The sequence below is a fragment of the Amycolatopsis suaedae genome, assembly GCF_004214935.1.
Classification (GTDB): domain Bacteria; phylum Actinomycetota; class Actinomycetes; order Mycobacteriales; family Pseudonocardiaceae; genus Amycolatopsis; species Amycolatopsis suaedae.
The window spans coordinates 455209-568865 of record NZ_SFCC01000001.1 but is presented as its reverse complement, the minus strand read 5'-3'; the positions used below and the strand labels follow the sequence as shown (position 1 = coordinate 568865).

Genomic DNA, 113657 nt, shown 5'->3' with positions numbered 1-113657 from the left:
CGGCCAGATCGGGTACGCGCTGCTGTTCCGGATCGCCTCCGGCCAGCTGCTCGGCCAGGACACCCCGGTGAAGCTGCGGCTGCTGGAGATCCCGCAGGCTGTCAAGGCCGCCGAGGGCACCGCCCTCGAACTGGAGGACGGCGCGTTCCCGCTGCTCGCCGGCACCGACATCTTCGACGACCCGAAGCAGGCCTTCGAGGGCACCAACGTCGCCCTGCTGGTCGGCGCCCGCCCCCGCACCAAGGGCATGGAGCGCGGTGACCTCCTGGAGGCCAACGGCGGCATCTTCAAGCCGCAGGGCGAGGCCATCAACGCCGGCGCCGCCGACGACGTCAAGGTCCTGGTGGTCGGTAACCCGGCCAACACCAACGCCCTGATCGCCCAGCAGCACGCCCCCGACGTGCCCGCGGAGCGGTTCACCGCCATGACCAGGCTCGACCACAACCGCGCCCTCGCGCAGCTGTCGAAGAAGCTCGGCGTGTCGGTGAGCGACATCCGCAAGCTCGCCATCTGGGGCAACCACTCCGCCACCCAGTACCCGAACGTCTTCCACGCCGAGGTCGGCGGGCGCAACGCCGCCGAGGCCGTCGGCGACGAGAAGTGGCTGGCCGACGAGTTCATCCCGACCGTCGCCAAGCGCGGCGCCGCCATCATCGAGGCCCGCGGCGCCTCCTCGGCCGCCTCCGCCGCCAGCGCCGCCATCGACCACGTCTACACCTGGGTCAACGGCACCCCGGAGGGCGACTGGACCTCGGCCGCGGTCGTGTCCGACGGCTCCTACGGCGTCCCGGAGGGCCTCATCTCGTCCTTCCCGGTCACCGCCAAGGACGGCAAGTACGAGATCGTCCAGGGCCTGGAGATCAACGAGTTCTCCCGCACCCGCATCGACGCCTCGGTGCAGGAGCTGGCCGACGAGCGCGACGCGGTCCGCAAGCTCGGCCTCATCTGAGTCGCAGAGCACGTGAAGGCCACCTTCAGTACGTGAGACGTAATGAAGGTGGCCTTTACGTGCGTGCCGCCCACTGGTGCACCGTGCCCTGGTGGAGTGCCGCGTAGACGCGGTCGCGCAGACGGTTCGCCTCGGCGTCGGTCAGCGTCCGGTCCAGGCGCCGCAGCACCACGGTGAGCAGGACGTTGCGCTGGTCCACCCGCGCACCCAGCCGCTCCAGCGCCCGCGGCGGCAGCTCCGCGCACGGCGTCGACGCCAGCATCTCCACCGTCTCGACGCAGTCCGCGTCCTCCCCCAGCGCCTCCCGCACCCGGTCGCCCAGCTCCTCGGCCACGACGTCCCCGTCCACGGCGACGGACAGATCCCGCCGGATCGCCGGCATCGCCGACACCGGCCGGTAGGGCGCCAGATCCGCCAGCTGCGCCACGACGGCGGGCTCGGCCGACCGCAGCACGCGGATGTCGGTGATGCCCTTGATCAGCATCAACATCCGGTCCAGTCCCATCCCCAGCGCCAGCCCGCTCCACCCGGCCAGCCCGGCACGGGCCAGCACCGGGGGGCCCGCCAGCCCGCACTCCGCGACCTCCACCCACTCGCCCGCACGCAGCACGTCCACCTGACGCCCGGCGACCGTGTACGGGTGCACGCGCGGCTCGGTCCGGTACTCCCAGCCCGGCAGCAGCCCGCCCAGCAACGCCTCGATCATCCCGTCCAGGTCGGCCGTCCCATGGCGGGTGATCCGCCACAGGTCCACCTGGTGTGGCGTGCCCGAATGCAGCCGGTCGATGACGTCCCTGCGATACACCACGCCGGGACAGACCAGCAGCACGTCGTCCACCGGATCGGCGGCCAGCGCCCGCAACGCGGACGGAACCGACGCGGTGGAGTGACTACGCAGCATCCGGCGGTCGTCGACGTACCGGGTGTAGCGGGCGTCCCTGGTGACGTCGTCCGGGTGGTAACCAAGGTTGTCGTAGTTGTCGGCGACGGTGACCACCCGGTCACCGCGCCACCACCGGACCTCACAGCCCCACCGGTCCGCGAGCGCGCCGACGGCACGATCGAGAACCAGCTGGACGGCGTGCGGGCCGGCGGCGGGATCGGTCAGGTCACGGACGACGAGGTCGCGAGCGAGCTGCTCGGCGGAAATGGGCATGGCTGACTCCTGACGGGAGCGGGTGACGGGTCGGCGAAGTCGCCCCCTGGCCTCCCGGTCAGCGCCGTCGGGCCAGGGGGCCGGGAAATCGGCGACACCCCACCGTCACGGCCATACCGGCAACGGTAGCGCCGGCACCGCCCGCGCCCCAGCGGTTTTCCTTGACCTCGACCGTGGTCGAGGTAGCAGGCTGAAGCCATGACCACGACGACACCGGACACCGCCACCCGGGAATGGGGCATCGAAGCCGTCGACGTCGACGCCTACCTCGACCGCATCGACCACCTGCGGCTGCCGCCCTCCCCCGCCGCCCTGCGCTCGATGATGGCGGCCCACATCCGGGCGATCCCGTTCGAGAACGTCGACGTGCTGATCGGCCACCCGGGCATCAGCCTCGCCGCCATCACCGCGAAGCTGGTCGGCCGTCGCCGTGGCGGCTACTGCTACGAACACGCGCTGCTGTTCGCCGCCGTCCTGGAACGGCTCGGCTACACCGTCGAACGCCGCATGGCACGGGTGCAGCCCGGCGGGTCCGGACTGCACACCCACATGCTGCTCGTCGCCCACGCCGGGGGCGAGCCCCACCTCGTCGACATCGGCTTCGGCGCGGGCATGATGTACCCGATGCCGCTGCGCGACGGCGCCGTCGTCGACCAGGCGGGCTGGGAGCACCGCCTGGACCGGGTCGGTCCACTGTGGACGCTGTCGAAGCGCACCGCCGACGGGGACTGGGAGGTGCTGCACGAGCACGACGAGGCCCCGCAGCGCCCCGCCGACTACGAGGTCGCCCACCACTACGTCTCCACCCATCCGCGCTCGCCGTTCACCGGTCAGCTCGTGGTGATGCGCCTGGAACCCGGTGTCAGCAAACGACTCGTGGGCGGCGAGCTGACGGTGGAGTACGCGGACGGGCGCGTGGAGCGCACCCCGGTGCCGGTGGAGGACATCGACCGCACCCTGCGGCAGCTCGACGTGGAGCTGGAACCCGCGGAGCTGGCCGCGTTGCTGACCCGGCTCAGTTAGTAATACGGCGGTACCATAACCGGGTGCCGAAGACCGTCGACCACGCCGAACGCCGCGCCCACATCATCGACGCCCTGGTCCGGCTCGCCGGCAGGGTCGGCCTGCACGAGGTGACCATGCGCTCGGTCGCCGCCGAGGCAGGCGTCTCGCTGCGCCTGGTGCAGTACTACTTCGAGACGAAAGCCGGCCTGCTGCACACCGCTTTGCTGCGCCTGGAAGAACAGAGCATGGCCCGCTGGGCCGAGCGGCTAGACCAGCCGACGCCCCGGCGGGCCGTCGAGGAACTCCTGGCCGAGGCGCTGCCCACCGACGAGCGCAGCCGCGCGTTCCACCTGATGTGGACGTCCTACGCCGTACTGGCGATGACCGACGCGGACCTGGCCCGGCAGCCGTTCGTGGACGGCCCGAAGCGCCTCGAAGCGCAGCTCGCCGAACTCCTGCGCGGCGCCCGGCTGGCCGACGGCCGTGATCCGGACACCGAGGCCGCGCGGCTACTCGCGCTCAGCCACGGCCTCGGCACCAGCGTCCTGATCGGGCATCGCTCGGCGGACTCGGCCGCCGAGATCCTCGCCTATCACGTGGACCAGGTCCTGCCTCGATGATTCTTTGGGGGTGACGCCCGACGGCTACGGGCTCGCGATTTTTCGCGATAAGCCCCGCCATATAGGGCGTTATACACCTGGATGTCAGGCCTTGTCGAGACCCCGGCGCTTGAGCAACGGCTCGATCTCCGGGTCGCGGCCGCGGAACGTCCGGTAGGCGACCATCGAGTCCACCCCGCCTCCCCTGGCGAGCAGTTCCCGGCGGAACCGGTCCCCGTTCGCTCTGGTCAGTCCCCCGTTCTCGCGGAACCACTCCACGGTGTCCGCGTCCAGCACCTCGCTCCAGATGTAGGAGTAGTACCCGGCGCTGTAGCCGCCGCTGAAGATGTGTGCGAAGTAGGTGCTGCGGTAGCGCGGCGGAACGGCTGGCAGCGCCACCCCCGCCTTCTCCAGGGCCGCCGCCTCGAACGCGGCGACGTCGGTGACCTCGTCCTGCGCACCGATGCTGTGCCAGGCCTGGTCCAGCAGCGCGGCGGCCAGGTACTCCGTCGTGGCGTAGCCCTGCCCGAACTGCTGGGACTCGATGAGCCGGTCGACCAGCCGCTGCGGCAGCGGCTCGCCCGTGCGGTGGTGCTTGGCGTAGTTGGCCAGCACCTCCGGCCACAGCATCCACATCTCGTTGACCTGCGAGGGAAACTCCACGAAGTCCCTCGGCACGTTCGCGCCGGAGAACTTCGGGTACCGGACGTCGGAGAACAGCCCGTGCAACGCGTGCCCGAACTCGTGGAACGCCGTGGTGACCTCGTCCAGCGTCAGCAGCGTCGGCTCACCGGCCGGCGGCCGCACGATGTTCAGGTTGTTCACCACCACCGGCCGGAAGCCCAGCAGTCCCGACTGGTCGACGAAGTTGTTCATCCAGGCGCCACCGCGCTTGGAGTCACGCGTGTAGAAGTCGGCGAGGAACAGCCCCAGCCCGGTGCCGTCGGCGTCGAACACCTCGAAGACCCGCACGTCGGGGTGGTACACCGGCAGGTCGTCCCGCTCGGTGAACGTGACGCCGTACAACCGCTCGGCGGCGTAGAACACGCCGTCGCGCAGCACCCGCTCCAGCTCGAAGTACGGGCGCAGCTCCGCCTCGTCCAGGTCGAAGCGTGCCTTGCGGACGCGCTCGGCGTAGTACGGCCAGTCCCAGGCCTCCAGCGCCAGGACGTCGCCGGTGGCGTCGATCTCCTGCTGCAGTTCCTGTGCCTCGGCCACCGCGTTGGCCACCGCCGCCGGCGCGAGCCGGTCCAGCAGGCTCCGTGCGGCCTCCGCCGTGCGCGCGGTCTCGTCGGCGATCACGTAGGAGGCGTGGTCGGGGTAGCCCAGCAGCGCCGCCCGCTCGGCACGCAGCCGGGTGATCCGCAGGATCAGGTCCGAGTTGTCGTGTTCGTTGCCCCTGCTCCCCCGCCTCGTCGACGCCGTGTGCAGGCGCTCCCGCACGCCGCGGTCCCGCAGTGACGACAACGCCGGCTGCACCGTCGGCAGCACGAGCTTCAGCAGGTAACCGCCGTCGTCTCCCCTGCCCTCGGCCGCCGCGGCGATCGTGTCGTCGGACAGCCCGGCCAGCTCCGCACGGTCGGACACGACGACCGACAGGTCGTTCAGCTCGCCCAGCACGTTCTCCTGGAACGCCGTGCTCAGCTTGGACAGCTCCTCGTTGATCTCCCGCAGCCGGGCCTGCGCCGCCGCGTCCAGCCCGGCGCCCGCCCGCTCGAACTCGACGTGGTAGCGCTCCAGCAGCCAGGCCGACTCGGGATCGAGGTCCAGCTCGTCGCGCCGGCCGTACAGCTCGGCGATGCGCCGGTAGAGCCGGGGGTCGAGGTGGATGGCGTCGCTGTGCGCCGCCAGCTTCGGCGCGATGTCGGCCTGGATGGCCTGCAGCCGCGGGTTGGTGTCCGACGAGGTCAGGTTGAAGAACACCGACGACACCCGCCCGAGCAGCTCACCGGAACGCTCCAGCGCCGCGATCGTGTTGTCGAACGTCGGCGGCTCCGGGTTGCCCGCGATCTCGGCGACCTCACGCTCCTGCTCGGCGATCCCGGCCGCGAACGCGGGCGGGAAGTGCTCGTCGGTGATCCTGTCGAACGGCGGCAGGCCGTACGGCAGCTCACTGCGCGCGGCCAGCGGGTTGTCGGCAGAGATGGTCACTTGCTCTCCCCTGTGCTACCCCCGACGTCGGCGTCGGAGGACGTCTTTCGCTTACGGCGCTTGGGTTTGGCCGGTGCGAGTGCGGCCAGGTCGGCGCTGTGGTCGTTCATCCGTACCACGAACGGCCGCAGGTCGGTGTAGGTCACCACGGACACCGACGCCGGATCGACGACGATCCGCTGGAAGCCGTCCAGGTGCTGGCCCAGCGCGTCGGCGAGCAGCGCCTTGATCACGTCGCCGTGGCTGCACAGCAGCCAGACCGCGTGCTCGCCGTGCTCGGCGCGGATCCGCGCGTCGTGGGCACGCACCGCGGCGACCGCCCTGGCCTGGACGTCGGCCAGCCCTTCCCCGCCGGGGAACACGGCGGCCGAGGGGTGTGCCTGCACCACCCGCCACAACGGTTCCTTCGCCAGCGAGGACAGCTTCCTGCCGGTCCAGTCGCCATAGTCCACTTCGGACAGCCGGGGCTCGTTGACGCGGTCCAGCCCGCGCGCGGCCAGCAGCGGAGCGACGGTCTGCCTGCACCGCAGCAGCGGCGAGCAGACGACGGCCGCCAGCGGGACGCCGGCCAGCCGGTCGACCAGCGCCTGGGCCTGGGCACGACCGGTGTCGTCCAGCCCCACCTTGGGCATGCGGCCGGCGAGCACGCCCGACCCGTTCGCGGACGAGCGGCCGTGCCGCACCAGGATGACGGTTCCCACCCCGCCACCCTAACGGTGGATCAGCCGACCGGGCCCTCGTTGGGGGCGATCACGTTCGTGGCCACCAGGATGAACAGCACCACGCCCAGCGCGATCCGGTAGATCACGAACGGCAGGAAGCTGCGCTTCTTGATGTAGCTCATCAGCCAGGCGACCACGACGTAGCCGACGCCGAACGCGACCAGGGTCGCCAGGATGGTCGGCCCCCAGGCCACACCGCCCTCGCCGCCGACGTCCTTCAGCTTGAACAGGCCGGACGCGAACACCGCGGGCAGCGCGAGCAGGAACGAGTACTCCGCGGCGTCCGGCCGCTTGTACCCCATCAGCCGGCCGGCGCTGGTGGTGCCGCCGGACCGCGACACGCCCGGGATCAGCGCCAGTGCCTGCGCGAACCCGAAGCCCAGACCGTGCCAGACCGTGAGGTGGTCGAGGGTGCGCTCCTTGCGGCCGTAGTGGTCGGCCAGCCAGAGGATGATGCCGAAGACGATCAGCATCGTCGCGGTGATCCGCAGATCCCTGAAGCTGTGGTCGATCTGGTCCTGCAACAGCAGGCCGAGGACCCCGATCGGCAGCGAGCCGACGATGATCAGCCAGCCCATCCGGGCGTCCGGGTGACTGCGCCACTCCCGCTTGTACAGGGAGAACCACCAGGCCGACAGGATGCGGCCGATCTTGCGGGCGAAGAAGATGATGATCGCGAACTCGGTGCCGATCTGGGTGACCGCGGTGAACGCGGCACCCGGGTCGTCCCAGCCGGCCAGCGCAGCGGTGACCCGCAGGTGGGCGCTGGAGGAGATCGGCAGGAACTCGGTCAGCCCCTGGACCAGGCCCAGGACGAGTGCTTCGAACCATCCCATGTCAGGCCACCCCTGCCAGGTCGAGAGCGTCGGTCACGGTCCGCAACGCGGCGACGGTCGCGTCGGCGTCGCGGCCCTGCGTGGCGATGTTCACGGTGGTCACGCCCGCCTCGGCGAGCGCGGCGAGCCGTTCGGCGATGCGTTCCTTCGGGCCGAGCAGCGACGTGGCGTCCAGGAACTCCACCGGCACCGTGGCCTGCGCCGCCCGGTACTGCTTGGCCAGGTACAGCTCCTGGACCTCGGCGGCGGCCTCCTCGAAGCCCATCCGGCAGGCCAGCCGGTTGTAGAAGTTCTGCTCGCGGCTGCCCATGCCGCCCAGGTACAGCGCCGCGTAGCCGCGGACGGCGTCGGCGCAGGCGGTCCAGTCGTCACCGACCACCAGCGGCACGACCGGGGCGACGTCGAAACCGGCCAGATCGCGGCCTGCCTTCGCGGCACCGGCCCGGACGTGGTCGAGCAGCGCCCCGCTGTGCTCGGCGGAGAAGAACACCGGCAGCCAGCCGTCGGCGATCTCGCCGGTCAGCTCCAGGTTGCGGGGCCCGATGGCGGCCAGGTAGAGCGGGATCCGCTCGCGCACCGGATGCACGGTGAGCGCCAGGGACTTACCTGGTCCGTCCGGGAGCGGCAGCTGGAAGTGATCGCCCTGGTAGGCGAGCTTCTTGCGGCTGAGCGCCATGCGGACCACGTCGACGTACTCCCGGGTGCGGCCCAGCGGGTCGCCGAAACGCACGCCGTGCCAGCCCTCGGACACCTGCGGCCCGGACAGGCCCAGGCCCAGCCGGAACCGCCCGCCGGACAGCGAGTCCAGCGTCGCGGCGGTCATCGCGGTGGCGGCCGGTGTGCGTGCCGGGATCTGCAGGACGGCGCTGCCGACGTCGATCCGCGAGGTGTGCGCGGCCAGCCAGGCCAGCACGGTCGGGGCGTCCGATCCGTACGCCTCGGCAGCCCACACCACCGAGAAGCCCAGCGAGTCGGCTTCCCTGGCCAACGCCAGATGGGCCGGATCGTTTCCGGCTCCCCAGTATCCGAGGTTCAGTCCCAAGCGCACGGGCGCCGACCCTAACGGGGGGCATGATCGAGACAACACACGCCTTCGTCAAGCACGCTGCGTAGCTGACGTTAAGCTGCGCGGATGGAGAACCGGCGGCTCGGGAGGTCCGGCCTGAGGGTGTCGCGAATGGCGCTGGGCACCATGACCTGGGGCCGGGACACCGACGCGGACGAGGCGGCCAGCCAGCTGGTGGCGTTCGTCGACGCGGGCGGGACGCTCGTCGACACCGCCGACGTCCACGCCGACGGGGAGGGCGAGCGGATTCTCGGCTCCCTGCTCGGCGACCTCGTCCCCCGCGACGATGTGGTGCTGGCCACCAAGGCCGTCGCCAAGCGCACCGGCGGGCCGTTCGGCGGTGGTGCTTCCCGCGGGGCGCTGCTGTCGGCGCTGGACGGTTCGCTGCGCAGGCTCGGGGTCGACCACATCGACCTGTGGCAGCTGCACGCCTGGGACCCCGAGGTCCCGCTCGACGAGACGCTCGGCGCCGTCGACGCCGCCGTCGCCAGCGGCAAGGTGCGCTACGCCGGGGTGTCGAACTACGCGGGCTGGCAGCTGGCCACCGCGGCGGCCACCAGCCCGGTGCGGCTCGTCTCCGCCCAGATGGAGTACTCGCTGCTGGAGCGCGGCATCGAGCGTGAGGTCACCGCGGCCGCCGCGCACCACGGCGTCGGCCTGCTGGCCTGGGCGCCGCTCGGCCGCGGCGTGCTGACCGGCAAGTACCGGTCGGGTACCCCGGCGGACTCGCGCGGGGCGTCGGAGACCTACGCCGGTTACGTCGAACTGCACCGCACCGAACGGGCGGCCCGGATCGTCCAGGCCGTGATGACCGCGGCCGAGGGGCTCGGCACGTCGCCGCTGGCGGTGGCGCTGGCCTGGGTGCGTGACCGGCCCGGTGTGGTGGCGCCGGTGGTCGGCGCCCGCGACACCGGGCAGCTCACCGGGTCGCTGGCCGCCGAGGAGATCTCCCTGCCGCCCGCCATCCGCTCGGCGCTGGACGACGTGAGCGCGATCGAGACGGGCTATCCGGAACGGTGGCCGAGGTGACCTTTGGATGACGGGAACGTGACGCGCGGGGGATCGTGGGGGATGCTGGAAGCACGTCGTAGTCGTCGAGGCCGTCCGGGAGGCCCCACTGTGCGTCGGTTCGCCGCCACCGCGCTCGCCTGCGCCATGGTCGCGGCCGGCTGTTCGGGCGGGGACGGGCAGGTCGAGGACAGTCTGCAGGTGGTCGCCAATCCGGAAGCCGCCCGGCCGGCGCCCTCACCCGAGCGCGTCGCGTCCCCGGCCGGCACCGTTGTGCCGGCCGGTTCCGTGACCGCACTCGCCAGCACCGCCGGGACACTGGCCGTCGCGCTGTCGGCGCCGCCCTCGGTGCTCCTCTACGACCTCGCCGACCTGACCAAACCCGCGCGCCCGGTGCCGCTGCCCGGCCCGGCCGAGCAGCTCACCGCCGACGGCGACGGCCTGCTCGCCCCGGTGCCCTCGGCGGGGCAGGTGCTGCGGATCGCCGTTCCGACCGCCCAGGTCACCGCCACGCCGGTCGCCGGGCAGCCCGTGTCGGCCGCCCGCGGCGGCGACCGGACCCTCGTCGCGGTGCGCGACCGCAAGGCCGTCGACGTGGTCGAGGGCGGCGCGGTGCGGGGCAGCGTCACCGGCCAGCTCTACAGCGCCGACCAGGTGCTGACCTCCGGCCCCAACACCGTGGTCCTGGACCGGCTGCGCACGGCCGTGTTCGAGGTCGACGTGCCCGGTGGCGCGGTGAAGGAGGGCCTGCGGGCGGGCGACGGCGCGAGCAACGCCGTCACCGACCGCTTCGGCCGGGTGCTGGTCACCGACACCCGCGCGGGTGCGCTGCTGGCGTTCTCCGCCGCACCCCTGCTGCTGCGGCAGCGGTTCCCGGTGCCGGGCGGGGTGTACGGCCTGGCCTACGACCCGCGCCGCGACCTGGCGTGGGTGACGCTGACCGCCCGCAACGAGGTCGTCGGATTCGACGTGGCGGGCGGCGAGCCCGTGGAGAGGTTCCGTTTCCCGACCGTGCGACAGCCGAACTCGGTGACCGTGGACGACCGCTCGCGGGTCGTCGTGGGGTCGGCCACCGGAGAAGGGATTCAGGTGATCCAGCCGTGACGACCGACGAGGCGGTGATCGAAGGGGATTGGGAGTACCGCAGGTTGCAGCTGCCGCCCGGTGTGTCCCGGATCTCCGCGGCCATCCAGCTCTCCATCCAGGCCGAGTTCTCCGGCTGGGAGCTGTCCAACGTGCGGTTGTACTCCGACGGAACCCGCCGGGTGTGGCTACGCCGGCGCCGTACCCTCGCCTCCGTCGGCCTGCCCGGCCCGATCGTCTGAGGCGTGTCCGCCGGCATCGACCCGCGATTCCGGGACGACATCGAGCGGCTGCTCGCCGACGGCGACCTGCTCGACCTCGACCCGCTGCTGTCCTACGACGGCTACTTCGACGAACTGCCCCTGTTCGCCACCTACGCCCAGATCGCCTTCCTGGACGGCCTGCCCCCGGCCGAGCGGGACCGGGTCCTCGTGCGGGCGGCGGTGGCGCACCTGGAGCGGATCCTCGCGCACGCCGCCGGGCACCCCGACTTCTTCTGCGCGGTGACCGTCACCGGCTGGGACGAGCCGCTGCTCGTACCCCGGTTCTGGCGGGCGAATCCCAGCAGGGGTGTGTTCGAGTACCTCCGCCTGTCCCCGCCCGCCGGGGCCGCCGCCGTGGTCGCCGGCCTGCTCGGCCACGACCCGGACTACGTGCTGCACGAGGACTTCCTGGACGGGCCGGGCGGCCGCCGTCTGGCGCGGGTCTTCGTCACGCACGTCGACCACCCGGTCCCGTCGGCATAGTCGGCTGCCTGCCGGGTGGACTGGAAGGCAGAAGTCACGATGTGCGCCACCACGAACGAGACAACATCGGGCCAAGGTCACGGCTACGAAGGGCACTTTGGTTGCGCAACGCGCAACCAAAGTGCCCTTGGTGGCACCGCCGGGAGCCCGACCGTCCGGACTCTGCCGGGTCTTCACGGCGTCTGATGCCCGTGAAGGCCGCCTTTTGCCTCACGTCAGGGTCCCGGCAACGTCGGCGCTGGTGTCCGGCAGGCGGGCCGGAGGGCGGAAATCACGACGTGGATCCGGTTCTCGTGTCGTGAGGCGGCGGGTGACTGGCGATGCGGTTGTGACGCCTGGGACGGCTGGGGCGTGTGGGGTCGGGTGAAGGCCGAGTTTCTGTCGTCTCATGTGATGAAGGTGGCCTTCACGAGCTTTGCGGCGCCTGGTGTCACGGCCCGGCAGTCTCAGTGGTCACAGCAGGCTCGGCAGCCTCACCGGTCGCCACGAACGAGACAACCCCGCGACCAGCGAACTCCCCCAATGTGGCATTGGGGGAGTTCAAGCACCCCAATGCCACATTGGGGTACTGGCGACAAGCCACCCACACCGACTTCGCCGGGGCCCTCAATGAAGGTGGCCTTCACGAGCTTCAGTCAGCTGACCGGGCGGCGGCGCAGCATCAGGACGTTGTCCTCCCGCACCACCGGCTCGCCGTCCGGGCCCTTCGCGGTCCGCTCGTAGTCGTAGGACTGCGTCACCTCCCACTCCCCCTCGGGCAGGCCGAGGCTGTCCAGCACCTCCTCGGGGGTGGGCAGGTACTCCGGCGACTCCTCCTCCGACCACGGGGCCAGCCCGCCGTGCCCGACCACCATCAGCGAGCCACCCGGCGCGACAGCCGCGGCGGCCTCGCGCAGGATCCGTTCCCGCGGCATCTCCTGCTTGGCGTGCAGGAACATGGCGGTGACCAGGTCGAACGTCCCGTCCGGGAGACCGTCGGCGAGGTCGCGGTGCTGCCAGTCGATCCGGTCGGCGACGCCCTCCCGCTCGGCGGCGGCCTTCGCCCGGGCCAGTGCGACGCCGGAGATGTCGGTCGCGGTGACCGTCCAGCCGCGCCGGGCCAGCCAGATGGTGTCGGCGCCCTCGCCGCAGCCCAGTTCGAGTGCCCGTCCGGGTGCCAGGTCGGTGGCGTGCCGGACCAGGGCGATGTTCGGGTTCCCGCTCCAGATCTGCTCCCGCTCGCCGTAGAGCGCGTCCCACTCCTGCTCGGAGCCGGGCGTCACGTGCCGGTGGCCGTGGTGCCTGCGGTGCTCGGCGGCGTGCCGTTCCGTCTCCGCGGTGAAGCCACGGCGGGCGGCGACCGCGTCGCGGGTGTCCTCCTCGACAAGGTCGGCGTTGACCACGCCACCGACGTTGACGCCGGCGGCCGCGGAGCTGATCACCTGTGCCTTGAAGCTGGTGACGTTGCCTGCCGCCCAGACGCCCGGCTCGCTGGTGGCTCCGGCATCGTCGACCTTGACCACCTGGCCGATCAGCTGCTCCCCGAAGTACACATCGGACAGATGCAGGCCGAGGCTCTCCACGATCGGCGACCGGACGGTCACCGGCGCACCGACCACGGCGGCCTCACACGCGACGACCGTGCCGTCCGCGAGGCGGATGCCGGTCAGCGCGTCGCCGGTGATCTCCAGCCCGCTGACGGCGCCGTCCACCACCGTGATGTCGCGGGCGTCGAGCTGCTCGCGCTCCCCCGCGGTCGGCGTGAACGACTCGTTGGTCAGCAACGTCAGGCGGTCCGTCCACTGCCGCCACAGCAGCGCCTGATGCATCGCGGTCGGCCCGACGGCCACGACGGCGATCGCGTAGTCGCGGACCTCCCAGCCGTGGCAGAACGGGCAGTGCAGCACGTCCCGCCCCCAGCGTTGCGCGAGCCCGGGAATGTCCGGCAGCTCGTCCACCACGCCGGTGGCCAGCACCAGCCTGCGGGCGTCGACGGCCGACCCGTCGGCCAGCGTCACGGTGAAGTGTCCTTCGTGGACACGGCGGGCCGACACGACGGTGCCCTCGACGACCTCGGCACCGTACTGGGCGATCTCGGCCCGGCCGAGCTGGAGCAGCTCCAGCGGCGGGACGCCTTCCCGGCCGAGGTAGTTGTGTGCGTGGGCGGCGGGGGCGTTGCGCGGCCGGCCCGCGTCGATGACGAGCACCGACCGGCGGGCGCGGCCGAGGGTGAGGGCGGCGCTCAGGCCCGCCGCTCCCCCGCCGACGACCACGACGTCGTAGCGTTTCGTGAAAGTCATGTACCCGAGAGTGCCTCGCGCTCGCGAAGTTGGCACGGATTGTTGCCGTTTCGGCAACAACCCCGCCGGGAGCTGGTAACACTGGCCGGGTGAGTACGGACGAGGTCGCCGCGTTCCGCGGCAGGACGGGCCTGGACCGGCTCGTCGACGTGCACACGCACTTCATGCCGGAGCGGGTGCTGGCGAAGGTGTGGGCCTACTTCGACGCGGCCGGGCCGCTGGTCGGCAGGCCGTGGCCGATCGCCTACCGCGAGGACGAGCAGCGGCGGCTGGAGCAGCTGCGCGCATTCAGCGTGCGGGCGTTCACCTCCATGGTGTACCCGCACAAGCCGGGGATGGCGCGCTGGCTCAACGACTGGTCGGCCGGCTTCGCCGCCCGTACCCCGGACTGCCTGCACACGGCGACCTTCTTCGCCGAACCCGGGGCGGCGGCCGACGTGCGGCACGCCCTCGGCCAGGGCGCCCGGGTGTTCAAGTGCCACCTGCAGGTGGGCGGCTTCGACCCGAACGATCCGCTGCTCGACGACGTGTGGGACATGCTGACCGAGAGCGCGACGCCGGTGGTGACACACTGCGGGTCCGGCCCGGTGCCGGGTGCGCACACCGGACCGGGCCCGGTCGCGGCGCTGCTGGCCCGGTATCCGAAGCTGCCGCTGGTCGTCGCGCACCTGGGCATGCCGGAGTACACCGAGTTCCTCGACCTCGCCGGATGGTACGAGCGGGTGCGGCTGGACACGACGATGGCCTTCACCTCGTTCATCGAACGCGAGGCGCCGTTTCCGCCAGCCGAGCTGTCCCGGCTGGCCGACCTGGGCGACCGCGTCCTGCTCGGAACCGACTTCCCGAACATCCCCTACAGCTACGCCGACGCGCTGCTCGCGCTCGAACGCACCGGCCTCGGCACGGACTGGCTGCGTGCCGTCTGCCACGACAACGCCGCCCGGCTGTTCGGGCTGTGACCGCTACTCCCCCGCCGCCCAGCGGTCGGCCCGTTCCTCCAGTTCGGCCACCGACGGGTCGGCCAGCCGGTGCGCCATCGACCAGTGGTGGCCGAACGGGTCCTCGACCATCGCGTACCGGTCGCCCCAGAACGCGTCCTGCGGTTCCATGAGCGCCTTCGCCCCCGCCTCGACGGCCGCCGCGAACACCGCGTCGACGTCGGCGACGTACAGGTGCAGCACCACGGGCGTGCCGCCGAGCGCACGCGGGCCCACCGATCCACGCTCGGGGAACTCGTCGTGCACCAGCACCCGGCCGCCGCCGACCAGCAGCTCGCAGTGCATCACCCGGCCGTCCGGGTCGTGGTTGCGCAGCAGCTCGTCCGCGCCGAACGCGGCGGTGTAGAACCGTACGGCCGCGTCCGTGTCGGACACGGTCAGCTGGGGCGTGACGCCGGCGAACTCATCCAACATCGCTCGTGTCCTCCTCCGCGGCACGCAGCACCGCCCGTGCCGTTTCGCTCGCGAGCAGCGTAGCCAGCCGCCGGGCCTCGGCGCGGACCGCGCGGGTTCCCGCGCCGGTGATGCGGTACCGGCGGCGGCGCTCCGCCCGCCGGTCGGCTCGCGCCGCGTCCAGATCGGGGCCGATCTCCTCGACGAGGCCGTCGGCGCGCATGCGCTGCAGGCTGCGGTAGAGCGTGCCCGGCCCGAGCACCAGCTCTCCACCGGTCAGCCGTTTGACGTCCGCGATCAGCTGGTACCCGTGCTGGTCCCCCTCGGACAGTGCCAGCAGCAGCGCGAACATCGCCGGTGTCAGCGCGACGGGGGGCGGGCTCATGGTGACATGATTCCCGATCTCCCAAACGTATCCACCATGGATATAAGATGCCATACTTCCGGGCATGACCGCAGAGGTGTCACCGCGGAAGCTGCGAGCCTGGTGGGCGCACCGCCAGGGCCTGGACGGATCACTGGCCGGCGCGTCGCCCGACGAGGTGCTGGTGCGCACCGGCTGGGCGCGCTCGGTCGGCGGATCGGCTCCGTACCTGGGCTTCCACGCACGCGCGGGGCTCGACCGGCAGACCGTCGACGACGCGGTGGCCAGGCTGGCCGTCCACGAGCTGCCCGCCGCCCGCGGGTGCACCTACGTCGTGCCGCACCAGGACTTCGCGCTCGCCCTCGCGGTGGGCGCCGGCGCCCCGGAGGGCGAGCTCGCCGCGGCGGTCAGGCACCTCGGCGTCACCAGGGCCGAGATCGACCGGCTCTGCGAGCGCGTCGTCGAGGCACTCGACTCCGCGGACGGGCCCCTCGACCCCGCGGGGCTGAAGAAGGTCCTCGGCGACGCGGTACGCAACCTGGGAGCGGAAGACAAGAAGCGGGGGCAGACGACCACGCTGCCCCTGGCGCTCGGCCTGCTCCAGGCGCGGGGCCGCATCCGGCGGGTCCCGGTGAACGGCAGGCTGGACCAGCAGCGGTTCGGCTACGCCGGCTGGTCCCCCGCCCCGGGCGGCGGGCCCGCGGACGCGGCCACCGAGCTGGCCCGCAGGTACTTCACCTGGGCGGGACCCGCCTCGCTCAAGCACTTCCGCTGGTTCTCCGGCCTCACGGCCGCCGCGGCCAGGACGGCGGTCGAACCGCTCGGCCTGCGGCCGCTCGAGGGAACCGACCTGCTGCTCGATCCCGGCCAGTCCGCGGACTTCGACGCGTTCCGGGTACCCACTGAGCCCCAGTACGCCCTGGTCGGCAGCATCGACGGCATCCACCTGCTGCACCGCGACCTCGCCCGGCTCCTCGACGAGGCCGACGCGCGACGGCCGTCGCCGGGCGGCAGGCCGGGACGCACCCTCGGCGACGAGACCGACCCGCCGTGCCCGCTCATCGTCGACCGCGGACGTGTCGTGGGGCTGTGGGAATTCGACCCCGAGGCCGGCGAGATCGTCCACCGGTCGTTCACCGGCACCGGCAGCGCGCTGCGGCACGCCGTCGCGGCGACCGCCGAGTTCGCCCGCGAACTCGGCGACGTCAAGATGGTGAGCCTGGATTCGCCGAGGAGCCGCGCGCCGCGGATCGCCGCTCTCCGCTGAGCACGCCGGTACCATCGCCGGATGGCCTCCGACCTGCAGCGCCTGGTCGACCACCTCGGCAACCGCCTCGGGCGATCGGTCGCGATCGACGACCCGCACATCCGGCTGCTCGCCTACAACGCCCACACCACGGACGTCGACGAGGTCCGGGTCGGCTCGATCATGCGCCGGAGCGTGCCCGCCGAACTGACCGGGCACCTGCACGACCTCGGCGTGCACAAGGCCGAGGACATCTTCACCGTGCCCGCGCGCCCGGACATCGGGCTCACGGTCGAGCGGACCGGCATGCCCGTGCGGTACGAGCAGATCCTGCTGGGCTACCTCTGGCTGGTGGGCTCCGACGGCCCGGTGACCGCCGAGCACGCCGACGCCCTGCGGGAGGCCGCGGGCCACGCCGCCCTGATCATGCACCGGGAGCACCTCGCCGACGAGCTGGCCAGGGGGCGGGAGCGGGAACTGCTCAGGGACCTGCTCGCCGACGACCCGGCACTGCACGCCGACGCCGCCGAGGAACTCCTCGACCAGGAGCTGGCGGTCGCGGGCGCGGTGACCGCGCTGGTGGCCACCGTGTCCCAGCCCGCGGGCGAGCCGCTCGGCGAACAGGACCGGCTCGCGCTGGGCGCGGCGGTCGACCATGGCAGGCGCAGGCTGCCGCCGCGCACCGCGCTGACCCTGCTGCGGCCCGGCCACGCCCTGCTGGTCGCGATCTCGCCGCCGCACGGGGGAACCGGTACCACGGCCGACGAGCTGGCCGCGGCCGTGCACGAGCGGCTCGTGACCGAGAGCGGCAGGGACAACGGCGAGTGCTGGATCGGCATCGGCAGCACCCAGCGCAACCTCCGCGACCTGCGGCGCGGTTACCACGAGGCGTGGCGTGCCGCCGACGTCGCCCGGATCACCGGCGCGCTCGGGCCGGTCGCGCACTACTCCGGCCTCGGTGTGTACGCGCTGCTGAGCCAGCTGTCGCCGCAGCAGCTCGCCGACGCCCTGCACCCGGGGGTCCGCTCGCTGCTGGACAACGGCAACGGGCACGACGAGCTGGTCGCCACCCTCGCCGCCTACCTGGACAACGCGGGTGACGCGAAGCGCACGGTCACCGCGCTGCACGTCCACCGCGCCACCCTGTACTACCGCCTGCGCCGCATCGAGGAACTGTCCGGTTTGGACCTTTCCCGCGGTGACGACCGCCTCGCCGCGCACCTGAGCCTGAAGCTCGCCCGCCTGCTGGAGTGACCTCCGCGGGCGATGGTCAGGCCGGTTCCAGGTGGGTCCGGAGGAAGCCGGCGACCTTACGCCAGAAGTACGCGTCGTGGTCGCTGCCGAAGCCGTGTGGCTGGCCGGGCAGCACGACGAACTCGTGCAGCTTGCCCGCCCGGATCAACGCCTCGCTCATCTTCATGCTGTCGGACCAGGTGGCGTGGTCGGACGAGCCGCAGACCAGCAGGAACTCCGCCGCCATCCGGGCCGCGAGCGGATAGTTCTCGGCCGCCCGGTACGCGTCGCCGTCGGTCTGCGGGAAGCCGAGGTAGCACTCGTACAGCACCGAGGAGTAGGGGTCGAAGCCGGGCGCCGACGACACCGCGGCGGTGTAGACGTCGGGACGTTCCGCGGCCAGCCGGAAGGCCGAGTAGCCGCCCCAGCTGTGCCCGATCACCGCCACCTTGGCGTCGGTGAGGAAGTCGTGACGCTGCTTCAGCTGCTCGACGGCGGCGGCGTGGTCGGGGACGAGGCCGGCGGTCCAGTCGTGGAAAACTGTGTCGTGGAACGCCTTCGACCGTTCCGGCGTGCCGCGGGCGTCGAGCACGAAGGTGACGTAGCCCAGCTGCGCCAGCGCGTGCGGGCGGCTGCCGAAGGCACCGAGGACGTCGCTGAACGAGTGCGGTGCCACGGCGATCTGCGGCCCGCCGTACACGTATTCGACGAGCGGGTACCGCCTGGTCTCGTCGAAGTCGGCGGGGAAGAACATCGTGCCCCACAGTTCGGTCACCCCGTCGGCCGCGGTGACCGTGAACTGCCGTGGCGGCGTCCAGTCCAGCCGGGAGGTGTCGGCGGCCGACAGCTCGCACAGCAGCGTTCCGTCCACGCGCCGCAGCACGCTGCGCGGGCCTTCGGCGGGTGTGGACCAGGTGTCCACGAGTACGTCGCCGCCGGGTGCCAGCAACATCGAGTGGACACCCGGTTCGCCTGCCAGGCACTCGACCTCGCCCCCGGCCAGGGGGACCCGGGCCAGTTGCAGGTCGTAGGGCCGGTCCTGGTCCAGGTGTGCGGTGAGGTAGGCGTACTCGTCGCCGACGTGGTGCACGTAGTCGACCGGCCACTCCCCCCGCGTCAGCTGCCGCACCAGATTGCCGTCGAGGTCGTACCGGTACAGGTGTTTCCAGCCGTCCCGCTCCGACAGCCACAGCAGGCCCGTACCGTCCGGGGTCAGGAACAGCCCGATCTTGCGGCCGAACTACACGTCGTGGTGAATCCGCAGGAAGGTGTCGCTCTCTTCGGTGAACACCGTCCGCGTCGCGCCGGTCGCCGCGTCGGCGAGCAGGACTTCGACGCGGCCGCAGTCGCGGCTCAGCACGAACACCACCAGCTGTGACCCGTCCGGCAGCCAGGCGGCGTGCACCGGGTAGGTGTCGGTGGTGTCGCCCAGGTCCAGCCGCACGGGCGCCCGGCCGTGCAGGTCGAGCACGTACAGCGTGGTGCGTTCCAGCGTCCCGCCCGCCTGGGCGTGATAGCGATGGACGGTCTCGTCCCGGCGCTTGAGGTAGTGCACCTGCGGAAACCGGTGCACGCCTCGGTTGTCGACCCGGTAGGCGGCGAGCCGGGAGCCGTCGGGCGACCAGTTGCACACCGGGAACGCCATGCCCAGCGCCTGCAGAGCCGGGTTGACCAGGTCGAAGCGGTACTCGTGCTCGGGCGTGCCGTCGGTGGTCAGCGGTACCGCCCGGCCGTCGCACGCCGACCGGACTACGATGTCGCCGTCGACCGTGGAGACGAACAGCTCGCCGTCGGGCGAGGCCAGTTCGCGGTCCGCCTGCGGGTCCACGAGGGGCAGGGTGCGCAGGAACTCCTTCGGCGTCCGGCGAACCGACTCGGCCAGTCCGTAGTGGACGTCCACTCTGGACTCTGGGGGCTGCTTGGTGACCTCGCCGCTGTCCAGGTCGACCGTCAGCCGGTCGGTGCCGACCGTGACGCTGAGCTGCCGGGCCCCGGCGAAGGTGACGTGGTCGAACGGCAGCCCCTGCCCGGCAGGCGTCAGCCCGGTCGCCTCCCGGATCGCCGCCCGCACCCCCGGTATGTCGCCGAGCAGCGGGGACTTCTCCCCGGAGGCGAGGTCGACCAGCCAGCCCCTGCGGTCGTCCGGCGGTCCGTCGAGGAACGCGAGCGAGCTGCCGTCCGGGGACCAGGCCGGCACGATGGTGCCGCCGGTGACCAGGTCGCCCAGACCGTCGGCGAACAGGTCGAATCCTCGGTGACCGGTGTCCATCTGAACTCCCTACTGTGCGATCTCGTCGACGCGCTGCCGTACCCGGTCCAGCGGGGCGGCGCCGGGGCCGATCATCGCCTCGTGGACGTCGCGTACGTCGGCCTCCCGCGCGGACTCCCGCATCCGCTGGAACGCGAGGTATCCGGCCCGGTAGGCCAGTGCCTGGGCGGGCAGGTCGGTGGAGTAGCGGACGACCTCGGTGGCGATCTGGCCGTCGTCCTCCAGGGTGTTGGCGCGCATGAACTCGCGCGCACGGTCGAGGTCCCACCAGCCGAGGTTCAGCGCGGTGTCGACGACCAGCCGCTGGGCGGTGAACCGTTCGTGGGACAGCCGCCCGTAGGCGTCCCAGTCGTCGGCGTACGCGCCGAGTTCCCAGCCGAGTCCGGACGCGTACTCACCCCAGCCCTCGTTGAACGCGCCCAGACCGAGTGCGTACCGCTGCAACGGGTGCAGTGCGGCGTTCTCGTTCTGCCGGGCCAGGTGGAAGTGGTGGCCGGGGATCAGCTCGTGCAGGATCAGCGCGGCCGCGGTCAGCTGCGACCGCGTGCCCAGCCCGGAGCCGTTGAACCGGTACAGGCCGGGCTCGGACGACGTCGGGGGCTGGTAGTAGCCGAAGGTCATGCCGGCTTCGACGGACGGGTCGGCGCGCCGCACGTCGTGGCCCGCCCGGGGAAGGACCCGGAACAGCGACCCGATCCGCGGTTCGATCCGGGCGATGTGCCGCCGGTAGGTCGCGGCAACCGCGTCCGGGCTGTCGGCGTACAGGTGCGGCTGTGCCCGGATCCAGTCCCGCGCCTCCTCCTCGCCGGCGGGCCCGCCGAGCCGGGACCGGATCTCGGCCATCCGCTCCGACAGCGACGCGCACTCCTCCAGCCCCAGCCGGTGCAGTTCCTCCGGCTCCACGTCCAGGGTCGTCTCCTGCCGCACCAGGGCGCGGTAGACCTGCTCGCCGCCGGGCAGGTTGGCCAGGCCGACCTTGTCGCCCGCCTCGGCGGCGGACGCGTCGATCTCACCGAGGACCTCCTCGCACGCGTACCGGAGGTCGTCGTCGCGCAGCAGCTCGGGCAGCTGGGTACGCAGTCCGGTCCAGGTCGCCCGCGCGCCGGCCACCGCCGGCCGGGGCAGAACGATGCCCCTGGCCCGCTGCTGCGCGACCAGTGCCGCGATCGACCTGATCAGCTCGGCGAACTCCCTGGTCAGACGCTCGCGGTCAGGTTGGGGTGCGATCACCTGCTGCGCCGTGGTGACCAGCCCCATCGCCTGGTAGGGCGCGGCCGGGTGAACGTGCCACAGCTGCTCGGCCCACGCCGCGTCACGCAGCAGCAGCGACTCGAGGACGGCCGCGAGGTCCTCCTCCCCCGGCGCGACGACGGTGGCCCGCAGCCTGCCGAGCAGCCCGCTCGCCTCCGCGGACCGGACCACGGCGAAGGATTCGCCCGCCGGTTCGATCGAGCCCGGTGCCTCGCCGGCCAGCACCGCGTAGTAGGGGTCGTGCTGCCTGAGCGAGGTCCAGTACTCGTCGGCCAGTGCCGTGACCGTGGTCATCCCATCACCGTCCCGGTGGAGTTCTCGTTGGTCGTGCGCCTGCGGGAGAACGTGCCGAGGTTCACCGTGTGGCCCGTGTGCGGGCAGTGGAAGCGGACCGGGTCGGCGTCATGGTCGTGTCCTTTCTCGACGGCCTGGATCAGGGTGCTCATCAGCTGCCCCGCGACGGGCGCGTTCTTGAACTGGTTCCCGCTCGTTCCCATCGCGACGTAGAAGCCGTCCAGGTCGGTCCGGTCGTAGACCGGCGTCCAGTCCGCCGCGACGTCGTACACCCCGGCGATGCCCTTCGGCGTGGCCGGGACGCCGAGTCCGGGAAAGCGGCGGGCGGCGCGGGTGACCTGGGCTTCGAAGAGTTCCTTGGTGCGGTTGAGGTTCACCGTGTCCGGGTCGTCCACCCACTGCAGCGGGTCGCACTCCGGTTCGGTGCCGCCGATCAGGACGGCGCCGCCGGGGGTCGGCCGGACGTAGACGCCGAGGTCGAGATCCCCGACCACCGGGCCGCGGGTGTAGCCGGGCGGTGCCGGGACCTGGTGCACCTCCTGGCGCATCGGGCGGACGGCGACCGTGAAGTCCGCGCCGACACCGGCCAGCGCGTTGAGCCCGGCCGACCACGGCCCGGCGACGTTGACCACGACCGGTGCGGCGATCCGGGTGCCCCCGGCCAGCACCACGCCGGCGGCCCGGCCGCCGGTCCGCGGTACCTCGACGACCCGCTCCCGGAACAGGAACCGCACACCGTGCCTGGCGGCCGCGTCGGCGAGGTTGCGGGCGGCCAGCATCGGGTCGTCCACGTACCCGGCGTCCGGCATGTAGACGGCGCCGAGTTCCTCGGTGTGGTCCTGCCAGAACGCCGGGTCGTCGAGTCGTTTCGGCGGCCAGTGCCTGCCCGGCTCCAGCCCGGGCACCCGGTCCCGCAACGTCGCGGCGTCCCACACCTCGAAGGGCACGCCCACGGCGTCGAACAGCGCGCCGGTGCGGTCCACGGTCATCGCCGGGACGTCGAGCATGGCGGCGCCCACGCGATGCAGCGCCGCGAGTCCGGGGCCGGGCTCGGTTCCGAGGTGAGCGGCCCAGCCGGCCCAGCAGTGCAGCGACTCCCACGCGGTGGCGACGCCGTCGAACGTCGAGTAGTTGAACCGCACGATCGCACTCGACGCGCTGGTCGAGCCCTGCCCCGCGCCGGCCGCCTTGTCCACGACCACGACGTCACGGCCGGCTCGCGCCAGCTCCAGCGCGACCGAGCAGCCGATCACGCCAGCACCCACCACGACCACATCGGCGGTCACCATCAGGTCCTCCCCAGTTGTGTTCCGGTACGCATGTCCGTGTGCCTGGTCTCCGGGATGCGCCACAGCACCGGCAGGCCGAGCAGCGCGACCACGGTGGCGTAGAACGCCGGTGCCAGCAGCGAACCCGTTCCGTCGACCAGGAGCTGACCCACCAGCGGCGCGGTGCCGCCGAAGACCGCGTAGGAGAAGTTGTAGGGCAGTGCCATGCCGCTGAACCGGACGTCGGCGGGCAGCATCTCCATCACCGCCATCGCCCCCGCGCCGAGCATCGAGACCACCAGCAGCAGCACGAACAGCCCGGCGATCACCGCGACCAGGGAGCCGGTACCGATGAGCAGGTAGACCGGCACGGTCGCGACCACCGCGGTCACCGCGCCGGTACGCAGGATCGGGCGCCTGCCGAACCGGTCGGCCTGCAACCCCAGCACCGGCCCGGCCACCGCCGCGAACAACGTCAGTCCGGTGATGATCGTCAGAGTGGTTGACGAGGAAATCCCCGCCGCCTTCCCCAGATACGTGGGCATGTAGCCGAGGAACGAATGCGTGACCAGGCCGAGCACGGCGAAGAACGCGCAGAGCACCAGCAGCGTCCGCCAGTGCCCGCGCACCAGCGGGCCGAGCCTGCCCGCCCGGTCGTCGGCGCGGGTGGCCTGGACCTCGCGGAACACCGGTGTCTCGTCGACGCCGAGCCGCAGGAACAGCGCCACCAGCGACAGCAGCCCGCCGACGAGGAACGGCCACCGCCAGCCGCCCGCGGCGAACTCCGGGCCGGCGACGGCCTGGAAGATCACCACGGTGAGGGTGGCCGCGGCGCTGCCCAGCATGGTGGAGCTGCCGACCAGGCCCAGCCAGAACGCGCGCCGCCCGGCCGGGGCGTGCTCGGCACCGAAGGTGATCGCGCCGGTGTACTCGCCGCCCGCGGAGAAACCCTGCAGCAGACGGCACACCAGCAGCAGGACCGGCGCCGCCGTTCCCAGCGTCTCCCATCCCGGCAGCAGGCCCATCACCGTGGTGGCCGCGCCCATCAGCAGCACCGAGGCGCTCAGCGCGGTCCGCCTGCCCCGGCGATCGCCGAGCCTGCCGAAGTAGAAGGCGCCGAGCGGGCGGGCGACGAAGGCGACCCCGTAGATGGCGAACGTGCTCAGCAACGCGGCCTGCGCGTTACCGGCCGGGAAGAAGGTGGCGGCGATGACCGCCGCCGAGAATCCGTACAGGGTGAAGTCGAACCATTCGACGAAGTTGCCCATCGAGCTGGCCAGCACAACACGTACCGGCGAGCTCCGCCGCGTTCCTGTATGCACCATGGCGCAGCCTCCTCGCCGAGAAGTATCGGCACCACGACCGGCAGGCACATTCGACCGATGTCGAGACCTTTCCGTACCGAGCCCGACGGTTGTCGATGGCCCCGGCAGGCCACGCGACCTACGCTCGGAAACCACCGGGAAGGAGCCGACGCGTGGCTGACTACTGGATCGCGGGAGCGCGGATCGCCGACGGCACGGGCGCGGATCCGGTCGACGGGCAGGCAATCCATGTCGTAGGCGACCGGATCGCCGCGGTGGGCCGCGCGCCGGCCGGCGCGCACACGCTCGACGCCGAGGGTCTGACGATCACGCCGGGCCTGATCGACGCGCACGTCCACTTCGGACTGTCCAGCGACATCAACCCGAGCCTGCGGCGGGAACTGTCGGTCGCCGAACTGGCCGCGGACATGTTCAACAACTGCGGGCAGACTCTGGACGCCGGGTTCACCACCGTCCGGGACACCGGCGGGATCGACGCCGGGCTGGCGCGTGTGGTGGCCGCGGGCAAGGTCCGCGGGCCGCGGATCCTGCAGTGCGGGCCGGTCCAGTGCCAGACCGGCGGCCACGGGCACTTCGCCGCCGAGTGGGAGCCGACCGCGGACTGGTGTGACCACAGCATCCCCGGCCTGCGGTCGATGTCGCTGCTGTCCGACGGTCCCGAGCAGATGCGCCACAACGTCCGTGAGACGTTCCGCCGCGGCGCCGGCTTCCTCAAGCTGTGCGTGACCGGCGGTGTGGTGTCGACCCACGACAAGATCAGCGACACCCAGTTCACCGTCGAGGAGATCGCCGTGGCCGTGGCCGAGGCGAACGCCCGCGGCACCTACGTCACCGTGCACGCGCACAACAACGCCGGCATCCGCAACGCGGTCCGCGCCGGGGCCCGGTGCGTCGAACACGGCTCGGAGATCGACGAGGAGACGGCCGCGCTGATGGCCGCGAACGACGTCGCCCTGGTCCCGACGCTGGCGGTCGTCCAGGCGCTGCTCGAGAACGCGACGGGGCTTCCGGCGGAGATCGCCGGCCGGACCGCCTCCGTCGCGCAGGGCCAGGTCGACGGGCTGCTGGCCGCCCGCGCCGCCGGAGTCCGAGTCGGCTCCGGCTCCGACCTGATCGGCTTCGACCAGCGTCACCGCGGCCGCGAGCTGACGCTGCGGGCCAAGGTCGAGGACCCGATGCTCGCGCTGCACTCCGCCACCCGGATCAACGCCGAGATCCTCGGCATCGCCGGCGACGTCGGAACCATCGAGGCAGGCAAGATCGCCGACCTCACCGGGTGGAGCGGCGACCCGCTGCGCGACCCCGGTGTGTTCGGCGCCCCCGGCTCGGCCGCCCTGGTGATCCAGGGCGGGCGCGTCGTCAAGGACGTCCGGCAGTAGGGAGAACCTCCGTGGACACAGCACGTCGTGACCGGCTCACCGGCGAGGCACGCTTCGGCCGCAAGCACGCCGCCCGCGGCCGGGACGGCATGGCCGTCAGCAGTCACCCGCTGGTCACCCAGGCCGCGGTCGACGTCCTGCGGGCAGGCGGCAACGCCGCCGACGCCGCCCTCGGCGCGTCGGTCGTGCAGGCCGTCGTCGAGCCGCACATGACCACCATCTGCGGTGTGCTGTCGATGCTCCACCACGACGCGGCGACCGGCGAGACGACCTACCTCAACGGCTCGATGAACCGGCCGAGGGAGCTGACCTCGTTCCAGCCCGCGGACCTGCCGACCGGCAGGAGCGTCGCGGTTCCGGGGTTCTGGGCGGCGTTCGAGGCCGGGCTGGACCGGCACGGGTCGAAGCCGAAGAGCGAACTGGTCGCGCCCGCGATCGAGCTCGCCCGCGACGGGTTCGAGGTGCACCCGTTCCTCTACGGGATGGCGTTCGAGCAGATCGGCACGCTCGGCCGGTACCCCGAGGGCAGGGAGATGTTCTTCCCGGACGGCAGGCTGATCGAGGTCGGCGAGGTCCTGCGCCAGCCGGCGCTGGCCGAGACGCTGGAGAACCTGGTCGCCGAGGGCGCGGACTACTTCTACCGGGGCAAGTTCGCGCGGCGGATGGTCGACGTGGTGCGGCGCGCGGGCGGGGTGCTGACGCTGGCCGACCTCGACGAGTACGACGTTCGCTGGGAGGAGCCGGCCCGCGGCACCTACCGTGGCTACGACGTCGTCGGCTCACCGCCGCCGGACACCGGTGGCACCCACGTCATCGAGATCCTCAACCTGCTCGAACTGATCCCGCTCGCCGACTGGGGCCCGCCCACCGCCAGCGCGGACACGCTCTACTGGATGCTGCGGTTCTGCGGGGAGGTCTTCGCCGACGGCGCCAGGCTGCCCGATCCGCGGTTCCACGACGTGCCACTGGAGCTGCTGGTGAGCAAGGACTACGCCCGGCAGCGGTTCGAGCTGATGACGATGAGCGCACCGCGGCAGCCGGACAGGGCGCCGTACCCGGGCTCCAACCACCTGACCGTCGTCGACGGCGCGGGCAACATCGCGACCGTGCTGCACTCGGTGATGAGCATGCCGTGGACCAGCGGGCTGTTCGTCGACGGCGTGCAGCTGTGGGCCGGTGCCGCGCACTTCCTGCGGATCCTGCCGCCCGCGGGCGGACGCGGGACCTGCTACGTCGCCCCCACGATCATCTTCTCCGGCGGCAGGCCGGTGCTGGCCGCGGGCTCGCCGTCGACCGGCCTGATCCAGAACATCGTGCAGAACACCGTCAACATCCTGGACTTCGGCCTGGACATCGAGGAGTCGGTCCACCGGCCCCGCTTCGGCGGCTCGTCGATCGCGTCCATGATCAATCCCGCCACGCCGCCCGCGTACTCCATCGAGGCCGACATCGACGAGTCCCTGCGCGACGAGGTGGCCTCCCGCGGCGTACTGCTGGACGTCTGCAACCCGTGGAACTTCCACTCGGGCAGCTACGAGGGCGTGCACCTCGCCGGTGACGGCACGATGTCGGCCTGCGCCGACCCGCGCCGCACCGGCAAGGCCATCGCGGTCTGACCGCTCAGGCCGTGTGCAGGGTCAGGCCGTAGGCCTGCAGGATCTCGTTCACCGGCTGGAACCAGGTCTCGCCGCCGGAGCTGCAGTTTCCCCAGCCGCCGGAGGTGACGCCCTGGGCCTGGTCGCCGGTGATGAACGAACCGCCGGAGTCACCGCCCTGGGCGCAGACGCTCGTCTTGGTCATCTGGTGCACCGCGCCCTCGGCGTAGTTCACCGTCTGGTTGTGCCCCAGCACGGTGCCGCAGTGCCAGTGCGTGGTGGACCCGGACCGGCACACGGACGTACCGACCGGCGCCACCCAGGAACCCCGCACCAGCGCGTCGCTCACCGTGCCCCAGCCGAGCACCACGGGCACGGTCCACCAGCCGTGGCCGATGCCGACGTAGGCGTAGTCGTTGCCGGGGAACGACGAACCGTGGAACGTTCCCATCCTCGACCGGTCCCAGCCGTACACCTCGGCACCGGCCCGGCCGCAGTGGCCCGCCGTCACGAAACCGCCGTGCACGGAGAAACCGATGGAGCACCGGACGTTGCCGGTGTAGTAGGGATCGCCGCCCACCGTGCCTGCCGCGAGCGACACCGGCTTCGGGCCGGTCGCCACGGTCACCGGCCCGGCCGCGCGTGCCCGGTCGAGGAACGCCGCCAGCTCGGGGCCGGACGCGCCCTCCTGGACGGTGACGACCACGCTGCCGGCGCGGTGGTCGACGTGCCAGCCGCTGACCGAGGCGGGCGCCGGGCCGCCGGCGTCGATGGCGGCCTTGACGGCGTCCAGCCGTGCGGCGCTGGCGGCGACCGGCGTGGTGAGCGCGCCGGTGTTCTCCACCGATCTCGCCGCGGCCGGGTCGGTGATGCCGACGACGAGCCTGCCCCGGCCGGGGTCGAACCAGGCGCCGCCGTACGCGGCCCCGGCCGCCTGTTGTGCGGCGGGCAGCACCCTGCTGGCAACGGCTTCGTCCGCCAGCCGGGCGCGGGCCTGCGCGGCCGTCAGGCCGAGGTCGCGTTGCATCGCCGGGACGAGCCCCGGTGACATCGGCGGTCCGGCGGTGGCTGTGCCTGCGGTGACGGCGCTGAGGGCGAGACAGGCCGTGGCGGCGAACGCGAGCAGCTTGGGACGCATCAGGACTCCTCGGGGCGGGGACGGGAGCGAACACGTGTGCGACAGAGTGTGAGCGGGCCCACACCGGGTGTCCAGGTTCAGACCAATTCCTGTCCAAAACCGGTCAGGTACCGGAAAAGCCTTCGGTCGGACCGACGAAAGCTCGTTGTGGCCGGGCCACAGCGGCGGCGGCCAAGTTTGGTTACGCGGGCCTATGTCCGTTTCCGGCCGGCTGGTTACCTGGTCATTACTGGACGGTAAGTTATGGAGGACCCGACGATGAGTTCGCCACTCGACCGGGACGTCAGCCGCCGCGGGCTGCTGACCAGGACAGGCGCGATCGCGGCCGGAACGGCGTTGTCCACCTTCGGCTTCGCGTCGAGCGCGCACGCGGCGGGCCCCAGGGTCGACGCCGACGCGATCGTCGTCGGCGCGGGCCTGGCCGGGCTCGTCGCGACCTCGGAACTCGCGGCGGCGGGCAGGCGGGTGCTGCTGCTCGACCAGGAGCCGGAAGCCAGCCTCGGCGGGCAGGCGTTCTGGTCGCTGGGCGGTCTGTTCTTCATCGACTCCGACGAGCAGCGCACGGCCGGGATCAAGGACTCACTCGACCTGGCCCGAGCCGACTGGTTCAACAACGCCGGCTTCGACCGCGGCGTCGACGACCCGCTGGGCGAGGACTACTGGGCCGCACGCTGGGCGGAGGCCTACCTCCAGTTCGCCGCCGGGGAGAAGCGCCGGTGGCTGCACGGGCTCGGCGTGCGGTGGGTGCCCATCGTCGGCTGGGCCGAGCGCGGCGGCCAGTTCGCCGACGGCCCGGGCAACTCCGTCCCCCGGTTCCACCTCACCCTCGGCACCGGGCCCGGTGTCATGGAGCCGTTCGAGAAGAAGGTCCGGGAGAGTGCGGCGGGCGGCCGGGTCACGTTCAAGTTCCGGCACCAGGTGGACGCGCTCATCTCGGCCAACGGCGCCGTCACCGGTGTCCGCGGCAGCCTCCTCGAACCGAGCGGCGCCGCCCGCGGCACACCCAGCTCGCGGACCAAGATCGGCGAGTTCGAGCTGTACGCGCCGGTCGTCATCGTCACCTCCGGCGGGATCGGCGGCAACCAGGAGCTGGTGCGCCGCAACTGGCCCGCCCGGCTGGGCAACCCGCCGTCCAGGCTGATCACCGGCGTGCCCGCACACGTCGACGGGCGCATGCTGGCCATCAGCGAGATGGCCGGTGCGCGGCTGGTCAACCGCGACCGCATGTGGCACTACACCGAGGGCATGACCAACCACACCCCGATCTGGCCAGGCCACGGGATCCGGGTGCTGGCCGCGCCGTCGTCGCTGTGGTTCGACGCCACCGGCCGCAGGCTGCCCAACCCGGGCGTTCCCAGCTACGACACGCTCGGCACGCTGGAACTGATCATGAAGTCCGGCCACGACTACTCCTGGTTCGTGCTGAACAAGAAGATCATCGACAAGGAGTTCGTCCTGTCCGGTTCCGAGCAGAACCCGGAGCTGACCCGCAAGGACCTGCTGGCCTACCTCGCCAGCCGCCTGCTCAACGACACCCCGCCGCCGGTCAAGGCGTTCATGGACAAGGGCGAGGACTTCGTCATCGCGGGCGACCTTCCCGCGCTCGTGGCGGGCATGAACAAGCTGGCAGGCAACAACCTGCTCGACGTGGAGACCCTGCGCAGGCAGATCGTCGTGCGCGACCAGCAGGTGGACAACCCGTTCACCAAGGACCTGCAGATCATGGGCATCCGCAACTCGCTCGACTACGTCGGCGACAGCCTCGCCAGGACCGTGCCACTGCACAAGATCCTCGCCCCGTCGGCCGGGCCGCTCATCGCCATCCGGATGAACATCCTCACCCGCAAGACGCTCGGCGGCCTGCAGACCGACCTCTCCGGCCGGGTCCTGAACTCCGCGGGGCAGCCCATCACCGGCCTCTACGCGGCGGGTGAGGTCGCCGGCTTCGGCGGCGGCGGGGTGCACGGCTACCGGGCGCTGGAAGGCACATTCCTCGGTGGCTGCCTGTTCTCCGGCAGGCAGGCGGGCCGGGCGGCGGCGCAGGCAACCGCCTGACCCCGTTCCGGTTCCCCCCAAGCACGTGAAGGCCACCTTCACCACGTCTCACGTAAGGCCCGGCAAAGTCGGGAGTCGTGGGCGGTTGCCGTGAGGGCCCCCTTCACGGCATCAGACGCCACCACGTCCGCACTCACTCCGGCACAACTGCCCCACCGGCCTCGAACACCACAACCACCCCACCAGCCACCACGAACGAGACAACCCACCTAGCACCAGAGCACGTGAAGGCCACCATCACCACGTCACACGTAATGAAGGTGGCCTTCACGAGCTTGACCTCAGGCGCCACGGGAGAACCGGCGTCCACATCGTGAGTTCTGCGCTCACGCACGCGAGTTCTGCATTCCGGCACGCGAACTCTGCGCTCGGGACCACCGCCCACCCCGCTAGACACCGACTTTGCCGGGACCCTGACGTGAGACGTGGTGAAGGTGGCCTTCACGTGCTTTGCCGGAGACTCAGGCCGGGGCCCGGCAACGTCGGGCGTGGGGCGTGAGCGAGGGAGCTTTACTAGCGAAGAAGGGTAGTAAAGCTCCCTTGCTGCTTGACGGGTGTGACTGGTGGGGCTGGTGTGGTGGCGTGAAGGCCACCTTCACGGCATAGTCGGCTGCCTGGTGGCCAACGCCACCGCTACGAACGGCACCTTGGTAGCGCAACACGCAACCAGAGTGCCCTTGGTAGCACCGCCGGGAGCCGGGCCGCCCGGACTTTGCCGGGGCCCTGACGTCTCACGTAATGAAGGTGGCCTTCACGTGCTCCGGCCGACGGCCGGGGTGAAGACCGCGTCGCCGGAGTAGACGGCGGTGAAACGCCGCTCGTCCGGCGCCACGGTGACACTCGCCGACACGGTCCCGGACGGCCCGGGGGTCACCGGCGCCGTGGCGACGATGTCGGCCCCGGCGAGGAACGTCACCGTCCCGGCCGGCACGCGGGCATCGGCGTCGGCGACCGTCGCGGTGAGCGTGACCCGGCCGCCCTCCGGTACGGCCGACAGGGCGACCGTGGTCACCGGGTGGCGACCGCCTGCCGGGGTGAGGTCGCCGCTGAACGCGCCGGTACCCGGAAAGCCGCTCCTGCCGTCGACGGTCAGCTCGTAGCCGGGCTCCGCGGCGCACCGCACGGCGTGCACGGTCACCGGCGTCCCCTCGATCACCCCGGTCAGGTCGATCCGGTCCGCCGGGGGCCGCCTGGTGTGCACCTTCGGGCCGCACGACGTCTGCTCCACCCGCGGCGCCGCCCGGACCGTCATGTACTCGGCGAACGCCCGGAACGCCGCCGCCCTCGCCGCATCGTCGGCGGCGGGGTCGCACGAGTGGGTCACCAGGTAGGCGATCTCCGCGATCACCTGGGTCCCGTACACGAAGAAACAGTTGTCCACATAGGACGGCCCCGCATCCGGCGAGCAGGACCGGTCGAACCGCAGCACGGTCACGGCGGGCAGGGCCGTCCGGCAGTCCGGGCTGTCCCGCACCACACCGTCCGGAACGGCCAGCGTCTCACCACAGGCGAAGTCGCGGTCCACACAGGACACCCGGGTGCCCCAGGACGACTCGATCCGGACGGCGCCGAGGTAGGTCGGCCGGTCGACGGTGTTCTGCGTGCCGGTGCGGACCGTGTGCGGGATCAGCACGGTGGGCTGCAGCGTTCCCGGGTCGTTGCCCGAGCCGACGCAGGCACCCAGCGGCCCCGGATAGGGGCAAGGCGTACGCCGCCCGCCGCCGGTGAGGACGAAGTCCGGGCCGCCGTAGGCCACCTCCTGCTGACCGCGGCCGGTGAAATACTGCAGGAAGCCGCGATGCCGCCGGTCGAACTGCAGCCCGGTCAGCCAGGCGGGCGGCCGGTAGGCCGATCCCGCGGCCAGGGTCATCTCGGCGCTGTAGCTGCCCGGCCCCACGGCGGGGTTGACCGGCTGCGCCAGGCCACCGGTCCACACCTCGAACGCGGCGTCGGTGGTGCCGCCCTGGAACAGCGCGGGCGACTGCGCGGCCTGCCTGCGGCGGAACGGCGCCGTGCGCAGATTGTCCCTGGACTCGGCCGCGTGCTTGAGCGCGAGGAAGTCCAGGACGCGTCCGGCGTCGGCCCGCACCGAGGCGTCGGCGGCGAAGTCATAGAGGTTGAGCAGGGCCAGCAGCTGGAACCGCGAGTACGGCCGCGAGTTGTACTCCCGGAAGTCCTCCCGCAGCACCTGGTCGGCGAAGCCCCGGAGGTACCCGCGAACCCCGTTGGTCGCGTTGTCCGGGTTCGGGTCCACGTTGTACTGCACCACGTACTTGGGCCGGTGCGGCGGGGTCGGCACCTGCGGCAGCGACTCGTTGTGCAGGAACCTGGTGGACCGGATCAGCAGGGTGTGGTTCTCCGTCTCCGGCACCGGAACGCCGAGGATGCGGCAGACGACCTCGTCGACGCCCGCGACACCACCCTGCAGCCACGCCCGCGACGCGATCTCGTACCGCAGTGCGGCCAGCTTCGCCGGATGCGCCGCCGGGTCGCCGCCGAACAACACGGCGGGCGGCTCGGTGCGCAGCAGTCCCCACACCCGGGTCACCAGGGCCATGGTGACGTCCCAGTCCTCGGTGTCCGAACCCGGCGTGCGGCAGGTGGGCACGTCGTCGGTGCCGGGTTTGCCGGTGAACGCCGGGGTCCGCATGAGGTCGTCGACGACCTGCTGCCAGCCCGGCCGCGTGGTGAGCTGCTCACCGGGCCGCCAGCCGGGGGCCAGCCGGTCCAGGCAGCGCTGGTAGAGCTGCTGCGGATCGGCCATCGGCGGCGTGGCCGTGAACGCCCTGCCCAGCTCGGCCCGGCCGGCCGGGTCGGTGACCAGTTTCAGCAGCGACGCGGTCGCCAGCACGTGGGTCAGCGAGTCCTCTCCCCTGCCGGTGTTCGCCTGCTGCACACAGGTTTCCCAGAGCAGCGCGGGAATCCGCCTGGCGTAGTCGTGCCGCACCGAGTCCACGACGGTACGCGGCTGCGGTATCCAGCCGAAGTTCATCCGGTCGTACCCCTCGGCCCGCGCGGGGGCCACGATCACCCCGGCGAGCACCGCAGTGACCAGGACCGCCGACCGCCACCGGTTCCCCATGGGCACGAAACCTTCCAGGCCGGTGTCACCGTCATGTCACGACCGTAGGATGGCGGCGTGCCAGAGCCCTTCCGCCCACAGGCCGATCCCGCGGAACTCGACGACCTGCGCGCCCGCCTGCGCGCGACCCGCTGGCCGGACGCGCCGGAGGACGCAGGCTGGTCGCTCGGGACCGACCTGGACTACCTGCGCGAACTGTGCGCCTACTGGGCCGACGAGTTCGACTGGACCGCGCGGGAGGCGGCGCTGACCCGGTCCAGCTTCCGGGCCACGATCGACGGTCTCGGCGTGCACTTCGTCCACGTCCGCGCCGCCACCGGCAACGGCTTCCCGCTGGTGCTCTGCCACGGGTGGCCGGACTCGTTCTGGCGGTACTCGAAGGTCGTCCCGCTGCTCACCGATCCCGGCGCGCACAGCGGTGATCCCGCGGACGCGTTCGACGTCGTCGTGCCGGACATGCCGGGCTTCGGCTACTCCGACCGTCCCGCCACCCCGCTGGCCACCCCCGCCGTGGCAGGCATGTGGGCGCGGCTCATGGAGGCCGTCGGCTACCCGCGGTTCGGTGCTGCGGGCGGTGACATGGGCAGCCACGTGAGCAGGTACCTCGCGCTGGACCATCCGGACCGTGTCGTCGCCGTGCACCGCACGGACGCCGGGCTGCCCGCCGGCGACTTCCCCGACCTCACGCCGGAGGAACGCGACTGGATGGCGGGAGCCGCCGCGTGGGCGGCCACCGAGGGCGGCTACGCCGCCATCCAGAGCACCAAGCCGCAGACGGCGGCCTTCGGCCTGACCGACTCGCCCGCCGGGCTGGCCGCCTGGATCGTGGAGAAGCTCCGGTCGTGGAGCGACTGCGACGGTGACATCGAACGCAGCTACACCAAGGACCAGATCCTGACCAACGTCACGCTGTACTGGCTGACCCGCACGATCGGGTCGTCGATGCGGACCTACCGCGCCAACGCCGCGATACCGATGGCACAGCGCACCCGCCGGGTCGAGGTGCCGTCCGGCTTCTCGCTGTTCCGCGGTGACGTCGTCCGGCCGCCGCGGGCGTGGCTGGAACGCACCACCAACCTCGTCCGGCTGACCGAGCCGCCCCGCGGCGGGCACTTCGCGCCGTTCGAGGAACCCGAGCTGTACGCGCGGGAGCTGCGGGACTTCTTCCGGCCGTACCGTTAACCGGGGCTCGCCCGGCCGTGACGCCAGTAGCCGAAGAACGCGATGTCGGACTTGGGCACGCCGTGCTCGCCGGTCAGGTGCCTGCGCAGCCCGGTCGCCAGCCGTGACTCCCCCGCCACCCAGGTGTAGAACCGGCCCTCCCTCGGGGTGAGCTGCCTTAGCGTGTCCAGTGCCAGCGTTCCGGGCAGCCGTCCGGGCTCGTCGCGGGGCAGCCAGTGCACCCGGGCGCCGGCGGGCGCGTCGACATCGCGGATGTCCGCGGTGCCGGGCACCTCCAGGTACACCTCGGCGGTGAGGTCGGGTGGCGCGTGTTCCAGGATGGCGAGAATCGCGGGCAGCGCCGTCTCGTCCCCGGCGAGCAGCTGCCAGCGGGCGTGGGCGGGCGGCAGGTAGGACACCCCCATGTCGAAGATGCCGGCCGGGTCACCGGGGCGGGCGGCGAGCGCCCAGGTCGACGCCGGGGAGTCGGCGTGCAGGGCGAACTCGATGTCCACCTCGTCGCGGTCCGGGCGGGCGCGGCGGATGGTGAAGTTGCGGACCCAGGGCCGGCGGGACTTCGGCAGCAACATCAGCTCGGCCATCCACGCCTCGTTGGACAGCGTCGGCATGCGCAGGCCGGTCTGTCCCGGGCGGGGGAAGAACAGCCGCACGATCTGGTCGTAGCCCATCGGCGTGAAGTCCCGCAGTTGCGGGCCGCCGAGCGTGACGGTCAGGAAACCCGGGCTCGTGCGGTGGCTGGTGACCACCTCCAGGGTGACCATCTTCCTCGACTCGGGCGATTTGATTCTGGGCAGCACGTCGTTCCCTTCACAGATCCAGAATCAGTCGTGGTGAGAGCGATCGGGAGACGCACGCGTACATCCGGCCGCCGGGGGCGCCGATGTCGTCGCGGTGTTCGGGTTCGCCGTCCAGGACGGTGATCTCGCAGCTGCCGCAGACGCCTTCCCGGCAGCCGGAGTCCACCGGCAGCCCGGCGTGGTTCAGCGCGTCCAGCAGCGAGGTGCCGGCCGGGACCTCGACCGTCCGTCCACTTCGGGCGCAGACGGCCGCGAAGGCCGTGTCCGGCGCGAACTCCCGTGCGACGGGCCGGAACCGCTCGGCGTGCAGCCGTCCGGCGGGGAACGCCGCCTCCGCGGCGGCGAGCATCGGCGCGGGCCCGCAGCAGTAGACCAGTGCCCCGGGCCCCAGTCCGGCGGCCAGCGTCGTGAAGTCCGGCCTGCCGTTGTCCTCCGTCGCGAAGATCCGTACCCGGTCGCCGTAGGCGGCCTGGAGTTCGCCGGCGAACGGCATGGACGCACGCGACCGGCCCACGTAGGCCAGCGTCGCCGCGGCACCGGACTCGATCGCCTGCCGTAGCATCGGCCTGATCGGCGTGATGCCGATACCGCCGGCCACGAACAGGTACTCCGGCGCCGGTTCCAGCGGGAAGTGGTTGCGCGGTACGGATACCGGCAGCGGGCGGCCCGGGCGCAGGAAGCGGTGGACGTACTCCGAGCCACCCCGGCTGAGGCGGTCGTGGCGGACGGCGACGCGGTAGCAGTCGCGCTCGGCCGGGTCGCCGCACAGGGAGTACTGCCGGGTCAGCCAGTTGGGCAGGGCGAGGTCGATGTGCGCGCCCGGCTGCCACGGGGCCAGCGGACCGTTCACCGCGCGCAGGGCGAGTGCGACCACGTCCTCGGCGACCGGCTCGATCCGGTCGATGACCGTCTGCTGCATGGTTCCCCCGTCAGTACAGTTCCCGGTAGGCGGCTTCGAGGTGCTGGTCGAGCACCGCGGGGTCGCCGCCCATCTGGGCCGCCGCCATCTCGCCGGCCGTGGGCAGCTCGTCGGCCAGTGCCTGGCTCGCCGGATCCCAGATGCGGGACCGGATCAGCGCGCGTCCACAGTGGAAGAACACCTCGGCCACCTCGACGACGATGGCCAGCACGGGTTCGCGTGCCTCGGTCTGCATGCGGGCGAGGACGTCGGGTTCGTCGGTGGGATAGGCGCGGCCGTTGACCCGCAGGACCTCCCGCATGCCCGGGACGAGGAAGAGCAGCCCGATTCCGTCGTGGCCGGCCAGGTTGACGAAGGAGTCGGCGAGTTTGTTGCCCGGGCGGTCGGGGATGGCGAGGGTGTGCTCGTCGAGCACCTTCACGAAGCCCGGGTAGTCGCCGCGGGGCGAGCAGTCCATCCGGCCCTCCGCGTCCGCGGTGGCCATCGTCAGGAACGGTGAGTGGGCGATGAACCGCCGGCCGAACTCGTCGATCCGGTCGGCCTTCTTCGCCTTGATCCTCTCCTCCGGTTCGCCGAGCCGGGCCCGGACCTCGGCCGGGCTGACCGGCCGGGGCCGGATGCGGACGTGCGTCATCACAGGTTCCTTTCGGGAGTGGATCACGTTCTCCGGCGAACGCGCAGGTCGTGCCACTATTATGAGCAATTGTTCAGTTCCCGCGCTACTCGCTTTCCGCCGCGCGTCAGGAGGTGCCATGTCGTCGGACCAGCGTCGGCTTCAACCACGTAAACAGCCACGTCAGGTCCGCGCGGAGCTCACCCGCCGGCGGATCCTCGACGCGGCTGCTCACGTTTTCACCGAGTACGGCTACGCCGCGGGCACCACCAACCGGATCGCCGAACGGGCCCGGATCTCGATCGGCTCGCTGTACCAGTACTTCCCGAACAAGGACGCGATCCTGCTCGAACTGCTGAACCAGCATCTGGAGGACGGCCGGGTGGCGCTGGCGACCAGGCAGCAGGGCGAGCAGGCCCGCTCGCTCGACGAGGTCCTCCGGGTGTTCGTCCGGGCCCAGGTCGAGAACCACCAGCACGACCCCCGGCTGCTGCGGCTGATGATGCAGCAGGTGCCCAACGCCCCCGCGCTGATGGATCGGATCGCACGGTACGAGCGGGAGAACTTCGACTACTTCCGGGACCTGTTCCGGCGTCACCCGGAGGTCCGGGTGACCGACCTGGACACGGCCACCCGGCTGGTGCTCTCCGCCATGCACTTCTTTGTGCACCCGCTCGTGGCCGAGCCCGAGCCCGTCGACCCGGCGCGGCTGGAGAACGAGATCGTGGCGATGCTGACCCGCTACCTCAAAGGGTGACCGCGCCGGTCACAAAGATGACCGCGGCGGCGCCTCGCAGTTCGCCCGGGGTGAGCGGAAGGTGGCCGCGCATGATCGGCTCACCGGCGCCCGCCGACGGCGGCAGCGCGGCGAGCAGCTCCCGCGCGGGGAACAACGCGCGACCGCCGGTGGTCGCCTCGGCCAGGGCACCCTGGAAGGTGCCCGGCACGCCGCCGGTGTCGGTGGCCACGAACGCGTAGCGCTCGCCGAGCGTGTGCCCGACGAGGCCGCCCGCACTCGGCCAGGTCATGTCCTCGCCGCCGGGCGGATCGATCGGGGCACGCTGCAGGATCCCGTTGTGCGCGAACACCAGACCCGGCCCGCGGCCCTGCTCCCCGGCGACGATCGCGCGCAGGTTCGCGGCCATCGTCTCCGCACGCAGGCTCATCAGCGTCGCGACACGGTCGGGACCCCGGCCGGCCATCGCCGCGTGGTAACGCAGCAGTCCCCGCGCGGTGCGCAGGTGCGTGACGGCCCTGTCGTAGGCCGCCGGATCCGCCGGGCGCAGGACGGACTCCGCGCGGGACAGCACGCTGGCCAGGTCGTCGGCGACCACACGCAGCGCGCGAACCCGGCCGGAGCCGCCGATGGACGCCGACGGGTCGAACATCGCCGCCTCCTCGCGCCAGGCCGCTTCGTCGCCGAGCAGCGAGTCGACGTCGCCAGCCGATCCGGGCCGCGCCGCCGCGGGCAGGTAGCCGAGGACGTGGTGCAGGGCCTCCCGCGGACTCGGCACACCGGAGAACTCCCCCGGCGCGTCGAAGCCGTGGAAGCGAACCCGGTCCGCCGGCGCGCGGCCGGCGTTGTACTCGCGGAGCCATTCGACCAGCGCGCGGTTGCCGGGCAGCGCGCCGAAGCCGTGACTGAAACCGGTGGCGAGCACCGTGCCGATGTCGGCCGCTCCCCCGCCGACGTAGTCGTCGACGGCCGACGCGGCGAGAACGTCGGTCTCCAGCGTGATCGACCGGTACCCGCGCTCGACGAGATGCGCGAGGATCTCGTTGCGCAGCGTCAGGAACGCCTCGATCCCGTGCGCCGGCTCGCCGAGGGCGAGCAGCGCGGGCCGTGTGGCGAGCAGCTCGTCGAGCGCGCGGTGCAGGCTTTCCGGCTCACCGGCCTGGCGGCCGATCCCGTCCAGTGCGGACATCAACACCCCTTTCCCAAGGACCAGCCTTCGACAGTATCGTTGAAGAATCGAGTGAAACTTCGACGAACCCGGCCTGCGCCGACAGGCCAGGAGTCTCAACCGGAGGTGCGTGCTGCGCCCCATCGACCTCGCCAGGGAGCACGGGCTGTCCACCCAGGCGGTCCGCAACTACGACGACGCCGGTGTCCTCCCGCCGACCCCGCGCAGCGAGACCGGCTACCGGCGCTACACGCCCCTGCATGCCCAGGCACTCCGGGCCTTTCTCGCACTGCGCCGCGGTCACGGGCATCAGCGGGCGACGGAGATCATGCGGGCGGTCAACCGGGGCGACGCCGAGTCCGCCTACCGGCTCATCGACGCCGCACACGTCGGGCTGCTCGCCGAACGGAACAGCCGCACCGAGGCCGCCACCGCCCTCGGCAGCCTCTCCAGCTCGGCGCCGAAGCATTCCGGCGGGCCACTCACCGTCGGCGAACTGGCCCGCAGGCTCGGCCTGCACCCGGCGACCCTGCGTACCTGGGAGTCCGCGGGCATCCTGCGGCCGGTACGCGCCCCCGGGACCGGCTACCGCGAATACGGCCCGGACTGCGTCCGCGACGCCGAGATCGCGCGGCAGCTACGCCGGGGCGGTTACCTGCTGCGGCAGATCGCGCAGTTCGTCGAGTCGTTGCGGGACGCGGGCGGGGCCGAGGAACTGAGCGCCTTCCTCGGCGCCTGGCAGGACCGGCTGATCACTCGAAGCCGGGATCTCGTCGCCGGCTCCGCCCAGCTCGACGCCTACCTCACGCTGCTCGACTCGGCGGCGGGAAACTGAAGGCTGGTCAGTTCCTCCGAGGCCGTCCAGATCCGGGCGGCGTCATCGGCACCGCGCAGGCGCGAGTACAGCTTCTGTTCCGCTGGCGGGCCGGAGAGGTGCTGGAAGCCGCTGGGCCCGTAGAGCCTGCCGCCTGCGGCGCCGGGCGAGGTCGCGGCGTACAGCGCGGGCAGCAACGCGGACTCCACCCTGCCGAACAGGATGCCGCGCGCGGCCAGCGCCCGGATGAACCGCGCCTTCGCCGTGTCCCGTCCGCGGCCGACCTCCGGGCGCGCGGCAAGCAGGTTCGTGGGCGTCACGCCGGGGTGGGACAGGTTGCTCGTGACGCCCCAGCCGCCGGCCCGGCTGCGCCGCTCGAGTTCGAGGCCGAACAGGCCGAACGCGATCTTCGACTGGCTGTAGGCGTGGTTGCCGTTGTACCTGCGTTCCCACTGCAGGTCGGCCCAGTTGATCGCGTGCTGGTTGGCCGCGACGCTGATCTGCGAGGTGACCCGGGCCGATCCCGCGCGCAGCAGCGGGAGCAACCGGGCCACCAGGGCGAAATGCCCGAGGTGGTTGGTGCCGAACTGCAGCTCGAAACCGTCCTTTGTGGTCTGCCGGTCCGGCGGCGTCATCACGCCCGCGTTGTTCACGAGGATGTGGACCGGGCGTCCCTCCTCGGTGAGCCGGTCCGCCAGCGCGGCCACGGAGTCCAGTGAGGACAGATCCAGCTCGCGGAGGGACACCACGGCGCCGGGGGCGCGGTCCCGGATCTTCGCGGCCGCCGCCTCGCCCTTACGCGGGTTGCGGACGGGCAGGACGACCTCCGCGCCGGCCGCGGCGAGCCGGGTCGCCAGGCCCAGCCCGACGCCGTCACTTCCTCCGGTGACCACGGCGAGCTTGCCGGTGAGGTCGGGAACCGGGATGTCCGGCGTGGTGCTGGGCATGGGTTCTCCATCCGGAACACTGATCTGACACCTGTCAGATCACGGCTGTTCTGACAGGTGTCAAGTACGGCAGAATGGGGCGCATGGTGGCGGAGGAGACCCGGCGGCCCGGGCGGCCCGGAACCGGCGCCCGCCCGGTACCGGCGGAGGCCGAGATCCTCCGGCGTGGGATCGAGGCCTTCGCCGAACTCGGCTACGACCGGACCTCGGCGCGGGAACTGGCCAGGCGGCTCGGCGTCAGCCACAACTTCATCAACGACCGCTACGGGTCCAAGGCGAACTTCTGGCGGGCGGTGGTCGACTCGGCCCTGCTCGACGACCAGCGGGAACGCCGGGAACTGCTGGCCGCGGACCTGGACGACGCCGAACGGGTCCGCGCCGTGATCGTCCACTTCTACCAGGCCGCCGTCGAGACGCCGCTGCTCGGCCGCCTGCTCGCCGACGAGTTCGCCCGCGAGTCCGAGCGCCTGGACTACCTGTACGACAACTACGTGCGACCGACGCTGGGACCGCTGGTTCCGGCCATCGAGCGGCTCATGGCGGCCGGCCGCATGCCGACCGTGTCGATGGACGCGCTCTTCTTCGCCGTCATCAGCCCGGTCGCCGCCCTGTTGCAACTGCCGCTCGCGCACCGGCTGGGTCGGCCGCAGCCGGTCACCAGGGAAAGTCAGGAGCGCACCGCACGCGAACTCGCGGACCTGATCGCCGACGGGCTGCTCGGCCGTCCGGGCTGACAGCCCCGGATGGTTAACAAGTAACCAATATGCGCCGGATACTGTTGCCGTTTTTACAATGTGCGGATAGCGTGGAAGTGCGGGGTTCAGCCTGCTCCGCTGTCGTGTCGCCCCACCAGTGAGGAGCGCATGATGACAGAGCCCGTGACCAGACCTCCGCCGCACGCGACGACACACCTGGACGTGCGTCAGCTCCGCGACGAGGACATCCTGATCATTTCCGCCGCCGGCGAGATCGACCTGGTCTCGCTGCCGTCGTTGCGCCGTGCCTTCGAGCAGCCACTGCCCGCCGTCACGATCTGCGACCTCACCGAGGTCACCTTCATGGGTGTGGCCGGACTGGGCGTGCTGGCCGCGGCCGCGACGGAGGCCGATCTCGAACGGCGCCGGTTCGGCGTCGTCGCCAGCACCCGGTGCGTCACCCGGCTGGTGACCCTCTTCGGCCTCGACCGGCGGTTTCCGGTCCACGCTCGCCTGCCCGAGGCCGTGGACCGGTTGAACACCCGGCCGCACGCTGGTTTGACCGGGACGTCATCCGGCAACCACTGACCATGGTCAGTGTGCAGGCGAGACTGCGGATGGCGACCCTGCGCGCCACCGGCCAGAAGCGGTTCTACGACGACGCCCGGGCACTGCACAGCCGGCTCCCCCGCCACCAGCGGCCGTCGATGGCGCGGCCACCGCGGCAGGTGCGGCGAGCGTGCGCGGTCGACCACCACGACGTGCACGGATTCCCGTGCTACACGCTGCGCCCCCGCGACGGTGAGCCGGCCGGGCCGCACGTGCTGCACCTGCACGGCGGAGGGTATGTCGAGCAGATCCAGAAACACCACTGGCAGTACGCCGCCGACCTGGTCGCCCGGCTCGGCTGTGCCGTGACCCTGCCCATCTACCCGCTGGTCCCGCACCACGACCACACCGCGACGCTGCCGATGGTCCAGCGGGCCTACGACCAGCTTCCCGGCGACCGCCGGGTGATCTCCGGGGACTCGGCGGGCGGCGGGCTGGCCCTGGCCATCGCCCAGGAGCTGCGTGACCGCGACCGGCCCCAGCCCGAACGGCTGCTGCTCTACTCCCCCTGGCTGGACATCACCCTGGAGGACCCGATCTCCGTCATCCTCGACGAACACGACCCGATGCTGGGCATCACCGGCCTGCGCGAGGCCGGGCGGATGTACGCGGAGGGCACCGATCCGCACGACCCCCGGCTCAGCCCGCTCTACGCCGACCTCACCGGGCTCGGGCCGTTCAGCGTGTTCATCGGCACCCGTGACGTCCTGCTGCCGGACGCGCGCCGGTTCGCCACCCGGGCGACCGACGCCGGGATCGCCATCGACTACCACGAATACCCCGGCATGTTCCACAACTGGCTCATGCACCCCATCCCGGAAGGCCGGGAGGCCATGAACCACGTGGAACGCATCCTCCGCCGTCCCCCGCCCCGGTGACAGATCCAAAGGGCTTTCCCATTTTGCCGTGAAGGGGGCCCTCACGGCGTCTCATGCCGTGAGGGCCCCCTTCACGGCACCGACGCAAGCACCGCACCCGTCGCCCGATGGTGTGCACGACGAATTCACCCCAAAGGCCGGAAGGCAATCCGTAAACGCATTTCACAATACGAACAGGATAGGCTCACCTAAATTGGTGTCGAATTGCGTGCCCGCTTCCGCGGTGGCATCGTAAGTTTTCCGAACTCGAATTCCACCACGGAAGCAGGAGCGGAAATGACCACCATGGAGAACCCGGCCGTACCGGCCGTCCACGAGTGCACCGTGAGCGGATGTTCCTACAACCACGACGGCTGCCACGCCTTCGCCATCACCGTCCGCGGCGACAACGGGGCCGCCGACTGCGGCACCTTCGTCCCGTTGAACACCAAGGGCGGCCTGGAGAAGGTCGTGGCGAAGGTGGGCGCCTGCTCACGCACCGACTGCGTCCACAACGCCTCGCTGGAATGCACCGCGCAGGGCGTGCGCATCGGGCCGGGCTCGGGCGATCACGCCGCGAACTGCCTGACCTACCAGCGGGGCTGAACGGCTACCCGGACAACCGGCTGGCGAGCAGTTTCTTGCCCTGCTCGGCACCCTTCCGGCTTTCCTCCTGGGCGCGGCGGAAGAAGGCGGCCAGTTCCTGGTCCCCGTCGCGTTCGGCGTCGTTGGCGTATACCTCCATGCGCAGTGCGTTGGACAGGCACGCCTCGGTGAACCAGATGATGTTGTAGTGCTTGTCCTTGGTACCGGTGACCTCGCCGGTCTCCGTGTTCGTCACGGCAGCTCCTTTCCTCGGGTCCCATCGGCTACCCGGCGTCCCGGGTTTCATGCGCGGTGGCCCCGGGTAAGCGCCGAGCAGACGGACCGACGACGAAAGCCTGGTGAGGACATGCCGAGGAACAGGACGACGCTGGTGCTCGCGGTCGCGGCCCTGTCGGTCGTGGCGTGCGGCGCCGAGGACGGTGACCAGCCGCCCGGCCCGCCCGCGGCCTCGGACGCGTTCGACGCCGAGTACCGCGGCACGCTGGCACCACCGGGACAGTCCGGCGACGCCTTCACCTACAACCCGCAGCTGGCACCGGCCGGGGCGCAGCTGGGCGTGGACGTCGACCGCGGCGAGGGAACCGAGGTGAAGCTCACCGCCACCGGCCTGCTGCCCAATCGCGGGTACGCCGTCCACGCGCACACCCGCCCGTGCGGGCCGGCCGGCGACGCCGCCGGACCGCACTTCCAGCACGAGCAGGATCCCGCTGCCACACCGGGGAAACCGTCGACCGACCCCCGCTACGCCAATCCACGCAACGAGATCTGGCTCGACCTGCGCACCGGGCCCGACGGCAGGGCCCAGGCGGGCACCCAGGTCCCGTTCGAGTTCGGCGACCGGGCGCCGGCATCGGTCGTCGTCCACGACAAGGAGGCCACCGCCACCGCTCCCGGCAGCGCCGGGCAGGCAGGTGGCCGGGTGGCCTGCCTGACGGTTCCCTTCAAGTGACCCACGCGGCCGTCAGGCCGGGATCGCCTCGGTGTCGCGGTGCCACACCCGGTGCCCGGCCAGCTGGGTCAGCAGGTGCGCGGCGAACGCGTCCGGAAGCTCGTCCGCCGCGGCCGTGGTGGTGACCACGCCGCCCGCCACGAAGGGTTCGGTGCTCTCCGCCAGCTCGTCGGGCACGCCCGCCTGCCGCAGCAGGTCCAGCCCGGTCCCGAACGCGGCGACGGGCTTGAGGTGCTTGTAGGCCTCGGCCACGAAGTGGACGGCCATACCGTCGGCACGCAGGCGCTCCACGCTGTCCGGGCCGCAGGCCACCACCACGGCGTCGTAGAGCACGGACGCCATGGTCGACAGCTGCCGGTCGGCGGGCAGTGGGTCGCCGGCGCCGCCGGGGGCCAGTTCACCGTCGGACGGCGCGAGGACCTCGGCCACAACCTCGGCGGCACCGAGCTGCTCGACCAGTGAGCGGATGCCGATCGTGTCGACGCCGTCCGCGGCGAGCACGGCCACCTTGCGCCCGCTCGGGCTCAGGTTGGGCTGGCCGAGCTGGGACAGTGCCGGGGAACGCCGGCCGTGGTTGCCGCCCGCCCCGTCCGGGGCTTCGACGCCGATCCCGGCCGCGACCCGGGCCGCCAGGTCGTTGTCGATCCGGCCGAGATGCTCGACGGTCCGTGCCCGGATGCTCCGGTCGGTCACCTTGCCCAGTTCGAACCGGAACGCGGCGACGATGTGCTGGCGTTCGACGTCGGTCATGCTGTTCCAGAACAGCGTGGCCTGGCTGTAGAAGTCCTTGAAGCTCGGGCTGCGCTCGCGGATCTTGCGCCCGTCGACGGCTTCGGTGTAGTGCCGGAACACACCCCGGTCGGCGATCGCCGGGCAACCGCCGCCGAGCGAGTTGCGGAAGTAGCTGGTCTGGCCTTTGTGGACGGTCTGCTGGCCGTAGCCGTCACGCTGGTCGGTGGCGACGTCGGCGATCGGCCGGTTCACCGGGAGCTGGGCGAAGTTCGGGCCGCCGAGCCGGATGAGCTGGGTGTCGAGGTAGGAGAAGTTGCGGGCCTGCAGCAGCGGGTCGTTGGTGAAGTCGATGCCGGGCACGACGTTGGCGGTGTGGAACGCGATCTGCTCGGTCTCGGCGAAGAAGTTGTCCGGGTTGCGGTCGAGCACCATGCGGCCGACCGGCTGTACCGGCACCTGCTCCTCCGGGATGATCTTGGTCGGGTCCAGCAGGTCGAAGTCGAAGTCGTGTTCGGCGTCCTCGGCGACCAGCTGCACACCCAGCTCCCACTCCGGGTACTGCCCGGACTCGATGGCGTCCCACAGGTCGCGGCGGTTGAAGTCGGGATCCTTGCCGGCGATCTTCTGGCATTCGTCCCAGATCAGCGAGTGGGTGCCGAGCACCGGCTTCCAGTGGAACTTCACGAACGTGCCCCGGCCCTCGGCGTTGACCAGGCGGAAGGTGTGCACGCCGAAGCCCTGCATCATCCGGTAGCTACGCGGCAGTGCCCGGTCCGACATCAGCCACATGACCATGTGCAGGCTCTCCGGCTGCAACGACACGAAGTCCCAGAACGTGTCGTGGGCGGACTGGGCCTGCGGGATCTCGTTGGGTGGCTCCGGCTTCACCGCGTGCACGAAGTCCGGGAACTTGATCCCGTCCTGGATGAAGAACACCGGCATGTTGTTGCCGACCAGGTCGTAGTTGCCCTGGCGGGTGTAGAACTTGGTGGCGAAGCCACGCACGTCACGGACGGTGTCGGCGGACCCGCGCGAGCCCGCCACGGTGGAGAACCGCACGAAGACCGGGATCTTCTCACCGCTGGTGAGGAACTCCGCCGTGGTGTGGGCGCTCAGCGTGTCGTCGTAGGCCTCGAAGTAGCCGTAGGCCCCGGCGCCCCGCGCGTGAACCACCCGTTCGGGGATGCGTTCGTGGTCGAAATGGGTGATCTTCTCCCGCGCGTGGAAGTCCTCCAGCAGGGTCGGACCGCGGGTGCCCGCGGTCAGCGAGTCGTCGGTGTGGCCGACCCGGACTCCCTGCTGCGTGGTGAGCACCGCGTCACGGTGATCGCTGCGGAACCGTTCGAGCTGCTCGTGCTTGGCGTCGTCACGGTCGGACACCGGGCTCTTCCCTTCCTTGGTGAAGCTGCTGACCGTCCAGGCGTACCCGATGACCGGGCCGGTAATCCGCCGCGACCCATCCGGTGGCCGCCCGGCGCCGAATGCCCCGTATGAACACCTCCAGCGAGACCCCGGACGAAGTGCGGCTGCCGCTGCGGAGCGCGATGTCGCTGGGTGTCGTGGCGCTGGCCGCCGCCCTGGGAGCCGGGCATCTGGTGGCCGCGCTGGTCAGCGTGAACGCCTCGCCGTACCTGGCGGTGGGCAACGAGGCCATCGACCTGACGCCGGTGGAGCTGAAGGACTTCGCGGTCCGCACGTTCGGGACCTACGACAAGCTGGTGCTGCTGCTGGGCATGGCCGTGGTGATGCTGCTCGTGGCCGCCGCGGCGGGGGCCGCCTCCCGCCGCACACCGGTCCCCGGCCTGGCGGTGTTCGCCGGGTTCGGCCTGGTCGGCGTGGTGGCGGTGCTGCGGCGTCCCGACCTGGACGTCGTGGCGGTGCTGGCGCCGGTGGCGAGCCTGGTCACCGGCGCGGCGGTGTTCGCGTTGCTGCACCGGCTCGGCCTGCGGGCCAGGCACGGGGTCGACGGCTCGCGGCGCGCTGTCCTGCTGGCCGGAGCCGGGGTGGTGGCCGGTGCCGGGGTGGCCGCGGCTGGCGGGCAGTGGCTGGCCGGGACCAGGGACGCCGAGTCGTCGCGGTCGGCCGTCGGGCCGCTGGTTCCGGCCCGGGCGGCACCGCCCATCCCGGCGGACGCGGACTTCGCCAAGCTGGGCACCCCGACGTTCCTCACCCCCAACCGGGACTTCTACCGGGTCGACGTCGCGCTGTCGGTCCCGCAGGTCCGGGCCGAGGACTGGAGCCTGCGGCTGCACGGGATGGTCGACCGGGAGGTGCGCTACCGCTACTCCGACATCCGCGACCGGCCACTGGTGGAGCGCACGATCACGATGACCTGCGTGTCCAACGAGGTCGGCGGGCCCTACGTCTCGACAGCCAACTTCGTCGGCGTCGACCTGGGCGATCTGCTCCGCGAGGCGGGTGTACGGCCGGGTGCGGAGCAGCTGTTCTCGACCAGTGTGGACGGCTGGACGTCGGGCACGCCGGTCGCCGCGGCGATGGACCCGGCCCGCGGAGCGATGCTGGCGATCGGGATGAACGGCGAGCCGTTGCCGGTCGAGCACGGCTTCCCCGCGCGGCTGGTGGTCCCCGGGCTGTACGGCTACGTCTCGGCGACGAAGTGGGTGACCGACCTGGAGGTCACCACCTGGCGGGCACGCCAGGCCTACTGGCTGCGACGGAACTGGGCCGAGCGGGCGCCGATCAAGACGCAGTCCCGGATCGACTTCCCCAAGGGGTTCGCGACCGTCCCGCCCGGACGTGTCCGGGTGGCCGGGATCGCCTGGGCGCAGCACACCGGGATCGCCAGGGTCGAGGTCCGGATCGACGCCGGACCGTGGCAGGACGCGATGCTCAGCGGCGAGGTCAACGTCGACACCTGGCGGATGTGGTGGGCGGAGCTGACCGTCTCCCCCGGACCGCACCAGGTCAGCTGCCGGGCCACCGACAAGGCGGGTTACACCCAGACCGGCGAGCGCGCCGGAACGGTGCCCGACGGGGCCACCGGGTGGCACACGATCAGCTTCACCGCCGGCTGAGCGGATTACTCGAAAGAGTGACCAATCCGTCGGCGGCCCGGCGGCGAATGACCCGTAGCAAGAGGTTCCCCCCGGAACCTTCCACTGTGGACCAACCAGAAACTGGAAGTGATTTCTGTGAGCAAGCTTCGTGTGGCCGGTACCGGTGTCGCCGCGGTCGCCCTGTTGTCGCTGGCCGCCTGTGGTGGCGGCGAGGACACCGCGTCGGGCGGCAACACCAGCGCGCCCGCCCCGCCGCCGTCGCCGTCCAGCTCGATGATGCCGCCGAGCGCACCCGCCGCGGGCGAGGGCGTCACCACCAACGCCGACGTCTTCGGGCCGGCGTGTTCGCAGCTGCCGCAGGGCAGTGCGCCCGGGTCGCTGGACTCGATGGGCCCGCAGCCGGTGGCCAGCGCGGCTTCGACCAACCCGCTGCTGACCAAGCTGGTGGCCGCGGTCAAGGCGACCAACCTGGTCGACACGCTCAACAGCCAGCAGGCCATCACCGTGTTCGCCCCCGCGGACCCGGCGTTCAACGCCCTCGGTGACGCCAAGTTCAAGGAACTGGCGGGCAAGCCGAACGAGCTGGCGCCGATCCTGCAGTACCACGTCGTCGGCAAGCGCTACGACGCCAAGGGTCTGGAAGGCGCGGGCAGCCTGGACAGTCTGAACACCGCGGGCGGTCCGCTGAAGATCGAGGGCAGCGGCGAGAACCTGACCGTCAACGGGGCGAAGGTCCTGTGCGGCAACATCCCCACCAAGAACGCCACCGTCTTCGTGATCGACAAGGTGCTCATGCCCGGCACCAACAAGTAACCGCTCCACCGGCCCGGGAAGGCCACCATGACGCAGGTGGCCTTCCCGGGCTTTCAGCGTGGGGTGACCTCCGCCATCGGCGACCAGCCCTCGGCGTCGGTGTGCACGTTGATGATCTCCGGTGTCGTGGCGACGACGTCGGGCATCCAGGCCATGGCCTCCTTGAAGTGGCCGGAGCCGACGTGCCGCTCCCCCGCCTCTGCCGAGGCGAACCCTTCGACCAGGACGAACTGGTGCGGTGTCTCCACGCTGCGCGACCACTCGAAGAAGAGGTTGCCGGGCTCGGCCCTGGTGGCTTCGGTGAAGTCCCGCACCCGGCTGAGCCACTCGTCACTGTGCTCGGGCCGGATCGTGAACTTGACGACGATGAAGATCATGCGAACTCCCTACGGCGTGAGGATGGCGCGGCCGCGGATGCGGCCGGCGGCGAGGTCGTCGATGGCGTCCTGGAACTTCTCCATCGGGTAGGTCGTGGTGTGCAGCCGGACGTGGCCCTGCGCGGCGAGCACCATGAGTTCGCGCAGGTCGTTGTAGCTGCCGACGAGGTTGCCGATGATGTTCACCTCGGCCGAGATCAGGTCGATCGTGGCGACGTCGACGTTCTCGCCGTAGCCGATGACGTGGTAGTCACCGGCCCTGCGCACCATCCGCAGCCCGTCCCGGGTGCTGCCGCCCTCGCCGACGAAGTCCAGCACCACCTCGGCGCCGTGCCCGCCGGTCAGCTCCAATACCTGCTCGGCGTGCGTGCCGTCGGCGACGACGCCGTGGTCGGCGCCGATCGAGCGGGCCAGCTCGACGGCGTCCGGGTTGCGGTCGACGACGACGAGTTCGGCCGCGGTGAGTGCCTTGAGCACCTGGATGCCGATGTGGCCCAGCCCGCCCGCGCCGATCAGCACGCACCGGTCGCCAGGGCGCAGCCGGGCCGCCGCTTTCGCCACCGCGTGGTAGGCGGTCAGCCCGGCGTCGGCCAGTGCGGCGACGTCGGCCGGCTCCAGGCTGTCGTCGAGCTTGACGACGCTGCGTGCCGACGTGCGCAGGTACTCGGCGTACCCGCCGTGGGTGTCGATGCCGGGGAACTGGCTCTGCTGGCAGTGCACGTCGTCGCCGGAGCGGCAGGCCCGGCACAGCCCGCAGGTCACCAGCGGATGCACGATCACCTTGTCGCCCTCGGCGACGTTGGTCACGGCGCTGCCGACGGCGTGTACCCAGCCGGCGTTCTCGTGTCCGATCGTGTACGGCAGCGTGACGCCGGACTTCTCCGCCCACTGCCCTTCCAGGATGTGGATGTCGGTCCGGCACACGCCGGCGCCGCCGATCCTGACGAGTACGTCGTAGGGCCCGGTGATCTCGGGCATGGCGACGTCGGTCAGTTCGAGGTCGCGGTGGTAGCCGACGACCTGGACGGCCTTCATGATGCGGTCTCCTCGGAGTCGGGGTAACGGGTACGCAGCAGGCCGCGGCAGAAGTGGGCGTTGCCCTCGATCGAGATGCGGGTGGCCCGGGCCATCCGCAGCCGCAGCGGCACCTGCCGCGGTGGGAAGGGGTTGCCGTCGCCGTCGACCAGCACCGGCTGGTCCCCGTCGAGCGGCAGGCCGATCGCGGCCCGCCTGCGCAGCAGCGCGGCGGTGGCCTCGTCGTCGGGCAGATCGGCGAGGGTGACGGCGTGCAGGTCCTCCTCCGCGAGGCTGTCGTCGGCACGCAGCAGCCGGGTCAGCGCGCGTTCCATCGCCGCGACGTGGGCCTTGTGCTGAAACGTCCGGCGCAGTTCGTCGAGGCTGGTCTCGGCCTCGGTGCCGAACGTTCCCCGGTAGCCGGCGTCGGCGGCGAGGCCGCGGTTGATCAGCTCGGAGTCGTGGTGGTCGTCCAGCTCGACGGTGACCGTGCGGGTCCACGGCAGGGCGGTGAGCGCGTCCCGCGCGTCGGACGCCATCAGGTAGGCGAAGTTCGGCGCGCAGAACGACGTCGGCAGGCGCAGGTGCACGGTGACCGCGTCGCCGTCGACCCGCAGTGAGCGCACGAAACCGAGGTCGGTGATCGGCTCGTCCAGCTCGGGGTCCACCACGGTCCCGAGCGCGGCGTGAGCGGCGTCGTAGGCAGTGGTCATCTCAGGCCACCGCCACGTCCTGTGGCTCCTCCCGCGGCAGCCGCAGTTCGGCGGGTACCGGGATGTCGTACATCGCGGCGGCGTTGAGCCCGAGGATCTTCTTCTTCTGCGCCGTGGTCAGCGGGGCGTACTCGGTCATGTCCTCGGGGATCTGGAAGTCGACGAACCGCTCGACCAGCCAGCGCGGGGTCCACAGGGCGTAGTCGCTGGAGAACTGGATGCGGTCCTCGTCCAGCCAGTAGAGCAGTTCCCCGATGATCTGGGCGAAGTACCGCGGCCTGGTGTGGATGAACGGGATCGCGACGGCCAGTCCGGCGTGGACGTTGGGCTCCTGCGTGGCGATCCAGCAGAAGTCCTCCAGCCGGGGCAGGCCGCAGTGCTCGATGACGAAGTTCAGCTCCGGGAAGTCGGTGGCGACCTTGTCGACGTCGGCGACGTCGAACGCGTCCCGGTCCAGCGGCCGGATCGTCGGGCCCTTGTGGATGTGGATGTTGCGGATGCCCAGTTCCTGCGCGGCCTCCAGGTAGCGGTAGGACCACGGGTCGTCCAGCTTCCAGCCGCGCGAGTCGCCGTGCCACTCCGCGGTGTAGAGCTTGCAGCCCTTCAGCCCGAAGCGCTCGGCGTCCCTGCGCAGCCGTTCCAGGCCGGTCTCGCCGAACCGCGGGTCCCAGTAGTGGTTGTAGGTGAGCTTGTCCGGGTGTGCCTGGGCCAGCGCGAAGGCCTCCTCGGTCTGGCCGAAACCACGCTCGTAGAACTCGCCGAGCCGGGCGGGCTGGAAGATCGCGTGATCGACGTAGCCGTCGTCGAACAGGTCGCGCATCAGCCGCTCGCCGCCCTGGTAGAGGTACTCCTCGTAGGGCCACACCTCGGACTCCGGGCTGAGGTTGCGGTGGTAGTCGTAGAAGCAGTCGATGAACTGCTTGCCGTGGATGTTGCGCTGGTTGGCCGGCCTGGCGTCCCACAGCGCGATGTGCGCGTCCACGATGAAGTACGTCTCGCCGTCCTTCACATACACCGTCGGTCTCCTTCTCCACGCGGCACGTTCGGGTGTCCCGACGCTAAGCAGCGGCTGACCTGGCGGGGAGCCCTCCGATGTCTCAAGATGAGACACCGGTCACGAACGCGCGCCGCGGCGATGTGTCACAGTCGGGTCATCGGCGCGACGAGGCGTTCGAGGAGGTGCCGGATGAACAAGGGCCCGCTGGCGACCCCACGGCTGTCCGCCTCCTGGCGGCGCAGCGAGTACTACGGTGCGCCCGCCGAGGTCGTCGACCCGGTGTTCAGCGGCGCGGTGGACGAGGAGTCGCTGTTCTTCGAGTGCGGCCAGCAGGTGCTGACCGGCCTGCACGACAGCCTCACCGACGAGCCGGTCAGCCTGATGCTCACCGACCAGGACGGGCACGTGCTGTCCCGCCTGTGCGGTGACAGCACGCTGGTCGACGCGCTGGACCGCACCTACCTGGCGCCGGGTTTCGCGTTCTCCGAGCGGGAGGTCGGCACCAACGGCCTCGGCCTCGCGCTCGCCGACCGCACCCCGGCGCTGGTGCGGGGCGACGAGCACTACTGCACCGGGCTGCGTGGCTACACCTGTGCCGCCGCGCCGGTGCTGGACCCGGTGAGCAGGCAGCTGCTGGGCAGCGTCAACCTGACGACCTGGTCGCAGCGCTCGGAGGGGCTGCTGGTGGCGCTGGCGCAGTCGGCCGCCGGGCAGACGTCCGCACTCATGCTGGCGCGCGGGCAGGGCCTGGCCCTGCGGCCGACGCCACGTGGCGAGGTGTTCCGGGTCTACTCGGCCCCGTCCGACGACGACCCGCCCGTGCTGTCCGGCCGGTGGCATGCCGCGCTGGCCGAGGTCGAGGCGGCGCTGGCCGACGGGCGGCCGGTCGGCGTGGTCGGTGAGCCCGGCGTGGGCAAGGCGGTGCTGCTGGCCTGGGCGCTGCGGCGGCGGTATCCGCACGACCGGATCCTGACCACCCGCCCGCCCGACCCGCGCGACGCCGAGTCGTGGCTGGCGTTGTGGGCACCGGAGCTGGGCAAGGACCACACCAGCGTGGTCGCGGGCCGGGTCGACGGCCTGCCGTCCTGGGCCGCGGCCGAGCTGGCCGGGATGGTCGCGGCCGGGTCCGCCCGCCCGTTCACGGTCACCGCGCGGGACGCGGCGGCCATCCCCGAGCCGCTGGCCAGGCTGCTGGCGACGGTGGTGGAGCTGCCGCCGCTGCGGCACCGGCCGGACGACGTGCTGCCGCTGGCCGAGCACCTGGCCCGGCGCAGCCGTGGCCGTCCGGTGCGGTTCACCCCGGCCGCGGTCCGGGCGCTGCGGGTCTACCACTGGCCGGACAACGTCGAGCAGCTGCGCCGGGTGGTCCGCGAGGCGGCGGGCAGGAGCGACCTGGTGGACACCCGGCACCTGCCGCCCGAGGTCCTGTGCGGCCCGGCCCACCAGCTCACCCGCATCGAGGCGCTGGAACGGGACGAGATCGCGCGCTGCCTCGCCGAACCGGGGATGACCGTGACCAGGGCGGCGCGGATCCTCGGCATGAGCCGGGCGACGATCTACCGCAAGATCGCCCACTACGACATTCCCGTCCCCGGCAGGGGCCCGGCCTGACTGTCCATTGTGGACGTCTCAAAGTGAGACACCGCGGCACTGCGCCGGCGGCGTCACCGCACCTACCTTTTCGTCCAGGACACAACGAGAAGGAGCGGGCGGATGAGCAAGAACGTACTGGTCACCGGAGCGGCGCGGGGCATCGGCAAGGGTATCGCGTTGCGGCTGGCCGCCGACGGCCACGACGTCGCGGTCAACGACATCGCCGCCAACGCCGGGGAACTGGAGACCGTCGCCAAGGAAATCCGAGACGCGGGCAGGCGGACCGCCACCATCACCGCGGACGTCTCGGACCCGGCGGCTGTCACCGGCATGGTGGAGCGGACCGTCGAGTCGCTCGGTTCCCTCGACGTGATGGTCGCGAACGCGGGAATCGCCCAGGTGCTGCCGCTGCTGGAGGTCACTCCGGAGGACTGGGACCGCATGCTGGCCGTCAACGCGCGCGGTGTTTTCCTGTGCTATCAGGCCGCGGCAAGGCAGATGATCGCGCAGGGCAACGGCGGCAAGATCATCGGCGCGGCGTCGATCGTGGCACACCGGCCGTTCGCCCTGCTCGGGCACTACTCGGCGTCCAAGTGGGCGGTGCGTGGCCTCACCCAGGCCGCTGCGATGGAGTGGGCCCAGCACGGCATCACCGTCAACGCCTACTGCCCCGGCATCGTCGGAACGGCGATGTGGGACCTCATCGACGAGAAGCTCGCCGAGTCCGAGGGGCTGCGTAAGGGCCAGGCGATCGAGAAGTACTCCAACCTGATCCACCTCGGCCGGGTGTCGGTGCCGGAGGACGTCGCGGCCTACGTCTCCTACCTCGCCTCCCCCGACTCCGACTACATGACCGGGCAGTCGGTGATGATCGACGGCGGGATCCAGTTCGCCTGAGCGCGCACGGCTCATGCCGTGAAGGGGGCCCTCACGGCGTCTCATGCCGTGAGGGCCCCCTTCACGGCATGCTTGCCACCGACACGTGGGCGGATAGCCCGCTGTCCGGCGTGAAGGCCGAGTTTCTGTCGTCTCATGTGCTGAAGGTGGCCTTCACGAACATCCCGTCCTGGGGTGCGGCCTCACCAGTCACATCCGGCCCAGCAGACCCAGCCGTCACCACGAAAGAGACCCAGCAACCTCCCCCAATGTGGCATTGGGGAACTTGAACTCCCCCAATGCCACATTGGGGGCACACAGCACCCCGGCTTCGCCGGGACCCTGACGTCTCATGCCGTGAGGGCCCCCTTCACGGCATCGCGGTCACCAGGGGCGGAGGCGGTCAAGCCAGCGGTCGACGGTGTCCTCGTAACGGCCGGGGTCGTAGGTGGCCTGCGCCTTGTCCACCGCGGCCATGACCGGGACGCGGACCGCGTCCGCCCACTCGGGCAGGGCGAAGAGCTGGCAGTAGTAGCCCTCACGCATCTGCACGGTGCCGAGGTGCTCGTAGCCCCGGGTGGCCTCGCCGACGTCCAGGCCGTAGGCGTCGGCGGGGACACCCGGGTCGTAACTGCGCACGACGATGACCGTCGGCCGGGCACCGGTGACCCGTGTCGTGGGGTCCTCGGTGCGGTGCGCGATCGGTTCGTCGTTGAGACCGATGAAGTCGATCGTCGTCCAGCGGCTGTAGTACGGCATGGCGCCGGCGTCGTTGACCGCCAGGCTGCGCAGCGCAGGCGGCACGGCGGCGTCGGCGAGGCCCCGTCCGATGGGCACGTGGGCGCGGGCGAGGTCGGGGCCGTAGTTGGCGATCAACGCCAGGTCGGGTGCCTGCACGCCGGTCACCGCGACCCAGCCGACCGCGACAGCGCCGGCGCCGGAGGCCAGCCACCGGCGGCGGAGGGACCCGGCGGCCAGTCCGGCGGCGAGACACAGCACGGGAAACGCGTGGTAGGCGAACCGGTGGAGGTAGTCCATCGTCGGGCCGGACACCACGTAGGTCAGGTAGGTGGCGCCGACGGTCGCGGTGAGGACGACGCCGGGCCAGCGGGTTTCCTTGCGCAGCAACAGCAGCAGCGTGCACATCAGCAGCGGCAGGAGCACCGGAACCGTTGTCTCCAGCCAGATGCGGCCGGCGTCGACATTGCCGAACTTGACGTAGAACGTGTTCGGGAAGGCGTGTCCGTAGTAGGCCCACCGCCACGCGAAGTACGCGCCGCCCGCGACGGCGGCGCCACCGGTCCACAGCCAGGCGGCGCGGTCCCGGCGGTTGGTCCAGAGCCAGGCGGCGAACGCGGGCAGGGCGGCGAGCACCCCCTCGGGCCGGAGCATGCCTGCGAGCACCAGCAGCAGCGGCGGCTCCCAGGCGCGGACGGGCCGCCCGTCGACGGCACGCAGACCGACGATCACCACCCGCAGCAGCAGCGCGGCGAACGCCATGGTCTCCAGGCCGCCGGTGATGTGGAAGTAGGTCGGGACGAACACGGCGTAGGCGCCGCCCGCGACGATCGCGGAGACCACGCCGTAGCGCCGGTGGCAGTGGCGGACGAGGAGCACCAGCGCGACCGCCCCGGCGGCGAACGAGGTCACCTTCGCCACGAACGCGAGGTCGAGGCCGAGCCAGGCGAACGGGGTGTGCCAGAGCATCCAGAGGAAGTTCGTGAAACCTTCGACCGGGTCCTCGCCGACGTTCCACACCGGGCCGTGCCCCTGGGCGAGGTTGTCCGAGTAGCGGAAGGTGATGTAGGCGTCGTCGATGGTGAAGAACCACGCCGCGCGCGTGCCGAGCAGGAACAGCAGGCCGAGTCCGAGCGTGACGGGCAACCAGGTCCGCCGGGCACGGCTGGGCTCCGGCTCCTCGCCGGGCGCGATCGCCGGATCAGAAGCTGCGACAGTCACGCGCCCGCCCTTTGACAACTTTGATTACCGATCCCCCGATCCGGCGGGAAATCTATCAGCCGCCACGATCTCGAACAGCGCCTGGTCGACGTCGAACCGGGCGGGCAGCTCGCCGTTGTCCACCGCCGTGACCAGGTCTGCCCGCAGCTGCCCGCGCCAGCGCGACCACACCTCGGCCACCGCGTCGCGCACCCGGCCGGGGCGGCCGTCGCGCTGGATCCGCGGCAGGCCGCAGCGGCCGCGGAGATCCTCGACGCCCGCTACGCCGTACCGATTGCACTACGAGGCCGAGCAGCCGGACAAGATCGCGGGCTACGTCGAGGTCGCCGACCCGGAGCGGGAGTTCCGCGCCTACGCCGGGCAGCGCGCCCGGGTGCTGGCCGTCGGGGAATGGCTCGACCTGGCCGCCGGCCGCGCCCGGCGATCGGCGTGACCCCGGCTCAGGGCTGGTAGGTACACAGCGCGGCAACGCTGTTGGACTGCTCCACGACCGTCTTGCCGTCGACGGTGATCTTGCACGTGCTGTCCTTGTCGCCCAGCTTGAAGTCGACGGCGGTCACCGTGACCGTGGTGAACGCCAGGTCGTCCATCGTCAGCGTCTGGCTCCAGGTCTTGCCCTTCTCGACGACTTCCTGCGAGTTGGTGGTCCAGCCGCTGCTCCATTGCACGTTGGCCTTCGCGGCGGTCGTCACCTCCACGATCACGGTGTGCTTGCCGGCCGCACTCGGTGCGGCGCTGGCTGGGCTGGATCCGGCGTCCGCGACGACCGGTGGCGCCGCCGCGGTGGGCATGCCGTTGGCGGTGTCGCTGACGGCCTTGCCGAACGCGGCGGTCCAGATCACGCAGATGGCCAAGCCGATGGCGGAGAGTACGACGGCGGTGATCGCCATGCCCTTGTTGCTCGCCTGTCCGCGGTTCGCACGCAGCGTCCCGATGATGCCGAAGATCAGGCCGAGGATCGTCAGCGGCCACGCGACCACGCCGATGAGCGGGATGAACGCGAAGATCAGGCCCACCAGGCCGAGCACGAATCCGGCGGTGCCAAGGCCGTTCTTCGGCTGGGCCGCGGCGGGCGAAGGCGGCGTGGGAGCGTAGGACACGGTTGCCTCTTTCAGGAGCAGCGGCGACACGACCGAGTGCGGTCACGTTCTGCGGCCTCCGTCGTCGCATGGGCCGCGCGTGTAACAGCTCCGGAAGCCCGCGCTTCGTCACGGAACGGACTCGGAAGCCGCACTCGTCGCGCATTTCGGCAGGTACCGACCGTGAGCGGCGCCGTCGGCGTTGTTACCTAAGGTGAGATTCTGGAACGTCAAGTTCACTCGTCCGGGGCATAGCTTCGCAAAGCGGTTGACACGGCGGCGAAACTGATCGGCGTGACCACGGAATGGGCGCTGGTACTTCCCGGCGACCTCGACGACTACGACTGGGCGGTGACCGAGAGCCGGGGCGTTCTCCTGCATGCCGTCCTCCAGCACGGGAGCCGCCGGTTCCCCACGATCGTCTACGACCCCTACCGCATCGTCCAGGACGCCGCCCTGGTGACCGGAGAGTCCGGCACCTTCTACGAGCCGAACGTGATCCTGGTGTCCGAGGTGACACAGGAATCCATCCGGCGAGACGGCGACCGGCTCCTCGCGGGCGGGCACCTGGACTGGCTGCTCGGCCTCGCCCCCGCGAGCGGGGCGGAGTGGTCGCTCGCCGTTCCCGACGCAACCGACTGGACCCGCGTCGACGAACTCGGCACCCTGTCCGCGGAGCTGGCCTACGGCGAACGGCGGTTCCCGCTGACCTTCTTCGACCTGGAGCGGCTTGCCCAGGCCGTCGGATGGGACGGCGTCGACGACTTCTTCGAACGCCGTAGCCGGCCCCGGCCCGTCGACTTCCACGAGGACAACGTCATCGTCCTCCCGGCCTTGACCCGGCACGCAGCCAAGGCCGCGGTCGAGGACCTCACGCGGCGAGGCGAGTTCGACTGGCTGCTCGGCTAAATCCTGGCCCTGCGCACCCGCACGAACCCCACCACGGCGGCCACCGCGGGCAGCCCGAAGAACAGCGCGCCGAAGGCCAGCGCCTGCAGCGCGGTGCCCGCGTCGCTGAACGGGCCGTACCAGCCACTGTCCAGCAGGGACAGGAAGTTCGGTCGCGCGGGGAACAGGATCCGGTCGCCGGCACCGACGAGGTAGCCTGCCGCGTTGACGAACGCCGTCACGCCGAGAAGAACCAGCAACGCCACGAACGGCAGCAGCCCGGCGACGCCGGTCACGGTGAGCATCCGCTCGACCGGGGCGGGCCGGGACACCGCGGGTGCCGCCCGCGTGTCCGCGGCCGCCTCGGACCGGCCGGACGCGGGCAGCCACCGGGTGAGGTCGACCAGCAGGTCGGCGAGGGTGAGCAGGGTGGCGTCGAAGCGGCCGTACGCCTCCTTGCCGAGGGTGCCGTCGGCGAGCACGACCGGGGTCGTCCCGAGGCCGCGGCGGGCCAGCTCCCGTAACGCGGCGGGTGGCAGGGTGCGGCGGGCGAACGCCTCGTCCGAGCAGAGGACCACGTAGCCGTCGTCGAACTCCGGCACGCCCATCCGCTCGATCTCTGGCACGCCGGCCGGACGCCAGGCGCCCAGGTGCCTGCGGTCGCCGACGTACAGCCGCGGGGTGTCCGGCGCCCGCAGCCACACCACGTGGCGGTAGGCGCGCTCACGGTCGGCCTCCTCGACGGAGTGGACGAACGCCACCACGTCGTGCCCGCGGTAGGTGAACTCCGCGGCTTCGACGACGGCGAGATCGGTGAAGGTGCCGAACGAGGGCCGCTGCACCGAGCCAGGCGGGAAATGGCGCGCCGGCTGCTGGCGCAGAAGCCGCTGGAACTCCCGCCGCTTGCGCCGGGTACTGAGGCGGCCGGCCAGCCCGATGGCGAGCACGCCGATCAGCAGGCCGCCGCCGATGACGATGATCGCCGCCTGATCATGCATACCCGACCCTAACCCCCGGCCCGGGTGGACGCGCCCGGTGCGCAGCGGACCGCACCGGGCGCGTGGCGTACCGGCGTCAGCCGGTCACCAGGGACAGCCCGTACACTCGCAGGATCTCGTTGACCGGCTGGAAGTAGCAGGTGGACGTACTCCCACCGGACACGACGCCCTGCGCCTGCGTGCCGGAGATGAACGCACCGCCGGAATCACCGGGCCGGCACTGCGCGTTGGTCGCGGTGAGGCCGCCGACCGATCCCTGCGGGTAGTTCACCGTCTGGTTCTTCCGGCCGATCGTGCCGCGGGTGACGCCGGTGGTCGAGCCGGACTTCGTCACGCTGGCACCGGTCGCCGCCTCGGTCGAGCCACGCACCGGGCCGACACCGGCCACCGAGCCGGCCGGGGTCCAGGAGCTGTTGGTGCGCACCCAGGCGTAGTCGTTGCCGGGGAACGACGCGCCACCCCACTGGCCGAGTGCCTGACCGTTCTTGGTCAGCGCGCCGCCGCCGGTCTCCGTCCGGCAGTGCCCGGCGGTCACGAACCCGCCGCGCACCGAGAAGCCGATCGAACAGCGGGACTGGCCGATGTTGTAGGCCTCGCCGCCCTGGAAACTGGGGTAGTACTGCGGTACCTCGGGCGACTCCTCCACCCGGACCTCGGACAGCCCCGCGGCCGCCGCGACGGCCTTCGCCTTCTCGGAGTGGCCGGGCAGCACCGTCAGCGTGACCGAGTTGTTCGCCACGTCGGGGCCCCACCGGGTAATCCACTTCGGCACCGACGGCGCGATCGAGTTCAGCTTGTCCGTCATCGCGTCCAGGGCCGCGGCACTGGTCCGGACCAGTTTCGGCCGGGCACCCGCCCTGGTCACCTCGGCGGCCTTCGCCCGGTCGGTCACGCCGACCACGAGCGCACCGGACGCGTCGTCGATCCAGGCGCCGCCGAACGCCTCGCCGAGCGTGGAACGCAGCGTCTGCTCGATGGTCGCGGCCTGGGTTTCGTCGGTGGCCGGAACCTGTTGCGGCGCTGCGAAAGCCGCGGGGCTCAGCGGAGCGAGGGCGGACAGCAGGCAGGCTGCCATGATCGTCATTGATCTCTTCTTGGTCACCCGTGGTCTCCTTCGCGCGGGTAGGCGCGCCGCACCGTGACGGCGTGCCGCTGTTGGCTACGAAGACGGAATGACCGGTCAAACCGCGGTGTGTACGGACCTTCCCGAGGTCCCCGGTCCGGTCCAGTAAGAGAGTATCCAACAGCGTTGCCAGGCAACAGGTTTGCGTCGCGACCGCCGACTAAAGTAGGGCGACGGGTACCACCACGCTTGCCGATACGATTCGGTCGCGTGACTGGAGAACACCTTCGTCCGGCGGCGCCGGGTCCCGAGAAGATCACCGTGTTGCGTGGCGACCTGCCCTGCCCCGGCGTCCGGGCCGGCCGGGTCGCCGCCTACGAGTTCGACATTCCCGAGGGCATGTACGTCCGGCCCGGCGCGGGGCGCAGGCAACGCGCGTTCCTGCTGCTGGACGACTCGGTCCAGCTCAACCAGCCGGTGGTGTTCCCACCGGAGCGGGCCGGCTGGTGGTACATCGACCTGGTGGACATCCGCGAACAGGGCGACACCATTCACGTCACCGACCACTACGTCGACTTCATCGTCGGCCCGCCCGGACTCCCGTACCGCGTACTCGATCTGGACGAACTCGGTGAGGCCATGACTTCCGGAAAACTGGCCCCCGCTCAGGTCGCACACGTGCTGACCGCCACCCAGACGTTCGCCGACCGGCACTTGCTGGGTAAGGACCACCGCGGCCCCGGCTGGCTCGACTTCCCGCCGACCGCGCTCGCGCCCGTGCGGGACATCGTGATACCCGGCCCCTGACTGGCCCAGGCCTACCTCAACGGCACGGCACGACCGACGCCTCGGCGGCTGCCGCACACACGTTGGAGCGGGTTGCGGGCCGGGACCGGCGAGGCCGAACAGACTGTTCGATCCCGCCGCCGCGGCCCGCCTCGTCCACGCCTACTTCTTCCAGGTGACCGGGGCGTCCTTGTATTCATCGCTGTCGGTGTAGGTCGCGCCGCCGACCTCGCCGCCTTCGCGGATCGCCTGCAGCTCACACGTTTCGTACTTCGCGCCGACGGTGGTGAAGTCCTTCTTCGCGGTCTCCGACTTGCACTGCGGGGTGTCCCCCGTGATGACCACGCCGGTGCCACGGCCATCCGGGCCGACCGCGCGGAGCCGCATCGAACTGTAGGCGAGGTCGGTACCGCCGACGTTCTCCACAGTGGACCGGATGTACACCGGGATCATGCCCTTGGCCTTGTCGCCGTAGGACGCGAGATCCGCGTTCGACCCCAGTTCGATCGCGTTCACCGTGACCGCGATGGTGCCGGACTTGTCCTTGCCGTACTTGAACGCCACCACCGCGCGCTCGCCGACCTTGAGTTCGGTGCCGGGCGCGGCGACCTCGGCCGAACCGGCCGGTGCCCCGGCGGGCGCGCTGGCTTCTGCGGCAGGTGGGGCCGGGGGCGCGGGAGGAGGCGCGGCCGGCTCGTCGCCCCCACCACCACAGGCGGAAAGCAGGGTCAGCGCGGCAAAACTGGCGGCCAGCATCGCGTAACGTTCGAACTTCATGGGTCTCCTCGGACTCTCCGCAGAACCGGTCATGGCCTGCTCACCACGCACCGATACGGCGAACGGACCACCCAATGTGGCCCGTTCGCGGACAAACTAACACGATCGCTTACGCCGATCGGCCCTCTCGCAGCCCCCGCCGCGGAGATGAGCGAATCCCCGACGCCGCCAAGGTAAGCGGGCTAAAACACAGGTCAGCCGCGCCTGCCCACCCTGGACGCCCGCATCTCAGCACGACGATCGTCCTCGCCTCTAACGGCTGCCGGGTATCAACTGATGTAGCGAAATCCCCCGTTCGGGTCTCCGGATGGGCGCGGATTCTCATCACTCGGGAAGAACCACCGAGGTTGAGTAGGGCTTCTGGAGGCGGGGTGACCTGGGACGCCGCGTCGGTCGCTGGTGTAAGCATTTGGCGGTCAGGACCGGTGACACCGGTTGCCACCGAGCGGCGGCAACTTCCCACGCAGGTGACTGGTATTGCTGAGAACCCAGCTCGGACGCGACAGCCATCCCCACTATCGTTCGCGGCTAGAAAGAGAGTTGCTGCTCGAGCCACGCGGCCGCAGACAAGGGCTGCCGGCTTTCCCTCACGCCCCTACTGAGTTGCCGTCCGACTAGCATTTCGCCTCTGCGGCGAAGTCGATGGAAATCCGGCGCCGGCTGCATCGCCAGTCTTGGGCTTGTGGTCAGGACGGCTGCGGGCGGGATGTCAGTACGAGGAGCTGTTGGCGGCCGTTGGCGGGGGGGTGACCTTGATCCTGTCGACCTGCATCTTCTTGTACCGGGGCGCGGTCCTCGGTGGCCCGGCCCGGGTGCCCGCGGTGGATCACGACCGACGACGCTTCACCCCACGCCTCACCATCGTCCGCGCCGCATCGCACCCGCAGCCGTTTGCCGCTCGTTCGTGCCTGCTTCGGCAACAGGTCGGCCTCCGACACGACGCCGATCACCCGGCCGCCCTCGTCAACGACCGGCATGGCGCTGACCCCGTGCGTTGCCAGCAGCTGTGCGACCGACTTGAACGCGAAAGCGTCTCCCCGGCTCGATCGCGGGTCAGGCTTCGCGCCGGTCGGATCCCAGCGTGAAGTACGCCTCTTCCTCCTGCGCGAAGTGCAGGGTAAGGATGGCGTCCAGCCCGTACAGCGTGGCCCGCAGGTCGTCGGCCTGGTCCGGCCGCAACCCCGAGGGCGACTCGGCGAGGTGCCTGCCGAGCCTGCGCACGAGCCGCGCGATCTCCACGTGCGACCGGCTCATCGTGGCCGTGCCCTCCGGCCCGCCCACCGCGTCGGCCAGCGCCGGGTAGAGCTGCGTCTCTTCGGCGTTCTCGTGCGGGAGCAGCCGTTCGACGAGCATGCGGTAGGCCGTGCGCACGCTCGCGTCGGTGTCCGCCGTGCCGATCCCGGACAGCGCATCGGCCGCCTGGCGGACCGCGAGCCGGGTGGTCAGCAACTCGTTGTGCTCACCGGCAAACCGGTCGAGCAGCCGGTCCACGTCCGCCGAGCCGGCCCGACGGCCCCGGAGTACGCGCAGCGCGTTGAGGATGGCGGCCACGTCGATGGCCTCCTGTGCGATCGCGCCGGCGACAGGCGCCAGCCACCCGGCCGCCGCGAGAAGCATCGCCACAACGGACAGTCCGGTGCCCAGGACGGCGCTCTGCGCCGCGACCCGGCGCGTGTAGCGGGCCGTCTCCACTCCGTCGGCCAGCCGGTCGATACGGTCGTCGACGATCACCGCGTCCGCGGCCTGCACCGCCGCTGTGGACCCACGCGAGCCCAGCGCCACCCCGATGTCGGCGGCGGCGAGCGCGGGAGCGTCGTTCACGCCGTCACCCACCATCACGGTCACCGCACGCTCGTGCTCGGCACGGACCCGGTCCACCTTGCCGGCCGGATCGGCCCGCGCCTGCACGTCGTCCAGCCCCAGCATCGCCGCGACCTCACCGGCGTTGTCCACCCGGTCCCCGGTGAGCAGCACGACGCGGGACATCCCCGCCGCCCGCAGGCGGCGCAGAGCACGGGGAGCGTCGGACCGCAGCCGGTCGCGGACCAGCAGTGCGGCGGCGACCTCGTCATCGATCGTCACCCACACCACGGTGGCCAGGTCGAGCCTGCCTCGCCGGGCGGCGGCCCGCGCCCACGCGGGCACGGCACGGTCCTGGGGCAGCTTGCCGACACGCACCCGCCTGCCACCGACCGTCCCAGTCACTCCCTCACCCGGCGTGTCCACAACGGACTCCGCGAAGCCGGGCGACGCGGCGGCTCTGAGCACGGCACCGGCCAGGACGTGTGACGAGTACTGCTCGACGGCAGCCGCCGCGGCGAGCACCTCGGTGACCAGCACACCTGGGGCACAGACGACGTCGGCCACCTCGGGCCGTCCCTCGGTCAGGGTGCCGGTCTTGTCCAGCACGAGCGTTCTCGCGTGTCCGAGGGTCTCCAGCGCGGCACCGCCCTTGACGACCACGCCACGACGGGACAGCCGGGACATGCCCGACGTCACCGCGATCGGGACCGCGAGCAGCAACGGACAGGGGGTCGCGGTGACGAGCACGGCGACCGCGGGCCCGGGCTGGCCCGCGACAACCCACGCGACACCCGCGATGGTCAGCGCCAGCGGCACGAACCAGATCGCGATCCGGTCGGCCAGGCGCGCGATGGGCGCGGTGTCGGCGGCGGCCTGACGGGCGAGCGTCACCACGCCGGCGTAGGTGCTGTCCGCCGCCGTCGCGTCCGCACGCAGATCGGCGGCGGCACCGGCATTGACCACGCCGCTGCGAACCCGGTCGCCTGCCTGCCGTGTCACCGGTACGGCCTCGCCGGTCAGCGCGGACTCGTCGAACACCGCTGTCCCGAGCAATGTGCCGTCCACCGGGACGACCTCACCGGTGGCGACCACCACGGTGTCGCCCGGCCGGACCTGGTCACTGTCGACGGTGCGCAATTCGTTCCCGGCACGCAGGCGCGCCCGCTCCGGCCGGCGCCGGGTCAGCGCGGACAGGTCCTTGTGGGCACGCCGCCGCGCCCTGGCCTCCAGCAGTTCACCGGTGGCCACCATCAGGGCGACGATGGCACCGGCGAGGTACTCGCCCACGGCCACGGTCGTGACCAGTGCGAGCACGGCGAGCACGTCGACACCGAACCGGGCACGCCACAGCGCACGCACCATCGACGTCGCCGCCGGAACGGCGACGAACACGGCCGCGGTGGCCCAGAGCGCGTCCGACAGTGGCACGGCCACCAGCCGCGCGCCGGCACCGCCCGCGAGCAGGAGCGCCACCACGACCAGCTGGCTCACCACCCACGGGGACGTGTGCTCAGCCGGAGTGGTGACGTGCGATGGCACGCTGCACCTCGTCCACTCGGCGCCGGCGGATCTCGTCGGCCGCTGCCTTCTCCGCCGCGGTCAGCACCACCGCGTCGGGACCGGGGAAAATCAGGGTCTCGCGGTCGTCGCGCAGCCACCGCACGCGGTAGGGCGGCGCGCCGTCGGGTGAGCTCACCTCGACGATGCGGCCGAGCTGGTCGGCGTTGCCCACGACGGTGCTCTTGACGAGCAGCCAGTCTCCGGTGCGCGCCCTCATGGTGTACTCCTCGTCTCGGGTTCTGGTCGCGAACGTGTGGTCCTCAGTCCTCAGTCCTCAGGTGGGCGGACGACCGCCACCGGGCACGGTGCATGGGTCACCAGCGCCTGGCTCGTCGAGCCGAGCAGCATGCCCGGATGTCCGAACCTGCCGCGGCTGCCCACGACGACCAGACGTGCCGCGCCGGCGGCGGTCAGCAGGGCACCGGGTGGCCGCTCCCGGATCACGCGGGCCTCAACCTGAAGACCCGGGTGTTCGCGCCGGCAGGCAGTCAGCTGATCGTCGAGCATGCGGCGGCACTGCTCGACGATGCGGTCCGGGTCGGCCGTCAGCACGCCGGCACCGACGGTGAGCTCGGTCCAGGCGTGCAGCGCGACCAGTGGTGCACCACACCGGACGGCGTGACCGGCGGCGAACCGGATCGCCGCGGAGCCGGCCACCGAGCCGTCGACACCGACGACGACGGGTCCGTCATCCGGGATCCCGCCGCGCACCACGACCACCGGGGTCGCGGCGTGGGCGACGATCGCCAGTGCGACGGAACCGGCGAGCATGCCGTCGACGCCACCGAGGCCACGTCCGCCCAGTACGACCGACACCGCACCATCCGCGTAACGCAGCAGCGCCGGAACCGGGCCGGCGCCGTCCAGTACCGAGTCGATGACGACGTCCGGCGCCGCCGCCTCGGCCACCCGGACCGCCGCGGTCAGCCAGATCCGGCCCTGGGCGCGCACCGCCGCCCGAAGCTGCGCGGCACCAGGCAACGGCTCACCGTCGACATCGAGGTCGCCACAGGCATGGACGAGCCTGAGATCGGCTCCCCGCCGGGCCGCGTCACGGGCCGCCCACCGCACCGCGTCGAGTGCGGCGGGCGACCCGTCGACCCCGCACACCACCACCGCGGTCACGACCGCCTCACCTCGTGGTGGTCGTCCCAGACGTAGTCGAGCCGGTTGCGTACCTCGACCACACCGGGGATCGCCTTGGTGAGCGTGGTCGCCAGGTCCACGTCACCGCGGTAGGTGACGAGCCCGAGCAGGGTGACCACTCCGTGCTCGACACCGACGCCGACCGCATCCGACGGAACCCGCAGCCCGTCGGTGAACACGCTGCGCCACACCTCCGCGCCGATCTCGGCGTCCGGCCGGATCAGCGGGCGCAACAGGTCACGCCGCGCCACGACGCCGGTGAGCTTGCCGTTCTCGGTGACGAACAACCGCCGGATCCGGTGCTTCTCCAGCGCCCGCGCGGCAACCGACACCGGCTCGCCGGCGTCGACAGTGATCGCGGGCGCGGTCATCACATCGCGCGCTCGCGGTCCGGTGCGGTATCCGCGCACACGCCGCCGCCACCACGGTGTACGGCGTCGCGGGCGCAACAGGTCGGCCTCGGAGACGACGCCGAGCACTGTCCCGTCTCTCGCCACCACCGGCACGGCGCTGACGCCCCGCCCACCGAGTACTTCGGCGATCGTCTTCAGGTCGGTGCCGGGCTCCACCGTGTACGGAGCCGTGGTCATCACCGACCGAACCTGGAGCTCCTGCGGACCCGGACCGTCCGTGGCGACCACGGCGAAGTCGGCTTTGTCAGTCACGATCGGACTCCCCTCTCCTAGGACCGCGTCCACCGCTGCTGCTCGCGTCGCCATGCCCGATCCCACTGGTCGTAGCGGTACCGGTCGAGCAGCAGGTGCAGCAGGGCGCAGGCACCGAACAGCAGGAGACACACGGCTACCCAGACCCCGAGGCTCGCGGACACCGCGTTGATCGCCGCCCCGGCGCGGCTCAGTGGTGGCGCGACGGGGTTTCCGTCACCGTCGAGCCAGATGGGGACGCGCTCCCCGGCCTTGGTGCCTTCCTCGGCCGGCACCTTGCCGGTGCGCTCGGCCCCGTTGGGCATGAGCCAGACGGCCTCGGTGGGATGCCGGTCGGCGACGACGCCGTCGGCCTGGCCGTCTTCCGGCTGACCGTCGGTCAGCAACGTCGCGGTGGCCGGGTGGCGGGTCCGGCTCTCCCAGTCGGACCGGGCGCTCTGACTCGCGTAGACCTCCGACCCCAGTGCTGCCGTGAACGGCAGCGCCGCGAATGCCACCAGGACGGCGGCCAGGACGACAACGGCTTCCAGCCGGTCGGATCCTCTGGCGGCGGTCTTGTCACGTCCTCGGGCGGTCTGCCACAGCTGCCGCCTCCAGGCACGCAGGGTTCTCATGTCGTCCTCCGGGTTTCGGTCAGGGAAGTTCGGGAATGGGGCGGGCGACGTCGGCCGCCGGACGGCGTGAGGTCATCCGCACCGGGTAGCCGTAGCCGAGACGCAACAGGGTGTGCACCGTGCCGGCGTCACCGAAGATCCGGTCCAGTTCGGTCCGGGTGTCCGGGGTCTCGAACGGCTGCGAGACGAACGACGACGCCAGACCGAGCGCGGTGGCGGTCAGCAGCACGCGCTGCATCACCATGCCGCCCCTCAGGTCCGCTCGCGGCCCTTCGCCACCGGTCAGCACGGCGGCCAGTAACGGCTGCCGTTCGTAGGCCCGCGCCGGCAGGTCCGGATTGGCGTGCGATCCGCGTTGCGGGACGAACTGGTCCTCCAGCGCCGGCGGTGCCGCCGACACCGTCGGCACACCGTCCGGGCTGGCGACGTCGCGGCCGGTCCACCGAGCGGCTTCGGCGGCATAGCGGCTGTCGGTGCCGTGGACCATCTCCGCCTGCCGGACCAGCGACGCGACGGCCTCGTAGCGCGAGGGCTGGTCCAGGAAGTCCAGCCGGCCTCCCGCGGTCTGGGCCGCGCGGCTCAGCCTCGCCCGCGATGCTTCCGGTACAGGCCGGTCGAGGTAGGGCCGGCGGTTGGTGTGCCGCCGGTATACCGCTTCCGCCAGTTCCCGTTCCTCAGGTGAGGCGTGGTGGTTGCCGGCCAGCTCGACCACGGCGAGCAGATCCGGATCGCCCGCGGCAGGCACCAGCCTGATTCTCGCGTGGATCCCATTGGCCGCGAGCGTGATCGTCAGGTTCAGCAGGGCCGCCCCACAGGACAGCCTGGCCTCACGACCGTCCGGGTCGGCGACGCGCAGCACCCTGTCGCGGTCCAGTCGCAGCTCGACCCGGTCCGGCCCGACCCGGAAACACCACGGCTGGGTGTTGTGCGGCGACGGAGCGCGGACCGCGGCGGCCAGCGCCTGATCGACGGGTGTCGGCAGGGGTCGGGTCATCTCGGACTCCATGAGTCGGCGTTCGTTGCCTTCTCATGGTCTGTCCGGACCAGACACCGTCGATGCAGGCCGCGGTCACGTCACCGAAGGACTTTGGGCCTCATGGACCTACGGCCGGCGGCACCTCATCGCACGCGTTCCCAGCCACGGCGGGGTGGAAGGCGCTCCGCCCCAGGGGCCTTGGACAGCGGTCGGCGTGGGCGGTCGAGAGTCTGTGTCCCGGCTCCGTCGTCGACGTCGTGCCCACCGGTCGGTGAACGGACCCCAGCGTCGGCTCCGGACCGCCCGTCGGACACGGGCCCAGGGCCGTGCGGGTGAGGGATCGAGGTCATCGTCGGCGCGCCTTCCTTGACCGGTTCACCGCCCGATGGCGAGCATGCTCGGCTCCGCGACCTCGATCTCCACCTGTGGCGGGCAGCGCAGGGTGTTGTGCACCGCGCAGTGGTCGATCGCCGCCAGCAGACGCTGCTGCTGTGCCGGTTCGAGCGGCGCGGGCAGGACGATCCTGAGGCTGACCCGACCGACTCGCACGGGGTCGGGTCTGGTCGTCCACCGGGCCTGCACCATCAGCCCGTCGGCCGGAAGGCCGTCCGCTCTGAGCTGTGCCACCCCGTAGTGCGCTGCGCACGAGGCCAGTGCCATCACCAGCAGCTCCAGCGGTGTCGGCCCGACCTCCGTCCCGTCGTCCGCGGGCTGGTCCACCAGGACGACGTGGTCCCGGGTCTCCACGCGGAACTTCTGGTCGGCGAGGTGAGTGACGCTTACCGTGGACATGTCCGTTCCTCCGTTCGCCGTACTCAGTGCCACAGGCCGTAGAGCACACCGTGGTCGCCCGGGCCGGCCGGTCCGGGACGGTTGTCGTCGCGCTGGTAGGTCAGTTCGTTGACCACGTCGACCACACCGGCGACACGCCGGGTGAGCGATTCCGCGATAGGGACGAGGCTCCTCGTCTCGACCTGGCCGGTGAGCGTCACGACGCCGTCAGCCACCTCGACGCCGGCGTCGGCGGGCGTCACGGGCAGGCACAGCGCCCTGATCAGGACCTCGGCCACGATCTCGGCACGCAGTTCGGCGTCGGTGCGGACGAAGACATTCACCAGATCGGCTCGGCTGACGATGCCGGTCAGCACGCCGTCTTCGTCGACGACGGGAAGGTGTTTCACCCCGTGCTCCACCATCGTCCTGGCGGCCTCGCCCACCCCGGCCCCGGCGCCGATGGTCACCACGGGAGAACTCATGATGTCCCCGGCCACCCGTCCCCCGGCCTTCGCGGCCCGTGCCGAGAACCTGCGCCACAGTCTCCCGGCACGGGACCGTGCCTGTTTGGGCAGCAGGTCGGCCTCCGACACCACGCCGATCACCCGCCGGTCGTCGCCGACGACCGGCACGGAACCGATCCCGTGGGTGGCGAGCAGTTGCACCACCGCCTTGAACGAGGTCGTCGCCCGCACCGTGACGACCTCCTCGGTCATCACGTCACGTACTCGTGGCTTCCACATGATGGCCTCCTGTCCTTTTCCGGAGGCTAGGAAGCGGGTGCCCGGCCCGGCGAGGGTCACAGGACCGCCCGATGACCGACGTTGGTCACCAGAAATCACGGACGAACGAGTGCAGGTGCGCACCCTGCGGACGATCGAAAAGGCCGCGATGCTCGCCCGCCGGTGACTTCCGTCCCTGGCCTGGCCCGCCAGCCGCGGCGAATCTGGGACACATGTCGCTGACCGAGCACTGGGCCACCGCCCAGGAGACGCACATCGGTGCGGTCTACTTCGCCGGAAACCACGCCTACAAACTCAAGAAACCGGTCGACGCGGGCTTTCTCGACTTCACCACCCGCCAGGAACGGGAAAGCGCCTGCCACCGCGAGGTCGAACTCAATCGCCGGCTCGCTCCCGACGTCTACCTCGGCGTCGCCGACGTGACCGGGCCGGACGGAACCGTCTGCGATCATCTGGTGGTCATGCGGCGCATGCCCGCCGACCGCCGCCTGTCCACACTCGTGCGCGGAGGCGAGCAGGTGACCGAACACGTTCACCGGCTCGCCCGACTGCTCGCCGTCTTCCACGGCAAGGCCGCCCGCGGCACCGAGATCGACGCCGACGGCACCGTCACAGCACTGCGCGACCGCTGGCTGGCCAGCTTCGACCAGGTCCGCCGGTTCCACGGAGCGGTACTGGACACCGCCCAGGCCGCCGAGATCGAGCGGCTGGTCCTGGCCTTCCTCGACGGCCGCGCCGCCCTGTTCGACGCGCGGGTGGAAGCGGGCCGGATCGTCGACGGCCATGGCGACCTGCTGGCCGACGACATCTTCTGCCTCGACGACGGACCCCGGGTACTGGACTGCCTGGAGTTCGACGACCGGCTCCGCCACCTCGACGGTCTCGACGACGTGGCCTTCCTGGCGATGGACCTGGAACGGCTGGGTGCGCCCGACCTCGGGCGGCTGCTGCTCGACCGGTATGCCGAGTTCACCGGTGATCCGGCGCCCGCGGCGCTGCGGCACCACTACATCGCCTACCGCGCGTTCGTGCGGGCGAAGGTGGCCTGCCTGCGATCCGAGCAGGGTGGCGCCGACACCGCACCGCTGGCGCGCGAGTACGCCGCGATCGCGCTCGAGCATCTGAAGCGCGCCGACGTCCGGCTGGTCCTGGTGGGCGGGCTGCCAGCCACCGGGAAGACGACGCTCGCCGGTGCTCTCGCGGATCGCCTCGGCGCCACTGTGATCAGCTCCGACCGGGTACGCAAGGAACTGGCCGGTCTCACACCGGACGATTCGGCCGCGGCACCGTACGGGCAGGGACTCTACGACGACGAACACACGACCCGCACCTACACCGAACTGCTCCGGCGAGCCGAGCGCCTCCTGTCCCTCGGGGAGACGGTCGTGCTGGACGCCTCCTGGAACGACGCAGGCCACCGGCATGCCGCGGCGGCCACCGCGGTGCGCACCAACAGCGGATTCGTGCCGTTGCAGTGCTGGGCGCCGCGGACCACCGCCGACGTCCGGCTGCGCACCCGGGAACCCGGGCCGTCCGACGCCACCCCCGACGTCGCCGCACGGATGGCCGAGCACCTCGACCCGTGGCCCGGTGCGCATACCGTGCTGACCGCCGGACGGCCCGCCGACTCCGTCACCCAGGCACTGGCCTATGTGGACTGAAAGGCGGTAACGGTCAGGCCATCGGTGCGGCCCAGGTCAGCCATCTAGTCACGGGACTGCAGCAGCTCACGCAGGCGACCCACCGGTCCTCCCGCAGGGGCGGCTCCCCGGAGCCCCGGCCGGACGCGAATCCGAAAGTCACAAGCCCAACTATGCCCCACCGGGGGCAGGTTAACCATCAACCAACGGCGTGGTCGGCGACCATGGGACTCAAGTCCCGGTACTCCGGGTCCTGTGGCCGCGGCCTGCCCTCCGGCCGGCTCCCTAGCGTGGTGGTCGTGAACGAGGAACCGACCACACCGAACGAGCTGAGCCCACGACAACGGCACCGCGCGGTGCGCACCGTGGCCCGTCACGCCCACGACGCCGCGGACCTGCGGGAACTGCTCGCCATGCTGGATCTGTCGGCCGCCGAGGGGCACGCACCGAGGCGCCCGCCCGCTCCGCCCGCCAGACGGAAGGCCCACCGCACACTCACCGCCGCCGAGCTCACCGACCTGGTCCGGACAGCGGCGGGCGCCAGGTAGATGGTCCTGAGCGCAGAACTCGCGTGCCCGAACGCAGAACTCGCGGTCTTGAACGCAGAACTCATGATGTGGACTGCGAGCCACCGGCCTCGCGTGGGCGAACGGGCCGGTCGCGCGACCGCGCCCGGCCCGCATCTCGCGCCCAGGAACGCGAATGACGCACTCCGGACCTGGTGGGGCTCATGCGCAGACCTAGGAGCGTGCCAGCGTCGAACGCCGGCGCTCGTACTCCTCCTGGTCGATGTCCCCGCGCGCGTAACGCTCGTCGAGCAGTCGCAACGCGTTGCCCTGAGAATGCCGTGCGGGACCGTACCGGCGGAACACGACGACCAGAACCGTGATCAAGCCGCCCCACAACAACACCATTGAGATGAGCATGAACAGCCCGCCGAGCCACCCGCCGCCGTCGTAGAACCAGTGTGGCATGACAACCTCCTCGATTCGTTTCCTGTCCTACAACGAATCTCCGCTTCCGCCGGTCACACGGTCAGGAGCGAAAGGCACTCGGCTGCGGGACTTTGGTGCGGCCGAGGCGCGGGGGTCAGCGGGTTGTCAGCACCAACCAGCGACGACGGGGGCCGCCGGGAGTTCGTGGCCAGGTGGAACAGGACCCGGCGCGGGCAGCGCGACAACGAATCCGAGGGTGACCAGACCGAGGCCGGCAAGACCGACCGTGGTGGCTCGCCGTAGATGCCGCCGGGACAGTCCGAGCGCCGCCCACCCCACCCCGGTCCGGCGAGCGAGCGCGACGAGGGCGGCGACCACGAACACTCCGGACAGCGGGTAGGCCCAGCCGGGCAGCACGAGGTTGACCGACGTGGTCGTCGCCGCCAGGAGAATGACCGCGACAAGCAGCGCCGGGAGGCGTCTGCGGACCGGAACGTGGGGGGCTGGGGCAAGGACACTGACATCGCTCATCGATTTCCAGTGTGCGCCCGCCCGCGGACCACGGCGGATTCGTCGACGAGCGCGCCGAGCACGTCGCGCCAGCTCACCATGCCGACCACACGATCGCCCTGGAGAACCGGCAGGCATCGCTGGCGCCGGTCCATCAGTCGCCGCACGAGTTCGCCCAGATCGGCGTCCGCATCGATCCCTGGCGCGGCGGTCACCATGATGTCCTTCACCGGCCTCGCCGTGTGCTGGATCAGCGCGCCGTCCTCGGGTCCGCCGGTTCGCCGGGAACGCGGTGCCAGCCGGGCGAAACCGAGTTCGGCTTCGGTGACGACGCCGAGCAGCCCGGCCTCGGTGTCGACGACCGGCAGCGTGGTGAATCCCTGCGACAGCAGGACGTCGACCGCCTCCTCGACGGAGGCGCCGGGGGTGAGCGCGATCGCCGGACTGGTCATGATGTCACGTACCCGCATGGTCGCTCCTGTGCTCGGGGTTGCTTGTCATATCGCCGTCAGCCCGTGCACGACCTCGTCGAGGGGACGCCGGGGGGTCGCCGGCAACGGGTCCGCGTTCACACCGGCCCAGCCGATCTTCAGCACCATCTGGGGACAGCTGCCGCCGCCGAGGACCCGCTCGGCCACCCTCGCCCGGGTATCCCGCAGGTTCAGCGGCTCGGTGAGCGGGCACGCGGCCAGACCCAGTTCGGTGGCGGTGAGCAGCGCGGCACTGGTCGCCTCGCCCGCGCGCAACCGGGAGAGCCGGTCGTCCGAGGCCGTGGCGATCACCAGCAGCACCGACTCGTCGGGCTCATCGGCGGAACCGGACGGTTGCCGCAGCCGAGGATCCGAGAACCGGCGCATGGTCACCTCCCCCAGCGGGTCCGCGGCCGGCGCGTTCGCCGCCGGCACACCATCGGTCGAAGCATGCCGCCCGCTCCACGCGACCAGCTCCACCTGGTACGCGGCGTCGGCGGCGTGCACGCGGGCGGCATCGCCGATCGCGTCGATCAGGTCGTGACGTGCCCGCGGCTCGACGACGGCGGTGAGCGCGGCGCCTTCGGCCGCGACCCGCTCGGTGAGCTCGGCCAGCCTGCCCCGTGGTACGGGCCAGGAGCTGTACCGGCGACGATCGGTACGCCGCCGCGGGATGGCGGCGGCGAGAGCGATCTCGTCGTGGGTCGGTTCGTGCCGGTGCAGTTCCACCGATGCCAGATGGCCCGGCTCGGCGGCGTTGGGCAACCGCCGGACCGTGGTGCTCCAGCCAAGCGCCGCGAACGCGACCCGCAGGTGGTGCAGCGCCGCACCACAGCTGAGCATCAGGTCGTGGCCGTCCGGGTCGGTTTCCCGCAGCCGGAGGTCCGGATCGACGTAGAGATGTATGGAGCGAGCGCCCACCCGCCACCGCCACGGCTGCGAGTTGTGTACCGAGGGCGCGCGCACGGCCAGCGCGAGCGCTACCCGAACGGTGTAGTCGTCGGGAAGTCCGTGATCCATCGGGGTTCCTCCGTGCCGAGTCCGGTTACCTGTGCTGCGATGTTCCGCCGCCGCACCACCGCGGAGGCAGGGCCGAAGTGCTCCGGCCCGCAGGGCCTACGTCCGCTGATCAGAGGCCGAGTTCACCGCAGGCCGCACGGATCCGGTCGGCGGAGAGCCGCAGCTGCGCGAGCTCCTCGTCGGCCAGCGGCACCGCCACCGGGGCACCCGCCCCGGCACGGTCGACCAGCCGGGGCAGGGACATGCACACCCCGGAGATGCCGTGGAAGTCCGGCACCAGAGTGCTCACCGGAAGAATGAGCCGCTGGTCGCCGACGATGGCGCCGATGATGTAGGCCACCGCGAGGCCCACGGCGTAGTTGGTGGCGCCCTTGCCCTTGATGACCTCGTACGCCGCGTTCGTCACCGAATCGGCGATGCCGGCGCGAACCTCGGGTGTGAACACCGGTACGCCGTCGGTGGTCCAGCCGGTCACCGGGACCGATCCGATGCTGGCGCCCGACCACAGCGCCACGGCGCTGTCACCGTGCTCGCCCGCGATGTAGGCGCGCACGCTCGGCGCGCCGACACCGGCACGTTCGGAGATCAGCATCCGCAGCCGGGACGAGTCGAGCACGGTCCCCGAACCCACGACCCGGTGGGCCGGAAGCCCGGTGAGGGTCAGGATGGCCTGGGTGACCACATCCACCGGATTGGTCACCGGTAGCAGGATCGCGTCGGGCGCCACCCGGAGCAGCCGCGGCACCACCGCACGGCAGAGTGCGACGTTGGCCTCGGCCAGGGCCATCCGGGACTGGCCGGGCTTCTGCTTGGCGCCGGCTGCGATCACCACGACGTCGGCATCTGCGCACACCGCGATGTCGGTTCCCCCCACGATCGTCATCGGTGGCGCGAACATGCTGCCGTGCCGCAGGTCGAGCACCTGCGCACGGACCTTCGCGGCATTCGTGTCGTACAGCGCGATCGTGTGGGCCACACCGTGAATCTGGCATGCGTAGGCGATGGTCGCTCCGACGGCGCCCGCGCCGACGACGGCGATCTTCGCGCCGCGTGACGACGAGTGTGTGCTGAACAGCTGGCCCATGTGGCTTCCCCTGTGCTCGGTGACGTGTCCATCGTGTCCGGAACCCGGGGTGCCGTCGCCGGGACGTTGGTCCTCATTCCCGGGACCTTGCTCTCTCGTCACCCGTCCGCCGCACGCGGAGGCTGAACCCACGGCGGCCGGCCGATCCGGCTCGCGGGACAGGAGAATCGCCATGCGGCAGAAGCGATGGACGGTCGAGATCTTCATCGACGAGCACGAGCAGCGCACCCGGGCGGAGGCCAGGTTGCGTAACCCGGACGCGGCAGGGCTGACCGGCACCGGGCTGGCCAGGCTGAATCCGCGGGACGCGAACGTACCCGAGATCGGGGACGAACTGGCGGTCTCGCGGGCACTGGCCGATCTCGCCCACCAGCTGCTGGACGTGGCCGCCGAGGACATCGGCGGTGTCACCCACGAACAAGTGCGGCTCGCCCACTAGGCCGGCACCCCGCCGGCCTGCTCAACGAAAGGTGCCTGATGGCCCAGCACACCGTTTCCCCCGCGCCGGTGATCCGGACCTCCGTTCAAGACGGGTTACCGTCGGATCTGGCCGGATACGCGCGCCGGAAGATCGGCAAGCTCACCCGGTTCACTCATCGCCCGGTGCTCGACGTCCGCGTGCGGCTGACCCTCGCGAGCCACGCCTCACCACTTCCCGTGGTGGCGCGGGGAAGTCTCGACGTCAACGGCAGGATCGTGCGTGCGGAGGTCGCCGCGGCCGAGCCCAGGGAGGCCGTCGACCGCCTCGAAGCACGGCTGCACAGGCAGCTGGAGCAGCTCGGCCGGTTCCGGCGGCGGTCCGGTGAGCAGCCACAGGACCGGCCACATCGCGATCCCCGGCCGGTCGAGGAGCGCCGGATCGTGCGGCGGAAGTCCTACACCCTCGCCACAGCCACCGTCGACGACGCCGTCGAGGAGATGCTGCTGCTCGACCACGGCTTCCACTTGTTCACCGAATCCGGTTCCGGGCACGACAGCGTCGTCTACCGATCCGGCCCGACCGGACTGCGGCTCGCCCAGGCGGCCGCGACGCCCGCGGAACGGCTAGCGTCACACCACCTGCCGGTGACGATCAGCCCGCAGCCTGCCCCGACGCTCAGCACCGGGGAGGCGGTCGACCGGCTGAACCTCACCGGGCTGCCGTTCCAGTTCTTCCTCGATGCCGACCTGGGCCGGGCAAGCGCGCTCTATCACCGCTACGACGGCCACTACGGTCTCATCACCCCGGCGGTGTGACCGATCCGGCCCGACCGGGCGCCGCTGTCAACGCGGAACCAGCACGGCCGCGCCGTCGACCCGATCCGCGGCCAGGTCCGTCAGCGCCCGGTCGGCCTGCTCCAATGGGTATTCGGTGGTGTGCACCTCGATGTGGTGCTCGCCGGCGAAGGCGAGGAACTCCCTGGCATCGGACCGGGTGTTCGCCGTCACGCTGCGGACCTGGCGCTCCTGGAACAGGTGTGCCTGGTAGTTCAGCGGCGGGATGTCGCTGAGGTGGATTCCCGCGATCGACAACGTGCCGCCCCGGTCGAGCGCGGCGAGCGCGGGTGGTACCAGCTCGCCGGCGGGCGCGAACAGGATCGCCGAGTCCAGTGGCTCCGGCGGGGGATCCGCGGCCGCCCCGGCCGAGCAGGCACCCAACTCCAGCGCGAGCCGCCTGGCCGCCGTACTCCGCGTCATCACGTGGACGGTGGCGCCACGGGCGAGCGCGACCTGCGCCGCCAGGTGCGCGCTCGCCCCGAAACCGTAGATGCCGAGCCGGCCGCCGCGCGGCAACTCAGCCCGCATCAGGGCGCGGTAGCCGATCACCCCGGCACACAGCAGTGGCGCCAGCTCACGGTCGGCGTACCCGGACGGCAGCGGATGCGCGTACGCCGCCGGCACCACCGCGTACTCCGAGTACCCGCCGTCGGCGTCCCAGCCGGTGTAGCGCGACCGGGGGCAGAGGTTCTCCGTCCCCCGCGCGCAGTAGTGGCACTCTCCACAGGTCCCTCGCAGCCAGGCGATTCCCACGCGGTCACCCGGTCCGAACCCCGCCGGATCGCCGTCCCCGACCGCGACCACCTGGCCCACCACCTCGTGCCCGGGAACGACCCCGCGACGGCGCACCGCGAGATCGCCCTCGGCGACATGCAGATCGGTGCGGCACACCCCACTGGCGAGCACACGTACCAGCACCTCACCATCGCCGGGCTCCGGCACCGGATCGTCGTGCGGCACCAGCGGGCCGGTGGCCACCGGCCCGGGCTTGTCGACGCGCCACGCAAGCATCCCCGTGCTCCTCTCCACGCGGTCGGTGACCGCACCGCCCCACCGTCACCGGCATCACCCTGCGGCGGTAGGGCCGTTCGACACCATTCGCTCGGTGCCACGGCAACAGCGGTCCTTGGTCCCACCGTGCCGGGAACTCCTGCTCTGGCAACCGTCGCCGCGGCGCGACGAGCATCGGATTCCCAGGCCAGTGAACCAGGAGCGGCGATGACGACGAAGATCGGTATCAACGGATTCGGCAGGATCGGCAGGGACCTCCTCCGGGGGGTGCTGGCCCAGCCCGAACGGCGCATCGAGGTCGTGGGCGTCAACGACATCGCCCCGGCCGCCACCCTCGCGCACCTGCTGGAGTACGACTCGACCTACGGCCGGCTGACCGTGCCCGTCGACGTGAGGAACAGCACGATCAACGTCGGCGGCCAGCGGGTGGAGGTGATCAACTCGCCCGATCCGGCCGGCCTCCCGTGGCGAGCGCTCGGCGCCGACGTGGTGATCGAGGCCACCGGACGGTTTCGCAGCAGGGACGCCGCGGCGGCGCACCTCGACGCGGGCGCGCGGAAGGTCATCGTCTCCGCCCCCGGCAAGAACGTCGACGCGACCATCGTGCTCGGCGTCAACGACTCCGGTTACGACCCGGCGACCCACCACGTGGTGTCGAACGCGTCCTGCACCACCAACTGCGTGGCTCCGATGGTGAACGTCCTGCACCAGGCGTTCGGCGTCCGCCACGGCCTGATGACCACGATCCACAGCTACACCAACGACCAGTCCCTTTTGGACGGCCCACACAAGGATCTGCGCCGGGCGCGATCGGCGGCGGTCAACATGATCCCGACCAGCACCGGCGCCGCCCGGGCCATCGGCGAGGTCATCCCCGCCCTGGCCGGCAAGCTCGACGGGGTCGCGGTGCGGGTCCCGGTCGAGGACGGTTCGCTGACCGACCTCACCGTCCAGCTCGGCACCCGGGTGACGGCCCACCAGGTCAACGAGGTGTTCGCCGAGGCCGCTGAAGGAAGTCTCAAGGGGATCCTCCGCTACACCGAAGCTCCCCTTGTCTCCCGCGACGTCATCGGTGATCCGGCGTCCTGCGTCTTCGACGCGAGTCTCACCACCGCCGAGGACCACCTGGTGAAGGTGTTCGGTTGGTACGACAACGAATGGGGCTATGCCCAGCGCACGCTCGACCTGGTCGAGCTGATCGCCCGGCAGCTGTGAAGGACCGAGAAGGAGAACACGATGGAGGAAGACATGGCCCGGCGAATCGTCGTCGGGGTCGACGGGTCCGCCGCCAGCCGCTCGGCGTTGCGGTGGGCGACAGCCGAGGCGGCGATACACGGAGGGAAGGTGAACGCGATCACCGTGCACACCGGTGACTACCTGTTGCCGGGAACGTCGTTCACGTTCCAGCCGCACGGGCGGGTGCCGGTCTCCGGCGAGAACGAGCTGCGGCGGTACCTGCACGGGTTGGTCGAGCAGGAACGCCTCGGTGACGTCGTGGTCGTCGAGACCGTCATCGAGGGCGATGCCGCCACCGAGCTGGTGAAGGCGGTCCGCGGCGGTGACCTGCTGGTCGTCGGCAGCCACGGGCAGAGCAGGCTGGCGGAGGTGCTGCTGGGCAGTGTCGCGGCCGACTGCGTGCGCCACAGCCCCTGCCCCGTCGTGGTGATCCCCGCCGAACTCGCCGGACAACCGGCACAGCGAGGAGAGGACGTATCGTGAAGGCACTGGTGTACGACGGTCCCGGGCGCCGCGCGTGGACCGACCATCCTGACCCCGGCCTCGTCGACGACACGGACGCGATCGTCCGGATCGACGCGGTCACCATCTGCGGGACCGATCTGCACATCCTCAAGGGTGACGTTCCGACTGTCGAACGCGGCCGGATTCTCGGCCACGAGGCCGTGGGCACCGTCGTGGCGACCGGCTCGGCGGTGACCGGCCGCAGGCCGGGTGACCGGGTGCTGATCTCCTGCATCAGCTCCTGCGGTCGTTGCTCGTACTGCCGCACCGCGACCTACGGTCAGTGTCGTGGCGGCGGGGGCTGGGTTCTCGGCCACCGGATCGACGGCGTCCAGGCCGAGCTGGCCAGGATCCCGTTCGCCGACACCTCCACGCATCCGCTGCCGGAGCAGGTCACCGACGAGGCGGCGCTGTCGCTGGCCGACATCATGCCGACCTCCTACGAGGTCGGTGCGCGCAACGGGCGGGTCCAGCCCGGGGACACGGTCGTCATCGTCGGTGCGGGGCCGATCGGCCTGGCGGCCATCACGACCTCCAGGCTGTTCAGCCCGACCACCGTGGTGGTGATCGACAGGGAGCCCGCCCGGCTCTCGGCCGCCAAGGAGTTCGGTGCCGACGTCCTGCTCCGGCCCGACGAGGACCCCGAGGTCGCGGTGGCCGAGCTGACCGGTGGCCTCGGCGCCGACGTCGCCATCGAGGCGGTCGGGATCCCGGAGACCTTCGAGCTGTGCACCCGGCTGGTGCGCCCCGGCGGACACGTGGCCAACGTCGGTGTCCACGGACAGCCGGCGACGCTGCACCTGGAAGACCTGTGGATCCGCAACATCACGATCACCACCGGGCTGGTGGACACCTCGAGCACCCCACTGTTGCTGCGGATGCTGGCGGCGGGGCGCCTGGACACCTCCGGGCTCGTCACCCACAGGTTCGCGCTCGACGAGATGGACGAGGCCTACGACGTGTTCGCCCGTCCCCAGGAGAGCGACGCCCTGAAGGTCGCGTTGTTCCGTACCTGATCGCCCCAAGCGCGAGAAGGCCACCTTCATCCCGTCCCGCGGGATGAAGGTGGCCTTCCCGCGTCCGGGTCACCCGGCGGGGCTGCCCTCTGTCACCGTCGCCGGTGACCTTCGGCCCCTGCTCCCGCCACGCTGCCGGCGACACACTTGGCATACCCGAAAGAAGGAGGAAAAATGTCCACACAGGACACGTCAGCCGAAGTTCGTCCGGACTCGAAGCAGTCCGCTTTCGCCGGGCCCGCGACAGCCGTGCTGCGGATCGCCACCGGCCTGCTGTTCCTGTGGGCGTTCGCCGACAAGGCGTTCGGGCTCGGTTACGCCACGAGCTCGCAGAACGCCTGGATCAACGGCGGCTCGCCCACCCGGGGATTCCTCAGCCGGGTCGACGTCGGGCCGTTCGCGGAGACCCTGCGCTCGTGGGCGGGCGCCGCCTGGGCCGACTGGCTGTTCATGGCCGGGCTGCTGGGCATCGGCGTCGCCGTCACCCTGGGCATCGGTCTGCGCCTGGCCGCCGTCACCGGCACCATCATGATGCTGCTGATGTGGGTTGCCGAATGGCCGCTGGACCGCGTGACCAACGGTGGCGAGCCCACGATGTCCACCAATCCGCTGATCGAGTACCACGTCATCTACGCCCTCGTACTGATCGCGCTGGCGGCCGTCCACGCGGGCAACACGTGGGGGCTCGGACGCCTGTGGGCCGGCCTTCCCCTGGTACGACAGCAGCGCTGGCTGGTGTGAGGCCGCGCGTCGTGCGGCCTAGTTCTCCAGAGCGCGTGAAGGCCACCTTCACCACGTCTGACGTGGTGAAGGTGGCCTTCACGACACCCGGCCACATGCGCCTGGCATCTGTCCACAGAGGAGTTCAGCCTCGCGGGCCAGTTCGAGGTCTTCTCGCGGGATCACGATCAGCACCGGCACCGCCGCGCCGGGCGGGCTGATCAGCCGGTCGCCCAGCGCGGGCCCTGCCACCGATGGGTGGAGCCCGAGCGCACCGAGCCCGTCCACCACCGTGGCGATCACTTCGGGCTGGTGCTGTGCGACGCCACCGGTGAACACCACCGCGTCCAGATGGTCGAGGCTCATCGCCACCGCGCCGATCTCCCTGCGCAGCCGGTGCAGGTACACGTCCAACGCCGTCCGCGCGTCGTCGTCACCGCCGCGGGCCGCCGCCAGCACCGCACGCAGATCACCGCTGGTGCCACTCATGCCGGCGAGCCCGGAGCGGTGCCACAGGGTGTCGGCCAGCTCGTCCGGGGTCATCGGTTCGGTGCGCAACAGGTGCAGCAGCAGGCCCGGGTCCACCGAGCCGGACCGGGTCGCCATCACCGCCCCCTCCAGTGCGGTGAATCCCATACTGGTGTCCGCGCTCTGGCCTGACCGGACCGCGGTGACCGAGACGCCGGCTCCGACGTGGCACACCACCACACGCAGTCGCCGCACCGGCCGGTCGAGCAGCTCCGCCGTGCGGCGGACCGCGTACTGGCAAGAAAGGCCATGGAAACCGTAGCGGCGCAGGCGGTTCTGCCGGGTCCACGACCGCGGCAGCGGATAGCGAGCCGCGGCCTCGGGCAGTCCACTGTGGAACGCGGTGTCAAAACTCGCCACCAGTGGGAGGTCCGGCCGGGTCGCACGCACCGCCCCGGCGATACTCAGCGACACCGGTTGATGCAGCGGTGCGAGTGGCGCCAGTCGTTCGAGCGCGGTCAGCAGCGCGTCATCGACCGGGGCAGGGCCCGTCCGGGAACCGCCGTGCACGAACCGGAGCGCGACCGCGTCGACGGCCGGCCACCGGCTCAGCGCCTCGGCCACCGCCCGGGTGTGCCCGGACAGGTCGTCCACGGTCCACGCCTGCCAGCCGACCGCCCTGCCGTCGTCGACCAGCGCGGCCTTCAAGCTGGACGAACCCGGGTTCAGCGTCAGAATTCTCACGGTCACTCCCTTGTCACAGGCGCAGCCTGCGTAGCACCGGATCATGGGCCGTCGCCCGGCCCACCCGGGCACGGATGTCGAGCACCTGGCAGCGGTCGCCGTCGACGCGTATCGGGTTGAGGTCCAGTTCGGCCAGCTCCGGGAACCACTCGGCCAGCGAGCTGACCCGCAGCAGCAGGTCCCGGACAGCGGCACGCTGCCGCGGACAGGCCCACAGCGCCGCTGAACACCGCAGCCCGTCCAGCATCCGGTCGGCGTCGCGCTCGGTCAGCGGGGCCAGGCGCGCGACGTGGTCGGCGATGAGGTCGGTGTCGACGCCACCGAGCCCGAACACGAGCAGTGGCCCGAACTCAGGGTCGGACCGCACACCGATCAGCAGCTCGCGCCCGGACCGCGCCTGGCGTTGCAGCACAACACCGCGCAGGGACCGGCCGAACCTGGCGCGCAGCGTCCGCATGCCCTCCCGTAACGCCGCGGCATCCGCGAGGCCGGTCAGCACGCCGCCCGCGGCATTCTTGTGCAGCACACCCGCCGCATCGGCCTTGAGGACCACCGGCCCGCCACCGAGGCGGCCGAACTCGGCCACAGCCGCCTCGTCGTCCCTCACGTACCGGGTCCCGACCAGTGGCAGGCCGGCGTGACCGGCGAACTCGACCAGTTCGGGCGGCGACAGCCAGCCTTCGCCGGCCCGGGAGAGCAGTGTCCGCACCGCCCGCGACTCGATGTCCAGCGGTCGCGGCGCGGCGACGGCGGATTCGCCCAGCCACTCGCCGTACGGCCCGAGCGCGGCGAGCACCGCCGCGGCCGACTCCGGGTCGTCGTAGCACGGGGCGACGATCTCGCCGTCCGGGTCGCCGAGGGGCGCCACCCTGGCCAGCTGCCCCGGGCGCACAGCCAGCACCGGTGCGGCCGATCGTCGAATCGCTTCCGGCAGTGCTTCGCCGGGATCGCCGACCGCCGTCGGCACGGTCACCGCGATCACGGCGTCCACACCATCGTCGCCCGCGACCGCACGCAACGCCTCGCCGAACGCCGTCGCCGGGACAGCCGCCGTGGTGTCGACCGGGTTGACCGTGGTGGCGCCTGGTGGCAGAAGGCCGGCGAGACGCTCAGCGGTGGCGTCGGACAGCGTGGCCACCGTGAGACCGAGCCGGTCAGCGGCGTCGGCCGCGAGCACGCCGGCTCCCCCGGCATTGCTCACGACGGCGACCCGGGTGCCGGCGGGAACCGGCTGCCAGGACAGTGCCGCCACCACCGCGACGAGGCCGGCGACACTGTCGACGGCGATGACGCCGGCCTGCCGGTAGAGCGCGTCCCTGGTGACGGCAGGGGTCGCGGCGGCCGCGGTGTGCGACTGGGCCGCCGCGGCCGCGGCGGCACTGGCTCCCGAACGCACCGCCACCACCGGCTTGGTCCGGGCCAGGGAACGGGCGAACCGGCTGAACTTACGCGGGTTGCCGAACGACTCCAGATACAGCACGGCGATGTCGGTCTCGGTGTCGGCGGCCCACCACAGCAGCAGGTCGTTGCCGCTCACGTCGTACTTGTCCCCTGTGGACACCAGCGTCGACATGCCGAGGCCGAGTTCCCGCAGCGCCTCGGCCAGCGCGATCCCGACCCCGCCCGACTGCGTGACCACCCCGATCCGGCCGGCGGGTACCGCGCCCCGGAGAAAGGTCGCGTTCATCCCGTCACCGGGTGCGGTGACGGCGACCCCCAGGCAGTTGGGACCGACCAGCCGGATGCCGTGCCGGCGTGCCACCTCGACCAGCCGCCGTCCAGCCGGCCTGCCGGTGAGCCCGGCGGACACGACGACGGCGGCACGCACGCCACGCCGCCCGCACTCGTCGAGTGCGTCGGCGCACTGGTCGGCTCGCAGGCACAGGACCGCCAGTTCGACGTCCCGGTCGAGGGCTCCGACCGACGGGAAGCAGGGCACGCCGAGGACACTGTCGGCGTGCGGGTTGACCGCACGCAGAACGCCGGAGAATCCCGAGTCGACAAGGTTGGCCAGCACGGCGTGACCCACCGACGTCGGCGCCCGGCCCGCACCCACCACCACGACCGACGCGGGCTGGAACAGGTGCCGCAGGCTCGCCACGTCGGCGCCCGCCTCCCGGCCGGCCACGGCGGCGAGGTAGCCGTCTGTCTCGTCGAGCGACACCGTGAACTCCCGCTCCGGGCCGCCGATACGGCCCTGCCACGGCAGGCCGAGCTGGGTGAGGACGCTGGTCACGGCGTCGTTCTCGGCGAGCGTCTCGGCCACGAACCGCCGGACACCGGCCTGCCTGGCCAGCGACACCAGGTGCTCCACCAGCAGCGTGGCCACTCCCCGGTGCCGCGCCCCCGCGGCGACCACCATCGCGATCTCGGCGTCGTCGGACTCCGGGAAGCGCTCGAAGTGCGCCACGCCGATCAGTTCGTCGTGCAGGAAGCAGCCGACCGCCGCGCGCCGGTCGTCCGGCCCGGTGGCGATGCGGCGGGCGAGCGCGTCGAGCCCGCGGGGGGCCGAACCGAAGAACCGGAAGTACCGGTCGCGCTCGTTCAGGCGCTCGTGCAGCGTACGAACGGCGTCGGCGTCGGCAGGGCCCAGCGGCCGCGCCGTGGCGATCTCGCCATCGGCGAGCAGGACCCGCGCAGCGGGATCGTTGATCATCTCCGGGCTCCCGGGGGTAGGGGTCGGGCACCGACCAGCAAACCGGAGTGCGGGCCGAACACGACGCGGCCGGAGTTCCCGGGGTACGGGGACCTAGGTCACCACCGAGGGGTCAGGACAGTGGTGCGGACCATTCCAGCCGGGCGCCCCCGCCGTCGCGGGCGCCGACCGAGAAATCGCCGCCAGCCTGCCGGGCCCGTTGCCTGAGATTGCCGAGGCCGCTCTCGACGACCTGGGCGGCGATGCCGGAACCGTCGTCGGTCACCGCGATCCGCAGCACGCCGTCCGCAGCGGTCACGCTCACCCAGACGTTGCCGCCTCCGCTGTGGCGCACCGCGTTGCTGACCGCCTCCCGTACGACGGCTTCGGCGTGGTCGCCCAGCTGGGTCGGGACCGCGTCCACCCGGCCGCTCATGCTCACCGTCGGTTCGACGGCGGCCTCGTCGGTCAGCTCGGCGACGGCGTCGTGCAACCGGGCGCGCAGCCGTGGCCCTCCTTCGGGGGCGCCTCCCCCGTGCAGGTCGAAGATCGCGGTGCGGATCTCGCCGACGATCTCGTGCAACTGGTCGATGCTGTCCCCGAGCCGGCGCTGGACCTCCGGGGACTTGGCACGACGGTGGGTGCTCTGCAGGGCGAGCCCGACGGCGAACAACCGCTGGATGACGTGGTCGTGCAGGTCCCTGGCGATCCGGTCCCGGTCGGCGAGGACGTCCAGTTCGCGGGCGGTGCGCTGCTGGGTGGCCAGTTGCAGTGCCAGCGCCGCCTGATTGGCGAACGAGGCCACCATGCGCAGCTGCTCCGAGTCGAACGATCCGCCACCCGGTTCGCGCGCGACCAGCAGTACGCCCGACGTGCGGTCCCTGGCCTGCAGCGGGACCACCAGGGTCGGCCCGAAGCGGTACTCACCATTGGCATGCGGCAGCGCCAGATCACTGACGCCGCGTGGCGTGCCTCTCCGGTAGACCTCGCCGAGGAGGGACGACCCCGTCGCGACCCGCACCCCCTTCAGGTCCGCGGAGCGTTCACCCGAACACACCGTCACGGTCAGCTCGTCGGCCTCGTCCGTGTCCCACTCCTCGTCGTAGGCGTCCAGGGTCCCCCCGTGCGGCAGAGCGAGAAGCGTGACGTCGGAGCCGGTGAGCTCGGCCGCCCGGCTGACGATGACAGCCAGCGCGTCGGCCGGGTCGGCCCCGGCCAGCAGTTCGGTGGTCACCTCGCCGGTGGCCGCCAGCCAGCGCTGCCGGGTGGTGGCCTGCTCGTACAGGTGCGCGTTCTCGATGGCGACGCCGGCAGCGCCCGCGAGCGCCTGCAGCACCACCTCGTCATCGTCGTTGAACTGCTCGCCGTTCTTCTTCTCGGTGAGGTAGAGGTTGCCGAAGATCTCGTCGCGGACGCGGACCGGGACCCCGAGGAAGGAATGCATGGGCGGGTGGTTGGCGGGGAAGCCGACCGACGCGGGGTGCCGGGAGATGTCCTCCAGTCGCAGCGGCTTGGCCTCGTCGATCACCACGCCCAGCAGCCCGCGGCCCTGCGGCAGATGCCCGATCTGTTCGCGGGTGTGCTCGTCGATGCCGATGTAGATGAACTCCGCGAGCGAACCGTCGTCGGCGAACACACCCAGCGCGCCGTAGGTGGCCTCGCTCAGGTCGATGGCGGCCTGGACGATCTGACGCAGCGTGGTGTCCAGATCCAGCCCTGCCGACACAGCCATGACGGCGTCGAGCAGGCCGTCCATCTTGTCCCGGGTCCCCACGAGCAACTCGACGCGCTCCTGCAGGTCGCGCAGGACCTCTCGCACCCGCAACTGCGACAGCGTGCCGGCCATACGGCGCTGGTCGGCACGCTCGGCCGGCTGCTCAGTCAAAGCTCACTCTCCCGTCCTCGGTGTCCCCGACACCGCTACACAGAGTAGAGGGAGAGTCAACGGGCCGGCCACCAGACAGGGCCGGTGGCGGCTCAGCCTTCGCCGCTGCTGTTCTCCTTCCCTCTCAGCTCCGTGGCGAGGACGGCCACCTGGGTGCGCCGCTGCATGCCGAGCTTGGTCAGCAGCCGGGAGACGTAGTTCTTGACCGTCTTCTCGGCCAGGAACATGCGCCCGGCGATCTCCCGGTTGGTCAGGCCCTGGCCGATCAGCTCGAACAGCGTCCGCTCCTGCTCGGTGAGCTGGGCCAGCGGCCCCTTCTGCTTGTCGCCCTCACGCAGCCGCTCCATCAGCGTCGCGGCCGCCCGCGGGTCGAGCAGGGACCGGCCGGCGCCGACCTCCCGCACGGCCGCCACCAGTTCCATACCGCGAATGTCCTTGATGACGTAACCACTGGCGCCGGCCATGATCGCGTCCAGGGTGGCCTGCTCGTCGGTGTAGGACGTCAGCATCAGGCAGTACAACTCCGGCATCCGCGACCGCAGTTCCCTGGCCAGCTCGATACCGTTGCCGTCGGGCAGCCGGACGTCCAGGACCGCGACGTCCGGCCGCAACGCCGGGATCCGGGCGAGGCCTTCGGCCACACTGCCGGCCTCACCGACGACGGTGAGTTCCTCGTCGTCGTTGAGCAACTCGGCAACGCCACGGCGTACCACCTCGTGGTCGTCGACCAGAAAAACGCGGACCATCCGTACTCCCTCGCCAGGACCACGCCGATCGTGATCCTGAGCCAGTCTATGTTCGCCTGCCGTATCGATCCGGGGACCAAAGTCCCTAGTTGCCGGGTCACTGGCACTCAGCCAGGCCAGCTCCAGTCTCGCACCTCGGGCAGGTCCTCGCCGTGCTCGCGGATCCACCGGTGGTGCCGGAGCCTGGCGTCGACCATGCGCTGCCGTACCTGGCCGGCGGTTCTGGCCAGGCCGGGTACCCGGTCGATCACGTCGATCACCAGCTGGAACCGGTCCATGTTGTTCAGCACCAGCATGTCGAACGGCGTGGTCGTCGTTCCCTTCTCGATGTAGCCCCGGACGTGCAGGTTGTGGTGGTTGGCACGCCGGTAGGCCAGGCGGTGGATCAGCCACGGGTACCCGTGGTAGGCGAACAGCACCGGCCGGTCGGTGGTGAACAACGCGTCGAACTCGGCGTCGGTCATTCCGTGCGGGTGTTCCGCCGCCGGCTGCAGGCGCATCAGGTCCACCACGTTGACCACGCGAACCGTCACCTCCGGGAGATGCTCACGCAGCAGGGTGACGGCGGCGAGCACCTCCAGCGTCGGTGCGTCACCGGCGCAGGCCAGCACCACGTCCGGCTCGTGGCCGTCCTCGTTGCCCGCCCACTCCCAGATTCCCGCACCACGCGCGCAGTGCAGGGCGGCCTGTTCGTCGTCGAGCCAGTTCGGCGTCTCGTTCTTGCCTGCCACGACGACGTTGACGGAGTCCCTGCTGCGCAGGCAGTCGTCCATCACGTGCAGCAGCGTGTTGGTGTCCGGTGGGAAATAGGTGCGCACGACCTCGGCGCTCTTGTTGGCCACGTGGTCGACGAACCCGGGGTCCTGATGGGAGAACCCGTTGTGGTCCTGCCGCCACACGTGCGAGGTGAGCAGGTAGGTCAGCGACGCCACTGGCCGGCGCCACGGGATCCGCCGGTGCACCTTGAGCCACTTGACGTGCTGGTTGAGCATCGAGTCGACGATGTGCACGAACGCCTCGTAGCAGGAGAACAGGCCGTGCCGCCCGGACAGCAGGTAACCCTCCAGCCAGCCCTGGCACAGGTGCTCGGACAGCACCTCCATCACCCGGCCACGCGGACCGAGATACTCGTCCTCAGGGAGCAATTCGGCGTGCCAGGACTTGTCGGTGACCTGGTACACGGCGTCGAGCCGGTTGGACGCCGTCTCATCCGGCCCGAACAGCCGGAAATTCGCCTGCTCGGCGTTGCGGCCGAACACCTCACGCAGGTAGCAGCCCAGCACGCGGGTCGGCTCGGCCGTCGTCGTACCCGGCGCGGGAACCCGCGCGGCGTAGTCGCCGACGTCGGGCAGGTCGAGCGGACGCAGGATCATGCCGCCGTTGGCGTGCGGGCTCGACCCCATCCGGGTCGTGTCGCGCGGGATCAGTGCGGTCACGTCGGCCGTCGGCGCACCGGCGGCATCGAAGAGTTCCTCCGGCCGGTACGAACGCAACCACGACTCCAGCTCGCGCAGGTGATCGGGGTTGTCCCGGACCGCGGGCAGCGGCACCTGGTGCGAGCGCCACGTTCCCTCGACCGGCAGACCGTCGACGGTGGCGGGTCCCGTCCAGCCCTTGGGGCTGCGCAGGACGATCATCGGCCACATCGGCCTGACCTGCGAAGTCCCGATCCGTTCGAGGTCACCGAGCACGTCGTCGAGCACCTCGGCCATCGCGCGATGCATGGCCACCGGATCGTCGCCCTCCACGTAACGAGGGGCGTAGCCGTAGCCGCGCAGCAGCAGGTCCAGCTCCGCGGGCGCGATCCGGGACAGCACGGTGGGGTTGGCGATCTTGTACCCGTTCAGATGCAGGATCGGCAGCACCGCCCCGTCGGTTTCCGGGTTGACGAACTTGTTGGCGTGCCAGCTCGTGGCCAGCGGGCCGGTCTCGGCCTCCCCGTCGCCGACCACGCAGGCCACGACCAGCCCGGGGTTGTCCAGCGCCGCGCCGTAGGCGTGCGCCAGCGAGTAGCCCAGCTCACCGCCCTCGTGGATCGACCCGGGCACCTCGGGTGCGACGTGACTGGGCACTCCGCCGGGGAACGAGAACTGCCGGAACAGCTCGCGCATCCCGTCCACGTCCCGGGTGACCTCCGGCCACGCCTCCGAGTAGCTGCCCTCCAGCCAGGTGTGGGCCAGCAACGCAGGCCCGCCGTGGCCGGGACCGGTCACGAACAACGCCCGCGTCCCCCGGCGCACGATCGCGCGGTTGAGGTGCGCGTAGACGAAGTTCAGCCCCGGCGAGGTGCCCCAGTGCCCGAGCAGCCGCGGCTTGATGTGGTCCCGTGTCAGCGGCTCGCGCAGCAAGGGGTTGTCCATCAGGTAGATCTGGCCGGCGGAAAGGTAGTTGGCAGCCCGCCACTGGGCGTCGACCTGCCGCAGTTCGGATTCGGTCAGAACACCGCTGCCTTCACGGACGGCGGTCATTTCGCCTCATCCGGACGGACGATCAGCACGGGGGACGCGGCGTGCTGGAGCAGCGCACGGCTGGTCGATCCCAGCAGCATGCCGGTGAAACCGCCCCGGCCACGGGTGCCGACGACCACCAGCTGGGCCTGTTAGCAGTGCCTCCCGCGGGCGGTCCCGCACCACCTCCCGGTGCACCGCCACGTCGGGGTACTTCTCCTGCCACCCGGCAAGACGCTCGGCGAGCAACCGGTGTTCACCGTCTTCCAGCGACTCCCACTCGGGAATCAGCCGCGCGGTGGAACGGGGACCGTCGAAGGTCGTGTCGCTCCAGGCATGCACGGCCACCAGCGGCGCCTGCCGCAGCGAGGCCTCCTCGAACGCGACCGCGATCGCATGCTCGCTGACCGGGCTGCCGTCCACGCCGATGACGACCGGATCCGTCGGTTCCACCGAACGGTCTCCACGGACGACCGCGACCGGGCAATGGGCGTGCGCGGCGACCGCCAGAGCCGTGGAACCGACCAGCATGCCGCTGAACCCACCACGGCCGGACTGCCCCAGCACCACCATCCGGGCGTCCTCGGAGGCCCGGATCAACGCTGACACCGGCGGATCGATGACCAGATCGGTGGTCACCGGCACCGCCGGCGCGGTAGCCCGCACCAGGTTCTCGGCGTCGGCCAGCATCCGCTCCCCCTCCTCGCGCAGGGAGTCGAACAGCGCCACCGAACCGGCGAAGCCGCCGCCGAAAGCGAGCTCCGCGGTACGCATCCCGTGCAGCAGCCGCAGTTCCAGGTTTCGGCGCACCGCCATGTCGGTCGCCCAGCGCAGCGCGCGCTCCGACGCCGGCGACCCGTCGACGCCGACCACCACTGTCCTGTTCATGGGAATTCTCACTCCTTGTTCGTTGTCGAAGTCGCCACGGTGTGGGCGTCGACGACGCCGGGGACCGCCTGGGCGAGCAAGGTGGCGACGTGACGATCGGTCTCGTCGTCGTAGGTGTCGGTGACCCGGACGACGCCGTCCCGCACGGTCACGTCCCAGCGGTCGCCGCCGCCGTAGATCTCCAGCCGGTGCCGCACGTCGGCGGCGATCGCCGAGTCCTCGCGGGACAGGGCCCGGACGATGTCGCGGCGGGTGACGATGCCCACCACCGTGGAACCGTCCACAATGGGCATCGACCGGATCCGCGAGTCGGTCAGCGCCTGACACAGGTCCGCGACGTCGGTTCCCTGGCCCATCGCGACCGCCGGGGTACTCATCACCGCGCCGACGGTGCGGTCGGTCTCCCGGTGCTGTCCGAGGTCCCGCTCACCATGCCGCGACCGGATGTCGCGAGGAACGCCGCCACGGATCAGGTCCGCCTCGGTCACCACACCGACGAGTCGTTCGTCGTCGTCCACCACCGGCAGGGCGGTGAACCCGTGACGGGCCAGCAGGCCGGCGGCCTCCTTGACCGGGGTCCGCGGGGTCACCGTGACCACCGGGCTGCTCATCAGGTCTCGGGCACGCATCTCGTTCCTTCCTTCCGCACGTTCTCGACTGTAGGAACGGGACCGGCCACGGCTCTGCGCTCGATGGTCCCCGCCGGGAGGGACTTCGGTCCTCAACCGAGGCTGACGGTCGTTCCCGCGGCGCCGGCGAGAACCGCGCCGGCCTGATCGAGCGCACCGATGGCGGCGTGCCTCCCGCCGGCGGCGAGAAACCGGCGGCATGCCTCCACCTTGGGTCCCATCGATCCCTCCGGCAGGCCGAGGGCGAGCAGCTCCCCCACGGTGGCGGCCGGCAGCGGCTCGGCATCGGGTGTGCCGAAGCCGCGTACGACCGCGGGAACATCGGTGAGCAGCAACAGCGCGTCGGCGCCGAGCCGGACGGCCAGCAGCGCGGCCGTCAGGTCCTTGTCGACGACCGCCTCGACACCCCGTCGCCGGCCATCGCCGTCCCGGGTCACCGGAATGCCCCCGCCCCCGCCGGCGACCACGACGACACCGTCGGCGAGCAGCGCCTGTATCTGCCGTAGTTCGACGACGTCCCGTGGATCCGGCGACGGCACCACCCGCCGCCAGCGGTCACCGTCGCGCTCGACGGCCCAGCCCCGCTCGGCGGCGAGCCGGCCCGCGGTCGCCCGGTCGTAGCCGGTGCCGACGAACTTCACCGGGCGCCCGAACGCCGGATCCCCCGCGTCCACGACGGTTCTGGTCATCAGTGCGACGGCGGCACGGTCGCCCAGCCCGTTGTCCAGTTCGGCCGCGATCCAGTACCCGATCATGCCCTGGGTCTCGGCCACCAGGACGTCGAACGGGTACGGCGCGGTCAGCGCCGGATCGCTCTCGCTCTCCTGGGCCAGCAGGCCGACCTGCGGGCCGTTGCCGTGGACGACGACCAGGTCGTTGCCCGGCGCCAGGGCCGCCACCGCCGCTGCCGCCGTACTGACGTTGGCCTGCTGCACGGCCGCGTCCGGGGTCTGTCCACGGCGCAGCAAGGCGTTGCCGCCGACGGCCACCACCAGCCTCACCAGCCACGCTCCGCACCGTCGAGCATGTCGCTGAGCAAGGCGTGCAGGACCGCCTGGGCCACCGGCAGACGGTTGGCCGCCTGCCGGAACACCACCGACCGCGGTCCGTCGATCACCTCGCCGGTGACCTCGTCACCGCGGTGCGCGGGCAGGCAGTGCAGGAACACCGCTTCGGGCAGCGCCTTGGCCATCAGGTCGGTGTCGACACGGTACGGGGCCAGAGCGGCGCGCCGCGCGCGTGCCTCGTCGGCCGGGTCGCCCATCGACAGCCAGACGTCGGTGTAGACCGCGCTGGCCCCGTGGACGGCCTCGTGCGGGTCGGTGGTGCGAGCCACGGTCGCGCCGGTTGCCGCCGCGATCCGCCGTGCCGCGCCGAGCCCCTCCTCGTCCGGGGCGAACCGCTCCGGCGTCGCCAGCACGATGTCCACTCCGGACAGTGCTGCGGCCTGGGCCAGGCTCACCGCGACGTTGTTGCCCGCGCCGACGTAGGCGATCCGCCGGCCGGGCAGGTCGGCGAAGACCTGCCGCAGGGTGAACAGGTCCGTGATGCTCTGCAGCGGGTGGTGGCCGTCGGTCAGCGCGTTGACCACCGGGACCGTCGCCGCGGCGGCGAACCGGCGCAGCTCCTCGTCCGAGGAGGTCCGGATCACGATCGCGGCGACGTAGCTGGACAGCACGCGCGCGGTGTCCTCGATCGTCTCACCCCGGCCCAGCTGCAGTTCCTGAGCGGTCAGCAGCGTCGGCACGCCGCCCAGCCGCAGAACGGCCGCTTCGGTGGACACCCGGGTGCGGGTCGACGGCTTGGTGAAGTGCAGTGCGACGAGGTCGCGGTGCAGCAACAGCGAGTCCCGGTCGGGCTCGGCGGCGTACCGCACGGCCAACCGGATCAGCTCGGCCAGATCCGCTGACGTCAGGTCGGCGGTGGTAAGCAGGTCTTTCACGGTCATGCCTTTCGTGTGTTCCGGGTTGTCACAGCGGGTCCCGCTGGATCGGGCAGCTCATGCAGCGGGGTCCGCCCCGCCCGCGGCCCAGCTCGCTGCCGGGGATGGTGATGACCTCGATGCCGTTGCGGCGCAGCATCGTGTTCGTGGTGACGTTGCGTTCGTAGGCCACCACCACGCCGGGCTCGACCGCGAGCACGTTGCTGCCGTCGTCCCACTGCTCGCGTTCGGCGGCGCGAACGTCCTGCTCAGCCGACAGAACGCGGAGCGGACCACTGTCCACAGCGGATCCGATAGCGGCGAACAACTCGTCGTTCTGCTCGATGCGCAGCGCCGGCCTGCCGCCGGTGCCGCTGGGCCGGACGGTGAACGAGGGCAGCGGGCCCAGGCCGGGGTACACCGTGAAGGTGTGTGCGTCGACCATGGTCAGCACCGTGTCCAGGTGCATGTAGGTCCGCGCCTTCGGCAGCGCGACCGCGATGACGGTGTGGCCGCTGCCCGCCTCGAACAGCCGGGTGGCCAGTGTTTCCACCGCCTCCGGCGTGGTGCGCTCGCTCATGCCGGCCAGGACCACGCCCGGTGCCGGTACGTGCACGTCGCCACCTTCCAGCGTCATCGGCGCGTCCGCCGGGGACAGCCACCGTGGCCGGTCTCCGGCGAACAGCGGGTGGAACCGGTGGATCGCCTCGACGTGGAGGCTCTCGCGCCGGCGGGCCGGGCGGGCCATAGGGTTCACGGTCACGCCGTCGAACAACCAGCAGGACGGGTCCCGGGTGAACAGGTGGTTGGGCAGCGGCGGCAGCACGAAGTCGTCGGCCGCGATGCTCAGGCCACGCAGCCCCGCCACCGTCCCGGCACCCAGTTCCTCGCGGGTGACTCCCCCGATCAGGGTTCGCGCCAGCGAAGCCGGGTCCAGGCCGGTGCACAGCTCCCGCAGAGCCGGTCCGGCACCCGCCGTGCCGAACGTCCGGTCCAGCAGCCAGTCACGGGCGGCGTCGTCCTTCAGCGTCTCCGCCAGCAGCTCGCCGAACAGGTGTACCCGGACGCCGCGTTCACGCAGCGTGTCGGCGAACACGTCGTGCTCCTGGCGGGCGCGCCGCACCCAGAGCACGTCGTCGAACAACAGCTCGTCCTTGTTGGTCGGGGTCAGCCGGAGTAGTTCCAGGTCGGGTCGGTGCAGCACGACCTGACGGAGCCTGCCGACCTCACTGTGCACACCCAGTGCCGTGTTCACGCGGCCTTCCTCCTGATCTGCTTGCGGCGGGCGAGCCAGACGTAGACCGGCATACCCGCCAGCAACAGCAGCAAGCCTTTCGCCATCACCTCGGCTCCCGCGCCGGCGATGGCCCACAGCGAGTAGGCGAAAGCCAGCCCGGCGACCGCGACGTCGCGGACCAGCCGCCACCGGTCGACCGGCTCCCTGCGCTTGGCCAGGGCCATCAGCTGCGCGGCTGCCGAGTAGGCGTACGGGATCAGCGTGGTCAGCGTGGCCAGCAGGATCACGAAGGTGAACTGGCTGACCAGGTTGGCGGTGTAGTTCATCGCCATCAGCACGGTGATCAGGACACTGGAGCACACCAGCCCGAACACCGGGGCACCACGGCGGCCGACCCGCCCGAACCGGGCGGGGAACAGTCCGTCCTTCGCCGCCGCCATCGGCACCTGGCCCTGCAGCAGGATCCAGCCGTTGAGGGCGCCGAACGCGGCGATCGCCGCTCCGGCGGCGACCACGTCGGCCGCCCAGCCACCGAAGACCGCGCCCGCCGCGTCGGCGAACGGCGCGGTCGACTCCGCCAGCCGCTCACGAGGAACGACTCCCAGCACGGCGACTGTGCCCAGCACGTACACCACAGCCGTCACGATCGTGCCGATCAGCGTCGCGCGGGGAATCGTCTTGCGTGGTTCCCGGACGTCTCCGGCAGGGACGGTGGCCGACTCGATCCCGACGAAGGCCCACAGCGTCAGCGCCGCCGTGGCGGTGACCGCCGAGATCCCGCTCTGCCCGCTGGCGTTGAACGGGGTGAAGTTGGCCGGCTCGGCGAAGAACGGCACGATCAGGGCGACTGCCAGCAGCGGAACCAGCTTGAGGACCGTGGTCACCACCTGCACCAGCCCGCCCTGGCGCACACCGAACGAGTTCACCAGCGTGATCCCCCAGATCGCGGCGAGCGCCACCACCATCGCCAGCAGCCGGTTGCTCGCCAGCACGGGGAAGAAGTGCGCCAGGTAGCCCACCATCGCGACCGCGATCGCCGCGTTACCCGCCCAGATGGCGATCCAGTAGCCCCATGCGGTCTGGAACCCGAGGAAATCCCCGAACGCCCGCCGGGTGTAGGCGTACGGGCCACCGGCGTCGGGATTGCGGCGGCCGAGGCGTGCGAACACCAGCGCGAGCAGCACCGCGCCCGCCGAGGTGAACAGCCACCCCAGAACACTGATCGTGCCGAAGCTCGCCAGCGAACTCGGCAGCAGGAACACCCCCGAGCCGATCATGTTGCCCACGACCAGCGCGGTCGCCGCCCACAGCCCGAGCCCGCGGCCACGGGCCCTCGGCTCGATGTCGGACATTCTCTCCTCCAGTGAGTCGATGGAGCACGCGGGCAGCCACCCCGTGCTCCGTTCAGCTCAGCGGATCCGGACGGACCCCCGAAGGAGTCGCGTGGTTCGAAGACCGGTGACCAAGGTCCCCCGGCTGCCGGACCTGTTTTCCCTGTCCGGCGAGCCGGGTAAGCCGTCATCCTCGGGCGGAGTGCGGTCGGATCACCGCCCGCCGGAAAGGAGAGACCCGTGCGCAGTACTCATGTGGTCGTTCTCGGCGGCGGGTTCGCCGGTCTGGAAACGGCCTTCCTGCTGCGTTCCCGGTTCGGCGAGGACCGGCTGAGGCTGACCGTCGTCAGCGACCGCGGCGAGTTCCTGTTCAAACCGAACACGATCTACCTGCCGTTCGAAGGTGACGACGGGCACCTGCGAGTTCCACTGGAGCCCGCGTTGCGCCGGCGAGGTATCGGCTACGTGCCCGCTGAGGTGTCCACACTGGACCCGGGCAGGCGCACGGTGGGCCTGGCCGACGGTGGCACGATCACGTACGACTACCTGGTTGTCGCCACCGGTGCACGGGCGAACCCGGGCGAGATCCCCGGGCTCGGGGAGCACGGCCGCCAGCTGTGCGACCCGGCGCGGCTCGGGTCGTTCGCCGAGGAACTGCTCTGGATGGTGCAGTACGCCCGGCACGGCCACCGGCAGCACGTCGTCTGCGTGGTGCCACCGGGACTGCACTACCCCACCGCGACCTACGAGCTGGCGCTGATGCTCGACACCTGGCTGCGCCGGGGCGACATCCGGCACCAGGTGGAGATCCGGCTGGTCACCCACGAGGAGACGCTGCTGCGTGACTTCGGCCCCAAGGTCCACGACGCCGTCACGGCACGCTTCGCCGAACGGGAGATCGAGTCGGACACCGGCCTCACCGTCACCAGCACCACCGGCACCAAGGTCAAGTTCGGCGACCACAACGCCCGCCGCTACGACCTGCTCATCTGCCTGCCACCGCAGGTGGCGGCGGTGACCTACCCCGGGCTTCCCGCCGACGACAGGGGCTTCCTGCGATGCGAGCCCGGGACCCGGGCCGTGCGCGGGTACCCGGAGATCTTCGCTCCGGGTGACGCCGGCGACTTCCCGATCAAACAGGCGTTCATCGCCCTGCGGCACGCCGAGGCCGTCGCCGACGCCATCGGCGCGGACCTCACCGGCAGGCCACGGGACGACGCCACGGGCGGCATCACCACGATGTTCCTGCTCGACATGCTCGACCAGGCGCTGTTCGCGCAGGTTCCGCTCGCCGTCGGGCAGGCTCCTGACGGCCGGACCATCGTCAGCCCGTCCGCGCGGACGCCTTACCGGGTGGGTACCGGACGCTGGTGGCGGCTGGGCAAGCACTCGGTGGGTCGTTCCGTACCCGCCGCCTTCGCTTCCGGCCACCCGTTCCACGCCGGCGCCTGGTGGGACGCCGCGCAACGGCACCTGCGGGCCGGGACCGACGCGCTCACCCGCTGACCCGGGCAATCCACACCGCGGACGTGGCGTCCGCCGAGCCAAGCCGCACGGCACGTGAGGGCCACCTTCACCACGTAAGACGTGATGAAGGTGGCCTTCACGAGCTTTCGCCAGACCCGCTCACGCACGCGAGTTCTGCGCTCCGGCACACGCGGCGGTCACATCGGCCGTCACTCCGACGGTGTTCCGGCCCGCGACGCGGCCGTACGCAGGGCACTGGTGCAGGCGTCGACGACCTCGTCGGCCGTGGTGACGGTGACCCTGCCCTCCAAACCGGCAGGTGCCTCGGTCTCACCACCGGGACCGGCCGGGACGACCGCGACCGGGACGCGTTCCCGCAGTGCGCAGATCACCCCGAACTCGCGGGCGGTCAGGTCGGCACCGGGCCCGCGCACGTCGACGGTGAGCGCCACCCCGCCGGGATGGTCGAGCGGGCAGCGTCCGCCGGGCGCCAGCGCCTGGCAGATACCGGCGCGGTAATGGCACACGCTCACCTCGCACCCACCCGCACGCAGCCGGGTGATCAGGGGGTCGGCGTCGCCGAACCTGCCTTCGGTCACCAGTACTCGCATGGCGATCTCCTTCCTCGTCGACGCTCAGGTGGCCGGCTCGGGCCGGATGACAGCGACCGGGCAGGGGCTGTGGTGCAACGCGGCCTGGCTGACCGAACCCAGGACCATGCCGGCGAAACCACCCATTCCGTGCGAGCCGACGACCAGCAGCTGGGCACCGGCGGCGTGCCGCAGCAGCGCCCGCGCGGGCCGGTCACGGTCAACCCGTTCGACGACCTCGACGCCGGGGAACTTCTCCCGCCACCCGGCCAGGTTCTCCCGGAGCAACCGGGCCTGTTCGGCCGCGATCTGCTCGTAGTCGATGCTGATCGGCATCAGCGCCCAGCCCTGATCCAGCGTGACGTCGTTCCACACGTGCACCGCGATCAACGGCACCCCGCGGGCCGAGGCGGCCTCGAAGGCATAGCCGACCGCCGCGTCGCTGACCGGCGAACCGTCGACGCCGACCACGACCGGTCCGGTCGTGGGCGGGACGTCCTCAACCTTCTTGCCGCGCACCACGACCACGGGGCAGTGCCCGTGCCTGGCCACCTCGACCGCGACCGAGCCGACCAGCAGGCCGGTGAAACCGCCCAGGCCACGTGAGCCCAGCACGATCAGAGCCGCTTCCTTGGACTCGTGGACGAGCAGGCCGGCAGCGACCCCGCTGCGCAGCTCCCGTCGCGTCTCGACGCCGGGTGCTGCCTCCACCGCGACCTCTTCGGCCCTGGCCAGCAGCGCTCGCCCCTGCTCGGCCACCGCGTCCGCGTAGGAACGGGGCAGGGCCACCGGTACGTAGGTGGCCGGTGGCACGTAGCAGGCGTGGAACAGCCGCAGCGGCACCGCGCGCCGGACGGCCTCGCACGCGGCCCAGCGGACCGCGTGCAGGGCCTGCTCCGACCCGTCGACACCGACCACGACGGCCGGCCTGTTCTCCGTGCTGTTCATCGGATCTCCTCCTGGTATTCGAGGGGGGTACCGGCGGTGGCCTGCTGGGTGACCGGATGGCCGACACGCAGCAGAGCCTGGGGAAAGCCGGCGAGGTCGAGTCGTTCGATAAGTCCTGAGCGCACTTCGTGCAGGTGCAACGGCTGGGTCACCACCGAGGCGACCAGCCCGCGTGCCACCGCGTTGAGCCAGATCCGCTCCAGCGCCGCTCCGGCTAGCACGTGGTCGCGCCAGTTGTCGTCCACGGTGACGACCAGCAGCATCGCCTCCCTGGCGAGCCGGTCGGTCAGCGTGAACGGGTGCGGCAGGTGGGTGTCGCCGCGGACCAGTCCGCCCCACGGCAGCGTCGATTCCCGGGGCAGCGGTTCGGGGAAGCCGCCGGCCAGCGCGGCCAGTTCACGTTGGTACCCGCGCTGGTCCCGGAACGTCGATGCGGCGTAGCCGAGCAGTTCGGCCAGTGGTTCGGCCTCCGTCCGGGGATCGATCAGCCGCGCCTCGGTGTCCACCTGGCCAGCTGTCCTGGCCAGGGCACGCAACGAGCGCCGGCTCACCGGGCGCAACCGGAACGGGGCCCGGTGACTGCGCCGGCGGAAGATCGCCGCGTAGAGGGCCACCTCGTCGTCGGAGGGCAACAGCGATTCCCCGACGTTCACCCGGGCCAGTAGCCCGGCCTGCTGACCACCGGTGGGAAGTTCGACCTCGGTCGCCCGGCCCAGGGTTCGCACCGCCAGCCGCAGGTTCGTCAGTGCCGCACCACACGAGATCAGCCGATCACGTCCGTCCGGATCGTGCTGTGGCAGCCCACGCGCGGGCACCTCGTACAGGTCAACCCGGCCGGGGTGGAACTCCAGCGCCCAAGGCTGCGTGTTGTGCACCGACGGCGCCTTGCTCACCGCCCTGGCTACCGCGGCGGTCTCCACACTCGACCAGCTCATATCAGGTTCCTTCCGCACTACCGCCCGGCTGCCGTGCGCCGGTTCCACTGACCACTGTCGTCGCGGAACCCCGCTGCCGGGCAGAGCCCGGCGTCCACGCTCCGGGGGTCTTTGGGCCTCTGGCCCGCAGGGCCTTGTGCAGCGTGTCGGCCAGCCAGACCACGGGCACGGTCGCCATGGCCAGCACCCACCCCAGCGGTGACGGCAGGTCGCCGCCGAGCAGTTCGGGCAGTGGCGGCAGCAGGAGGAAGACCGGCAACAGGGCGAGTTCGACGGCGACCGCGTACCACAGCAGGGGGTTTCCCCGCAGGCCCGTCCGTCCGATCCACCGGCTCTCGCTGCGGCAGGACAGGGCGTTGCCCAGCTGCCCCAGGACGATGGCGGTGAAAGCGGTACCTGACGCGGTGGCCAGCAGGCCGGCGTCGACCGGGGCGCCCCAGCTCCAGCCTCCCGAGAACAGCACCAGCAGGAACGCCAGCATGGCGAAGGCCGCCTCGGCCGGCCCGAGAACGGCGAAGGCCCGGCGCAGCAGCCTGCCGTCGATGAGGTTGCCGGTGCGGGCGGGGCCACGCATCGTACGCGGGTTGGGCGGTTCGGCGCCGAGCGCGAGGGCCGGCAGCAGATCGGTGCCGATGTCGATGGCCAGCACCTGCAACACGGTGATGGCCAGCGGGATCTGGCCGCCGGACAGCGCCCAGACGGCGAACGGCACGAGTTCGGCGACGTTGTCGGTCAGGTGGTAGGTCAGGAACCGGCGGATGTTGGCGAAGGTCGCGCTCCCCAGTTCCACGGCTGCCACGATCGTGCTGAACCTGTCGTCCAGCAGGACCACGTCGGCGGCCTCTCGCGCGACGTCGCTGCCCGAAGCCCCCATGGCGACGCCGATGTCGGCGGCGCGTAGCGCCGGGCCGTCGTTCACGCCGTCACCGGTCATGGCGACGACATGCCCCCTGGCCTGGAGGACCCGGGCGATCCGCAGCTTCTCCTCGGGCGCGACCCGCGCGACCACCACGCCGTCGGTCTCCAGCAGGTCGGCCAGCGCGGTGTCGTCGGCGGGCAGGTCCCTGCCCTCGACGACCAGCCGCCGCGGACCGAGCAGCCCCACCTGGGCGGCGATCGCGGCGGCGGTACGGGGGTGGTCGCCGGTGACCATGGCCAGCCGGATCCCCGCGGTGCGGCAGGCGCGGATCGCGCCGGCGACGTCCGCACGCGGCGGGTCCTGCAGCCCGACCAGCCCGAGCAGCTCCAGGTCCCGCTCGGCATCGTCGGCGCTCACCGGTGCGGTCGGTGCGGCCCGGCGGGCCACAGCGAGTACCCGCAGGCCCCGCTCGCTCAGCGCCGTGACCGCCTGTTCGGCCGCCGTGAGGTCCCCCGGGCAACGGGGCAGTACCGAATCCGGAGCACCGGTGACGTGCACACCGTCCCGGTCGAGCACCGACGAACGCCGCCGCCGGGGGTCGAACGGGAACCGTCTCACCACGCCAGGCCGCTCCGGTACGCCCGCCCTGGCCGCCAGTACGTGCAGCGCGGCCTCCATCGGGTCACCCACCGGCATCCACCGGCCGGATCGTTCGGCGACCCGGGCATCGGGCGAACACCGCGCGGCGCTGTCGGCGAGCGCTGTGGCAGCGGCGACCGCGGCCGGTGCGCCCTGCAACGTCCCCTCGGGCAGGTATCCCTCGCCCTCGACCCGGACGTCGCCGTGCGGCGTCCACACCGTGACCACGGACATCTCGTTGCGGGTCAGCGTTCCGGTCTTGTCGGTGCAGATGAAGGTCGTGGCGCCGAGCGTCTCCACCGACTCCAGCCGGCGGACCAGCGCCCTGCGGGCCGCCATCTTCTGGGCCGCTCTCGCCAGTGACAGCGTGACGGTCGGCAACAGCCCCTCGGGGACGAGCGCGACGGTGACACCGATCGCGAACAGCAGGCTGTCCGTCCCCGACTGTCCCAGGCCCAGCGACGCGAGGAAGAACAGCACGCCGACCACCACGGCGATCAGCGCCACGATCCGCACCACCCTGTGCAGCTGCTTCGCGAGCGGACTGCGTGGGCGGCGGGCCTGCTCGGTGATCGCCGCGATCCCGGCCAGCCGGGTGTCCGCACCGGTCGCCGTGACCAGCGCCGCCGCGTGCCCCTCGGTCACGTAGGTACCGGCGAGGACCGGGTCGCCCCCGTCGAGCCGGGCGGGCAGGCTCTCCCCGGTGAGCAGGGATTGATCGACGGCGACGCCGCCGCCATCCTGCAACGTGGCGTCTGCGCAGATCCGGTCCCCCGCCTCCAGCAACACCAGATCGCCGACGACCAGCTCCACCGCGTCGACGACGGACACCCGGCCACCGCGCCGGACCGTGGCACGCAACGGCAGGAGATCCCGCAGGCGCTCGGCGGCCCGGTCGGCCCGGTACTCCTGAGCGAAGGAGAACGCGCCGTTCAGCAACACCACCACCGCGATGGCGATGGCCAGGGCCGGCATGCCCGCGATCACAGCCAGCACGGCCGCGGCCCACAGCATGAGCGCGAAGAAGTGGACGAGCTGACCACCGAAGACCAGCAACGGGTGCGGCCGGCTCGGCGGGGGCAATCTGTTGGGGCCGTCGCGGCGCAGGCGCTCCGCGGCAGCGGCCGGGGACAGCCCGGCCTGCTCACTCACCGGGGCAGCAGAAGTCATACCGCGATCGTCGTCAGCCGGCCCGCCGCCGAGCAGAGCGCAACGCACTCGCGCCGGGGGACCTACTTCCCCGTCAGGAGCCGGCGACAGAGGACCTTCTGCCCTGTTCGTCCCCGCACTCCCACGCCGCGCTCGTCATCCCCGACGCCCCCAGCGCATGAAGGCCACCTTCATCCCGTCTGGCGGGATGAAGGTGGCCTTCATGCGCACCCGGACGTTGCCGTCCGCGACGTCCGAGCCGTTCAGTCCGGCTCGCCGCGCCGGGCCACGATCACCGGGCACCGGGCGTGCGCCATCACGGCCTGGCTCGTCGACCCGAGCACCATGCCGGTGAAGCCGCCCCGGCCGCGGCTGCCGACCACCAGCAGTTGCGCGGACTCGGCCTGTTCCAGCAGCCGGTCGGCCGGGCGCCCGCGGGTGACCAGCCGGTGCACCGTGACGTCCGGGTACTTCTCCTGCCAGCCGGCCAACCGCTGCGCCAGCAGTTCCCGCTCGTGTTCCTCCACCTCCGGGCGGTCCAGCTCCCAGCCGGTCTCGGCGAACACCGCGGCGAGGAACTCGTCGTTCCAGGTGTGCAGGGCCACCAGCGGCGCACCACGCCACGACGCCTCCTGGAACGCCAGCTCGACGGCGTGTTCGCTGGCCGCGGACCCGTCGACGCCGACCACCACCGGGCCGGTCGCAGGCGGCGCCTGCTCCCCGGTGTGCGTCCGGACCACCGCCACCGGGCAGGGCGCGTGCGCGGCCAGGGCCGTGGTGACCGAACCGACCAGGATCCTGCCCAGCGGCCGCAGTTGCGGGGTGCCGAGCACCAGCAGGGCCGCGGACGCCGCCTCCCCCAGCAGAACGGCGGGCACGGTGTCCCACCGCAGCCGGGTGGCGATCTCGACGTCCGGCGCGACCTCGCGCGCGGCGTCCCTGGCGTGCCCCAGCAGCCGGTGGCCGCGCTCGCGCATGGCCTCGTGCATGTTCTCCCGCAGCGGAAGCGCGCGGTGGTAGCCGAGCAGGTCGTCCACCACGTGGACCAGCACCAGCCGCCGGTGCCGTCCGGCGGCGATAGCCGCTGCCCAGCGGACGGCAGCCAGAGCTTCTTCCGAACCGTCGATGCCGACGACGATCTCGCCGGACGTGTTTGCTGCCAACGGACTCACTCCTCTGTCCTTGTCCTGGTCACCGTCGAGTCAACGGCATGCGGGCGAGCGGGACGACGAGCGTTGGTCACCCCGGCCGGGGACCTTGGCCCTCTCGTTCCCGGCCACGGCCGGCGGACGGACGACAGCCACCGGGCACTCGGCGTGGTGCATCACCGCGCGGCTCGTCGAGCCGAGCAGAGCGCCCGTGAGCAGACCGCGCCCGTGCGACCCGACGACCAGTAGCCGCGCGCCCTTCGCCGCACGAAGCAGGCCGTCCGCGGGACTCGCGGACCGCATCACCCTGGCCGTCACGTCCACCTCCGGGTGCCGGAGCAGCCAGGGCCGCAGGTAGTCGAGGAGGGCTTCGTGCTCGGCGCGCTCCACCACTTCGATGTCCACTGTGGACGGAACACCGGACCAGGCCTCGGCCAGCGGGTCACGCCACGTACGCACTGCCACCAGCGGCGCTCCGGCCCGTGCCGCGTGGTCGAACGCGCAGGACACGGCGTCCTCGCCCTCCGGCGCGCACTCCACGCCCACGACGACCGGCCCCTCCGGATCGGGCTCGGTCCTCGCCACGACCACAGGGCAACCGCCGTGCAGGGCGAGTGTCGTGGCCACCGAGCCCACCACCAGCCTGCCGAGCGCGCTCAACCCGCGGGAACCGACGACCACCAGCGCCGCGGACTCCGACTCCTGGCGCAGGACCGGCCCGGCCTCCCCTTCGATCACGATTTTCGTGATCGGCACGCCGGGGGCGGCGGCCTCGGCCACCGCGGCGGCGTCGGCCAGCCACGTGTTCGTCACCTCGGTCGCCGTCGCGTCCGGCCCTTGGCCGGTCAGGCCGGGCAGCAGGCAGGCATGTACCAGCCGCAGGCCCACGCCGCGCCGGGCCGCCTCACGGGCCGCCCAGGCCGCGGCCGACCGCCCGCCGGTCGAACCGTCGACGCCCGCGACGACCGGCTTCGCCGGGACGGCCGGTTCCCGCGCCGGCGCCGGCGGCTCCTCGGGCCGCATCGTGACGTACAGCTGCGAAGCGAGATAGCCGCGCAGGCCCCTGGCTGAATCCATGACACATTCCTTTCCTGCCGCCGCGTTCCGGCGGCGTGATGGCTCACTCGTCGAGGTAGAACTCACGCGCGCGGTCGTCGGAACGGACCGCGACGGAGGCGACGCCGGACAGGGTCAGGGTCACCGCGAGCCCGATGGCCACGTTCAGCACGGCGGTGGCCAGCCTCGGTTCCAGGTCGACCGGCAGGCTGAGCGGGACGACCGCGGCGATCGCGGTGAGCAGCACCATGATCCAGGCGAAGAACAGGCGCGCACGGGGCGCGGTGAGCAACAGCAGATGCAGTACCGCCGTGGCCGCGAGTGCGATGGCGGCCGAGGCCAGCGCGTAGGCCACGGTGCCCGCGCCACCCCACGCGCCATGGCCTCGCGGCGCCAGCACGGGGATGTGCAGCAGGCCGCGGGCCGCCAGGATGCCGACCACCGCGGTCAGCGCGGCCACACAGGCGCTGGCCGCGCCACCCGCCCACAGCCGTCCGGCGTCCAGCCCGGACCGGGCGTCCCGGATCTCGTCGGAGTACCTCATCGCCGGCTCCTCTCCCGGCTGGGCGCCGGACGCGCCGCGCCCAGCAGCAGACGACGCTCCGCCGCGCCGATGGCGGACCTCGCGGCCTCGACGGCGTCGGGGTTGACGGAGATCGAGGTGATCCCGAACCGCACGAGGTGTTCGGCGAAGTCGGGGTTGTTCGACGGCGCCTGGCCACACAGCGACGAGGTGATGCCCAGTTCCCTCGCCGTGCCGACGATGCGTCCGATGGCGTCGAGCACGGCAGGGTCGGACTCGTCGAACAACGGCGCACAAACCGCCGAATCCCGGTCCACGCCGAGAATCAGCTGCGTCAGGTCGTTACTGCCGATCGACACCCCGTCGATGCCGAGCCCCACGTACTCGGGCAGCCAGTGCACCACCGACGGCACCTCCGCCATGACCCACCGGTGCAACCCGCGCTGCCGTCCCAGCGGACTGGCGTCCACCAGCTCCAGGCAGCTCTCCAACTCCCACCGGGTTCGGACGAACGGGATCATCAGGTGGAGATTGGGGTTCTGCTCGCGGACCCGCGCCAGCGCCCGCAGCTCCAGCGCGAACAGATCCGCCTCCCGCACGTAGCGGAAGCAGCCGCGGTAGCCGATCATGGGGTTGCTCTCCCCCGGTTCGTGGCGTTCCCCGCCGACCAGGCCACGGAACTCGTTGCTGCGCAGATCCGTGGCGCGGTAGACCACCGGTCGTGGTGAGAACGCCGAAGCGATCCGGCCGATCGAGGTGGCCATCGCGCCGACGAAATCCTCCTCGCCGCCGCTCGCGACGACCTCCCTCGGGTGCCGTCCGTCCAGCGCCTGGGTCAGCAGGAACTCCGCACGCAGCAGGCCGACCCCGTCCACGGGCAAGGCCGCGACGGCCTCGGCGGCGTCCGGCATCGCCAGGTTGACGTACAGCCGGGTGCCCAGGGTCTCGGTCGTCCGCGGCGCGGGGGCCGCCGCCGGATCGGTGCGCACGGGCGTGCGATCCCCGCCGGCCCGTACCTCGCCGGCGGTTCCGTCCACAGTCACCGTCGCGCGGTCGGCGAGCACCCTGGTGGCGTCTCCGGTACCCACGACGCACGGAACCCCGAGTTCACGGGCCACCACCGCGGCATGGCAGGTCATCCCACCGTGATCGGTGACCAGCGCCACCGCCTTGCGGATCGCCGGAACCCAGTCCGGACTGGTCATCGGCGCCACCAGCACCTCGCCGTCCCGCAGCGCGGCCGCCTCCGCCGGGTCGTGCAGGACCCGCACCGCACCGCTGCCACGCCCCGGCGAGGCGGCCAGACCGGACACCAGCACACCGGAGTCCGACGTCCTGGCAGCCGGCAGGGTGGTGACCGGGCGCGATTGCACCAGCCAGACCCGGTCGTGCGCGGCAATGGCGAACTCGATGTCCTGAGGGCAGCCGAAGTGGTCCTCCACCCGGCTGGCCGTGCGCGCCAGCTCCAGCAGCAGGGCGTCGTCCAGGACACGGCGCCGCCCACGGCCCGGTGGCAGCGCGACCGTCTCGTCGCCACCGGCGGCACCGGCCACGATCTTGTGCGCCTGGCTGCCGACCCGGGCGCTCACGATGGTGAGCGCGTCCTTCGCTACGACGTAGGTGTCCGGTTCCACCGCGCCGGACACCACCGCCTCGCCCTGGCCGAACACCGCCTCGATGACCAGCCGGTCGCGGTCGCCGGTGCGCGGGTCGGCGGTGAAGACGACCCCGGAGCGCTCAGCGGTGACCATGCACTGCACGACGACGGCGATCGCCGGTTCGGCGGTGAAACCCCGGCTGGCACGGTAGGCGATGACCCGTGGTGAGAACAGCGACATCCAGCAGTCGAGCACCCGTGCGGTCAGGGCGTGATCACCCCACACGTTGGTGAAGCTCGCGTTCATTCCCGCGAAGGACGCCTCCGCCCCGTCCTCCCCCGTCGCCGAGGAGCGGACGGCGACCGGCTGCGACGAACCCAGCTCCTGATAGGCGGCGACAACCGCGTCCCGTACCCGCGGGGCGAGGCCGGCCTTGCGCACCAGGTCCCGCAGGCGGTCGCAGTAGTCCGCCAGCCGATCCGGTTCGCCCGCCGCCTCGCGCGCCTCGGCGTGCAACCGGGCTACCTCGGCCCGGACGCCGGCCTCGTCGAGCGAGGCGAGATAGGCGTCCCGGCTCACGACGAAACCGGCAGGCACGGCGAATCCTCCGCCGATCAGCTCGCCGAGGTTGGCGGCCTTGCCGCCGGCGGACTCCGCGTCCGCGGCCCTGGTCGTGGCCAGGTCCTTCACGTAATTCATCGCATCTCCCGCGGGAACTCGGTGCGTCGTGGACCCATCGTGGGCGCCGGGAACCGATCGCCACTGCGGCAGAAGGTCACCGGGAGCCAGGGGACCAAGGCCCCTGATCGCCCGCGGTCAGGCCGGGCGTCTCCGGGACAGGCCGAACGCCGCGATCGCCACAACGGTGAACAACAGCGGCAGCAGGACCGCGAGCGGGCGCTGCAGCCACCACACGAGGTCGGGTTCGCGGTCGTCGACGATGCCGCCTTCGACGACCAGGTAGTGGAGCGCACGAGCCAGCGCCATGCCGGTGGTGTGGAAGAGAAACAGCGGCAGGGCGTACCGGTTCGCCAGGTCGCAGAACCGTTGCCAGCGGGGCTTCTCCAGCAGTTTCTCCATCCCCGGACGGACGACCTCGGCCAGGCCCGCCTGGAACAGCAGCAATGCCACGATGGCGAACGTCGGCGGCGCCATGTTCGACATCCGGTCGCCCGGCACCCCGACCATCGAACCCGGGTAGAGGCCGGACAGCACCAGCCCAGCCAGGCCGAACAGGCCGGCCGACATCAGCGACAGGTCCCACCGTCGTGGCGAGTCGACGATGTCGCGGTAGAAGAACCCGGTCTGGTGCGCCAGGCCCCAGACGACCACCAGATTGATCCAGCCGGCCCAGTCCAGGCCGTACCGGAACCGCAGCACGTCGACGACCATGGCGGTACCGGCCAGCCACACCAGCGTCAGGACCCCGAACCGGCGATGCGACCACAGGCTCAGCGGCAGCAGCAACAACAGTCCGACGTAGACCCCCAGGAACCACAGTGGACTGAGCACGAGCATGACCGTGTTCCCGACCCATCTGGCGTCGAAGAACTGCCCGAGGGTGAGCCCGAGCAGTCCCCACACGGCCACCAGGATCGCGGCGGGCCACACCAGCCGGCGGACCTGCGCCCAGACGAACTCGCGCAGGCCCTCGCCACGTGCCTCGGCCCGCCGCCACGCCGTCAGGTGCGCGAAGCCGCCGACGTAGAAGAACATCGGCAGCACCTGCAGCAGCCAGGTGAGCGGCCACAGGCCGGACAGGAACCCGAGCGGACTGGTCGGCTGTGGCCCGTCGGGCGTCCAGCGCAGGATGGTGAACGCCCAGTGCCAGACCACGACGACCAGCAGGCTCACCGCGCGGAGCCAGTCCACGTAACGATCACGTTCGTCCGGGCCCATCACGCGCCACCCCGCCCGCTCACCCCTGGCGGCGGCGAGCCCGCCAGATCAGCTTGTCGAACTCGGCCACCACGAGTGCCACGGCTCCGGCGGCCAGGGCCAGCCCCCAGGACTCCCAGCCGACCGGCGCGGTGTGGAACAACGCGTTCGCCGGAGGCAGGTAGGTCAGCGCCAGTTGCAGCAGCGCGGTGAGCCCGATGCCCAGCGGCACCATGCGGTTGCGCCCGGCCCTCCGCCGCAGCGCCACGGTGTCCAGCGACCGGCAGGAGAGCAGGTAGGCGATCTGCACCGCCACAAACGCGTTGATCGCACTGGTCCGGGCAACGTCCACGTCAGCTCCCGCCGCCACCGCCCATTCGTACGCGGTGAACGCCGCGGCGACGAGCAGCAGCGAGACCAGCACGACGCGGCGGAGCAGGTCCGCGGTCAGCAACGGGGCGTCCGGCCTGCGTGGCGGCCGCACCATGATGCCGTCCTCCTTGGGCTCGAACGCCATGGTGAGACCGAGAAAGACCGCTGTGGTCATGTTGATCCACAGGATCTGCACGGGAATGATCGGCAGCGTCAGGCCTGCCAGGACGGCGACCAGGATGACCATGCCCTCGCCGATGTTGGCGGGGAAGGTCCAGGCGAGGAACTTGCGCAGGTTGGCGAACACCCCGCGGCCCTCCTCGACGGCCGACTCGATCGAGGCGAAGTTGTCGTCGGTGAGCACCATGTCGGCCGCCTGGCGGGCGGCGTCGGTACCGCCGCGTCCCATCGCCACCCCGATGTCGGCACGCCGCAGCGCCGGCGCGTCGTTCACGCCGTCGCCGGTCATCGCGACCACCTGACCGCGTTCCTGCAGGGCTTCGACCAGGCGCAGCTTCTGCGCCGGCGAGACCCTGGCGAACACGCTGGTGTCGGCCACCCGTCCGGCGAACTCCTCGTCACCGAGACGCTCGAGGTCGGCACCGGTCAGCACGGTGACCTCGGCACCGGGGTCGACCAGCCCCACCTGCCGGGCGATCGCGCTGGCCGTCGCCGCGTGGTCGCCGGTGATCATCTTCACCTCGACACCGGCGGCCCGGCACGCGTGTACGGCGGCCACGGCCTCCGGCCGCGGCGGGTCCTGCATCGCCTGCAGGCCGAGCAGCGTCAGCTCGCCGTCGTCGACCTGCCTCGCCGCACCATCGCCGGGGTGGAAGCGGGCGAACGCGAGGACCCGCAACCCCCGTCCGGCCAGCGACCGGGCGGTCGACAGCACCTCGTCCACGTCGAGCGGCCCGGCCGTCCCGTCCGCCCGCATCCTGCCGGTGCAGCGAGCGAGGACCTCCTCGACCGCGCCCTTGACGTATCCGACCGGTGCGCTCCCGGCCACCCGGTGCACGGTCGCCATGAACCTGCGCTCGGACTCGAACGGCAGGACGTCGAGCCGGGGGAAAGCGGCGCGAACCTGGTACGGGTCGATCCCCAGTCGCTCGGCCGAGGCCAGCAGGGCCGTCTCGGTCGGGTCACCGACCTCGGTCCGTTCGCCGTCCACCGTGGAAATCTCGGCGTCGTTGCACAGCACCCCTGCCCGCAGACAGGCCCGCACGGCCGCATCGGTGGCCGCCGCGGCCGGTTCCGCCGGCACCACGGCCCCCGAGCCGACAAGCGTCGTCACGGTCATCCGGTTGCGCGTCAGCGTCCCGGTCTTGTCAGTGCAGATGACCGTGGTACCGCCCAGCGTCTCGACGGCGGGCAGGTAGCGGACCACCGCGTTGCGCCGCGACATCCGCACGACACCGATGGCCAGCACGATGGACACCGCCGCGGGGAGCCCTTCCGGGATGGCACCCACCGCCAGCGCGACCGCGGCGGTGAACATCTCCAGCACGGGTGTCCCCCGGACCAGACCGACCGCGAAGGTCAGCACCGCGACGCCCAGGATCACGATCCCGACCAGGCGGGAGAACCGGCCCAGTTTGCGGGTCAGCGGCGTCACCACCGATCCCGCGGCCTCGACCATGCCCTGCACCGCCCCGAGCTGGGTGGAAGACCCGGTGGCGACGACGATCCCGCGAGCCGACCCGCGGGTGAGCGTGGTGCCGGAGTAGGCCAGGTTGACCCGGTCCGCCAGCACGGTGTCCTCCGGCAGCGGCGCCGTCGTCTTCGTCACCGGCAGCGACTCGCCGGTGAGCATGGATTCGTCGGCCTCCGCCGCCACGGCGGTGGTCAGCCGTACGTCGGCAGGCACCCGGTCGCCCGCGGCGAGGTCGACGATGTCGCCGGGCACCAGGTCCTCGGCCGCCACGCGGCGGGCGACGCCGTCCCGCACGACCGTGGCCTCCAGCGGCACCATGCGGGCCAGTGCGTCGAGCGCCCTGCGCGCCCGGGCCTCCTGTACGAACCCGATGACGGCGTTGAGCACCACCACACCGGCGATCACACCGCTGTCGACGAAGTCACCGAACGCCGCCGTCACCGCGGCCGCGACGACGAGGATGGCCACCAGCGGATCCCGCACCTGCGCGAACAACCGCCGCAGCACCCCCGGCCCCTGCTCGGAACGCAGCCGGTTCGGTCCGTACCCCTCCAGCCTGCGCGCCGCGTCAGCCTGACTCAGCCCGGCGCCGAGGTCGGTGTCCAGCCGGGTCACGACCTCGTCGGCGGGGACCGCGTGGAACGCGCCCGGCGACGTCACGACCGTGTTCATGCCCCTGTCCCCGGCACCACGAGGACCGGACAGTCGGCGTGGTGGATCAGAACATGGTTGACCGAGCCGAATCCCGCCCCGTGAAGCCCGGCCCGCCGGCCCGTGCCCACCACCAGCAGGCACGCCACCTGCGACCACCGCAGCAACTGATGCCGCGGCCCCATCCCCGCCGACACCAGCTGCACCGGCACGTCCGGGTACTTCTCCCGCCAGCCGGAGACGCTCTCCGCCAGGGCTCGTTCCCGCGCGCACTCCCGGGTCCGCCCGAGGTTGAACGCACGCGCGGCCTCCCAGTCCCCCAGCGCGTGCACCACCACGAGTTGCGCACGGCGCACCGCGGCCTCGTCGAACGCGACGGCGAGCAGATCCTGATCCGCCGTGCCGCCGTCCAGCCCCACCGCCACCGGGGCCCCGACGACGGCGAGCCGGCCCCGCACGACCGCCACCGGCCGGAACGATCGGCCGACCAGCCCCAGGGGCACCGAGCCCAGCAGGGCGTCTCCCACCGCGCCGCGGCCGGTGCACCCCACCACGACCAGCCGCGCGGTCTTCGACAACTCGGTCAACGCCTCGACCGGACTGGCATCCGACACCTTCCGCCGCACCCGGATGCCCGGCGCCACCCGGGCGGCCACCTCCGCGGCCCGGTCGAGCATCGCCCGGGCGTCCCGGTGGCTCGCCTCCAGCCAGTCCTGCCGTGCCGCCACCCCCGGCACCCCGGTCGCGTGCACGACGGTCAGCGGTGCGTGGCGCGCGGCCGCCTCGCCCGCTGCCCAGGCGACCGCGCGTGAGGCCCAGTCGGATCCGTCGATGCCCACCACCACGGGTGGCCCGACCACACCCGGAGACTCCTGAGAAATCACGCCACACTCCCGTCACTACCGGCTCCTGTGACGACGCTAGGAACCGGCGACGGCCGTGCGGCACGGGAACCGGTCACCGCTCTGAAGGACTTTCGGCCCATCAGGCGCCTACTCGCGCAGCGTCAGGCCCTCGTCGGTGATGATTCGCGCCACCAGTAGTCGCCGGTCCTCCGCGCTCAGATCCCGTCCGATCTCGATCTGTCCGCCGCGCTCCCCGGGACAGCAGCGAAGCACCCGGCCGTCACCGAGGACGTGCAACTCCGAGTACTCGCCCTGCCCGCCCACGTACACCCTGCTCGCCGTCATACCAGGCGGTCGTGGCAGCCCACCCGAACATCACGCTGATGGCCAAGGTCGCGGGGCAACCGTTACCCGGAAGACTCCTGCGTTGACCTCACGACACCACTCACCGCTCTGGCGATACCAGTGGCCGGGACCAGCCCGCCGAGGCTCTGACGGTACTCGAATGCCTCGGGTTCATCGCGATAGTCGAGCAGAGTTCCAGCTAGCTCCTGCAAGCACGCCTTGGCCTCCGGCGGGGGTACACCGGAAGTACTGGACAGCCACCGGACGCCGCTGCTCAGCGAGGGAAGGCGCCAACACCACAGTAGCCGAGCTACCGACAGT

The 113657-nt window shown here is 71.5% G+C and carries 106 protein-coding genes and 2 pseudogenes (1 of these 108 running past the window's edge); 37 read left to right on the top strand and 71 right to left on the bottom strand.

Annotation, left to right across the window (positions count from 1 at the left end):
- Positions 1–949, top strand: partial view of a malate dehydrogenase gene (locus tag EWH70_RS02650; RefSeq protein ID WP_130473553.1) — the 3' portion only. It extends 41 nt beyond the left edge of the window; 949 of the gene's 990 nt are visible here — the last part of the coding sequence; its start codon lies beyond the left edge, outside the window; its stop codon occupies positions 947–949.
- Positions 950–1004: 55 nt separating this feature from the next.
- On the opposite strand, the gene srmL is transcribed toward EWH70_RS02650, so the two are convergent.
- Entirely contained in the window at positions 1005–2105 is a 1101-nt protein-coding gene (gene srmL, locus EWH70_RS02645) for a PheS-related mystery ligase SrmL (protein ID WP_130473552.1), read from the bottom strand.
- A gap of 198 nt (positions 2106–2303) precedes the next feature.
- Here srmL and EWH70_RS02640 point away from each other — a divergent pair, with 198 nt between their 5' ends.
- On the top strand, positions 2304–3128 hold the full coding sequence (locus tag EWH70_RS02640) for an arylamine N-acetyltransferase family protein (RefSeq protein ID WP_130473551.1): 825 nt from the start codon (positions 2304–2306) through the stop codon (positions 3126–3128).
- Between the two features lie 23 nt (positions 3129–3151).
- The gene (locus EWH70_RS02635; RefSeq protein ID WP_130473550.1) at positions 3152–3730 is read left to right on the top strand and encodes a TetR/AcrR family transcriptional regulator; all 579 of its coding nucleotides are present in this window, start codon (positions 3152–3154) and stop codon (positions 3728–3730) included.
- An 84-nt stretch (positions 3731–3814) separates the two neighbouring features.
- On the opposite strand, the gene EWH70_RS02630 is transcribed toward EWH70_RS02635, so the two are convergent.
- The 4 genes from EWH70_RS02630 to EWH70_RS02615 are packed head-to-tail and all read right to left on the bottom strand — an operon-like array spanning position 3815 to position 8466.
- Positions 3815–5854 carry a M3 family metallopeptidase gene (locus tag EWH70_RS02630; protein ID WP_130473711.1) on the bottom strand — a complete coding sequence of 680 codons (2040 nt, stop codon included), beginning with the start codon at positions 5852–5854 and terminating at the stop codon, positions 3815–3817.
- A gap of 2 nt (positions 5855–5856) precedes the next feature.
- The gene (locus EWH70_RS02625) at positions 5857–6561 is read right to left on the bottom strand and encodes a histidine phosphatase family protein (protein WP_130473549.1); all 705 of its coding nucleotides are present in this window, start codon (positions 6559–6561) and stop codon (positions 5857–5859) included.
- Between the two features lie 20 nt (positions 6562–6581).
- Positions 6582–7418 (bottom strand): undecaprenyl-diphosphate phosphatase, encoded by an 837-nt coding sequence (locus EWH70_RS02620; protein ID WP_130473548.1) that lies wholly within the window; start codon positions 7416–7418, stop codon positions 6582–6584.
- Position 7419: 1 nt separating this feature from the next.
- On the bottom strand, positions 7420–8466 hold the full coding sequence (locus EWH70_RS02615) for an LLM class F420-dependent oxidoreductase (protein ID WP_130473547.1): 1047 nt from the start codon (positions 8464–8466) through the stop codon (positions 7420–7422).
- Between the two features lie 84 nt (positions 8467–8550).
- Here EWH70_RS02615 and EWH70_RS02610 point away from each other — a divergent pair, with 84 nt between their 5' ends.
- The 4 genes from EWH70_RS02610 (at position 8551) to EWH70_RS02595 (ending at position 11321) form a co-directional block, all read left to right on the top strand.
- A complete protein-coding gene (locus EWH70_RS02610; protein WP_165436122.1) occupies positions 8551–9513 on the top strand; it encodes an aldo/keto reductase in 963 nt (320 codons plus the stop codon).
- 90 nt (positions 9514–9603) lie between these two features.
- Entirely contained in the window at positions 9604–10596 is a 993-nt protein-coding gene (locus EWH70_RS02605; protein WP_165436121.1) for a YncE family protein, read from the top strand.
- Positions 10593–10817 (top strand): DUF5703 family protein, encoded by a 225-nt coding sequence (locus EWH70_RS02600; protein WP_130473545.1) that lies wholly within the window; start codon positions 10593–10595, stop codon positions 10815–10817. Before EWH70_RS02605 ends, EWH70_RS02600 begins: the two co-directional genes overlap by 4 nt.
- Before the next feature lie 3 nt (positions 10818–10820).
- Entirely contained in the window at positions 10821–11321 is a 501-nt protein-coding gene (locus EWH70_RS02595) for an Imm15 family immunity protein (protein WP_130473544.1), read from the top strand.
- A 635-nt stretch (positions 11322–11956) separates the two neighbouring features.
- Here the strand turns inward: EWH70_RS02595 and EWH70_RS02590 are convergent.
- The gene (locus tag EWH70_RS02590) at positions 11957–13600 is read right to left on the bottom strand and encodes an FAD-dependent oxidoreductase (RefSeq protein ID WP_130473543.1); all 1644 of its coding nucleotides are present in this window, start codon (positions 13598–13600) and stop codon (positions 11957–11959) included.
- Positions 13601–13689: 89 nt separating this feature from the next.
- On the opposite strand from EWH70_RS02590, the gene EWH70_RS02585 reads away from it, so the two are divergent.
- Positions 13690–14559 carry an amidohydrolase family protein gene (locus EWH70_RS02585; protein ID WP_240686752.1) on the top strand — a complete coding sequence of 290 codons (870 nt, stop codon included), beginning with the start codon at positions 13690–13692 and terminating at the stop codon, positions 14557–14559.
- 3 nt (positions 14560–14562) lie between these two features.
- Here the strand turns inward: EWH70_RS02585 and EWH70_RS02580 are convergent, their stop codons facing one another.
- Together EWH70_RS02580 and EWH70_RS02575 are read right to left on the bottom strand one after the other, a co-directional pair.
- Complete coding sequence (locus EWH70_RS02580; protein WP_130473542.1) at positions 14563–15012, bottom strand: VOC family protein; 450 nt, start codon at positions 15010–15012, stop codon at positions 14563–14565.
- Complete coding sequence (locus tag EWH70_RS02575; protein WP_130473541.1) at positions 15002–15376, bottom strand: PadR family transcriptional regulator; 375 nt, start codon at positions 15374–15376, stop codon at positions 15002–15004. Before EWH70_RS02575 ends, EWH70_RS02580 begins: the two co-directional genes overlap by 11 nt.
- Before the next feature lie 64 nt (positions 15377–15440).
- Here EWH70_RS02575 and EWH70_RS02570 point away from each other — a divergent pair, with 64 nt between their 5' ends.
- Both EWH70_RS02570 and EWH70_RS02565 read left to right on the top strand, forming a co-directional pair.
- Positions 15441–16622, top strand: a complete 1182-nt coding sequence (locus EWH70_RS02570) for a DNA glycosylase AlkZ-like family protein (protein WP_130473540.1) — start codon at positions 15441–15443, stop codon at positions 16620–16622.
- Between the two features lie 21 nt (positions 16623–16643).
- Positions 16644–17855: a PucR family transcriptional regulator gene (locus tag EWH70_RS02565; RefSeq protein ID WP_130473539.1), complete on the top strand. Its 1212-nt coding sequence runs from the start codon at positions 16644–16646 to the stop codon at positions 17853–17855.
- Between the two features lie 16 nt (positions 17856–17871).
- Here the strand turns inward: EWH70_RS02565 and EWH70_RS36085 are convergent, their stop codons facing one another.
- The 5 genes and pseudogenes from EWH70_RS36085 to EWH70_RS02545 form a co-directional block, all read right to left on the bottom strand.
- Entirely contained in the window at positions 17872–18588 is a 717-nt protein-coding gene (locus EWH70_RS36085; protein ID WP_240686769.1) for an alpha/beta hydrolase family protein, read from the bottom strand.
- 156 nt (positions 18589–18744) lie between these two features.
- Positions 18745–20103 (bottom strand): annotated as a pseudogene (locus EWH70_RS36080) (DPP IV N-terminal domain-containing protein); the annotation flags it as partial.
- 9 nt (positions 20104–20112) lie between these two features.
- A complete protein-coding gene (locus tag EWH70_RS02555; RefSeq protein WP_130473538.1) occupies positions 20113–21648 on the bottom strand; it encodes a DUF885 domain-containing protein in 1536 nt (511 codons plus the stop codon).
- Positions 21645–22937 carry an NAD(P)/FAD-dependent oxidoreductase gene (locus EWH70_RS02550; RefSeq protein WP_130473537.1) on the bottom strand — a complete coding sequence of 431 codons (1293 nt, stop codon included), beginning with the start codon at positions 22935–22937 and terminating at the stop codon, positions 21645–21647. Before EWH70_RS02550 ends, EWH70_RS02555 begins: the two co-directional genes overlap by 4 nt.
- The gene (locus EWH70_RS02545; RefSeq protein WP_130473536.1) at positions 22937–24241 is read right to left on the bottom strand and encodes an MFS transporter; all 1305 of its coding nucleotides are present in this window, start codon (positions 24239–24241) and stop codon (positions 22937–22939) included. Before EWH70_RS02545 ends, EWH70_RS02550 begins: the two co-directional genes overlap by 1 nt.
- A 152-nt stretch (positions 24242–24393) precedes the next feature.
- Between EWH70_RS02545 and EWH70_RS02540 the strand changes: the two genes are divergently transcribed.
- Both EWH70_RS02540 and EWH70_RS02535 read left to right on the top strand, forming a co-directional pair.
- Positions 24394–25620 (top strand): metal-dependent hydrolase family protein, encoded by a 1227-nt coding sequence (locus EWH70_RS02540; RefSeq protein WP_240686751.1) that lies wholly within the window; start codon positions 24394–24396, stop codon positions 25618–25620.
- Between the two features lie 11 nt (positions 25621–25631).
- Entirely contained in the window at positions 25632–27236 is a 1605-nt protein-coding gene (locus EWH70_RS02535) for a gamma-glutamyltransferase family protein (protein WP_130473534.1), read from the top strand.
- Positions 27237–27240: 4 nt separating this feature from the next.
- On the opposite strand, the gene EWH70_RS02530 is transcribed toward EWH70_RS02535, so the two are convergent.
- Entirely contained in the window at positions 27241–28353 is a 1113-nt protein-coding gene (locus EWH70_RS02530; RefSeq protein ID WP_130473533.1) for a S1 family peptidase, read from the bottom strand.
- Between the two features lie 258 nt (positions 28354–28611).
- Here EWH70_RS02530 and EWH70_RS02525 point away from each other — a divergent pair, with 258 nt between their 5' ends.
- Positions 28612–30408 (top strand): FAD-binding dehydrogenase, encoded by a 1797-nt coding sequence (locus EWH70_RS02525; protein ID WP_130473532.1) that lies wholly within the window; start codon positions 28612–28614, stop codon positions 30406–30408.
- A 751-nt stretch (positions 30409–31159) separates the two neighbouring features.
- On the opposite strand, the gene EWH70_RS02520 is transcribed toward EWH70_RS02525, so the two are convergent.
- Complete coding sequence (locus EWH70_RS02520) at positions 31160–33490, bottom strand: Ig-like domain-containing protein (RefSeq protein ID WP_130473531.1); 2331 nt, start codon at positions 33488–33490, stop codon at positions 31160–31162.
- 57 nt (positions 33491–33547) lie between these two features.
- On the opposite strand from EWH70_RS02520, the gene EWH70_RS02515 reads away from it, so the two are divergent.
- Positions 33548–34672 carry an epoxide hydrolase family protein gene (locus EWH70_RS02515; protein WP_130473530.1) on the top strand — a complete coding sequence of 375 codons (1125 nt, stop codon included), beginning with the start codon at positions 33548–33550 and terminating at the stop codon, positions 34670–34672.
- Here the strand turns inward: EWH70_RS02515 and EWH70_RS02510 are convergent.
- From EWH70_RS02510 to EWH70_RS02500, 3 genes are read right to left on the bottom strand one after another with little or no spacing between them, the layout of a single operon-like run.
- A complete protein-coding gene (locus EWH70_RS02510) occupies positions 34669–35469 on the bottom strand; it encodes a siderophore-interacting protein (RefSeq protein WP_130473529.1) in 801 nt (266 codons plus the stop codon). The genes EWH70_RS02515 and EWH70_RS02510 overlap by 4 nt on opposite strands.
- A gap of 10 nt (positions 35470–35479) precedes the next feature.
- Complete coding sequence (locus EWH70_RS02505) at positions 35480–36388, bottom strand: PDR/VanB family oxidoreductase (RefSeq protein ID WP_130473528.1); 909 nt, start codon at positions 36386–36388, stop codon at positions 35480–35482.
- A 10-nt stretch (positions 36389–36398) separates the two neighbouring features.
- Complete coding sequence (locus EWH70_RS02500; protein ID WP_130473527.1) at positions 36399–37022, bottom strand: MSMEG_1061 family FMN-dependent PPOX-type flavoprotein; 624 nt, start codon at positions 37020–37022, stop codon at positions 36399–36401.
- Between the two features lie 118 nt (positions 37023–37140).
- Here EWH70_RS02500 and EWH70_RS02495 point away from each other — a divergent pair, with 118 nt between their 5' ends.
- On the top strand, positions 37141–37758 hold the full coding sequence (locus EWH70_RS02495; protein WP_130473526.1) for a TetR/AcrR family transcriptional regulator: 618 nt from the start codon (positions 37141–37143) through the stop codon (positions 37756–37758).
- On the opposite strand, the gene EWH70_RS02490 is transcribed toward EWH70_RS02495, so the two are convergent.
- Positions 37748–38926, bottom strand: a complete 1179-nt coding sequence (locus tag EWH70_RS02490) for an erythromycin esterase family protein (RefSeq protein ID WP_130473525.1) — start codon at positions 38924–38926, stop codon at positions 37748–37750. The two genes, EWH70_RS02495 and EWH70_RS02490, sit on opposite strands and share 11 nt — an antisense overlap.
- A gap of 112 nt (positions 38927–39038) precedes the next feature.
- On the opposite strand from EWH70_RS02490, the gene EWH70_RS02485 reads away from it, so the two are divergent.
- Positions 39039–39740 carry a MerR family transcriptional regulator gene (locus EWH70_RS02485; RefSeq protein ID WP_130473708.1) on the top strand — a complete coding sequence of 234 codons (702 nt, stop codon included), beginning with the start codon at positions 39039–39041 and terminating at the stop codon, positions 39738–39740.
- Here EWH70_RS02485 and EWH70_RS02480 read toward each other — a convergent pair.
- A complete protein-coding gene (locus EWH70_RS02480; RefSeq protein WP_130473524.1) occupies positions 39704–40666 on the bottom strand; it encodes an SDR family oxidoreductase in 963 nt (320 codons plus the stop codon). The two genes, EWH70_RS02485 and EWH70_RS02480, sit on opposite strands and share 37 nt — an antisense overlap.
- An 83-nt stretch (positions 40667–40749) precedes the next feature.
- On the opposite strand from EWH70_RS02480, the gene EWH70_RS02475 reads away from it, so the two are divergent.
- The 4 genes from EWH70_RS02475 (at position 40750) to EWH70_RS02460 (ending at position 43433) form a co-directional block, all read left to right on the top strand.
- Positions 40750–41400 (top strand): TetR/AcrR family transcriptional regulator, encoded by a 651-nt coding sequence (locus tag EWH70_RS02475; RefSeq protein WP_130473523.1) that lies wholly within the window; start codon positions 40750–40752, stop codon positions 41398–41400.
- Between the two features lie 132 nt (positions 41401–41532).
- The gene (locus EWH70_RS02470; RefSeq protein WP_165436120.1) at positions 41533–41949 is read left to right on the top strand and encodes an STAS domain-containing protein; all 417 of its coding nucleotides are present in this window, start codon (positions 41533–41535) and stop codon (positions 41947–41949) included.
- A 2-nt stretch (positions 41950–41951) separates the two neighbouring features.
- A complete protein-coding gene (locus EWH70_RS02465) occupies positions 41952–42848 on the top strand; it encodes an alpha/beta hydrolase (protein ID WP_130473521.1) in 897 nt (298 codons plus the stop codon).
- 276 nt (positions 42849–43124) lie between these two features.
- Positions 43125–43433, top strand: a complete 309-nt coding sequence (locus tag EWH70_RS02460; protein WP_130473520.1) for a DUF1540 domain-containing protein — start codon at positions 43125–43127, stop codon at positions 43431–43433.
- A 4-nt stretch (positions 43434–43437) separates the two neighbouring features.
- Here EWH70_RS02460 and EWH70_RS02455 read toward each other — a convergent pair whose 3' ends face one another.
- Positions 43438–43668 (bottom strand): hypothetical protein, encoded by a 231-nt coding sequence (locus EWH70_RS02455; protein WP_205669002.1) that lies wholly within the window; start codon positions 43666–43668, stop codon positions 43438–43440.
- 111 nt (positions 43669–43779) lie between these two features.
- On the opposite strand from EWH70_RS02455, the gene EWH70_RS02450 reads away from it, so the two are divergent.
- Positions 43780–44382 (top strand): superoxide dismutase family protein, encoded by a 603-nt coding sequence (locus tag EWH70_RS02450; protein WP_130473518.1) that lies wholly within the window; start codon positions 43780–43782, stop codon positions 44380–44382.
- A 12-nt stretch (positions 44383–44394) separates the two neighbouring features.
- On the opposite strand, the gene EWH70_RS02445 is transcribed toward EWH70_RS02450, so the two are convergent.
- Complete coding sequence (locus tag EWH70_RS02445; protein ID WP_130473517.1) at positions 44395–46494, bottom strand: catalase; 2100 nt, start codon at positions 46492–46494, stop codon at positions 44395–44397.
- 110 nt (positions 46495–46604) lie between these two features.
- Here EWH70_RS02445 and EWH70_RS02440 point away from each other — a divergent pair, with 110 nt between their 5' ends.
- Positions 46605–48149 carry a molybdopterin-dependent oxidoreductase gene (locus EWH70_RS02440; RefSeq protein WP_165436119.1) on the top strand — a complete coding sequence of 515 codons (1545 nt, stop codon included), beginning with the start codon at positions 46605–46607 and terminating at the stop codon, positions 48147–48149.
- Positions 48150–48266: 117 nt separating this feature from the next.
- Positions 48267–48944, top strand: a complete 678-nt coding sequence (locus tag EWH70_RS02435) for a fasciclin domain-containing protein (RefSeq protein WP_130473516.1) — start codon at positions 48267–48269, stop codon at positions 48942–48944.
- Positions 48945–48997: 53 nt separating this feature from the next.
- Here EWH70_RS02435 and EWH70_RS02430 read toward each other — a convergent pair whose 3' ends face one another.
- The 4 genes from EWH70_RS02430 to EWH70_RS02415 are packed head-to-tail and all read right to left on the bottom strand — an operon-like array spanning position 48998 to position 52063.
- Positions 48998–49321, bottom strand: a complete 324-nt coding sequence (locus EWH70_RS02430; RefSeq protein ID WP_130473515.1) for a putative quinol monooxygenase — start codon at positions 49319–49321, stop codon at positions 48998–49000.
- A 9-nt stretch (positions 49322–49330) separates the two neighbouring features.
- Complete coding sequence (locus EWH70_RS02425; protein ID WP_130473514.1) at positions 49331–50356, bottom strand: NAD(P)-dependent alcohol dehydrogenase; 1026 nt, start codon at positions 50354–50356, stop codon at positions 49331–49333.
- Entirely contained in the window at positions 50353–51048 is a 696-nt protein-coding gene (locus EWH70_RS02420; RefSeq protein ID WP_130473513.1) for an iron-sulfur cluster assembly protein, read from the bottom strand. The genes EWH70_RS02425 and EWH70_RS02420 overlap by 4 nt, the downstream gene beginning before the upstream one ends.
- Position 51049: 1 nt before the next feature.
- Complete coding sequence (locus EWH70_RS02415) at positions 51050–52063, bottom strand: amidohydrolase family protein (protein WP_130473512.1); 1014 nt, start codon at positions 52061–52063, stop codon at positions 51050–51052.
- A 171-nt stretch (positions 52064–52234) separates the two neighbouring features.
- Here EWH70_RS02415 and EWH70_RS02410 point away from each other — a divergent pair, with 171 nt between their 5' ends.
- Both EWH70_RS02410 and EWH70_RS02405 read left to right on the top strand, forming a co-directional pair.
- A complete protein-coding gene (locus EWH70_RS02410; RefSeq protein WP_130473511.1) occupies positions 52235–53656 on the top strand; it encodes an AAA-type ATPase lid domain-containing protein in 1422 nt (473 codons plus the stop codon).
- Positions 53657–53758: 102 nt separating this feature from the next.
- The gene (locus tag EWH70_RS02405) at positions 53759–54535 is read left to right on the top strand and encodes an acetoin reductase (RefSeq protein ID WP_130473510.1); all 777 of its coding nucleotides are present in this window, start codon (positions 53759–53761) and stop codon (positions 54533–54535) included.
- A 363-nt stretch (positions 54536–54898) separates the two neighbouring features.
- Here the strand turns inward: EWH70_RS02405 and EWH70_RS02400 are convergent, their stop codons facing one another.
- Positions 54899–56473, bottom strand: a complete 1575-nt coding sequence (locus tag EWH70_RS02400; protein WP_240686750.1) for a hypothetical protein — start codon at positions 56471–56473, stop codon at positions 54899–54901.
- A gap of 24 nt (positions 56474–56497) precedes the next feature.
- Complete coding sequence (locus tag EWH70_RS02395) at positions 56498–56665, bottom strand: TetR family transcriptional regulator C-terminal domain-containing protein (protein WP_240686749.1); 168 nt, start codon at positions 56663–56665, stop codon at positions 56498–56500.
- Between the two features lie 82 nt (positions 56666–56747).
- Between EWH70_RS02395 and EWH70_RS02390 the strand changes: the two genes are divergently transcribed.
- The gene (locus EWH70_RS02390; protein WP_240686748.1) at positions 56748–56906 is read left to right on the top strand and encodes a hypothetical protein; all 159 of its coding nucleotides are present in this window, start codon (positions 56748–56750) and stop codon (positions 56904–56906) included.
- A 7-nt stretch (positions 56907–56913) separates the two neighbouring features.
- Here the strand turns inward: EWH70_RS02390 and EWH70_RS02385 are convergent, their stop codons facing one another.
- Positions 56914–57573 carry a DUF4190 domain-containing protein gene (locus EWH70_RS02385; protein WP_130473509.1) on the bottom strand — a complete coding sequence of 220 codons (660 nt, stop codon included), beginning with the start codon at positions 57571–57573 and terminating at the stop codon, positions 56914–56916.
- A gap of 273 nt (positions 57574–57846) precedes the next feature.
- Here EWH70_RS02385 and EWH70_RS02380 point away from each other — a divergent pair, with 273 nt between their 5' ends.
- Positions 57847–58461, top strand: coding sequence for a hypothetical protein (locus EWH70_RS02380; protein ID WP_130473508.1), 615 nt, complete (start codon positions 57847–57849; stop codon positions 58459–58461).
- On the opposite strand, the gene EWH70_RS02375 is transcribed toward EWH70_RS02380, so the two are convergent.
- Together EWH70_RS02375 and EWH70_RS02370 are read right to left on the bottom strand one after the other, a co-directional pair.
- Positions 58458–59438, bottom strand: coding sequence for a hypothetical protein (locus EWH70_RS02375; RefSeq protein ID WP_130473507.1), 981 nt, complete (start codon positions 59436–59438; stop codon positions 58458–58460). The genes EWH70_RS02380 and EWH70_RS02375 overlap by 4 nt on opposite strands.
- A 76-nt stretch (positions 59439–59514) precedes the next feature.
- Complete coding sequence (locus tag EWH70_RS02370) at positions 59515–60522, bottom strand: S1 family peptidase (protein ID WP_130473506.1); 1008 nt, start codon at positions 60520–60522, stop codon at positions 59515–59517.
- 249 nt (positions 60523–60771) lie between these two features.
- Here EWH70_RS02370 and EWH70_RS02365 point away from each other — a divergent pair, with 249 nt between their 5' ends.
- Positions 60772–61308 (top strand): ribonuclease FAU-1 family protein, encoded by a 537-nt coding sequence (locus EWH70_RS02365; RefSeq protein WP_130473505.1) that lies wholly within the window; start codon positions 60772–60774, stop codon positions 61306–61308.
- 141 nt (positions 61309–61449) lie between these two features.
- Here EWH70_RS02365 and EWH70_RS02360 read toward each other — a convergent pair whose 3' ends face one another.
- From EWH70_RS02360 to EWH70_RS02315, 10 genes are all read right to left on the bottom strand, one after another.
- Positions 61450–62064 carry a hypothetical protein gene (locus EWH70_RS02360; protein ID WP_130473504.1) on the bottom strand — a complete coding sequence of 205 codons (615 nt, stop codon included), beginning with the start codon at positions 62062–62064 and terminating at the stop codon, positions 61450–61452.
- A gap of 686 nt (positions 62065–62750) precedes the next feature.
- Positions 62751–63065: a CBS domain-containing protein gene (locus EWH70_RS36580; protein WP_338078556.1), complete on the bottom strand. Its 315-nt coding sequence runs from the start codon at positions 63063–63065 to the stop codon at positions 62751–62753.
- Between the two features lie 52 nt (positions 63066–63117).
- On the bottom strand, positions 63118–65229 hold the full coding sequence (locus EWH70_RS02350) for a heavy metal translocating P-type ATPase (protein ID WP_130473705.1): 2112 nt from the start codon (positions 65227–65229) through the stop codon (positions 63118–63120).
- Between the two features lie 148 nt (positions 65230–65377).
- Positions 65378–65644: a DUF1918 domain-containing protein gene (locus EWH70_RS02345; RefSeq protein ID WP_130473502.1), complete on the bottom strand. Its 267-nt coding sequence runs from the start codon at positions 65642–65644 to the stop codon at positions 65378–65380.
- 50 nt (positions 65645–65694) lie between these two features.
- A complete protein-coding gene (locus tag EWH70_RS02340; RefSeq protein ID WP_130473501.1) occupies positions 65695–66552 on the bottom strand; it encodes a universal stress protein in 858 nt (285 codons plus the stop codon).
- A complete protein-coding gene (locus EWH70_RS02335; protein WP_240686747.1) occupies positions 66549–67238 on the bottom strand; it encodes a CBS domain-containing protein in 690 nt (229 codons plus the stop codon). Before EWH70_RS02335 ends, EWH70_RS02340 begins: the two co-directional genes overlap by 4 nt.
- 17 nt (positions 67239–67255) lie before the next feature.
- A complete protein-coding gene (locus EWH70_RS02330; protein WP_130473500.1) occupies positions 67256–67852 on the bottom strand; it encodes an Rv1733c family protein in 597 nt (198 codons plus the stop codon).
- A gap of 19 nt (positions 67853–67871) precedes the next feature.
- Positions 67872–68846, bottom strand: coding sequence for an Acg family FMN-binding oxidoreductase (locus EWH70_RS02325; protein ID WP_130473499.1), 975 nt, complete (start codon positions 68844–68846; stop codon positions 67872–67874).
- Positions 68847–69203: 357 nt separating this feature from the next.
- Positions 69204–69620, bottom strand: a complete 417-nt coding sequence (locus EWH70_RS02320; RefSeq protein ID WP_130473498.1) for an OsmC family protein — start codon at positions 69618–69620, stop codon at positions 69204–69206.
- 23 nt (positions 69621–69643) lie between these two features.
- Positions 69644–70345, bottom strand: a complete 702-nt coding sequence (locus EWH70_RS02315) for a CBS domain-containing protein (RefSeq protein WP_130473497.1) — start codon at positions 70343–70345, stop codon at positions 69644–69646.
- A 212-nt stretch (positions 70346–70557) separates the two neighbouring features.
- Between EWH70_RS02315 and EWH70_RS02310 the strand changes: the two genes are divergently transcribed.
- Both EWH70_RS02310 and EWH70_RS02305 read left to right on the top strand, forming a co-directional pair.
- Positions 70558–72006 (top strand): bifunctional aminoglycoside phosphotransferase/ATP-binding protein, encoded by a 1449-nt coding sequence (locus tag EWH70_RS02310; RefSeq protein ID WP_130473496.1) that lies wholly within the window; start codon positions 70558–70560, stop codon positions 72004–72006.
- Between the two features lie 278 nt (positions 72007–72284).
- On the top strand, positions 72285–72533 hold the full coding sequence (locus tag EWH70_RS02305; RefSeq protein WP_130473495.1) for a hypothetical protein: 249 nt from the start codon (positions 72285–72287) through the stop codon (positions 72531–72533).
- Between the two features lie 192 nt (positions 72534–72725).
- On the opposite strand, the gene EWH70_RS02300 is transcribed toward EWH70_RS02305, so the two are convergent.
- The 5 genes from EWH70_RS02300 to EWH70_RS02280 all read right to left on the bottom strand — a co-directional run bounded on the left by EWH70_RS02300 (position 72726) and on the right by EWH70_RS02280 (position 76004).
- Positions 72726–72959, bottom strand: a complete 234-nt coding sequence (locus tag EWH70_RS02300) for an SHOCT domain-containing protein (RefSeq protein WP_130473494.1) — start codon at positions 72957–72959, stop codon at positions 72726–72728.
- A 126-nt stretch (positions 72960–73085) separates the two neighbouring features.
- The gene (locus EWH70_RS02295; RefSeq protein ID WP_130473493.1) at positions 73086–73451 is read right to left on the bottom strand and encodes a hypothetical protein; all 366 of its coding nucleotides are present in this window, start codon (positions 73449–73451) and stop codon (positions 73086–73088) included.
- Positions 73448–73900, bottom strand: coding sequence for a CBS domain-containing protein (locus tag EWH70_RS02290; RefSeq protein ID WP_130473492.1), 453 nt, complete (start codon positions 73898–73900; stop codon positions 73448–73450). The genes EWH70_RS02295 and EWH70_RS02290 overlap by 4 nt, the downstream gene beginning before the upstream one ends.
- A 27-nt stretch (positions 73901–73927) precedes the next feature.
- Positions 73928–74920 (bottom strand): Acg family FMN-binding oxidoreductase, encoded by a 993-nt coding sequence (locus EWH70_RS02285; protein ID WP_130473491.1) that lies wholly within the window; start codon positions 74918–74920, stop codon positions 73928–73930.
- A 109-nt stretch (positions 74921–75029) separates the two neighbouring features.
- A complete protein-coding gene (locus EWH70_RS02280; RefSeq protein WP_130473490.1) occupies positions 75030–76004 on the bottom strand; it encodes an L-lactate dehydrogenase in 975 nt (324 codons plus the stop codon).
- 172 nt (positions 76005–76176) lie between these two features.
- Between EWH70_RS02280 and EWH70_RS02275 the strand changes: the two genes are divergently transcribed.
- Together EWH70_RS02275 and EWH70_RS02270 are read left to right on the top strand one after the other, a co-directional pair.
- Positions 76177–76443: a DUF1876 domain-containing protein gene (locus tag EWH70_RS02275; RefSeq protein WP_130473489.1), complete on the top strand. Its 267-nt coding sequence runs from the start codon at positions 76177–76179 to the stop codon at positions 76441–76443.
- Between the two features lie 38 nt (positions 76444–76481).
- Positions 76482–77240, top strand: coding sequence for a ribosome hibernation promotion factor (locus EWH70_RS02270; RefSeq protein WP_130473488.1), 759 nt, complete (start codon positions 76482–76484; stop codon positions 77238–77240).
- Positions 77241–77267: 27 nt separating this feature from the next.
- On the opposite strand, the gene EWH70_RS02265 is transcribed toward EWH70_RS02270, so the two are convergent.
- Positions 77268–78272 (bottom strand): zinc-binding alcohol dehydrogenase family protein, encoded by a 1005-nt coding sequence (locus tag EWH70_RS02265; protein WP_130473487.1) that lies wholly within the window; start codon positions 78270–78272, stop codon positions 77268–77270.
- A 207-nt stretch (positions 78273–78479) separates the two neighbouring features.
- Here EWH70_RS02265 and gap point away from each other — a divergent pair, with 207 nt between their 5' ends.
- The 4 genes from gap (at position 78480) to EWH70_RS02245 (ending at position 81769) form a co-directional block, all read left to right on the top strand.
- Entirely contained in the window at positions 78480–79487 is a 1008-nt protein-coding gene (gap, locus tag EWH70_RS02260) for a type I glyceraldehyde-3-phosphate dehydrogenase (protein ID WP_130473486.1), read from the top strand.
- A gap of 21 nt (positions 79488–79508) precedes the next feature.
- Complete coding sequence (locus EWH70_RS02255) at positions 79509–79991, top strand: universal stress protein (RefSeq protein WP_130473485.1); 483 nt, start codon at positions 79509–79511, stop codon at positions 79989–79991.
- Positions 79988–81028: a zinc-dependent alcohol dehydrogenase family protein gene (locus EWH70_RS02250; RefSeq protein WP_130473484.1), complete on the top strand. Its 1041-nt coding sequence runs from the start codon at positions 79988–79990 to the stop codon at positions 81026–81028. The genes EWH70_RS02255 and EWH70_RS02250 overlap by 4 nt, the downstream gene beginning before the upstream one ends.
- A gap of 174 nt (positions 81029–81202) precedes the next feature.
- On the top strand, positions 81203–81769 hold the full coding sequence (locus EWH70_RS02245) for a DoxX family membrane protein (RefSeq protein WP_130473483.1): 567 nt from the start codon (positions 81203–81205) through the stop codon (positions 81767–81769).
- Between the two features lie 78 nt (positions 81770–81847).
- On the opposite strand, the gene EWH70_RS02240 is transcribed toward EWH70_RS02245, so the two are convergent.
- From EWH70_RS02240 to EWH70_RS02190, 12 genes and pseudogenes are all read right to left on the bottom strand, one after another.
- Complete coding sequence (locus tag EWH70_RS02240; protein WP_130473482.1) at positions 81848–82960, bottom strand: acetate/propionate family kinase; 1113 nt, start codon at positions 82958–82960, stop codon at positions 81848–81850.
- 13 nt (positions 82961–82973) lie between these two features.
- Entirely contained in the window at positions 82974–85616 is a 2643-nt protein-coding gene (locus EWH70_RS02235; RefSeq protein ID WP_130473481.1) for a bifunctional acetate--CoA ligase family protein/GNAT family N-acetyltransferase, read from the bottom strand.
- Positions 85617–85728: 112 nt separating this feature from the next.
- Complete coding sequence (locus EWH70_RS02230) at positions 85729–87441, bottom strand: GAF domain-containing sensor histidine kinase (protein WP_130473703.1); 1713 nt, start codon at positions 87439–87441, stop codon at positions 85729–85731.
- 131 nt (positions 87442–87572) lie between these two features.
- A complete protein-coding gene (locus EWH70_RS02225) occupies positions 87573–88226 on the bottom strand; it encodes a response regulator (protein WP_130473480.1) in 654 nt (217 codons plus the stop codon).
- Between the two features lie 107 nt (positions 88227–88333).
- On the bottom strand, positions 88334–90694 hold the full coding sequence (locus EWH70_RS02220; protein WP_130473479.1) for a phosphoketolase family protein: 2361 nt from the start codon (positions 90692–90694) through the stop codon (positions 88334–88336).
- Positions 90691–90774, bottom strand: coding sequence for a hypothetical protein (locus EWH70_RS36575; RefSeq protein WP_338078555.1), 84 nt, complete (start codon positions 90772–90774; stop codon positions 90691–90693). The genes EWH70_RS02220 and EWH70_RS36575 overlap by 4 nt, the downstream gene beginning before the upstream one ends.
- 127 nt (positions 90775–90901) lie before the next feature.
- A pseudogene (locus EWH70_RS02215) lies at positions 90902–91561 on the bottom strand (universal stress protein); the annotation flags it as partial.
- Positions 91562–91569: 8 nt separating this feature from the next.
- Positions 91570–92190 (bottom strand): CBS domain-containing protein, encoded by a 621-nt coding sequence (locus EWH70_RS02210; protein ID WP_130473478.1) that lies wholly within the window; start codon positions 92188–92190, stop codon positions 91570–91572.
- 92 nt (positions 92191–92282) lie between these two features.
- Positions 92283–93191, bottom strand: a complete 909-nt coding sequence (locus EWH70_RS02205) for a carbamate kinase (RefSeq protein ID WP_130473477.1) — start codon at positions 93189–93191, stop codon at positions 92283–92285.
- On the bottom strand, positions 93188–94138 hold the full coding sequence (argF, locus tag EWH70_RS02200; RefSeq protein WP_130473476.1) for an ornithine carbamoyltransferase: 951 nt from the start codon (positions 94136–94138) through the stop codon (positions 93188–93190). Before argF ends, EWH70_RS02205 begins: the two co-directional genes overlap by 4 nt.
- Before the next feature lie 22 nt (positions 94139–94160).
- Positions 94161–95366, bottom strand: coding sequence for an arginine deiminase (locus tag EWH70_RS02195; RefSeq protein WP_130473475.1), 1206 nt, complete (start codon positions 95364–95366; stop codon positions 94161–94163).
- The gene (locus EWH70_RS02190; RefSeq protein WP_130473474.1) at positions 95363–96700 is read right to left on the bottom strand and encodes an amino acid permease; all 1338 of its coding nucleotides are present in this window, start codon (positions 96698–96700) and stop codon (positions 95363–95365) included. Before EWH70_RS02190 ends, EWH70_RS02195 begins: the two co-directional genes overlap by 4 nt.
- Positions 96701–96919: 219 nt before the next feature.
- Between EWH70_RS02190 and EWH70_RS02185 the strand changes: the two genes are divergently transcribed.
- Positions 96920–98185 carry an NAD(P)/FAD-dependent oxidoreductase gene (locus EWH70_RS02185; RefSeq protein ID WP_165436118.1) on the top strand — a complete coding sequence of 422 codons (1266 nt, stop codon included), beginning with the start codon at positions 96920–96922 and terminating at the stop codon, positions 98183–98185.
- A 170-nt stretch (positions 98186–98355) separates the two neighbouring features.
- Here EWH70_RS02185 and EWH70_RS02180 read toward each other — a convergent pair whose 3' ends face one another.
- The 12 genes from EWH70_RS02180 to EWH70_RS02125 all read right to left on the bottom strand — a co-directional run bounded on the left by EWH70_RS02180 (position 98356) and on the right by EWH70_RS02125 (position 113336).
- Positions 98356–98757, bottom strand: a complete 402-nt coding sequence (locus tag EWH70_RS02180; RefSeq protein WP_130473472.1) for a hypothetical protein — start codon at positions 98755–98757, stop codon at positions 98356–98358.
- Between the two features lie 24 nt (positions 98758–98781).
- Positions 98782–99684 (bottom strand): universal stress protein, encoded by a 903-nt coding sequence (locus EWH70_RS02175; protein ID WP_130473471.1) that lies wholly within the window; start codon positions 99682–99684, stop codon positions 98782–98784.
- Positions 99681–100619, bottom strand: coding sequence for an Acg family FMN-binding oxidoreductase (locus tag EWH70_RS02170; protein ID WP_130473470.1), 939 nt, complete (start codon positions 100617–100619; stop codon positions 99681–99683). Before EWH70_RS02170 ends, EWH70_RS02175 begins: the two co-directional genes overlap by 4 nt.
- 1 nt (position 100620) lies before the next feature.
- Positions 100621–103287, bottom strand: coding sequence for a cation-translocating P-type ATPase (locus tag EWH70_RS02165; RefSeq protein WP_130473469.1), 2667 nt, complete (start codon positions 103285–103287; stop codon positions 100621–100623).
- A gap of 242 nt (positions 103288–103529) precedes the next feature.
- Positions 103530–104429, bottom strand: coding sequence for a universal stress protein (locus tag EWH70_RS02160; protein ID WP_240686746.1), 900 nt, complete (start codon positions 104427–104429; stop codon positions 103530–103532).
- 39 nt (positions 104430–104468) lie between these two features.
- A complete protein-coding gene (locus EWH70_RS02155) occupies positions 104469–105491 on the bottom strand; it encodes a universal stress protein (protein WP_130473468.1) in 1023 nt (340 codons plus the stop codon).
- A gap of 43 nt (positions 105492–105534) precedes the next feature.
- Complete coding sequence (locus EWH70_RS02150) at positions 105535–106014, bottom strand: DUF6069 family protein (RefSeq protein ID WP_240686745.1); 480 nt, start codon at positions 106012–106014, stop codon at positions 105535–105537.
- The gene (gene ppsA, locus EWH70_RS02145) at positions 106011–108290 is read right to left on the bottom strand and encodes a phosphoenolpyruvate synthase (RefSeq protein WP_130473467.1); all 2280 of its coding nucleotides are present in this window, start codon (positions 108288–108290) and stop codon (positions 106011–106013) included. The genes EWH70_RS02150 and ppsA overlap by 4 nt, the downstream gene beginning before the upstream one ends.
- A gap of 117 nt (positions 108291–108407) precedes the next feature.
- Entirely contained in the window at positions 108408–109463 is a 1056-nt protein-coding gene (locus EWH70_RS02140) for an acyltransferase family protein (protein WP_240686744.1), read from the bottom strand.
- 46 nt (positions 109464–109509) lie between these two features.
- Positions 109510–112167, bottom strand: a complete 2658-nt coding sequence (locus EWH70_RS02135) for a cation-translocating P-type ATPase (protein ID WP_130473465.1) — start codon at positions 112165–112167, stop codon at positions 109510–109512.
- Positions 112164–113006 carry a universal stress protein gene (locus tag EWH70_RS02130; RefSeq protein WP_165436117.1) on the bottom strand — a complete coding sequence of 281 codons (843 nt, stop codon included), beginning with the start codon at positions 113004–113006 and terminating at the stop codon, positions 112164–112166. Before EWH70_RS02130 ends, EWH70_RS02135 begins: the two co-directional genes overlap by 4 nt.
- 132 nt (positions 113007–113138) lie before the next feature.
- Positions 113139–113336, bottom strand: a complete 198-nt coding sequence (locus EWH70_RS02125; protein WP_130473463.1) for a hypothetical protein — start codon at positions 113334–113336, stop codon at positions 113139–113141.
- Positions 113337–113657 lie beyond the last annotated feature (321 nt).

Bases quoted from the DNA above. Each gene is read 5' to 3' on its own strand.
- srmL (WP_130473552.1), bottom strand. From the start codon at position 2,105: ATGCCCATTTCCGCCGAGCAGCTCGCTCGCGACCTCGTCGTCCGTGAC.
- EWH70_RS02640 (WP_130473551.1), top strand. From the start codon at position 2,304: ATGACCACGACGACACCGGACACCGCCACCCGGGAATGGGGCATCGAA.
- EWH70_RS02620 (WP_130473548.1), bottom strand. From the start codon at position 7,418: ATGGGATGGTTCGAAGCACTCGTCCTGGGCCTGGTCCAGGGGCTGACC.
- EWH70_RS02610 (WP_165436122.1), top strand. From the start codon at position 8,551: ATGGAGAACCGGCGGCTCGGGAGGTCCGGCCTGAGGGTGTCGCGAATG.
- EWH70_RS02590 (WP_130473543.1), bottom strand. From the start codon at position 13,600: ATGACTTTCACGAAACGCTACGACGTCGTGGTCGTCGGCGGGGGAGCG.
- EWH70_RS02580 (WP_130473542.1), bottom strand. From the start codon at position 15,012: ATGTTGGATGAGTTCGCCGGCGTCACGCCCCAGCTGACCGTGTCCGAC.
- EWH70_RS02575 (WP_130473541.1), bottom strand. From the start codon at position 15,376: ATGAGCCCGCCCCCCGTCGCGCTGACACCGGCGATGTTCGCGCTGCTG.
- EWH70_RS02570 (WP_130473540.1), top strand. From the start codon at position 15,441: ATGACCGCAGAGGTGTCACCGCGGAAGCTGCGAGCCTGGTGGGCGCAC.
- EWH70_RS02565 (WP_130473539.1), top strand. From the start codon at position 16,644: ATGGCCTCCGACCTGCAGCGCCTGGTCGACCACCTCGGCAACCGCCTC.
- EWH70_RS36085 (WP_240686769.1), bottom strand. From the start codon at position 18,588: ATGTTCTTCCCCGCCGACTTCGACGAGACCAGGCGGTACCCGCTCGTC.
- EWH70_RS02555 (WP_130473538.1), bottom strand. From the start codon at position 21,648: ATGACCACGGTCACGGCACTGGCCGACGAGTACTGGACCTCGCTCAGG.
- EWH70_RS02550 (WP_130473537.1), bottom strand. From the start codon at position 22,937: ATGGTGACCGCCGATGTGGTCGTGGTGGGTGCTGGCGTGATCGGCTGC.
- EWH70_RS02545 (WP_130473536.1), bottom strand. From the start codon at position 24,241: ATGGTGCATACAGGAACGCGGCGGAGCTCGCCGGTACGTGTTGTGCTG.
- EWH70_RS02530 (WP_130473533.1), bottom strand. From the start codon at position 28,353: ATGCGTCCCAAGCTGCTCGCGTTCGCCGCCACGGCCTGTCTCGCCCTC.
- EWH70_RS02525 (WP_130473532.1), top strand. From the start codon at position 28,612: ATGAGTTCGCCACTCGACCGGGACGTCAGCCGCCGCGGGCTGCTGACC.
- EWH70_RS02520 (WP_130473531.1), bottom strand. From the start codon at position 33,490: ATGGGGAACCGGTGGCGGTCGGCGGTCCTGGTCACTGCGGTGCTCGCC.
- EWH70_RS02505 (WP_130473528.1), bottom strand. From the start codon at position 36,388: ATGCAGCAGACGGTCATCGACCGGATCGAGCCGGTCGCCGAGGACGTG.
- EWH70_RS02500 (WP_130473527.1), bottom strand. From the start codon at position 37,022: ATGACGCACGTCCGCATCCGGCCCCGGCCGGTCAGCCCGGCCGAGGTC.
- EWH70_RS02495 (WP_130473526.1), top strand. From the start codon at position 37,141: ATGTCGTCGGACCAGCGTCGGCTTCAACCACGTAAACAGCCACGTCAG.
- EWH70_RS02490 (WP_130473525.1), bottom strand. From the start codon at position 38,926: ATGTCCGCACTGGACGGGATCGGCCGCCAGGCCGGTGAGCCGGAAAGC.
- EWH70_RS02480 (WP_130473524.1), bottom strand. From the start codon at position 40,666: ATGCCCAGCACCACGCCGGACATCCCGGTTCCCGACCTCACCGGCAAG.
- EWH70_RS02475 (WP_130473523.1), top strand. From the start codon at position 40,750: ATGGTGGCGGAGGAGACCCGGCGGCCCGGGCGGCCCGGAACCGGCGCC.
- EWH70_RS02470 (WP_165436120.1), top strand. From the start codon at position 41,533: ATGACAGAGCCCGTGACCAGACCTCCGCCGCACGCGACGACACACCTG.
- EWH70_RS02465 (WP_130473521.1), top strand. From the start codon at position 41,952: ATGGTCAGTGTGCAGGCGAGACTGCGGATGGCGACCCTGCGCGCCACC.
- EWH70_RS02460 (WP_130473520.1), top strand. From the start codon at position 43,125: ATGACCACCATGGAGAACCCGGCCGTACCGGCCGTCCACGAGTGCACC.
- EWH70_RS02450 (WP_130473518.1), top strand. From the start codon at position 43,780: ATGCCGAGGAACAGGACGACGCTGGTGCTCGCGGTCGCGGCCCTGTCG.
- EWH70_RS02440 (WP_165436119.1), top strand. From the start codon at position 46,605: ATGAACACCTCCAGCGAGACCCCGGACGAAGTGCGGCTGCCGCTGCGG.
- EWH70_RS02430 (WP_130473515.1), bottom strand. From the start codon at position 49,321: ATGATCTTCATCGTCGTCAAGTTCACGATCCGGCCCGAGCACAGTGAC.
- EWH70_RS02425 (WP_130473514.1), bottom strand. From the start codon at position 50,356: ATGAAGGCCGTCCAGGTCGTCGGCTACCACCGCGACCTCGAACTGACC.
- EWH70_RS02420 (WP_130473513.1), bottom strand. From the start codon at position 51,048: ATGACCACTGCCTACGACGCCGCTCACGCCGCGCTCGGGACCGTGGTG.
- EWH70_RS02410 (WP_130473511.1), top strand. From the start codon at position 52,235: ATGAACAAGGGCCCGCTGGCGACCCCACGGCTGTCCGCCTCCTGGCGG.
- EWH70_RS02405 (WP_130473510.1), top strand. From the start codon at position 53,759: ATGAGCAAGAACGTACTGGTCACCGGAGCGGCGCGGGGCATCGGCAAG.
- EWH70_RS02375 (WP_130473507.1), bottom strand. From the start codon at position 59,438: ATGCATGATCAGGCGGCGATCATCGTCATCGGCGGCGGCCTGCTGATC.
- EWH70_RS02370 (WP_130473506.1), bottom strand. From the start codon at position 60,522: ATGACGATCATGGCAGCCTGCCTGCTGTCCGCCCTCGCTCCGCTGAGC.
- EWH70_RS02360 (WP_130473504.1), bottom strand. From the start codon at position 62,064: ATGAAGTTCGAACGTTACGCGATGCTGGCCGCCAGTTTTGCCGCGCTG.
- EWH70_RS02350 (WP_130473705.1), bottom strand. From the start codon at position 65,229: ATGGTGCGTGCGCTGTGGCGTGCCCGGTTCGGTGTCGACGTGCTCGCC.
- EWH70_RS02345 (WP_130473502.1), bottom strand. From the start codon at position 65,644: ATGAGGGCGCGCACCGGAGACTGGCTGCTCGTCAAGAGCACCGTCGTG.
- EWH70_RS02330 (WP_130473500.1), bottom strand. From the start codon at position 67,852: ATGAGAACCCTGCGTGCCTGGAGGCGGCAGCTGTGGCAGACCGCCCGA.
- EWH70_RS02325 (WP_130473499.1), bottom strand. From the start codon at position 68,846: ATGACCCGACCCCTGCCGACACCCGTCGATCAGGCGCTGGCCGCCGCG.
- EWH70_RS02320 (WP_130473498.1), bottom strand. From the start codon at position 69,620: ATGTCCACGGTAAGCGTCACTCACCTCGCCGACCAGAAGTTCCGCGTG.
- EWH70_RS02315 (WP_130473497.1), bottom strand. From the start codon at position 70,345: ATGTGGAAGCCACGAGTACGTGACGTGATGACCGAGGAGGTCGTCACG.
- EWH70_RS02310 (WP_130473496.1), top strand. From the start codon at position 70,558: ATGTCGCTGACCGAGCACTGGGCCACCGCCCAGGAGACGCACATCGGT.
- EWH70_RS02300 (WP_130473494.1), bottom strand. From the start codon at position 72,959: ATGCCACACTGGTTCTACGACGGCGGCGGGTGGCTCGGCGGGCTGTTC.
- EWH70_RS02295 (WP_130473493.1), bottom strand. From the start codon at position 73,451: ATGAGCGATGTCAGTGTCCTTGCCCCAGCCCCCCACGTTCCGGTCCGC.
- EWH70_RS02290 (WP_130473492.1), bottom strand. From the start codon at position 73,900: ATGCGGGTACGTGACATCATGACCAGTCCGGCGATCGCGCTCACCCCC.
- EWH70_RS02285 (WP_130473491.1), bottom strand. From the start codon at position 74,920: ATGGATCACGGACTTCCCGACGACTACACCGTTCGGGTAGCGCTCGCG.
- EWH70_RS02280 (WP_130473490.1), bottom strand. From the start codon at position 76,004: ATGGGCCAGCTGTTCAGCACACACTCGTCGTCACGCGGCGCGAAGATC.
- EWH70_RS02275 (WP_130473489.1), top strand. From the start codon at position 76,177: ATGCGGCAGAAGCGATGGACGGTCGAGATCTTCATCGACGAGCACGAG.
- EWH70_RS02270 (WP_130473488.1), top strand. From the start codon at position 76,482: ATGGCCCAGCACACCGTTTCCCCCGCGCCGGTGATCCGGACCTCCGTT.
- EWH70_RS02265 (WP_130473487.1), bottom strand. From the start codon at position 78,272: ATGCTTGCGTGGCGCGTCGACAAGCCCGGGCCGGTGGCCACCGGCCCG.
- gap (WP_130473486.1), top strand. From the start codon at position 78,480: ATGACGACGAAGATCGGTATCAACGGATTCGGCAGGATCGGCAGGGAC.
- EWH70_RS02255 (WP_130473485.1), top strand. From the start codon at position 79,509: ATGGAGGAAGACATGGCCCGGCGAATCGTCGTCGGGGTCGACGGGTCC.
- EWH70_RS02245 (WP_130473483.1), top strand. From the start codon at position 81,203: ATGTCCACACAGGACACGTCAGCCGAAGTTCGTCCGGACTCGAAGCAG.
- EWH70_RS02235 (WP_130473481.1), bottom strand. From the start codon at position 85,616: ATGATCAACGATCCCGCTGCGCGGGTCCTGCTCGCCGATGGCGAGATC.
- EWH70_RS02230 (WP_130473703.1), bottom strand. From the start codon at position 87,441: ATGGCCGGCACGCTGTCGCAGTTGCGGGTGCGAGAGGTCCTGCGCGAC.
- EWH70_RS02225 (WP_130473480.1), bottom strand. From the start codon at position 88,226: ATGGTCCGCGTTTTTCTGGTCGACGACCACGAGGTGGTACGCCGTGGC.
- EWH70_RS02220 (WP_130473479.1), bottom strand. From the start codon at position 90,694: ATGACCGCCGTCCGTGAAGGCAGCGGTGTTCTGACCGAATCCGAACTG.
- EWH70_RS36575 (WP_338078555.1), bottom strand. From the start codon at position 90,774: ATGCTGCTGGGATCGACCAGCCGTGCGCTGCTCCAGCACGCCGCGTCC.
- EWH70_RS02210 (WP_130473478.1), bottom strand. From the start codon at position 92,190: ATGCGTGCCCGAGACCTGATGAGCAGCCCGGTGGTCACGGTGACCCCG.
- argF (WP_130473476.1), bottom strand. From the start codon at position 94,138: ATGACCGTGAAAGACCTGCTTACCACCGCCGACCTGACGTCAGCGGAT.
- EWH70_RS02190 (WP_130473474.1), bottom strand. From the start codon at position 96,700: ATGTCCGACATCGAGCCGAGGGCCCGTGGCCGCGGGCTCGGGCTGTGG.
- EWH70_RS02180 (WP_130473472.1), bottom strand. From the start codon at position 98,757: ATGCGAGTACTGGTGACCGAAGGCAGGTTCGGCGACGCCGACCCCCTG.
- EWH70_RS02175 (WP_130473471.1), bottom strand. From the start codon at position 99,684: ATGAACAGCACGGAGAACAGGCCGGCCGTCGTGGTCGGTGTCGACGGG.
- EWH70_RS02170 (WP_130473470.1), bottom strand. From the start codon at position 100,619: ATGAGCTGGTCGAGTGTGGAGACCGCCGCGGTAGCCAGGGCGGTGAGC.
- EWH70_RS02165 (WP_130473469.1), bottom strand. From the start codon at position 103,287: ATGACTTCTGCTGCCCCGGTGAGTGAGCAGGCCGGGCTGTCCCCGGCC.
- EWH70_RS02155 (WP_130473468.1), bottom strand. From the start codon at position 105,491: ATGGATTCAGCCAGGGGCCTGCGCGGCTATCTCGCTTCGCAGCTGTAC.
- EWH70_RS02150 (WP_240686745.1), bottom strand. From the start codon at position 106,014: ATGAGGTACTCCGACGAGATCCGGGACGCCCGGTCCGGGCTGGACGCC.
- ppsA (WP_130473467.1), bottom strand. From the start codon at position 108,290: ATGAATTACGTGAAGGACCTGGCCACGACCAGGGCCGCGGACGCGGAG.
- EWH70_RS02135 (WP_130473465.1), bottom strand. From the start codon at position 112,167: ATGAACACGGTCGTGACGTCGCCGGGCGCGTTCCACGCGGTCCCCGCC.
- EWH70_RS02125 (WP_130473463.1), bottom strand. From the start codon at position 113,336: ATGACGGCGAGCAGGGTGTACGTGGGCGGGCAGGGCGAGTACTCGGAG.